This window comes from Barnesiella sp. An55 (genome assembly GCF_002161555.1).
Lineage (GTDB): Bacteria > Bacteroidota > Bacteroidia > Bacteroidales > Barnesiellaceae > Barnesiella > Barnesiella merdipullorum.
On sequence record NZ_NFHZ01000008.1, the window covers coordinates 57,672 to 144,130 of the forward strand.

At 53.3% G+C, this 86,459-nt stretch carries 63 protein-coding genes (1 of these 63 only partly in view); 41 read left to right on the forward strand and 22 right to left on the reverse strand.

Annotated features, from left to right (window positions below; translation table 11 throughout):
- Positions 1-340 carry the beginning of a translocation/assembly module TamB domain-containing protein gene (locus tag B5G10_RS06450; protein ID WP_087423915.1) on the reverse strand. 4,343 nt of this gene lie to the left of the window's left edge, so only the first 340 of its 4,683 coding nucleotides appear in the window; it begins with the start codon at positions 338-340; its stop codon lies beyond the left edge, outside the window.
- Between the two features lie 179 nt (positions 341-519).
- Here B5G10_RS06450 and tsaD point away from each other — a divergent pair, with 179 nt between their 5' ends.
- The 12 genes from tsaD (at position 520) to B5G10_RS06510 (ending at position 11,724) form a co-directional block, all read left to right on the forward strand.
- Positions 520-1,539: a tRNA (adenosine(37)-N6)-threonylcarbamoyltransferase complex transferase subunit TsaD gene (gene tsaD, locus B5G10_RS06455; RefSeq protein ID WP_087423975.1), complete on the forward strand. Its 1,020-nt coding sequence runs from the start codon at positions 520-522 to the stop codon at positions 1,537-1,539.
- A gap of 12 nt (positions 1,540-1,551) precedes the next feature.
- The gene (locus B5G10_RS06460) at positions 1,552-2,793 is read left to right on the forward strand and encodes a competence/damage-inducible protein A (protein WP_087423916.1); all 1,242 of its coding nucleotides are present in this window, start codon (positions 1,552-1,554) and stop codon (positions 2,791-2,793) included.
- 121 nt (positions 2,794-2,914) lie between these two features.
- Entirely contained in the window at positions 2,915-3,169 is a 255-nt protein-coding gene (gene rpmB, locus B5G10_RS06465) for a 50S ribosomal protein L28 (RefSeq protein WP_087423917.1), read from the forward strand.
- Positions 3,170-3,172: 3 nt separating this feature from the next.
- Entirely contained in the window at positions 3,173-3,361 is a 189-nt protein-coding gene (rpmG, locus tag B5G10_RS06470) for a 50S ribosomal protein L33 (RefSeq protein WP_008861764.1), read from the forward strand.
- 14 nt (positions 3,362-3,375) lie between these two features.
- Positions 3,376-3,528, forward strand: coding sequence for a DUF4295 domain-containing protein (locus B5G10_RS06475; protein WP_087407675.1), 153 nt, complete (start codon positions 3,376-3,378; stop codon positions 3,526-3,528).
- A gap of 132 nt (positions 3,529-3,660) precedes the next feature.
- Positions 3,661-4,614 (forward strand): signal recognition particle-docking protein FtsY, encoded by a 954-nt coding sequence (gene ftsY / locus B5G10_RS06480; RefSeq protein WP_087423918.1) that lies wholly within the window; start codon positions 3,661-3,663, stop codon positions 4,612-4,614.
- 76 nt (positions 4,615-4,690) lie between these two features.
- Positions 4,691-5,998, forward strand: a complete 1,308-nt coding sequence (gene rimO / locus B5G10_RS06485; RefSeq protein WP_087423919.1) for a 30S ribosomal protein S12 methylthiotransferase RimO — start codon at positions 4,691-4,693, stop codon at positions 5,996-5,998.
- Positions 5,999-6,009: 11 nt separating this feature from the next.
- Complete coding sequence (locus B5G10_RS06490) at positions 6,010-7,104, forward strand: chorismate-binding protein (protein WP_158098791.1); 1,095 nt, start codon at positions 6,010-6,012, stop codon at positions 7,102-7,104.
- A 14-nt stretch (positions 7,105-7,118) separates the two neighbouring features.
- Positions 7,119-8,804: a 2-succinyl-5-enolpyruvyl-6-hydroxy-3-cyclohexene-1-carboxylic-acid synthase gene (gene menD, locus B5G10_RS06495; protein ID WP_087423921.1), complete on the forward strand. Its 1,686-nt coding sequence runs from the start codon at positions 7,119-7,121 to the stop codon at positions 8,802-8,804.
- A gap of 34 nt (positions 8,805-8,838) precedes the next feature.
- Positions 8,839-9,663 (forward strand): 1,4-dihydroxy-2-naphthoyl-CoA synthase, encoded by an 825-nt coding sequence (gene menB, locus B5G10_RS06500; RefSeq protein WP_087423922.1) that lies wholly within the window; start codon positions 8,839-8,841, stop codon positions 9,661-9,663.
- Between the two features lies 1 nt (position 9,664).
- Positions 9,665-10,714 carry an o-succinylbenzoate synthase gene (locus B5G10_RS06505; RefSeq protein WP_087423923.1) on the forward strand — a complete coding sequence of 350 codons (1,050 nt, stop codon included), beginning with the start codon at positions 9,665-9,667 and terminating at the stop codon, positions 10,712-10,714.
- Positions 10,705-11,724, forward strand: coding sequence for an AMP-binding protein (locus B5G10_RS06510; RefSeq protein WP_241147728.1), 1,020 nt, complete (start codon positions 10,705-10,707; stop codon positions 11,722-11,724). The genes B5G10_RS06505 and B5G10_RS06510 overlap by 10 nt, the downstream gene beginning before the upstream one ends.
- 97 nt (positions 11,725-11,821) lie before the next feature.
- Here the strand turns inward: B5G10_RS06510 and B5G10_RS06515 are convergent, their stop codons facing one another.
- From B5G10_RS06515 to B5G10_RS06570, 12 genes are all read right to left on the reverse strand, one after another.
- Positions 11,822-12,523, reverse strand: a complete 702-nt coding sequence (locus B5G10_RS06515; RefSeq protein WP_087423925.1) for a Crp/Fnr family transcriptional regulator — start codon at positions 12,521-12,523, stop codon at positions 11,822-11,824.
- Between the two features lie 168 nt (positions 12,524-12,691).
- A complete protein-coding gene (trxB, locus tag B5G10_RS06520; RefSeq protein ID WP_087423926.1) occupies positions 12,692-13,639 on the reverse strand; it encodes a thioredoxin-disulfide reductase in 948 nt (315 codons plus the stop codon).
- A 25-nt stretch (positions 13,640-13,664) separates the two neighbouring features.
- The gene (locus B5G10_RS06525; protein ID WP_087423927.1) at positions 13,665-14,309 is read right to left on the reverse strand and encodes a LolA-like putative outer membrane lipoprotein chaperone; all 645 of its coding nucleotides are present in this window, start codon (positions 14,307-14,309) and stop codon (positions 13,665-13,667) included.
- Positions 14,306-16,846, reverse strand: a complete 2,541-nt coding sequence (locus B5G10_RS06530; protein ID WP_087423928.1) for a DNA translocase FtsK — start codon at positions 16,844-16,846, stop codon at positions 14,306-14,308. The genes B5G10_RS06525 and B5G10_RS06530 overlap by 4 nt, the downstream gene beginning before the upstream one ends.
- A 70-nt stretch (positions 16,847-16,916) precedes the next feature.
- A complete protein-coding gene (locus tag B5G10_RS06535; protein WP_087423929.1) occupies positions 16,917-18,380 on the reverse strand; it encodes a TrkH family potassium uptake protein in 1,464 nt (487 codons plus the stop codon).
- 9 nt (positions 18,381-18,389) lie between these two features.
- Positions 18,390-19,724 carry a Trk system potassium transporter TrkA gene (gene trkA, locus B5G10_RS06540; protein ID WP_087423930.1) on the reverse strand — a complete coding sequence of 445 codons (1,335 nt, stop codon included), beginning with the start codon at positions 19,722-19,724 and terminating at the stop codon, positions 18,390-18,392.
- A gap of 31 nt (positions 19,725-19,755) precedes the next feature.
- On the reverse strand, positions 19,756-21,654 hold the full coding sequence (dxs, locus tag B5G10_RS06545) for a 1-deoxy-D-xylulose-5-phosphate synthase (protein ID WP_087423931.1): 1,899 nt from the start codon (positions 21,652-21,654) through the stop codon (positions 19,756-19,758).
- A gap of 28 nt (positions 21,655-21,682) precedes the next feature.
- Positions 21,683-21,865, reverse strand: a complete 183-nt coding sequence (locus B5G10_RS06550) for a hypothetical protein (RefSeq protein WP_087423932.1) — start codon at positions 21,863-21,865, stop codon at positions 21,683-21,685.
- A gap of 257 nt (positions 21,866-22,122) precedes the next feature.
- The gene (locus B5G10_RS06555; protein ID WP_087423933.1) at positions 22,123-22,896 is read right to left on the reverse strand and encodes a prephenate dehydrogenase/arogenate dehydrogenase family protein; all 774 of its coding nucleotides are present in this window, start codon (positions 22,894-22,896) and stop codon (positions 22,123-22,125) included.
- A gap of 26 nt (positions 22,897-22,922) precedes the next feature.
- Positions 22,923-23,990 (reverse strand): bifunctional 3-deoxy-7-phosphoheptulonate synthase/chorismate mutase type II, encoded by a 1,068-nt coding sequence (locus tag B5G10_RS06560; protein WP_162612481.1) that lies wholly within the window; start codon positions 23,988-23,990, stop codon positions 22,923-22,925.
- Positions 23,991-24,000: 10 nt separating this feature from the next.
- Entirely contained in the window at positions 24,001-25,185 is a 1,185-nt protein-coding gene (locus B5G10_RS06565; RefSeq protein WP_087423935.1) for an aminotransferase class I/II-fold pyridoxal phosphate-dependent enzyme, read from the reverse strand.
- Positions 25,160-26,005, reverse strand: a complete 846-nt coding sequence (locus B5G10_RS06570; protein WP_087423936.1) for a prephenate dehydratase — start codon at positions 26,003-26,005, stop codon at positions 25,160-25,162. The genes B5G10_RS06565 and B5G10_RS06570 overlap by 26 nt, the downstream gene beginning before the upstream one ends.
- Before the next feature lie 419 nt (positions 26,006-26,424).
- On the opposite strand from B5G10_RS06570, the gene B5G10_RS06580 reads away from it, so the two are divergent.
- The 12 genes from B5G10_RS06580 to B5G10_RS06635 all read left to right on the forward strand — a co-directional run bounded on the left by B5G10_RS06580 (position 26,425) and on the right by B5G10_RS06635 (position 43,258).
- The gene (locus B5G10_RS06580; protein WP_087423938.1) at positions 26,425-26,886 is read left to right on the forward strand and encodes a hypothetical protein; all 462 of its coding nucleotides are present in this window, start codon (positions 26,425-26,427) and stop codon (positions 26,884-26,886) included.
- A gap of 180 nt (positions 26,887-27,066) precedes the next feature.
- Entirely contained in the window at positions 27,067-28,428 is a 1,362-nt protein-coding gene (tig, locus tag B5G10_RS06585) for a trigger factor (RefSeq protein ID WP_087423939.1), read from the forward strand.
- Between the two features lie 244 nt (positions 28,429-28,672).
- Entirely contained in the window at positions 28,673-29,368 is a 696-nt protein-coding gene (clpP, locus tag B5G10_RS06590; protein ID WP_087423940.1) for an ATP-dependent Clp endopeptidase proteolytic subunit ClpP, read from the forward strand.
- Positions 29,355-30,581 (forward strand): ATP-dependent Clp protease ATP-binding subunit ClpX, encoded by a 1,227-nt coding sequence (clpX, locus tag B5G10_RS06595; protein WP_087423941.1) that lies wholly within the window; start codon positions 29,355-29,357, stop codon positions 30,579-30,581. The genes clpP and clpX overlap by 14 nt, the downstream gene beginning before the upstream one ends.
- A 103-nt stretch (positions 30,582-30,684) precedes the next feature.
- Entirely contained in the window at positions 30,685-32,865 is a 2,181-nt protein-coding gene (gene recQ, locus B5G10_RS06600; protein WP_087423942.1) for a DNA helicase RecQ, read from the forward strand.
- Positions 32,866-33,053: 188 nt separating this feature from the next.
- Entirely contained in the window at positions 33,054-34,526 is a 1,473-nt protein-coding gene (gene guaB, locus B5G10_RS06605) for an IMP dehydrogenase (protein WP_087423976.1), read from the forward strand.
- Between the two features lie 152 nt (positions 34,527-34,678).
- On the forward strand, positions 34,679-36,616 hold the full coding sequence (locus B5G10_RS06610) for a peptidylprolyl isomerase (RefSeq protein ID WP_087423943.1): 1,938 nt from the start codon (positions 34,679-34,681) through the stop codon (positions 36,614-36,616).
- A gap of 55 nt (positions 36,617-36,671) precedes the next feature.
- A complete protein-coding gene (locus B5G10_RS06615) occupies positions 36,672-37,562 on the forward strand; it encodes a peptidylprolyl isomerase (protein ID WP_087423944.1) in 891 nt (296 codons plus the stop codon).
- A gap of 10 nt (positions 37,563-37,572) precedes the next feature.
- Complete coding sequence (locus tag B5G10_RS06620) at positions 37,573-38,937, forward strand: peptidylprolyl isomerase (protein WP_087423945.1); 1,365 nt, start codon at positions 37,573-37,575, stop codon at positions 38,935-38,937.
- Between the two features lie 95 nt (positions 38,938-39,032).
- A complete protein-coding gene (locus B5G10_RS06625; protein WP_241147729.1) occupies positions 39,033-40,571 on the forward strand; it encodes an OstA-like protein in 1,539 nt (512 codons plus the stop codon).
- 18 nt (positions 40,572-40,589) lie between these two features.
- Positions 40,590-42,482 carry a DNA mismatch repair endonuclease MutL gene (mutL, locus tag B5G10_RS06630; protein ID WP_087423947.1) on the forward strand — a complete coding sequence of 631 codons (1,893 nt, stop codon included), beginning with the start codon at positions 40,590-40,592 and terminating at the stop codon, positions 42,480-42,482.
- Between the two features lie 17 nt (positions 42,483-42,499).
- The gene (locus B5G10_RS06635) at positions 42,500-43,258 is read left to right on the forward strand and encodes a YaaA family protein (RefSeq protein ID WP_087423948.1); all 759 of its coding nucleotides are present in this window, start codon (positions 42,500-42,502) and stop codon (positions 43,256-43,258) included.
- 66 nt (positions 43,259-43,324) lie between these two features.
- Here B5G10_RS06635 and B5G10_RS06640 read toward each other — a convergent pair whose 3' ends face one another.
- The 3 genes from B5G10_RS06640 to B5G10_RS06650 all read right to left on the reverse strand — a co-directional run bounded on the left by B5G10_RS06640 (position 43,325) and on the right by B5G10_RS06650 (position 48,266).
- On the reverse strand, positions 43,325-44,092 hold the full coding sequence (locus B5G10_RS06640; protein ID WP_087423949.1) for an EFR1 family ferrodoxin: 768 nt from the start codon (positions 44,090-44,092) through the stop codon (positions 43,325-43,327).
- 19 nt (positions 44,093-44,111) lie between these two features.
- On the reverse strand, positions 44,112-46,397 hold the full coding sequence (locus B5G10_RS06645; protein WP_087423950.1) for an NADP-dependent malic enzyme: 2,286 nt from the start codon (positions 46,395-46,397) through the stop codon (positions 44,112-44,114).
- 231 nt (positions 46,398-46,628) lie between these two features.
- Positions 46,629-48,266, reverse strand: a complete 1,638-nt coding sequence (locus tag B5G10_RS06650; protein ID WP_206396550.1) for a DUF6377 domain-containing protein — start codon at positions 48,264-48,266, stop codon at positions 46,629-46,631.
- Between the two features lie 313 nt (positions 48,267-48,579).
- Here B5G10_RS06650 and B5G10_RS06655 point away from each other — a divergent pair, with 313 nt between their 5' ends.
- From B5G10_RS06655 to B5G10_RS06735, 17 genes are all read left to right on the forward strand, one after another.
- On the forward strand, positions 48,580-49,944 hold the full coding sequence (locus B5G10_RS06655; protein ID WP_087423952.1) for a SusF/SusE family outer membrane protein: 1,365 nt from the start codon (positions 48,580-48,582) through the stop codon (positions 49,942-49,944).
- 76 nt (positions 49,945-50,020) lie between these two features.
- Complete coding sequence (locus B5G10_RS06660) at positions 50,021-53,014, forward strand: TonB-dependent receptor (protein WP_087423953.1); 2,994 nt, start codon at positions 50,021-50,023, stop codon at positions 53,012-53,014.
- A 13-nt stretch (positions 53,015-53,027) separates the two neighbouring features.
- The gene (locus B5G10_RS06665) at positions 53,028-54,524 is read left to right on the forward strand and encodes a RagB/SusD family nutrient uptake outer membrane protein (RefSeq protein WP_087423954.1); all 1,497 of its coding nucleotides are present in this window, start codon (positions 53,028-53,030) and stop codon (positions 54,522-54,524) included.
- 43 nt (positions 54,525-54,567) lie between these two features.
- The gene (locus B5G10_RS06670) at positions 54,568-55,980 is read left to right on the forward strand and encodes a SusF/SusE family outer membrane protein (protein WP_158098792.1); all 1,413 of its coding nucleotides are present in this window, start codon (positions 54,568-54,570) and stop codon (positions 55,978-55,980) included.
- A 12-nt stretch (positions 55,981-55,992) separates the two neighbouring features.
- Entirely contained in the window at positions 55,993-57,768 is a 1,776-nt protein-coding gene (locus B5G10_RS12700) for a glycoside hydrolase family 66 protein (RefSeq protein WP_087423956.1), read from the forward strand.
- A 98-nt stretch (positions 57,769-57,866) separates the two neighbouring features.
- On the forward strand, positions 57,867-60,932 hold the full coding sequence (locus B5G10_RS06680) for a TIM-barrel domain-containing protein (protein ID WP_087423957.1): 3,066 nt from the start codon (positions 57,867-57,869) through the stop codon (positions 60,930-60,932).
- Positions 60,933-60,955: 23 nt separating this feature from the next.
- Positions 60,956-63,115, forward strand: a complete 2,160-nt coding sequence (locus B5G10_RS06685; RefSeq protein WP_087423977.1) for a glycoside hydrolase family 97 protein — start codon at positions 60,956-60,958, stop codon at positions 63,113-63,115.
- Positions 63,116-63,698: 583 nt separating this feature from the next.
- Positions 63,699-64,862, forward strand: coding sequence for an efflux RND transporter periplasmic adaptor subunit (locus B5G10_RS06690; RefSeq protein ID WP_087423978.1), 1,164 nt, complete (start codon positions 63,699-63,701; stop codon positions 64,860-64,862).
- Between the two features lie 31 nt (positions 64,863-64,893).
- On the forward strand, positions 64,894-68,073 hold the full coding sequence (locus B5G10_RS06695) for an efflux RND transporter permease subunit (RefSeq protein WP_087423958.1): 3,180 nt from the start codon (positions 64,894-64,896) through the stop codon (positions 68,071-68,073).
- 29 nt (positions 68,074-68,102) lie between these two features.
- The gene (locus B5G10_RS06700; protein WP_087423959.1) at positions 68,103-69,512 is read left to right on the forward strand and encodes an efflux transporter outer membrane subunit; all 1,410 of its coding nucleotides are present in this window, start codon (positions 68,103-68,105) and stop codon (positions 69,510-69,512) included.
- 23 nt (positions 69,513-69,535) lie between these two features.
- A complete protein-coding gene (gene lpxA / locus B5G10_RS06705) occupies positions 69,536-70,321 on the forward strand; it encodes an acyl-ACP--UDP-N-acetylglucosamine O-acyltransferase (protein WP_087423960.1) in 786 nt (261 codons plus the stop codon).
- A 238-nt stretch (positions 70,322-70,559) separates the two neighbouring features.
- Positions 70,560-71,195, forward strand: a complete 636-nt coding sequence (locus B5G10_RS06710; RefSeq protein WP_087423961.1) for a TetR/AcrR family transcriptional regulator — start codon at positions 70,560-70,562, stop codon at positions 71,193-71,195.
- 56 nt (positions 71,196-71,251) lie between these two features.
- The gene (locus B5G10_RS06715) at positions 71,252-72,730 is read left to right on the forward strand and encodes a TolC family protein (protein WP_087423962.1); all 1,479 of its coding nucleotides are present in this window, start codon (positions 71,252-71,254) and stop codon (positions 72,728-72,730) included.
- A gap of 31 nt (positions 72,731-72,761) precedes the next feature.
- A complete protein-coding gene (locus B5G10_RS06720) occupies positions 72,762-73,778 on the forward strand; it encodes an efflux RND transporter periplasmic adaptor subunit (RefSeq protein WP_087423963.1) in 1,017 nt (338 codons plus the stop codon).
- Between the two features lie 52 nt (positions 73,779-73,830).
- A complete protein-coding gene (locus B5G10_RS06725) occupies positions 73,831-76,959 on the forward strand; it encodes an efflux RND transporter permease subunit (protein ID WP_087423964.1) in 3,129 nt (1,042 codons plus the stop codon).
- Between the two features lie 81 nt (positions 76,960-77,040).
- On the forward strand, positions 77,041-77,334 hold the full coding sequence (locus B5G10_RS06730; RefSeq protein ID WP_087423965.1) for a PG0541 family transporter-associated protein: 294 nt from the start codon (positions 77,041-77,043) through the stop codon (positions 77,332-77,334).
- Between the two features lie 294 nt (positions 77,335-77,628).
- A complete protein-coding gene (locus tag B5G10_RS06735; protein ID WP_087423966.1) occupies positions 77,629-78,360 on the forward strand; it encodes a phosphatase in 732 nt (243 codons plus the stop codon).
- Here the strand turns inward: B5G10_RS06735 and B5G10_RS06740 are convergent.
- Genes B5G10_RS06740 through B5G10_RS06765 form a run of 6 tightly spaced genes read right to left on the reverse strand, consistent with a single transcriptional unit; the run spans position 78,357 to position 86,109 of the window.
- Positions 78,357-79,130: an ABC transporter permease gene (locus B5G10_RS06740; RefSeq protein ID WP_087423967.1), complete on the reverse strand. Its 774-nt coding sequence runs from the start codon at positions 79,128-79,130 to the stop codon at positions 78,357-78,359. The genes B5G10_RS06735 and B5G10_RS06740 overlap by 4 nt on opposite strands.
- A 3-nt stretch (positions 79,131-79,133) precedes the next feature.
- A complete protein-coding gene (locus B5G10_RS06745; RefSeq protein ID WP_087423968.1) occupies positions 79,134-79,754 on the reverse strand; it encodes an ATP-binding cassette domain-containing protein in 621 nt (206 codons plus the stop codon).
- The gene (locus B5G10_RS06750; protein WP_206396551.1) at positions 79,751-81,865 is read right to left on the reverse strand and encodes a S9 family peptidase; all 2,115 of its coding nucleotides are present in this window, start codon (positions 81,863-81,865) and stop codon (positions 79,751-79,753) included. Before B5G10_RS06750 ends, B5G10_RS06745 begins: the two co-directional genes overlap by 4 nt.
- Before the next feature lie 10 nt (positions 81,866-81,875).
- Positions 81,876-83,789, reverse strand: coding sequence for a YgiQ family radical SAM protein (locus B5G10_RS06755; protein WP_087423970.1), 1,914 nt, complete (start codon positions 83,787-83,789; stop codon positions 81,876-81,878).
- Positions 83,790-83,813: 24 nt separating this feature from the next.
- On the reverse strand, positions 83,814-85,910 hold the full coding sequence (gene uvrB / locus B5G10_RS06760) for an excinuclease ABC subunit UvrB (RefSeq protein WP_087423971.1): 2,097 nt from the start codon (positions 85,908-85,910) through the stop codon (positions 83,814-83,816).
- Between the two features lie 13 nt (positions 85,911-85,923).
- Positions 85,924-86,109 carry a PspC domain-containing protein gene (locus tag B5G10_RS06765; protein ID WP_087423972.1) on the reverse strand — a complete coding sequence of 62 codons (186 nt, stop codon included), beginning with the start codon at positions 86,107-86,109 and terminating at the stop codon, positions 85,924-85,926.
- Between the last annotated feature and the right edge of the window lie 350 nt (positions 86,110-86,459).

An 86,459-nucleotide genomic window follows, 5' to 3' on the forward strand; every position in this document is an offset into this window, starting at 1 on the left:
GACCAAACAACTGGATGTTGGTGAAGATGAGCTCTTTGTTGAATATGAGATCCGAGAGGGCAATACCGGCCGAGAGCTTGTTGGCATACATCAGCGTGTCGCCCTTCTGGTCGGGAAGATAGACCCCGAAGAGTTCGAGCTTGTTGAAGGGCGAGATTTGTATGCGGTCGATGGCTACGGGACTGCCCAGCAGGGTCGAGAGCTCTTTGACACCGACACGCCTCACCCGGTCCTGTACGCCGGGAATCGACAGCAGGATATAGGAGAGCGTGTATATCGCTATGATCGAGATGATAACGATATGGACAAGGATCCGAAATACCGAATAGAATTTCCTCATATTTAAAACGATACAAAAATAGTGTATCCTTTTGAAAGTTTCGACAGAATCGGCTCTTTTCTTTCGGGACGAGTTGTGAAAAAAAATGTAAAGTCGAGCGCTTTTTGCCTATAAATATGTATTTTTGCAGACCTCGAAAGAGCGATCATTATTATAGTATCAAAGATAAACCATACGATATGAGTGTAACAATCTTAGGCATAGAATCGTCGTGCGACGATACCTCGGCAGCTGTGATTCGCGACGAGGTGATGCTGTCGAATGTGATTGCCAGCCAGGCCGTGCACGAAGCCTATGGCGGTGTGGTACCCGAACTGGCTTCGCGAGCTCATCAGCAAAATATCATTCCCGTGGTTTCTGAGGCCCTGAAACGGGCCGGGGTCAAACCCGAAGAGTTGAATGCCGTAGCCTTCACCCGGGGGCCGGGCCTCATGGGGTCGCTGTTGGTGGGTACCTCGTTTGCCAAGGGATTCACGACGGCCCTCAATATTCCGCTGGTCGAAGTCAACCACTTGCAGGCTCATGTGATGGCTCATTTCATCAAGCGTTCGCCCGACGACAATACGCGGCCTCCTTTTCCCTTCCTGTGTCTGCTCGTTTCGGGCGGGAACTCACAGATTATAAAGGTAGAGGCCTACAACAAGATGTCGGTCATCGGGCAGACTATCGACGATGCAGCCGGCGAGGCCTTCGACAAGTGTGCCAAGGTGATGGGGTTGCCCTATCCCGGCGGACCGATAGTCGATCGCCTGGCCAAGGAGGGAAATCCCAAGGCCTTTGCTTTGAACAAACCGCATATACCCGGGCTCGATTACAGCTTCAGCGGTTTGAAGACCTCGTTCCTCTACCTGTTGCGCGACCGCGTGAAGGAAGACCCCGATTTCATTGCCAAGAACCAGTGCGACCTGTGTGCTTCGTTGCAGGCCACGATTGTCGATATACTCATGGACAAGCTCTATAAAGCGGTGAAACAGACGGGTATCAAGCACGTGGCTGTAGCCGGCGGCGTCTCGGCCAATTCGGCCGTGCGGGGCGCCTTTGAGGAGTATGCCCGCCGCTACGGCTGGACGGTCTATCTGCCGCCCTTCTCGTTTACTACCGACAATGCTGCCATGGTGGCCATTACAGGATATTACAAGTATCTGGACAAAGAGTTTTGCAGTATCGAGAAGGCACCCTTTGCCCGGGTCGAGATATAAAATGCATAACTCATGAATGTCGAGATTATTGTTATCGGCGACGAACTGCTAATCGGGCAGGTCACCGATACCAACTCGGGGTGGATTGCCCGCGAGTTGAATCATGTGGGGTGGGAGGTTACCGAAATTACCACCGTGCGAGACCGGGAGCGCGAGATTACCGATGCGCTCGACAGTTCGTTCAGTCGAGTCGATGTGGTGCTGATGACCGGCGGCCTGGGTCCCACGAAAGACGATATTACCAAGCAGACCCTCTGCCGCTATTTCGGTGGCAAGATGGTCTTCGACGAGACGGTGTGTGCCCATGTCGAGGAGATTTTTCGTCGGCGCCATTTGCAGATGAACACCTCGACACACGACCAGGCCTATGTGCCCGACGTGTGCACCGTCATAGAGAACCCGGTGGGCACGGCGCCCGTCATGTGGTTCGAGCGCGAGGGTAAGGTATTGGTATCGATGCCGGGTGTCCCCATGGAGATGAAGACGGTAATGCAACAGACCGTTATCGACCGGTTGCGTCACCACTTCAGCGACCACTCGGCCATCTTGCACCGCACCTGTCTGGTCAAGGACTTTACCGAGTCGCGTCTCTCCGAATCGCTTGTCGATTTCGAGCGTCAGTTGCCTGCCTGCATCAAGTTGGCCTATCTGCCCACGCCCGGTGTTATCCGCCTGCGGCTTACGGCCCGCGGCGACGACGAGACCCAGTTGCAGACGGTTATAGACGGTGAGTTTGCCAAGTTGAAAGCCCAGTTGGGCCCGCATCTGTTTTGCGATACCGATACCACATTGGCCGGGGCCGTGGGACTCATCCTGGCCCGGCGAGGCGAGACGGTAGCCACGGCCGAGAGTTGCACCGGCGGCAACATAGCCCACGAGATTACACGCGTGGCCGGTAGCTCAACCTATTTCAAAGGCAGTGTCGTGGCTTATGCCAATGAGGTGAAAGAGCATGTGCTGCAAGTCTCGCCCCAGACCCTCGAGCAGTGCGGAGCCGTGAGCCGCGATACCGTGTTGCAGATGACGGCCGGTGTGCAGCGGTTGCTCTCGGTCGATTGTGCGGTGGCCACCTCGGGCATTGCCGGTCCGGGTGGAGGCAGTGTCGAGAAACCGGTAGGCACGGTGTGGATTGCCGCCCGTTACGGCACGCGCGACAAAGTCGAGTGTTTCCACTTCGAAGGAGACCGCGAGCAGGTGATTTCGCGGGCCACGCAAGCGGCACTACTCATGCTGGTACAGCTCCTCACCGAGTAGGGTGAACGGAAAAAGTTTCTATTTTAATAGGCTAAAAATTTGGAACCTATTCTTAAAATGCTTTACTTTGCACTCTGTTTGCGAAAGCAGTAAGAAAAAACAAATAAAATAATAGATAGCGATGTCAAAGATTTGTCAAATTACAGGGAAAAAAGCAATGGTTGGCAACAACGTTTCGCACTCGAAAAGAAGAACGAAAAGAAGATTCAATGTCAACCTCTTTACGAAGAAATTTTATTGGGTAGAACAGGATTGCTGGATCACGCTTACACTGTCGGCTGCCGGTCTTCGTACAATCAATAAAATGGGATTAGACGCAGCTCTCAAACAAGCTGCCGGAAATGGGTATTTAACTGAAGTAAAAATGTTGTATTAAGATATGGCAAAGAAAGCAAAAGGTAATCGCGTTCAAGTAATCCTTGAGTGCACGGAGCACAAGGCTAGTGGTATGCCTGGAACGTCGCGTTATATTACCACCAAGAACAGAAAAAATACCACAGAGCGTTTGGAGTTGAAAAAATACAACCCCATTCTGAAAAGAGTTACTGTACACAAAGAAATAAAATAAGGAAGGATTGAACCATGGCAAAGAAAACAGTTGCATCGTTGCAAAAAGGCGAAGGCCGTACTTATTCTAAAGTGATTAAAATGGTGAAATCGCCGAAAACGGGTGCTTACACGTTCCAAGAGGAAATGGTACCCAACGACTCGGTGAAGGACGTACTGAGTAAGTAAGTCATAATTAGCGCAATATAAAGAAAACTTTCTTATACAAAATGTGTAAGGAAGTTTTTTTTTACCATGATAATTTTATAGCTTTGCATAATGTGCAGTAGCTCTGCACGACGACATATTAAATATTCACATATGGGATTTTTTGATTTCTTTTCGAGAGAGAAAAAGGAGACCCTGGACAAAGGGCTCTCCAAAACCAAAGAGGGCGTGTTTTCCAAACTGGCCCGCATCGTGGCCGGGAAGTCTCAGGTCGATGATGCCATTCTGGACGATTTGGAAGAGGTGCTCATTACCTCGGATGTGGGCGTAGAGACTACGCTGCGCATCATCGAGCGTATCGAAAAACGGGTGGCTCGTGACAAATATATCAATACCAACGAGCTGAATCGTATTCTTCGCGAAGAGATCACCGCGCTCTTGACCGAAAACGGTGTGGAAGAGGAGGGCGAGTTTACCGTGCCTGCCGACAAGAAACCCTATGTGATTATGGTTGTGGGCGTGAACGGTGTGGGCAAGACGACCACGATTGGAAAGCTGGCCTACCAGTACAAGAAGCGCGGCTACAGCGTCTATCTGGGTGCCGCCGATACCTTCAGGGCCGCCGCCGTAGAGCAGTTGATGATTTGGGGCGAGCGGGTAGGTGTACCCGTGGTGAAACAGAAGATGGGGGCCGACCCTGCTTCGGTAGCCTTCGATACCCTCAGCTCGGCCAAAGCCAACAATGCCGATGTGGTGATTATCGATACCGCCGGTCGTCTGCACAACAAGCTGAACCTGATGAACGAGCTAACCAAAATCAAGAAGGTGATGGAAAAGATCGTGCCCGGGGCTCCGCACGAGGTGCTGCTGGTGCTCGACGGCTCGACCGGGCAGAATGCCTTTGAACAGGCCAAACAGTTTACGGCAGCCACCGAGGTAAACGAGCTGGCGATAACCAAGCTCGACGGTACGGCCAAGGGGGGTGTGGTCATCGGTATATCGGACCACTTCAAAATCCCCGTCAAGTACATTGGGTTGGGCGAGGGCATGGAAGACTTGCAGGTATTCCGCCGGAAAGAGTTCGTCGATTCCCTGTTCGGTGATTGATTTTTGAATTTCCCATTTACGGCTGGGGAGTCGAGTATCGACTCTCGTAGCCGTCTTTTTTTCATGTAATGTCAAGATGATAAAGAATAGCGTCGATATTATTACGTTGGGCTGCTCCAAGAATCTGGTCGATTCGGAACGGCTCATGCATCGTTTCTCCGAAGCCGGTTACAAAGTGCGTCACGACCCCGAAAAGGTGTCGAGCGAATATGTGGTGGTCAATACCTGTGGATTTATCGGGGACGCCAAGGAGGAGTCGATCGAGATGATTCTGCAAATGGTCGAGGCCAAGAAGGCCCGCAAGATACGCCACCTCTATGTGATGGGCTGCCTCTCGCAGCGCTATCGCGAGGAGCTCGAGACCGAGATTCCCGAGGTGGACAGGTTCTACGGGAAGTTCGACTGGACCAACCTGCTGCACGACCTGGGAGCCTGCAACGACGACGCCAAGGATTTCGGCCGTGTGCTCACCACACCCCCGCACTACGCCTATGTGAAGATTGCCGAGGGGTGCAACCGTTTCTGCTCCTACTGTGCGATACCCCTTATTACAGGTCGTTTTGTATCCTATCCCATGGACGAGCTGCTCGACGAGGTGCGCTCGCTGGTGGCCCGCGGTGTGAAGGAGTTCCAGATTATCGCCCAGGACCTGTCGTCCTACGGGCTCGACCTGTATGGCGAACTGAAGTTACCCGAACTCATCGACCGCATGGCACAGATTCCCGGGGTGAAGTGGATACGTCTGCACTATGCCTATCCTTCGCAGTTCCCCTACGAGATTCTGCCGGTGATGCGGCGTCATCCCAATGTGTGCAACTATCTCGACATTGCCTTGCAGCACATCAGCGACCATATTCTTGCCGACATGCGTCGCCATGTGACCAAGCAGGAGACCTATGATTTGCTGAAACGCATCCGGGCCGAGGTGCCCGGTATCCACATACGCACCACCCTCATGGTGGGTTATCCCGGTGAGACCGACGAGGACTTTGAGGAGCTGAAGCAGTTTGTGCGCGAGGCCCGGTTTGAGCGCATGGGAGCCTTTGCCTACTCCGAGGAGGAGGGAACCTATGCCGCCAACCATTTCCCCGACTCGATTCCCGAGGAGGTGAAGCAGGCCCGGCTCGACGAGTTGATGGCCTTGCAGGAGGAGGTTGCCCTCGAGAGCAACCGCTCGAAGGTGGGGCAGGAGTTTGACGTGATGGTGGACCGCGAGGAAGACGACTATTATGTAGGTCGCACCGAGTACGACTCGCCCGAGGTCGATCCCGAGGTACTCATTGCCAAGACCCGCACGTTACCCATTGGCGAATTCTGTCGGGTGAAGATTGTCGATGCCATGCCCTATGAACTCATGGCCGAACCTGTAAACGACAACCAGTAATGCCTGTCGCCATGGACCCCGCTTCTCGGGCAACGACTCTCTTGACACAGGCTTTCGGACAGAGCCTTGCGCAGTGTTTCCCGGCTTTTGCCTTCAGAATGCCGGGCGAGTCGGTCTTTTACTGGGGCGCTTGTCGGGCCGATGCGCTGGTAGCTCTTGCCGGTGGTGGCATCGTTGGTGGGGGTGAGGGTTTCCTCTTTGCCCCTTTCGATACGGCAGCTTTGCCTTCATTCTTTTTCCCGGTGCGACCGATACCGGCCGAAGCAATAGACCTGGAGTCGCTGAACCTTTGTGCCGATTCTTCCGTTACGAGCGATGAGCCTATGCCCACCTGCGATACCGATTATGCCTCGTATGAACAACAGGCCTTGACCCTCATCGGGGCCATGCGCCGTGGCGAGTTGCGCAAAGCGGTCCTCTCGCGCACCGTTACGTTGCGTCGCCCGTCTCTCACCGATGCCGACCTTTTCCTGCGGTTGGCGGCGAAATACCCCGGGGCCTTTGTCAGTTGGGTTCATCTGCCCGGGCATGGACGCTGGATGGGAGCCACTCCCGAGACGCTGCTCGATTATGCCGGTCGCAAACTATCGACCATGGCGCTGGCTGGTACCCGCAAGGCCGGTACCCCGGGTGAGTGGGGCGAGAAGGAGCGGGAGGAGCAGCAGATTGTGGCCGACACGATTGTCTCGGCCCTTGAACATGGCGGGCTCACCCCGGTCGTGAGGAGCCGTTTTACGAAAGTGGCGGCACAGGTCGAGCATCTGTGTACTCCCATCTCGGTCGAAGGTGACTTGAACAATAACCAGTTGAACGATATTTTGTGCGCTCTGCACCCGACACCGGCCGTCGGGGGATATCCCAAAGAGGCCGCGAAAGTTTGGATTGATCGCGTGGAACCACACCGGCGCCGCTACTATGGCGGCTATCTGGGACCAGTGCAGGCAGACGGGATGCACCTGTTTGTCAATCTGCGCTGCATGGAGGTGGACGATTGGTCTGTGAGATTGTATGTAGGTGGCGGTTTGACAGCCCAGTCGCAACCTGCAAGTGAATGGAGTGAGACCGAAGCCAAGGCACAGACCCTGCTCTCGGTCATAAACGATTAATCGAACAAAAACGTATGAAGACAACAGACAAACAGGGCTGCAATGCCCTCGTCGAGATTTTGGCAAAGCAGGGTGTGAAGCGGGTGGTCCTCTCGCCCGGCTCGAGAAATGCACCGCTCCTGATGGCCTTCTCGAGAAGTAGCGAAATCGAATCTTATGTGGTGGTCGATGAGCGCACGGCAGCCTTCATGGCACTGGGCATGTCGCAACGAAGCGGCGAGCCGGTAGCCCTGGTGTGTACCTCGGGTACCGCTTTGCTCAATTACGCTCCGGCCGTGGCCGAGGCCTACTATCAGCATATTCCGCTGATTGTCATCTCGGGCGACCGTCCCATCGAGTGGATCGATCAGGACGATGGCCAGACCCTGCGTCAGTATGGCGCCTTGTCGCACTTTGTCAAGCGGTCGTACGACCTGCGGGCCGAGTGGACGTTGCCGACCGACGGCTGGTATTTCAACCGCTGCGTGAACGATGCCCTGCTCACGGCTCTTGCGGGCGAAGCGGGACCGGTGCATATCAACCTCTCCATTACCGAACCGCTTACCGGCGAAACCGAGGCGCCGTCGCGGCCCGAACGTGTGGTCATGCGGGTCCCCTCGGCCAGTGTGCCCGACGAAGCGGCCATGGCACTCTTGTGCGACGAGTTCATGTCGGCACGCAAAGTGCTTGTCGTGGCGGCTTTCATGCCACCCAGCGAGGCTTTGAACCAGGCCCTCTCGCGGTTGGCTGCGTTGCCCCAGGTGGTTGTTCTCACCGAGAGTCTTGCCAATGTACACGACGAGCGGTTCATCCCCACGATCGACCGGGTTTACTCGGTAATCGACAAGAGCGAGTGGCCCGATTTCGCCCCCGACCTGCTCATTACCTTGGGCGGTTCGCTGGTGTCGCGCATGATTAAGGCCTTTCTCCGTCAGCATAAACCAAAGGCTCACTGGCGCATCTCGCCGGGCGATCGGGTGGTCGATACCCTGCAAGCCCTCACCCGTCATATCGAGGCTGCACCGGCCCCCTTCCTTGACTCACTTTTGCGTCGGGTAACCCCGGTCGATAGCTCCTATTCGGCCCTGTGGCACGACAAGCAACGTGTGGCTACCCGGTTGCACGACGACTATATGACCCGCATCGGCTGGTGCGACCTCAAGGCCTTTTCGATGATTCTGCCGGCTATCCCGGCCGGTGCAGCCCTGCAGCTTTCCAACGGTACGACGGTGCGATATGCCCAACTCTTCGACACGCCGCAGGTGAGCCGCAACGACTGTAACCGCGGGGTATGTGGTATCGACGGCTCTACCTCGACGGCCGCCGGTGCCGCTTGTGTGGGCGACGGGCCTACGGTATTCATCACGGGCGACATGAGTTTCTCCTACGATGCCAATGGCCTCTCGTCGGCTTATCTCTCGCCCCGTTTCAAAGTCATTGTCATGTGTAACGGCGGTGGCGGTATCTTCCGTTTTATCAAGCCTACGGCGGGATTACCCGAACTGGAGCGCTGCTTCGAGGTGCATCGCGATATTCCTGTCGAGAAGTATGCCGACCTCTTCGGGCTGCGCTATTTCGCAATCGACGACGAGGCGTCGGCAGCCGAGGTGTTGCCCCGGTTCTTTGCCGAGAGTGAACGCCCGGCCATCCTGGCGGTGCATACCCCCCACATCTATAATGCCGAGGTGCTGCGAGGTTACTTCCGCCGGGCCCGGCAATAATGCAGAGATTCAAGATATTAAAAAGTGACACGATATGAAAAAGTTTGATTGGAAACCCATTAAGGAGTATGAGGATATACTCTTCGATTACTACGACGGAATCGCCAAGATCACGATAAACCGCCCGCAGGTGTATAACGCTTTCAGACCCCAGACCAACAACGAGATGCTCGATGCGATGGCCATCTGTCGCGAACGTCCCGACATTGGCGTGGTGGTGCTTACCGGTGCTGGCGACAAGGCCTTCTGCTCGGGTGGCGACCAGAAGGTAAAGGGTATTGGAGGCTATATCGATGCGAACGGGGTGCCTCGTCTCAATGTACTCGACCTGCACAAGGCCATTCGCTCGATACCCAAGCCGGTCATTGCCATGGTCAACGGCTATGCCATCGGGGGCGGTCATGTGTTGCACGTGGTGTGCGACCTGACGATAGCTTCGGAGAATGCCCGATTCGGGCAGACGGGCCCCAAGGTGGGGAGCTTCGACGGAGGCTTCGGATCCTCTTATCTGGCTCGTATCGTTGGGCAGAAGAAGGCCCGCGAAATCTGGTTCCTCTGCCGCCAATATACGGCCAAAGAGGCCGAGGAGATGGGCCTGGTAAACAAGGTGGTGCCTTTTGACCGCCTGGAGGAGGAGACCGTCGAATGGTGCCAGACGATACTGAAGCGCAGCCCCATGGCGATACGGATGATTAAACGGGCGTTGAATGCCGAACTCGATGGCCAGCGCGGTCTCATGGAGTTTGCCGGCGACGCTACGTTGCTCTACTACCTCATGGAAGAGGCGCAGGAGGGCAAGAATGCCTTCCTCGAGAAGCGCGATCCCGATTTCCAGAAGTTCCCCAAATTCCCCGGATAAGATGTTGAAGGCGAGCTACGTTCCCTATACACTGCACTTCAAGGTACCGAGCGGTACCTCCCGGGGTATTCTCACCGAGAAGGATACCTACCTGGTGAAGGTGTGGGACGATGCCGATCCCGGTCGCTTCGGGGTGGGCGAGTGTGCCCTCTTCAAAGGGCTCGGGGCCGACGACCGTCCCGAGTATGAGCAGGTGTTGCAGCAGGCTTGCCGCGAGATAGACCGTTACGATAGCCTCGACCTGGCGGCCTGGAGTTCGATACGCTTCGGCCTGGAGACCGCCTTGCTCGACTGGCAGAACGGAGGGAAGGGGATTGTCTATCCCTCTGATTTCGTGGACGGACAGCGGGCTATCCCCATCAACGGTCTCATATGGATGGGCGACAAACGCACCATGGCGGCCCGCATCGAAGAGAAGCTGGCAGCCGGATTCTCGTGTATCAAACTGAAAATCGGAGCCATCGACTTCGACGACGAGTGCGACCTGCTTGCCTTTATCCGCAAGCGGTACAGCCGCGATACCATCGAGTTGAGGGTCGATGCCAACGGTGCCTTTGCTCCCGACCGGGCGCTGGAGTACCTGAAGCGTCTCTCGGCCTATGACTTGCACTCCATCGAGCAGCCTATACGGGCCGGGCAGTGGGAGGCAATGGCCCGGTTGTGCGAAGCCTCGCCCCTGCCGGTGGCTCTCGACGAGGAGCTCATTGGGGTGACCGGTGCCGCTGCGAAAGCCACGTTGCTGAAGACCATTGCTCCGCAATATGTGGTGCTGAAGCCCTCGCTCATCGGAGGCTTCTCGGGTACCCGCGAGTGGATCGATGCCGCTCGGGCTGCCGGTGTCGGGTGGTGGATTACCTCGGCCTTGGAGTCGAACGTGGGGCTGAATGCTATTGCCCAGTTTACCGCCACCCTCCCGTTGACGATGCCGCAAGGGTTGGGTACCGGCGCTTTATATACCAACAACATAGCCTCGCCTCTTGAGCAGGTGGGCGAGGTGGTGCGGTACAATCCTGCCAAGGGATGGAATTTCCCGGCCGACTTATGGAGATAACGCTCAACCATCGCTTGTGTCGCACTCGCGACGAGGTGTTGGCTGTGGCTACACCCCAGGTGGCCGATTTTCTCGACGAATGGTATTCGCCGGCCGACTTTGTGTGGGGCCACACTTCGGGCTCTACGGGGGCACCCAAACCCATGAAGCTGTCGAAACGGGACATGGAGGAGTCGGCCCGGCTCACACTCGATTTCTTCGGTATCACTGCGGGCACGACCCTGCTGCTGTGTCTCTCGCCCGACTATATTGCCGGCAAAATGATGATTGTGCGTGCCATCCTCTCGGGTGCCGATCTGCTGGTAGTACCCCCTTCGAGTCGGCCGCTGGCCACTGTCGATGAGTCGGTCGATTTTGCCGCGATGGTTCCGGCACAGGTGGTCGAGTCGCTGAACGACGCCGAGCATCGGGCAAAGCTCGCTCGGGTGGGGGCGCTTATCATTGGCGGAGCACCGCTTTCGCCCGCTACCGAAGCCCGTTTGGTTGAGCTGCCTGTGCTCTCCTATGCCACTTATGGCATGACCGAGACGGTGTCGCACGTAGCCCTGCGCCGCATAGGCGACCCTACGATGAACTATCGGACCTTGGGTAGTATCACCTTCACGACCGACGACCGCGGTTGTCTGGTCATTCACACTCCGCACTTTACCCTGCGGCAGTTTGTCACCAACGATGTGGTGGAGCTTACCGGCGAGCGCAGCTTCCGTTGGATAGGACGCTACGACCATGTAATCAACAGTGGAGGAGTGAAAATTTTTCCCGAGCGGGTCGAGCAGAAGATTGCCTGCCTGTTTACCCGTCGCTTTTTCATTGCTGCGGGGGCCGACGAGAAGTGGGGCGAGTGTGTGGCCCTGGCCATAGAGGGCGAGCCTCTGTCATCGGTCGATGAGGCTGCGTTGCTTGCCCGCATCAGGGGGATGGTCGATCGCTACGAGGTACCTCGCCGGGTCGTCTATCTGCCGGTGTTTTCCGAGACCTCGTCGGGGAAAGTCATCAGGCGACTCTCTTGAACAGCTATGATTAATCGGTATGATACAAGCGAAGCTGTCGTTTCTCGTGGAGGCGACAGCTTCGTTGGTTATGGGGGATAAATGAGATGTTTATTGTTTATCCGAACTTGCTGATTTTGCGCAACCGCTCTTCATCGATGATTTGGATGCGTCGGCCATCGACGGTGATAATCTTTTCATTGGTGAAACTCGAGAGGGTGCGTATGGCATTCGAGGTGGTCATGTTCGAGAGGTTGGCCAAATCTTCACGGGCCATATAGATGTTGAGGGTGAGCCCGTCTTCCTCGACACCATAGTTCTCTTTGAGAACCAGCAGCGACTCGGCCAGCCGGCCGCGGATGTGTTTCTGGGTGAGGTTTACGGTGCGGGCATCCGATATGCCCAGGTCGTTGGAGAGCTCCTTGATAAAGAACCAGGCGAGCCCGTTGTTCTTGCGTATATGTTCCTCGACCAGCGGCATGGGCAGGAATCCCACGGTCGAGTTCTCAATAGCGGCGGCAGCCGTTACATAGGCCTCGCGCGAGAAGTAGGCCCGGTAGCCAAAGTACTGAACCGGACGTATCAACCGGATAATCTGGCTGCGACCCCCCACGCCGTCTTTGTAGATTTTTACTTTCCCTTTGAGCAAGCACATGAGTTGCGTGGGTGTTTCACCCTCGCTGTATATGATTTCGTTCTTTTTGAAATTCTGAATCTTGAAATTTTCGGCAATAATGCGTTTTTCTTCACTTTCGAGCAGAGCCCAAAAATCAGACATCTCTTCTTGTAGTATAGACTCTAATGTGCTTTTCTTGACCATTTGCCTTATAACTATGTTTTACAGCACAAAAGTAACTAAAAAATTGATATATTGTTTCTTAAAAGAGTGAAAACATTTATTTTTTATAATAAATCGAGTTTTGGAACAAGAAAAAATAAGGAGGAAGAAATATTTCTCCCTCCTTTTGAGCTGCTCAGATAAATTCCTTTACAGGTTGTTGTTGACGAGATATCGTTCGGCATCGATGGCAGCCTTGCAACCCGAGGCTGCTGCCGTGATGGCCTGGCGATAACGGGGGTCGGCCACGTCGCCGGCGGCAAATACACCGGGCACATTGGTCTCGGTGGTGTAGGGACGGGTGACAATGTATCCGTTTTCGTCGAGTTCGATCGAGCCTTTGAAGATATCGGTGTTGGGCTTGTGTCCGATGGCCAGGAAGAAACCGTCGATGGGCAGGTCGTAGCGCTCTTCGTGATCGGTACCTTTGCCTTTGACCAGATGTGCTCCCTCGACACCGTTCTCACCGAACAGTCCCTCGGTCTGGGTCTCAAACAGAATCTCGATGTTGGGATTGTCGAAGACCCGTTTCTGCATGATGTTGGAGGCTCTCAAGTAATTTTTGCGTACAATCAAATAGACCTTCGAGGCGAGGTGCGACAGGTATTCGGCCTCTTCGCAAGCCGTATCGCCTCCGCCTACGACCGCTACGATTTTCTTGCGGTAGAAAAATCCGTCGCAGGTGGCACAGGCCGATACGCCCAAACCGGCATATTTGGCCTCGTCGGGGAGACCCAGATATTTGGCCGAGGCCCCGGTCGAGATGATTACCGTGTCGGCTTCGACAACCTTCTCGCCCTCGATGGTGATGCGATAGGGATGGGTCGAGAAATCGGCGGCGGTAGCGATGCCCCGACGTATGTCGGCGCCAAACCGGGCAGCCTGTTTCTTCAAGTCTTCCATCATATCCATGCCCGATATCCCTTCGGGATAACCGGGAAAGTTTTCTACTTCGCTGGTTGTCGTGAGTTGTCCGCCAGGCTGCATACCCTCGTAGAGTACGGGCGACAGATTGGCCCGTGAGGCATATATGGCTGCGGTGTAACCGGCCGGGCCGGAACCGATAATGAGACAACGGATTCGCTCGTTTTGTTCCATAGTTTCTTTATTTGTAGTTAAGTAATTAGCGCAGGTCTATCACGTCGGCGTTGGGATACTGTTTCTTGTCGAAAACAAAGGTAGCATCGGGAAAGTTTTGCCCGGTAGTATATTTCGACAGGGTAATGGTGCTGTGGGTGCGGTCGCTGAAGTAGATTTGGAACGACTGGGGAGTCCAGGTCGAAGCGTTTACGGTAATGACCACGCGATCGATGTGGGTCCCCTTCTTCTTGGGAGTGAGTTCGGCGATACGCTGCTGGCTGTTTTTCGACTTCAGTGCCTTGACGCTGAAATTCTGTTTATAGGTTTGGATGAGAATATAGGGGTTCACGGCTGCAATCTCGTCGGTGGTGGGCTCGGTGAGGTTTACCTCCTGGGTAGCCTCCACGTAGGCCCACTGTTGCCGGCCGTTGTACCACACGGTCATGGTCGGGGTTTTCCAGTAGAACTTGTTCCCCGCGATTTTTATCGTGCCCGATTGCTTGTCGATAGGTTCGTTCATAGCATTGGTGGCGGTCAGGGTAAACGAGGCCGAGATGTCGCCCGAGCGGTTGAATTTTTCTACTACCTTGTCGAGAGCGGCGGTGCCGGTTTGGGCTTGTGCACGCTCTACCGAAGTCAACAGGAAGAGAGCGGCACAAAAAAGTAATATGCGACTCATTGTTTTCATTTCATTAATTCCAGTTTGTTTTCAAGAGCCATGATGTCCGATATCAGTATCTGACGGGGTTTTCCGCCTTCGCTGGGTCCTACGATACCGGCAGCTTCGAGTTGGTCCATCAAGCGGCCGGCCCGGTTGTAACCGATGGAGTATCGCCGTTGCAGCGATGAGGTCGAGGCTTGTCCCGAGACGACAATCATCTTGGCGGCCTCTTCGAAGAGGGGGTCGCGGTTGATCACGTCGTTTGCGCCACCCGTGTCGCCGTTGTCGTTTTTGTATTCGGGCAGTTCGTAGGCTTCGGGGTATCCCTGTTGCTTGCTAATGTATTCGCAGATGCGTTTCACCTCGGGAGTGTCGATAAAGGCGCATTGGATACGCTTCAACTCGCCACCTTCGGTGAAGAGCATATCGCCCCGGCCGATGAGCTGGTTGGCTCCCGGTGCGTCGAGGATGGTGCGCGAATCGACCATCTGCATCACCCGGAAGGCGATACGGGCCGGGAAGTTGGCCTTGATGTTACCGGTGATAACGGTTGTCGAGGGACGTTGGGTGGCGATGACCATGTGGATGCCCACGGCCCGGGCCTTCTGGGCAATGCGGGCAATAGGCATTTCGACGTCGCGACCGGCCATCATGATGAGGTCGGCAAACTCGTCGATAACCACCACGATATAGGGCATGAACTTGTGTCCGTTGTTGGGGTTGAGCCGGCGGTGAATGAACTCTTCGTTATACTCCTTGATGGTTCTCACGTTGGCTTTGGCCAGCAGGGCGTAGCGGTTGTCCATCTCGATGCAGAGCGAGTTGAGGGTGGCAATGACCTTGTCGCTGTCGGTGATGACAGCTTTTTCGGCATCGGGCAGCTTGGCCATGAAATGTTTCTCAATAGACGAGTAGATGCTGAACTCGACCATCTTGGGATCGACCAGCACAAACTTGAGTTGTGCCGGGTGTTTCTTGTAGAGCAACGAGGTGATGATGGCATTGAGGCCTACCGATTTTCCTTGTCCCGTAGCACCGGCTACCAGGATGTGAGGCATCTTGCAGAGGTCGGCAATGAACACCTCGTTGGTAATGCTCTTGCCCAAAGCCAGCGGCAGGTCATATTTGCACTCCTGGAATTTGCGCGAGGCCAGTACCGAGTACATCGATACCATCTTGGGATCTTTGTTGGGCACCTCGATACCCACGGTTCCTTTGCCGGGAATGGGGGCGATGATGCGAATACCCAGGGCCGAAAGGCTGAGGGCGATATCGTTTTCGAGACTCTTGATGCGGGCAATGCGCACACCGGCCTCGGGCTTGATTTCGTAGAGGGTAACGGTGGGACCCACGGTAGCGGTGATGGAGCTGATGCCGATGTTGTAGTTTTTCAACGTCTCGGTGATGAGTTGTTTGTTGGCAGCTTGCTCCTCCATGTTTATCTCTACCTCGCTGCTCTCGCGTTTGTCGAGCAGGTCGAAGGTAGGCCGCTTGTAGTGTGAGAGGTCTTTGGTGGGGTCGTAGTCTTCCATGGGCTCGGCCTGGGTGTCCAGCACTTCGGTCTCGGCGGTCTCGATTACAAACGAGGGATCGCCGGTGTCGATGGTGAGCCGTTTGGTCTCTTCGTGCTCGGGTACAGGGTCGGGTTCCACCACGTCGTCGGGGGCGGGGAGCGGTTCTACCACATCGTCGGGATAGGGTGGCAGGGTGTCGGTTACATCCTCGGCAGCGGTTTGCGGCTCCTCTTCATGAACCGGTTCGTGAGCCTCCTCGGTTTCGTCTTTTACTTCCTCTTTCTCGGCTTTTTCGTCAGGCTCTTCCTCGTCATCCTCTTCCTCGTCATCCTCTTCGTCTTTCTGCTCGGTTACTTGTGCTGCCTTTTCCCGGATGGCCTGAATGGCTTTGCCGGTGAGGTTGACCGACGAGAGCCGACGTATGTAGTCGATGGTCTTGTAGCTTAAGTGAACCAATAGGATGATGGCGAGGGCCACGATGAGCAGAGCCGTGCCCCAGGGGCCTATCCAGGCGTTGAGCCATTGGGTAGCGTAGTAGCCGTGGTATCCGCCCAAGTAGAGGAATGTATTTGCATAGCTGTGGAGAAAAATGAATCCGAAGAAGAGCGAGAGTACAATGATGGAGAGCGCACAGCTGATGGTGAACCGTATCATGCGGACGTGCGACACTTTGATGAAACGGCGTCCTACGACATAGAGCCACAGGGCTACGATGAACGCCGAGATACCCATCCAGCGGTTAATCATCAGGTTCGAGAGGTAGGCCCCGAAAGCACCCGTCCAGTTTTGTATATCGTTGCTTATCGACGAGAGCTCGCCTATCGAGAGGTTTTCGATTTTGCTTTGGTCGGCACTGCCCGTAAAGAAGAACGAGATAAACGAGATGGCCATGTAAATCGAAGAGATAATAAGGAGCATCCCCGTGATGAAGTTCACGCGTTCGTTCTTGAACAAACCTTTGTGAGATTTTTGCTCTTGGGCCGACTCTTCGGGGGCAGTTCCTTCCTGCGGAGTCGGTTGTATTTGTGCTTCTTCTTGAGTCTTAGGCATATTTGAGATATATATCTATACGATTGAAATAGAATACAAATATAGCGAAAAATAGTGGCTTTGCGAAATCCTATGAGTTTTTCCAGAAATAGGAGGTAAAGAGTATCAGTACGGTAAACAACTCAAGTCGGCCGATGAGCATGATGAAAGAGAGGGTCCATTTGCCCACGTCGGGGATAAAGGCATAGTTGCCTACCGGGCCTGTGGCTCCGGCTCCCGGACCGATGTTGCTCAAGCACGAGAGGGTCGAACCGAAGGCCTCTTCGATCGAGAGTCCCAAGGCCGTGAGTATGATCGAGCCGGCAATCAGTACCATCACATAGACCAGGATAAAAGCCAGAATCTTCGATACCACCTCGTGCGAAATGGCTTTGCCGTTTACCCGCACGGGCAGGATGGCATTGGGGTGGATAACCCGGTAGAACTCGTTGCGTGTATTCTTGGCAAGCACCACCAGACGGTCTATTTTGGCGCCACCGCAGGTCGAGCCGGCACAGGCTCCGAAGAACATGAGCAACAGGAACACGGTAGTGAAGAAGGGGCCCCAGGCCACATAATCGCCCACGGTATAACCGGTACTGGTAATAATGGTAACGACTTGGGCCAGCGCTACTCTCACAGTCTGCTCGAATGAGGCGTTTTGGTTCGTCAGGTACAGCCCGGCTACTACAACGACAGTAGCACCTACTACGATGAGGGTGTACCATTTGGTCTCTTCGTTGGAGAACAGCCGTTTCACGTCGCCGGTGACAGCCCTGTAAACCAGGGCAAAGTTGATGCCGGCAATAAAGGTAAATATCGTAATCACATAGTCGATATAGGCCGAGTGCCAATAGTTGAGGCTGGCCTGTTTGGTCGAGAATCCACCTGTGGCCATGGTGCTGAATGCGTGGCAGATGGCGTCGAACGGTTTCATGGGGCCCAGGCATAGCAGCAGGCACAATATGGCTGTGAGCGACATATACACGCTCCATAGTTTCTTGGAGGTTTCGCCAATCTTCGGTTTCAGCTTTTCATGTGAGATTCCTGTCACTTCGGAGTTGAAGAGGATGAGTCCGCCCTGATGGTTGAGCATGGGCAGTATGGCGATGGTCAAGAGGATAATACCCATACCCCCGATCAGCTGTACAAAGCTGCGCCAGAACAGGATACCGTGGGGCAGGGCCTCGACATTCTTGACAATAGAGGCTCCGGTGGTGGTCAATCCCGAGACTGTCTCGAAAAAGGCATCGGTAATGCTCAGCGAGTTGGGCATGAGGCAGAAGGGAAGCATACCGAAAACGGTAAAGAAGAACCATATCGAGGAGACAATCAGGTAGCTCTCTCGCTTGCCCACCTCGTTGCGGGCATTTCTGAAGAAGTAGAACAAGAGGCCTCCCGTGATGGCCGTAATCAGTACCGACTGCAAAAGGGCAGGGGCATCGCCATCGCCATAGATGAGGGCGACGATGTATGGGACGAGCATGAGAATTGCCTCCAGGCACAGCAACATCCCGACAAATTTCAGTATGACACGAACATTAATTTTGGCCATAATCTCTCGTTAATTGAATAGCTTGTCTATTTTGTGCAAGGCCGTGTCGAGACAGAAGATCACGACGTGGTCGTTGGGTTGTATGTGCGTGTTACCAGTCACGATCATACCGTGGCCGTCGCGCACCAGACCACCGATGGTGAGGTCCGACGGCAGCTTCAGCTCTTTGACCGGAGCTTTGGTAATCTTGGAATTCTCTTTCGCTACGAGTTCCATCACCTCGGCATCCGACAGGGCCAGGCACTTGGCATTCGACGAGTCTTCGTCGAGTAGCAACTGGAAGATGCGGCTGGCCGCCAGTAGCTTCTTGTTGATGATGTTGCCAATGTTCAGTCGTTCGGCCGTTGAGATGAATTGCAGGTTTTCGACCTCGGCGATAGTCTTTTTTACCCCCAGCTCCTTGGCGGTGAGGCAGGCCAGAATATTGGTCTCGGAGCTGTCGGTGAGTGAGATGAAGGCATCCATGTCGCGTATGCCCTCCTCTTTGAGCAGATCGACGTTGCGGCCGTCGCCCTGGATTATAATCACGTCGTTCATGTATTCGGCCAGGCGGTAGCTCTTCTGACGGTCGCACTCGATGAGTTTTATCGTCATGTCGTCGGGGGCATAGCTCGAGATGCGTATGGCAATGCGGCTACCGCCCATGATCATGATTTTGTGAATCTCGGCCTCACTTTCGCCCGAGAGTTGCTGTATCTCCTGGATGTGGTTGGGCGTGGTGGTGAAGTAGGCGATGTCGCCTACTTTTATCTCGTCGTTACCACGAGGGATGATGGTCTCGTGCATGCGTTTGATGGCTGCGATGTGATATTGACTGTCGGCCGTGGTGAGTTCGTAGAGTTTCTTGTTCAGAATCTTGGCATTTTCGTGCAGCTTCACGCTCAGCACGATGAGCTCGCCGTTGCACAGCTCGAACCAGTTGCGGGTCCAGGTGTGACGCAGGGCGGTAATCACCTCCTCGGCGGCCAGTTTCTCGGGATAGATGAGCTCGTTGACTCCCAGACTGTCGAAGAAGGCTTTGTTCTCGGGCAGCAAATATTCGTAGTTATCGACCCGGGCCAATGTCTTTTTGGCTCCCATTTTCGACGCCATGGTACAGGCTGTGATGTTGCGGGTCTCAAACGGTGTGACGGCGATAAACAGATCGGCCTGATGCACTTTGGCCTGCTCGAGTGTCTTAAAGGCAGTGGGGCTGCCCACGACCGTCATCAGGTTATAGTTGGCATCGAGTTCTCTTAGCTTTTCTTCGTCGCTGTCAACCAAGATGATATCCTGTTCTTCGCGGGAGAGTAGCTTGGCCAAGTGTGTGCCTACCTCTCCGGCTCCTGCGATGATGATTTTCATAATTTGTTATACCCTTTGTATTTTTTCTTTTTTACCAATTCCCCATAATGGTGCTATAGATGCTTTCTTCGTCGATGCCACACAACTGATGCAACTCCTTGACCGAGCCTTGGGCTATAAAGCGGTCGGGGATACCCAGTCGTTTGATGCGGGGGGCGTAGCCGTTGTCGGCCATGAACTCGAGTACGGCGCTCCCGAATCCACCGGCAATGTTGCCATCCTCGATGGTGATGACGCGTTTGTATCTCTGGCCTACCTCGTGGAGTATCTCTTCGTCGAGGGGCTTGACAAATATCATGTCGTAGAGGGCTGCCTTTACCCCGGCTTCGCGGGCCCGCTGTACGGCGTGCAGGGCATCGACTCCGATGGCTCCGATGCTGAGCACGGCCATGTCGTCGCCCTCGCAGAGTTGACGGCCTTTGCCTATGGCTATTTCGTGCATGGGACACCGCCAGTCTATTAGGCTGCCGTTGCCTCGCGGGTAGCGTATGGCAAAGGGGCCGCAGTTGCGCAACTGTGCCGTGTACATGAGGTGGCGCAGGTAGTGCTCGTTCATGGGGGCGGCGATGGTCATGTTGGGGATACAGCGCAGGTAGCAGATGTCGAAGACGCCGTGGTGGGTCACTCCATCTTCACCTACCAGACCGGCCCGATCGATACAGAAAGTTACGGGCAGTTTCTGTATGGCCACGTCGTGTATCACTTCGTCGAAGGCCCGTTGCAGGAAGGTCGAGTAGATACTGCAAAACGGTTGCAACCCCTCTTTGGCCAGGCCGGCGGCAAAGGTGACGGCGTGCTCCTCGGAGATGCCCACGTCGAACGACCGTTGCGGAAACCGCTCCATCATGAAACACGACGAGCTGCCCGTGGGCATGGCCGGTGTAATGACGGTAATCTTTTCGTTCTTTTCGGCCAGTTCGACCAGCGTGTGGCCGAATACGTCCTGAAACTTGGGCGGCTTGTTGTCGCCACTGTCGGTCTTGCGCAGTCCCGTAGCCGGGTCGAAGCAACCCGGTGCATGCCAGATGGTAGGCTCTTTCTCGGCCGGAGCATATCCCTTGCCCTTGATGGTGCGCAGGTGCAGTATCTTGGGCCCCGTCATGTCTTTGATATCGTTCAGTTTGTTGACGATATTGATGACGTTGTGCCCGTCGATGGGCCCGAAATAGCGGATGTCGAGACCCTCGAATATGTTTTGCTGCTTGGTGAGCAGTGCTTTCAGACTGTTGTTGAAACGCAATATCAGCCCCCGGTGATCCTCGTCGATGAGGTTCAGTTTACGCAGGGTGCGATAGGCGTCGTATCTGAATTTGTTGTATCCTCGCGAGGTAGTGATGTTTACCAGATATTCGTTCAGGCCACCCACGTTGTGGTCGATGGCCATGTCGTTGTCGTTGAGGATAATGAGCAGGTTGTTGGGGTTGATCGAGGCATTGTTCAATCCCTCGAAGGCCAGCCCTCCGGCAATCGAGGCGTCGCCGATGACGGCGATGACCTTGCGCTCCTTCTCCTCGTGTTTGAGTCGCGTGGCGATAGCCATACCCAGGGCGGCCGATATGGAGTTGGAGGCATGGCCGGCAATGAAGGCATCGTATTCGCTTTCGGCCGGGTTGGGAAAACCGCTCAGCCCGTTCAACTTGCGGCAGGTATCGAACCGGTCGCGGCGGCCGGTGAGTATCTTGTGGCCGTAGGCCTGGTGCCCTACATCCCACACGATGCGGTCGTAGGGGGAGTCGAAGACATAGTGCAGAGCTACGGTCAACTCGACGGCTCCCATGCTCGACCCGAAGTGCCCCGGGTTGTGGGCGAGCGAGCCGATGAGAAACCGTCGTATCTCGGCACACACCTCGGGCAGCTTTTCGACCGGCAGTTTGCGCAGGTCGGCAGGGAAGTTTATCTGTTTGAGTAATTCTATGTTATCGGGTTCCATTTCCACAGTTTTTTATCGACTCGGCAGCTCAATTGTTTTTGCTCTCTCGTTTCCACTGTTTGTAGAGGGGCACGAATACGATGATTCCCGAGGCTATGATGGCAAACAGAACTTGCCCATCGATACCACCTTTCGACCAAATCAACGTGCCGGCACAGAAGAGCCATAGCAGTGCGATACACGAAATTCGGAACACATTATATTTTCTCATGTAAAATTCTGTTTTTTCAATGTACTGTCATCGACCTCCTAAGTCAACCTACAAATATAGATATTCTTTTGCAAGAAAAGAAAATATTATACCAAAATCACTTTTGAAATAAAAGGTCTCATTTTTCAATAGCAAGAGAATCAGCCGATTATTTGAAAGGCTCACAACGACTGTGACCGGGAAAAACAAAAAAAGGCGCGCCGCATAGGGCGACACGCCTTTTTATGGGGTATCGGCTCGTTGGGTTACCGGGAGTCTCACTCGATATTCTTTCGCACCTGGGTGAGGTACTTTTTCATGCGGTCGGTGTCTTTGCGCTCGACGATATCGAGCAGGGCCGAGAGTTGTTCCTGTATCTGTCGCACCTGTTGCGGGGTGTTGGGGTTGAAGAGTATCTCGGTGAGCAGGTAGTCATCCTCCGAGAGCAGGCCACGGGCAATCTCCATGTGCTTCTTGAAGGTAGTTCCCGGGGCATCCTGGTGCTTCATGATCGAGGCGAATACCAGGGTCGAGGTAAAGGGTATCGACAGGGAGTAGGCGATGGTCTCGTCGTGCTCGCGGAACGAGTATTCAAATATGTTGAGCCGCAGCCGCTGGTAGATGTCCTTGAAAAAGACTTTACCCAGGTGGTCACCCTCGGTGATGATGATGACGTGCTGTGTGCTCAGGTCGCTCAGGTTGGCGAAGGTGGGGCCGAACATGGGGTGAGTAGAGACGAAGGGATGGCCTGCCCGGGCGTAGAACTCGGGCAACCCGGTTTTTACCGAGGCGATGTCCGACAAGATGGTGCGGGCCGGCAGGTAGGGCAGCACCGACTCGAAGGCCTCGATGGTGTATTTGACCGTGGCGGCGTTGATGACCAGGTCGGGGGCAAACTCGCCTATCTCTTCGGGGCGGGTCATGCGCAGGGTGTTGAAGGCATAGCGAAGCCGACGGGGATCGACGTCGTAGAGGGCGACTTCGTGGTCGAAACTGAGTACGTCGGCAAAGAACGAGCCCATCTTGCCGGCTCCGAGAATGACTATTTTCATAGACGATACGATTGCTTATACCATTATTATTTGTTGAGAATCTCCATTTGTTGGTGTACCGACTCTTCGTGGATGGCCTGCATCACCTCTTTCATAAATTCGGCACCCATGCCCAGCTCTACGGCTTGAGCCATGCGCTTTTGCAGAATTTCGTCGTAGCGGCTGGTCTGCAACACGGGCATGCTGTGCTCCTTTTTGTATTGGCCTATCTCGCGCGATACCCGCATGCGCTTGGCCAGCAGCTCGAGCAGTTGGTTGTCGAGCTGGTCGATTTGGCTTCGCAGTTCCGAGAGGTTCTCGGTCGTCTGGGTGGTCTCGCGGATGACCAGCATGTGGAGGATGTAGTTCAAGGCGTCGGGGGTCACTTGCTGGTTCTTGTCGCTCCAGGCACAGTCGGGGTCGCAGTGCGACTCGACGATGAGGCCGTCGAATCCCAGGTCCATGGCCTGTTGGCAGAGCGGAGCCACCAGTTCGCGCTTACCCCCTATGTGGCTGGGGTCGCAGAAGATGGGCAGGTTGGGCAGGCGCCGACGCAACTCGATGGGGATGTGCCACTGGGGCATGTTGCGGTAGAGGTGCTTGTCGTAGCTGCTGAAGCCGCGATGGATGACTGCCAGCCGGTGCAGACCCGCATTGTAAATGCGCTCGACGGCACCGATCCACAGCTCCAGGTCGGGATTTACGGGGTTTTTGATCAAGACGGGGATATCGACCCCCTTCAGGGCGTTGGCAATCTCTTGTACGGCAAAGGGATTGGCCGTGGTGCGGGCCCCGATCCACAGGATGTCGATGCCGTGTTTGAGGGCTTCGAACACGTGGCGCTCGGTGGCCACCTCGGTGGCGGTGTACATGCCGGTCTCCTCTTTGACCCGCTTGAGCCAGGCCAGGCCCTCCACGCCCACGCCTTCGAAACCTCCCGGTTTGGTGCGGGGTTTCCATATCCCGGCGCGGAATATCTTGATACCTTGTGCAGCCAGTTGCCGGGCCGTGTTCATAACTTGTTCTTCGGTCTCGGCACTACAGGGACCGGCTATGATGATGGGGCGTTTGCTATCGACCCCGGGGAGTACAATGGGTTGTAAATCGTTCATGATGAGAGTGTATTTAAGATTTCATATTTTGGATTCGTTGCAGGGCTTCGCTCATTCGTTCGTCGGGTGCGCAGAGCGAGATGCGCAGATAGCGGTTGCCTTGGCTCCCGAAGATGAAGCCTGGGGTGATGAAGACGCGGGCTTCGTGGAGTACCCGGTCGGCCATCGACTCGGCATCGCGGGCTTCGTCGGGGATACGACCCCACAGGAAGAGCCCCACTTGTGAGGGATCGTACCGGCACCCGAGCGATTGCATGATCTGCTCGGCAATTGCTCGCCGGGAGCGATATACCCGGTTCACCTCGGCATACCACTCGGGGCCGCACGAGAGAGCCTTTATTGCCGCGCTTTGCAGGGGGCGGAACATGCCCGAGTCGATGTTGCTCTTCACCCGCAGTATCCATTCGACAAACCGGGGGTTGGAGGCCAGCATCCCGATGCGCCAGCCCGCCATGTTGTGCGACTTGCTCAGCGAGTTCATCTCGATGCAGCACTCGCGCGCACCGGGAATCGACAGCAGGCTGAGGGGTTGGTCGTTGAGGATAAAGCTGTAGGGGTTGTCGTTGACGATGACGATGCCGTGGCGCCGGCCAAACTCGACCAGACGGGTAAACAGCTCTACCGAGGCGTTGGTGCCGGTGGGCATGTGGGGGTAGTTGACCCACATGAGTTTGATGCGGTCGAGCGGCAGCGACTCGAGCTGGTCGAAGTCGGGTTGCCACCCGTGGCTCTCGTCGAGGTCGTAGGTGAATATCTCGGCCTCGGCCAGCCGGCTCACCGAGGTGTAGGTGGGATAGCCGGGGTTGGGAACCAGCACACCGTCGCCGGCGTTGAGAAAGGCGAGGCTGATGTGCAGGATACCCTCCTTCGAGCCGATGAGCGGCTGTATCTCACGCTGCGGGTCGAGGACGACACCATACCAGCGGGCATACCAGTCGGCAAAGGCCTGGCGCAGCTCGGGTATTCCTACATAGGGTTGATAGCTGTGGGTGTCGGGGCGTCGGCTCTCGGAGCAAAGCGCTTCGATGGTGTCGGCGTGAGGCGGCCGGTCGGGCCCGCCTATGCCCAGACTGATGATGTCGAGCCCCTGGGCGTTGAGGTCGGCAATCTCTCTCAACTTGCGCGAGAAGTAGTATTCGCTCACGCTGTTCACCCGGTTGGCGGGCTGTATGTCAAAGGGGACGGTTGAATTCTGCATATTCTCCGAGTATTTTGAAGTTTTTGGTCAGGGGGCGTATAGCCTCGAGCGATTGTTTGTAACGGGTGAAATTGTCGAAGGTAAGGTCGATGTAGAAGCGATACTCCCATTCTCGCCCGATGATAGGCATGGATTGTATTTTCGACAGGTTGATGTCATAGAAGGAGAGAATGGTGAGCACCTTCGACAGACTGCCTTGCGTGTGGGGCAGGCTGAAGACGAGCGATGCCTTGTTGATGCGTTTGCCAGCGGTGAGTAGCTCGCTGTAGAGCGGATTGGCCACAACCAGAAATCGGGTGAAGTTGCGCTTGTTGGTCTCGATACCCTCGGCCAGGATGTTCAGCCCGTAAATCTCGGCTGCCAGTCGGCCGCAGATGGCAGCGTGCCCCTTGAGTTGTTGCTGGGCTATCTCGTAGGCACTGCCTGCCGTATCGTCCTTCTCGACGAGTTTCATGCGGGGGTGAGCCTTGAGGTACTCGCCGCACTGCATCAGGGCCATGGGGTGGGAGTTCACCTCGCGTATGTCGTCGAGAGTTTCGCCCGGCAGGGCAGCCAGCACATGTGAGATGCGCAACTTGTACTCCCCGATGATATTCAGCTCGCTCTTGCGCAACAGTTCGTGGTTTTGCAGCAGGCTGCCGGCAATGGTATTCTCGATGGCGATGATGCCCAGCAGGGAGCGGTCGTCGGCCATGCGCTCAAACATCTCGGGGAAGGTGGCGCAGGCTACGGGTTCAATCTCCTCCTCGCCGAAGTAGGCACGGGCGGCAGCTTCGTGGTAACAGCCTGCTATACCTTGTATGGTCACTCTTTTCTTCATAAGTCGAAAATAAAAAATCCCGTTCGTGTGATGAACGGGATTTTATTGTACATATATCGTTATTCTGTTTTACAAGTTCTTAGTTGCATAAAACCCCGTTTTTATTTTGGTGAAAATAAAAATAAAAGTAAAAGTAATATGCAAAATCAAAGTTTCTCATCGTGTCTCAATTGTGAGTTTGATGTTGCAAATGTAATGAAATCATTTTTGAATCCAAACAAATCGTTATGAATTTTTGAATAAAACGATATATTTTTTATTCTTTTTGCGTAAGAGCCGGCATCGCGACATTGCAAAAGAGGTTCGGACAGAGCCGAGGATATGGTGGCGTAGAGAGGGCTCCGACAAAAAACTCCCCACAATTTGGACTTTTTGTCCTCGACTTTTCGTATCTTTGAAGGTCGAATAAATGAATACATATGAACGCTTCGGAACAAAAACTTTTCTCAACCCTGTGCGAAACCATCTGTGCGGCTGTCGAGAAGGCCCGTGCAGAGGACATGTCGCTCACCGACATGTATGTGCAGGTGAAGTATGACGAACAACTGTTTACCGTCTTTGACGATGCCGACGGGGTGTTGGCTCAAGCAACCGTCGAGGAGCTCGACGAGTGGCGCTCGGCTCACGACAGCGAGGAACCTCATGTGGCGTTGATTGCTTTTTTGAGAGAGGTGTTGAATCACGACGAGGTGAACAAGGCCCTTCATTCGCTCGATTTTATTTCGCCCTTCTCGGTGGTCCTGGTCGATGCCAATATGGAACCGGTAGCCGATCTCATCACGCTCGACGACGAGAATATCTATCTGCACGACGATTTTTGGGAAAAGATGGACAAGGAGCTCGACGACTTCTTCGACCAGCTCATGGCCGATACCAAGTGAACCACACCTGGGCCTGGCTGTGAAAAGAGGGTGGTGATGCCCGACTCCAAAGAAAAATTTTAATAATAATTTGATTATCGAAAGATAAGCACTAATTTTGCGCTCTCAAAATTTGCACGCTTTTTGCAGGGAATAGAGAGAAAAACAGTAAAGAGTCTAATTTAATAAAATTCATAAAGAATGAACGTTTCACATCAAAACACCGACAACCTGAATGCAGTGATTTCGATTGAAATATCGAAAGCCGATTATCAGGACAAAGTTGATAAATCTCTTCGCGCTTACGGGCAGAAAGCCAACATCCCCGGTTTCAGAAAAGGGAAAGTACCGTTTAGCATCCTCACGAAGATGTTCGGAAAATCGGTTCGGGTAGAAGAGATCAACCGCTTGGTTTCAGAAGCCTTGTACAATTATATCCGCGACAACAAACTCAATATCCTGGGCGAGCCTATGACGGCCGAAGACATGACGGTCGATCTCGATGCTCAGGACGACTTCACCTTCCGTTTCGATGTAGCCCTGGCTCCCGAGCTGGATGTGAAAGTCGATAAGAAAATCAAGGTTCCCTACTACACGATTACCGTTGACGACGACATGGTAAAACGTCAGAACGAAGCTTTCCTGACTCGTTTCGGCAAACAGGTTTCGGTAGATGAATCGACCGATGAGAGAGACCTCATCAAGGGTTCGATGGTCGAGTTGTCGAGCGACGGCACTCCCCTCGAAGGTGGCATCACTGTCGAGAGCACCATCGTATCGCCCAACTACTTCAAGAGCGACGAGGAGAAAGCCAAATTTGCCGGCGTGAAGAAAGGCGACAAAGTGGTATTCAACCCCTCGAAGAGTTGCAACGCTTCGGTAGCCGAGCTCGCTTCGATGCTCAATACCGACAAGGAGAAGGCTGCCAATGTGACATCCGACTTCGAAATGACAGTGACAGATATTACACATCTGCAACCGGCCGAGTTGAACCAAGAACTGTTTGACAACGTATTTGGCAAAGATGCCGTCAAGAGCGAAGAAGAGTATTTCGCCAAACTGCGTGAGATGATTGCCCATCAACTGGTTCCCGAGAGCGACTACAAGTTCTCGATCGATGCCCGCGCTGCCATCGAAAAGGCCGTAGGCGATTTCGAGTTGCCCGACGCATTCCTCAAACGCTGGTTGCTGGCTACCGACAAGGAGCGCAAGGCCGAGACTATCGACGAAGATTTTGCCAAGATGGTACCCGACTTGAAGTGGCAGTTGATCAAAGAGGAGATTGTAAAACAATTCGATATCCATGTCGATGACAACGACCTCAAGGCTCTGGCCAAACGTGTGGCTGCCAGCCAGTTTGCCCAATATGGCATGACCGGTGTGCCCGACGATGTACTCGAGCGTTACGGCAACGAGATGCTCTCGAGCAAAGAGACTCGCTCGCGCTTGATCAACCAGGCTACCGAGCAGAAGATCCAGACCGCTATCAAAGAGTCGGTAACCCTTACCCCCAAAGAGATTTCGATGGAGAAATTCCAGAAACTTTTCGAAACTGCCGAGTAAGGAAACGCTTGATACATAACCTCTTTGGAGCCCCGGAACCTTTCGTTTTCGGGGCTTCTTGTTACCTGCACCAGTCTGGTTGCGACGTGACGGGGTGGGGCAGGGACACGTGATATATTATTTTTTGTGAAAGATAGCCGTAAAAAAGTGGCCCGCTTCCTAAAATTATTTGGGGCATAACTGTTTTTATTTATATCTTTGACTGAAAATAGGGTTGAAAACAATCAAAAAAACGAAGTATAGTATGACAAACGATTTTAGAAATTATGCGGTAAAACACCTGGGCATGAACGGGCTTGCTCTCGATCAGTATGCTCAGTTTACCAGCAGTTACCTCTCTCCCACGATTATGGAAGAGCGCCAGTTGAATGTCACTCAGATGGATGTGTTCTCGCGATTGATGATGGATCGCGTAATCTTCCTGGGAACACCTATCGACGATTATACGTCGAATGTCATCGAGGCTCAGCTGCTCTATCTCGATGCAGCCGATCCCGGCAAAGACATCTCGATCTATTTCAATACCCCGGGCGGTTCGGTCTATGCCGGTCTGGGCATTTACGACACCATGCAGTTCATCAGCTGCGACGTATCGACCATCTGTACCGGTATGGCTGCCTCGATGGGCGCCGTGCTGCTGGTAGCCGGTACCAAGGGTAAACGCTTTGCCCTCAAACATTCGCGGGTGATGATACACCAGCCCATGGGTGGTGCTCAGGGACAAGCCTCCGATATCGAGATTACGGCCCGTGAGATACAGAAACTCAAGAAAGAACTCTATACCATCATCGCCGACCACTCGGGCAATCCCTATGAGCGGGTCGAAAAAGACTCGGACCGCGACTACTGGATGACCGCCATCGAGGCCAAGGAGTATGGCATGATCGACGAAGTATTGGTAAAATCCAAGAAAAACGATTTGAACGATGGCGAAAGGTGAGAAGTGTAGTTTTTGCGGAAGAGGCGAAAATGAGGTAAGGCTGCTCATGCCGGGACGTGATGGCTGCATTTGCGACGAGTGTGCCGAACAGGCCTATCTTCTCGCCGAGGAGTATCTGCACAAGCGGCGGAAGAAAGACTCCAAGTGGGCTATCTCGCTCGAGGAGTTGCCCAAGCCCGACGAGATAAAGAAGTTTCTCGACCAGTATGTCATCGGGCAGGACGATGCCAAGCGGTATCTGGCCGTGTCGGTCTATAACCACTACAAACGCATCATGCAGGCCGCCAGCGACGACGATGTCGAGATTGAGAAGTCGAACATCATCATGGTGGGGCCCACCGGTACCGGCAAAACATTGCTGGCCAAGACCATTGCCCGGTTACTCAAGGTGCCCTTTACGATAGTCGATGCCACCGTACTCACCGAGGCCGGTTACGTGGGCGAGGATATCGAGAGTATTCTCACCCGTCTGCTTCAGGTAGCCGACTATGACGTCGAAGCCGCCGAGCGGGGTATCGTGTTTATCGACGAGATCGACAAGATTGCCCGCAAGAGCGACAACCCCTCGATAACCCGCGATGTGAGCGGCGAGGGTGTGCAGCAAGGTCTGCTGAAACTGCTCGAAGGTTCCATCGTGAACGTGCCGCCACAAGGCGGGCGCAAACACCCCGAGCAGAAGATGATTCCGGTGAACACCAAGAATATACTCTATATTTGTGGCGGTGCCTTTGACGGTATCGAGCGCAAGATAGCCATGCGGCTTAATGCCCATGTGGTAGGATTCAACGGTGGCGGCAGCAACAACCGCATCGACCGGGAGAACCTCTTGCAGTACATTGCCCCCCAAGACCTCAAGGCCTATGGACTCATTCCCGAGATTATCGGGCGGTTGCCCATTCTTACCTATTTGCAACCCCTCGACCGCGAGGCGTTGCGCCGTATCCTGGTCGAGCCCAAGAACTCGATTGTCAAGCAGTATGTCAAACTGTTCGAGATGGACGGCGTGAAACTCACCTTCGACGACGATATGCTCGACTATGTGGTCGATAAGGCCATCGAGTTCAAGTTGGGAGCCCGTGGGTTGCGCTCGATTGTCGAGACGGTGATGATGGATGCCATGTATGAGACCCCCTCGTCGTCCAAAAAGAAATTACATATTACTCGCAGTTATGCCGAGAAAAAATTAGAAAAAGCAAAACTATTGGCCGTATAAAAAAGCAGCAGTAAAATTTGGTAATTACGCAGAGATGTTTATAAATTTGTTAGACCGATAAAGAGTATCGGGCTAACCAAATAACGAGAAAGAGAATAACCGTATGGCAAAAGAAGTAAATTTGACCGAGGAACTGAAAAAGAATTTCGGATTCGATACCTTCAAAGGAAATCAGGAAGCGATTATCAAGAATTTACTCGCCGGGAAAGACACTTTTGTATTGATGCCCACCGGTGGAGGCAAATCGCTCTGTTATCAACTTCCGTCCCTGATTCTCGATGGGACGGCCGTTGTCATTTCGCCTTTGATTGCATTGATGAAGAATCAGGTCGATGCCATGCGCAACTTCAGCGCCGAAGACGGCGTGGCTCATTTTATAAACTCTTCGCTCAACAAAGCGGCAATAGACCAGGTAAAGAGCGATATTCTGTCGGGAAAAACCAAATTGCTGTATGTTGCACCCGAGTCGCTGACCAAGGAGGAGAACATCGATTTCCTGCGTCAGGTAAACATCTCGTTCTATGCCGTCGATGAGGCGCACTGTATCTCGGAGTGGGGGCACGACTTCCGTCCCGAGTATCGTCGCATACGACCCATTATCAACGAGATAGGTGTGAAACCTGTCATCGCCCTCACGGCAACTGCCACCCCCAAGGTGCAGCACGATATCCAGAAGAATCTGGGTATGCTCGATGCCACGGTATTCAAGTCGTCGTTCAACCGGCCCAACCTCTACTACGAGGTGCGCCCCAAGACGGCAAACATCGACAAGGATATCATTAAATACATCAAGTCGCAAGAGGGCAAGTCGGGTATCATCTATTGCCTCAGCCGCAAGAAGGTGGAAGAGCTGGCCGAGCTGTTGCAGGTCAACGGCATACGGGCTTTGCCCTACCATGCCGGCATGGATTCGGCTACCCGCACCCAAAACCAAGATGCGTTCCTGCTCGAAAAGATCGACGTAATCGTCGCCACGATAGCCTTTGGCATGGGTATTGACAAACCCGATGTGCGCTATGTCATCCACTACGATATACCCAAGAGTCTTGAGGGATACTATCAAGAGACGGGGCGTGCCGGTCGAGACGGAGGTGAAGGCCAATGCATAACTTTTTATATCAACAAAGATTTGCAGAAACTCGAGAAGTTCATGCAGGGAAAGCCTTTGGCCGAGCAAGAGATAGGCAAGCAGCTGCTGTTGGAAACCGCAGCCTATGCCGAGTCGTCGCTTTGTCGTCGCAAAATTCTGCTGCACTACTTCGGCGAGGAGTATGAAGAAGATAATTGTGGAAATTGCGATAATTGCCTAAATCCTAAAAAACAAGTGGAAGCAAAAGATCAACTTTGTGCGGTTCTTGAAACTATCATTGCACTGAAAGAGAAATTTAAAGCCGAATATGTGATCGATGTCCTGATGGGAAAAGAGACCAGCCAGGTACTCTCTTACCAGCACGAAGACCTGGAGGTCTTTGGTAGCGGACAAGGCGAGGACGAGCGCACCTGGAATGCCGTCATTCGCCAGGCATTGATTGCCGGTTATATAAGTAAAGATATTGAAAATTACGGATTGTTGAAGGTGACCAAGGCCGGCCACGCATTTCTCAAGAACCCGGTATCGTTCAAGATTGTGAAGGATGTCGATTTTGAAGAGATGGAAGAAGAGGTGCCCATGAAAGGCGGCGCCGCCTGTGCGGTCGATCCCGAGTTGTACTCCATACTCAAAGACCTGCGCAAGAAGATAGCCAAGCGGCTCGAACTGCCGCCCTACGTCATCTTCCAGGACCCCTCGCTTGAAGCCATGGCTACGACCTATCCCATCACCCTCGAGGAGTTGCAGAACATCCCGGGTGTGGGTGCCGGCAAAGCCAAACGCTATGGCGAAGAGTTTATCAAGGTCATCAAGGCACACGTCGAGGAAAACGAGATTGAGCGCCCCGAAGATTTGCGGGTGCGCACCGTCGCCAACAAGTCGAAGTTGAAAGTCTCGATTATCCAGGCCATCGACCGCAAGATAGCCCTCGACGAACTGGCCGAGTCGAAAGGTCTCGAGTTTGGCGAACTGCTCGACGAAATCGAAGCCATCGTCTATTCGGGCACGAAAATCAATATCGATTATTTCTTGCGCGAGATCATGGATGATGAGCACATCGACGATATCTTCAACTATTTCAAGGAGAGCGAGAGCGACAGCCTCGAGGATGCCATCGAAGAGTTCGGTATGGAATACAGCGAGGAGGAGATACGGTTGATACGTATCAAGTTCCTCTCCGAAATGGGTAATTGACGTAAACGTAACCCCCCATATGAGGGACGGTTCCGATACAGGAGCCGTCCCTCTTTTTTATTCCGTTTTTACATTCGGGGCGAGGGGAGTAGGGGAAGGATAAATAATAAAAAAAACTGGCGAAGGGCTACAAATGCTTGCGAAAAATTCTTATCTTTGCATGCAATAAAATTCTAATGAACTTCATTATGTCATTTGTTGCAGAAAAAGTGGTGATGGACGGATTAACATTTGACGACGTGCTGTTAATCCCCGCTTACTCCGAAGTCCTTCCGCGTGAAGTCGAGCTATCGACACAGTTTTCACGAAATATCCGATTAAATATCCCCTTAGTTTCGGCGGCTATGGATACTGTTACCGAAGCACAGTTAGCAATTGCCATAGCTCGCGAAGGTGGTATTGGCGTTATTCATAAAAACATGAGCATCGAGGCCCAGGCCCGTCAGGTACACGCCGTAAAACGTGCCGAGAACGGTATGATTTACGACCCGGTGACCATTCGCTGCGGTTCTACCGTGCGCGAGGCTTTGGCCATGATGAGCGAATTTCACATCGGCGGTATTCCCGTAGTCGATGAAAACAAGATTCTGGTAGGTATCGTGACCAACCGCGACCTGCGTTTCGAGCGCGACCTCGATCGGCTGGTCGATGAGGTAATGACCAAAGATCACCTGGTAACCACCTCGCAATCGACCGATTTGCAACAGGCAGCCGATATTCTCCAGAAACACAAAATCGAGAAGTTGCCGGTTGTCGATAAAGATGGCCGTCTCGTAGGTCTGGTAACCTACAAGGATATTACCAAAGCCAAGGATAAACCCTTTGCCTGCAAAGACAAACTGGGTCGCCTGCGCGTAGCCGCTGGTGTGGGTGTTACGGTCGATTCGATGATGCGTGTCGATGCTCTGGTCGAGGCCGGTGCCGATGCCATCGTTATCGATACGGCACACGGTCACTCCAAAGGCGTGATAGGCGTTTTGAAAGACATTAAAGCCAAATATCCCGATATCGACGTAGTGGTAGGCAATATCGCCACTGGCGAAGCCGCCCGTTACTTGGTCGATGCCGGAGCCGACGGTGTGAAAGTTGGTATCGGCCCGGGTTCCATCTGTACGACCCGTGTCATTGCCGGTGTGGGAGTGCCCCAGCTGTCGGCCGTTTACGACGTAGCCAAGGCCCTGAAAGGTACCGGTGTTCCCTTGATTGCCGACGGTGGCATACGCTACTCGGGCGATATTGTCAAGGCCCTGGCCGCCGGAGCCTATTCGGTAATGCTGGGTGGTATGCTGGCCGGTGTGGAAGAGTCGCCGGGCGAGACCATCATCTTCAACGGTCGTAAGTACAAATCGTACCGCGGTATGGGTTCGCTCGAAGCCATGGAGAAGGGTTCGAAAGACCGCTACTTCCAGGCCAACGAGACCGACACCAAGAAACTGGTACCCGAGGGAATCGCCGCCCGTGTACCCTTCAAAGGTTCGCTCTACGAAGTCGTTTACCAGATGGTAGGCGGTTTGCGTGCCGGTATGGGCTACTGCGGAGCCAAAGACATCGAAGCCCTGCACAATGCTAAATTCACCCGCATCACCAATGCCGGAGTCGCCGAGAGTCACCCCCACGATGTGACCATTACCAGCGAAGCTCCCAATTACAGCCGGGGATAACGGGGTGAGATAATAGATTTTGAGAAAAATGATACACTATTTTATCGGTTGCCATATAATTTTTCGGTCGTTGCAACGTTAAAATAGTGTATTATTTTTTTGATAACTTGAGCCCGAAAGGGACTCGATAAAAACATAACGCATATAACACAATGAAAAACAAATGGCTTGTAGCGGCTTTGCTTGCCGGTAATACCTGGGCTTGGGTCTTGGCTGCCGATGTGGACCCGGTCATTATGAGAGTGAACAACAAGGATATTCACAAATCGGAGTTCGAGTACATTTACAACAAGAACAGCCAGCAACAGGTTGACCAGAAGTCGCTCGACGAGTACGTTACGCTATTTAAGAACTATAAGCTCAAGGTAGCCGAGGCCGAGGCTCTGGGTATCGACACGACTGCAGCTTTCAAGAAAGAGTTGGCCGGATACCGCGACGAGTTGGCCAAGCCCTATCTCATCGACTCGTCGGTCGATGAGCGGTTGGCCCGCGAGGCCTACGACCGCATGAAAGAGGATGTCGAGGTAAGTCACATCCTCATTGGCCTCAATGCCCGCACCCCCGAGGCAAGAGCTGCCGCCCGCCAGAAGGCCGACTCGATATTGTCCTGTATCAAAGCGGGCGAAGACTTTGGCGCATTGGCCGAGAAATATAGCGAAGACGGTTCGCGCCAGAACAAAGGCTATTTGGGTTTCATTCGGGGTGGCCGCACGGTCTATCCTTTCGAGAAGGCCGCTTTTGCCTTGCAGCCGGGTCAGGTCTCCGATGTGGTAGAGACCCAGTTTGGCTACCATATCATCAAGGTGCACAGTCGTCGTCCCGATCCGGGAGAATTCCTCTTTGCCCATATCATGGTACTGGTTCCCCGCAATGCGTCGGATGAAGTGAAAGCCCAAAAAGAGGCCGAGATTCGCTCGATTTATGCCGAGTTGAAAGCCGGTGCCGATTTTGCCACCGTGGCCAAGGAGCGGTCGGAAGACAAGGGAACAGCCGTGCGTGGCGGTGAACTGCCCTGGGTAAGCAGCGGACAGTTTGTCAAGGAGTTTGAAGATGCCGGTTTTGCCCTCAAGAACAAAGGCGATATCTCTGAACCCGTGCTCTCGCCCTATGGCTGGCACATCATCAAGTTGCTCGACAAGCGCGGTATAAAACCCTTTGAACAGATGCGTCCCGAGATTGCCCGTCTCATGACTCGCGACGAGCGTGGTGGTATGGCTCGTGCCGCCATGGTCGAGAAGCTGAAAGGCGAGTATGGATTTTCACTGGTCGAGGCTCAGCAGGAGAAGCTGATGAAATTGGCTCAAGAGATGGGCAAGGTCGATTCGGCCTACATTGCTGCCATCCACAACGATCAAAGTCCGCTTTTCTCGTTCAAGGGACACTCCTATACGGTAGCCGACTTTGCCGGCTTCCTGCCCAAAGGTCGCGATATAACTCGCAATGTATCGGACTATGTAAAAGCCATGGTTGGTTTCATGATCGACCGTGAGATACTCGACTATGAAAAGAGCCGTCTCGAAGAGAAATACCTCGACTTCCGCAACCTCATGAACGAGTATCGCGATGGCATGCTGCTCTTCGAGGTGAGCAACCGCGAGGTGTGGGAGAAGGCTTCGCAAGACACCAAGGGCTTGCAGAAGTTCTTCAAGAAAAACAAAAAGAACTACAAATGGGACAAACCTCATTATAAAGGATTCCTCATCCAGTGCAGTGACGACACCACCGCTACGGCTGTTAAGAAACGCCTGAAGAAACTCGATGCCGACTCGGTAATCGTGGTACTCAACCGCGAGTTCAATACCGATTCGCTCACTCGGGTGAAAGTAGAGCGTGGCCTCTTTGTCGAGGGTGAGAACGCCTGGATAGACTACTTGGTATTCAAGGGAGCTGCCGCCAAAGCCGATGAGAAGTTGCCGGTAGCCTTCGTCTCGGGCAAGCTGTTGAAGAAACCCGAAGCCTATACCGACGTGCGTGGCCAGGTAACGGCCGACTATCAAAACTACCTCGAGAAGGTATGGGTCGAAAACCTCAACAAAAAGTATCCGGTAGAAATAAACGAAGATGTCCTAAAAACCGTTAACAAGCAATAGCAACTGGTTATTTAGTCGTATATTTAGCGATAGTTATCCGGTTGTAGAAGACAAGATGTATAAAGTATCGATAACAGCACTCGTTGCAATCCTTTCGGCATGCCTTTTCACGGCGTGCCGAAGTGGGTTACAGAGCGACGAAAACTCACTGGTACAGGTGGGCGATGCCATCTTGTCGCGGCAGGAGGTAAACGAGGCGATGCCCCAGGGACTCTCGCCGGCCGACAGTGCCGATTTTGCCGAGCGCTATATCCAGCGTTGGGTCAACGACGAGTTGCTGTATGATGTGGCGCGTAAGAATGTGCCCGATCTGGAGCGTATCGACAAGCTGGTAGAGCAATACCGGCGCGACCTGGTTATCTTTGAATACCGCAAACGGCTCTTGAGCGAGCGGGCTTCCAAGGAGTTTGGCGAGCAGGAGATGCGCGATTATTACGAGAAGAATCCCGATATGTTCCGCCTGCGTGAGGCCATTCTCAAGGGTCTCTACCTCAAGGTGCCCGAGAGTGCTCCCAACATCGGACAGTTGAAAAAGTGGTATTGCTCGACCAAACCCGACGGGGTGGAAAAAATAGAGAAGTATGCCCTGAAAAACGTGGTTATCTACGACTATTTCTACGACCGGTGGGTCCCCTTCGAAGAGATAGTCAGCAACATACCCTATGAGTTTGGCGACCCCGAGACCTTCTTGAAGAACCATCGCAATCTCGAGTTCAACAAGAACGGCTACTGGTATCTGCTCCACATTACCGAGTTTAAGGTAAAGGGCGAGGTGATGCCCTATGATTTTGCCAAGACCCAGATTCAGGAAATTCTCGCCAACAACAACCGGCTCGAGTTCAACCGGGAGTTGGAAGAGAATCTCTATAACGATGCCGAGAAATCGGGCGAAATAAAATGGTTGTATCAACGAGAGAAATCTCTACAAAAAGATAGTGTAAAATAATATTTGAGTTATGCGTAAACTTACTGATTGGCTTTTGTTTTTTGTAGTGGCAGTCGCTGTGGCTGCACCTGCGTTTGCCGCCGACGACAACGTAATTGACGAGGTCGTGTGGGTGGTTGGCGATGAAGCTATTTACAAGTCGGAGGTGGAAGAGCAGTACCGACAGATGCAATATGACGGACAGCGTATCGATGGCGATCCCTACTGTGTGATACCCGAGCAGATTGCCGTGCAGAAACTCTTCCTGCACCAGGCCAAACTCGATACGATTACGGTGCCCGATGCTACGGTTTTCCAGCAGGTCGAGGCCCGTATCAATTACCTCATTGCCAATATCGGCTCGAAAGAGAAGCTGGAAGAGTACTTCAAGAAACCGGTTACCGAGATTCGTGAAGAGCTGGCCAATATCATCCGCGACCAGGGCACCGTGCAGGAGGTACAGCGCAGTCTGGTGAAAGATGTCAAGATTACCCCCGCCGAGGTGCGCAAGTTCTACAATCAGTTACCGGTCGATAGTATTCCCTATATCCCCATGCAGGTCGAGGTGCAGATAATCACCCTCAACCCCAAGGTGCCGCAGCAGGAGATTGACAATGTGAAGGCCCGTCTGCGCGACTTCAGCGAGCAGGTCAACAAGGGAGAACGCGACTTCTCGACCTTAGCCGTGCTTTACTCCGAGGACCGGGCGTCGGCCATGATGGGCGGCGAGCTGGGCTTTGTGAGCAAGAGCAACCTGGTGCCCGAGTTTGCCAATGTCGCCTTTAACCTCAACGACCCCAAGAAGGTATCGAAGATTGTCGAGACTGAGTATGGCTATCACATCATCCAGCTCATCGAGAAACGGGGCGACCGCATCAATGTGCGCCACATTCTGTTGCGTCCGCATGTTTCCGAAAAAGATATCTCCGATGCGTTGGTCCGTCTCGATACTCTGCGCACCGATTTGGTAGCCAATAAATTTACATTCGACGAGATTACACAATATGTTTCGCAAGACAAGGATACCCGCAACAACAAGGGTTTGATGGTGAATTCGCAAACCGGTAACCCTAGGTTTGAGATGGGGCAGCTCCCCCAGGATGTCGCCAAAGTGGTGGCCGATATGCAAGTGGGCGAAATTTCGAAACCCTTTGTGATGACCGACGAGCGTAAGAACAAAGAGGTGGTGGCTATCGTGAAACTGAAGAATCGCATCGAGGGTCACAAGGCCAACATGTCTGATGACTATCAAACCCTCAAAGCCATTGTCGAGGAGAAGAAAAAGACCGATATCCTCAACGAGTGGCTGGCCAAGAAACAGAGCGAAACCTATATCCGCATCAAGGATGGGTGGCGCAATTGCGAATTCAAATACGACGGTTGGATAAAGAATTGAAACAGCCTATGGGGCACCGTAAAAGTATAAATAGAAACAATAGTGGTAAGAGGCATAAAACGCTGGCAGGCGTTTTATGCCTGCTTGCTGTTGGTATGTGGGCGGCTACGACCACTCCCCAGCGGAGTGTGCCCCGGAAGGACGACCCCAACAAAGTCTATCTGATTAACAGCGACGAGCTCATTTTCGATAAAGCGCAAAGTGCCGACTATCGGGTGCTGCGGGGGAATGTCGTCTTTCGCAAGGACAGCATGTACATGTATTGCGACAGCGCCTATTTCTACGAGAAGGACAACTCGCTCGACGCCTTTGGTAACGTGCACATGGAGCAGGGCGATACTCTCTTTATCTATGGCGATGTGCTTTACTACAACGGCAACGAGCAGATAGCCCGTCTGCGCGAGAATGTGCGCATGGAGAATCGCGACGTCACCCTCTTTACCGACAGCCTCAACTACGAGATGATTCCCAACATTGGCTATTATTTCGACGGTGGCAAACTGGTCGATTCGCAAAACGAACTTTCGTCGGTCTATGGTCAATACTCGCCCGACACGAAGCAGTCGGTCTTCAACTTCGACGTGCAGCTGGTCAACGAGAAATATACCCTCTATTCCGATACCCTCGAGTACAATACCCAGACCAAGATAGCCGATATCGTGGGGCCTTCGACCATTGTCTCGGACAGTAACACGATCTATTCCACTTCGGGGTGGTACAATACCCAGACCGATAAATCCATGCTGCTGAAGCGTTCGCTGGTCACCTCGAAGGGGCAGAGCCTCACGGGCGACACAATCTATTACGACCGGGGCTCGGGATTCGGCGAGGTATTCGGCAACATGGTGCTCACCGATTCGATTCGCTCCATCATCATGGAGGGACAGTATGGCTTCTACAACGAGCTCACCGAGTATTCGTTTGCTACCGACTCGGCCCGGGCCCTTGAGTATTCGCGGGGCGACACCCTCTATCTGCATGCCGATACCCTCAAGTCGCACCTGATTCTGCCCGATTCCACCCGTCTGTTGCAGGCCTACCATGGTGTGCGTTTCTACAGGGTCGATGCCCAGGGAGTGTGCGATTCGATGGAGTTTACCTCGGCCGATTCGCTGCTGCACATGTACAAGCTGCCCATTATCTGGAACGAGAACTACCAGATAACCGGCGACACGATACGTATCCACATGAACGACAGTTCGGTCGATTGGGCCTACATCCCGGCTGCCGCCTTTGCCACCCAGCACAAAGACTCGGTCTTTTTCGATCAGGTGTCGGGCAAGACACTGTTGGCCCGGTTTGAACAGGGGCAGTTGCGGCAGGTCGATGTGAGTGGAAACGCCCAGACAATATTCTATCCTCAGGAGCGCGACTCGACCCTCACGGGCCTCAACAAGGCCGAGAGTGGATTCCTCACCATGTATCTGCGCGACCAGAAGATGGAGAAGATTGTCATCTGGCCACAGCCCCAGGGCAGCATGACGCCCATGGAGCAGGTGAAAGCCGAGCAGCTTTACCTGCCGGCCTACAAGTGGTACGACGAGCTGAGGCCGGTGAGTCCCGACGATATCTTCCGCAAGCCCGAGGTGAAGATCGAACCGGTCGAGGAGAAGAAGCATCGCTTCAGTCATTAATGAGATGGAGATGGTATTATGAGTGATATTATACATTTGTTGCCCGACTCGGTGGCCAATCAAATCGCAGCGGGCGAGGTAATACAACGGCCGGCTTCGGTCATCAAGGAGCTGGTCGAGAACTCGGTCGATGCCGGTGCAACCACCATTCAGATTGTGCTGAAGGATGCTGGCCGCACCCTTATCCAGTTGATTGACAATGGCAAAGGCATGTCGCCTACCGATGCCCGGCTGGCCTTTGAGCGTCACTCGACCTCCAAGATTCGCTCGGCCGACGACCTGTTTACGTTGCACACCATGGGTTTCCGTGGCGAGGCGTTGGCTTCGATTGCCGCTATTGCACAGGTAGAGTTGCGCACCCGTCGCAGTGAGGACGAGGTGGGTACCTGTGTGCGCATGTCGGCCTCGCAGTGCGAAGGGCAGGAGTCGATATCGACCCCGGTAGGCAGTAACTTTGCCGTGAAAAATATCTTTTTCAACGTGCCGGCCCGCCGCAAGTTTCTCAAATCGAACCAGGTGGAGCTGAGCAATATCCTGGGCGAGTTTGAGCGCATGGCACTCATCAACACGCAGGTGGCTTTTACCCTCACGCACAACGATACCGAGCTGTTCAATCTGCCGGCCTCCAACCTGCGCCAGCGCATTGTGGCCCTTTTCGGGAAGAGTCTTAACCAGCAGTTGCTCGCGCTTGATACCGAGACCTCGCTGGTCAAGATATCGGGCTATGTGGGTCGGCCCGAGTCGGCTCGCAAACGGGGCGCTTTGCAATATTTCTTCGTGAATGGCCGCTATATGCGCCATCCCTACTTTCACAAGGCGGTGACCATCTGCTACGAGCATCTGGTGCCGGTGGGCGAGATGCCCAACTATTTCATCAATCTCACGGTGGCTCCCGAGACCATCGATGTGAATATTCACCCCACCAAGTCGGAGATCAAGTTTGAGAACGAACAGCCCATCTGGCAGATTTTGTCGGCCTCGGTCAAGGAGGCTTTGGGCAAATACAGCGCGGCACCCACCATCGACTTCGATATGGACGATGCCCCCGAGATTCCCACCTCGAAACCGGGGGCTCATGTGGCACCGCCTACGGTTCAGGTCGATACCTCGTACAACCCCTTCCGCACGGGTGGGGGAGGCGGTGCGTCGGCCAAGCGGCCCCAGTATGACTGGCAGCAGCTGTACAGCAGTTTCAACAGCTCGCGCGAAGAGAAGCCGTTGCCTCCCGATGGTGATGAGGTAGTCGCCTCGAAAGTCGATTTCTCGGAAGGGTATGTGTCGAAACTCTCGGACAATGCGCCTGCCGATACCGCAGCTTTTCCCGAGTTTGAATCGAAGTTGAACCAGAGCGGACGTCCCGTGTTGCAGTTAAAAGGGCGCTATATCACTCTTCCCACGGCCGAAGGCCTCATGGTCATCGACCAGCATCGGGCTCACGGGGTGATTCTTTTCGAGCGTTTCATGGCGGGAATTTCGTCGCGCGAGATGGCTTCGCAGCGTATCCTCTTCCCCGAGATCATGCAACTCACCGTCTCGCAGGCTGCCGTGCTGAAGTCGATTTGGAATGAGCTCACGGCTTTGGGATTCGACCTGGCCGACATGGGGCAGAACAGCTATTCGGTCAACGCCGTTCCGGCCGGGGTAGATGGGGTCGATGCCTGTGACCTCATCGGGCAGATGATAGCTACCGCCTCGGAGAAGGAGCACGATGCCAAGAGTTCGTTGCAGCGGCGCATGGCCTGGACGTTGGCCGAGGCTGCGGCGGTACCGGTGGGACAGACCCTCTCGAAGGAAGAGATGTCGGCAATGGCCGATGACCTGCTCTCGCTCAAGACTCCGGCCTATACCCCTGCGGGGAAAACCGTATTTGTCGTCATCTCGTATGACGAGTTGCAGAAACGTTTCAACTAAACCCACAGAAAAACAGTATGCTGATCTTGTTGTCGCCGGCCAAGACCATGACCGGAAAGAGTAAAGTACAGGTGCCGGTAGTCACCCCTCCGCTTTTTGCCGACGAGGCTACTGGCATTGCCCGGGAGATGGCCGGCTATTCGGCCGAAGAACTGGCCGGAATGCTGGGTGTGAACCACACTTTGGCCGTGCAGACCCGCAAGCGTTATCACGACTTTCTGTCGCCCGATACGGTGGCTGTTCCCGCTCTCCTGGCCTACACGGGTATCGTGTTCCGTTACCTCTCGCCGGCCGATTTCACGGATGCCGACTTTGAATATGCTCAGTCGCATCTGCGCATTGCTTCGGCCTGTTACGGTCTCTCTCGTCCGCTCGATGCCATCAAGCCCTACCGCATGGAATATCAGGTGGAGTTACCCTCGATAGGGACTCCCATGGACGAATATTGGAGGCCCCGCATTACCGACCGCCTTATTGCCGATGTGCAGGCTGCCGGCGGTATTTTGGTGAACCTGGCCAGCCGCGAGATACAGCACTCGATCGACTGGGTTCGCCTCAATCGCGAGGTGCGGGTAGTGACTCCCGAGTTCAAGGTGAGCAAGGGCGATACCCTCAAAACCATTGTGGTTTATGCCAAAATGATGAGGGGAGCCATGAGTCGTTTCATTTTGAAAAACCAACTCACAACTCCCCAAGAGTTAGAGGCCTTTTCGGCCGAAGGATTTCACTATTCTTCCCGTCACTCGACACCCGACCATCCTCTTTTTATCGTGTGAGGGGCAGTAGGACGGCTATCCTGTTTTCTTCTTCTCCCTCTTCTTTGACGATGGTTGAGCTCTTCCTTAGATAAAGAGCTCGGGCTCTTTGCGCGACTGGCAGGCTTTCTTCAGCATCTGGGTAGAGAGGGCCACCATCAGCTTGCTCACCTTGCGGGCCTGGTGCGGACACACAGAGACGCATCTCATGCACGAGATACACGTTTTCGTATCGGTCTTTTGCGGATTATCCAGGGGAATGGCACCCACCGGGCACAAGGTGGCACAGGTGCCGCAGCGGTTGCAGGCCCGAGTAGCGTGTGGCTTGATGGGCACACCGTTGTAGGGCTTGTATTCGGGATTTCCCTTTACCGTTATGGGGGCAGCTATCCCGCCCTTTATCTGGCCGAGTTTGGTCGTGATTTGTGCCGCAAACCGTTTCAGGCACTCCTCGTCCGAGACATCGGGGCGCCCCGTGGCATAGACGTGCATGATGGAGTGTTCGGCAATACAGGCGATGCCGGCTATCGAGCGAAACCCGTTTGACTCCAGTGCCGTTTTCAATTCGAGCAGGGCGTCGTCGTAGTCGCGGTTGCCATACACAACCACCGGGATAGCCGGGGTGTCGTGACCGGTAATCTCTCTGAGCCGTTCGAGGGCAATGGCGGGGACACGCCCTCCGAACACGGGTACCGCGGCCAGTAACACATCGTTCAACCCCAGGTCATGGGGTAGTTTCTCCAGCGTTCGTGCCGAGAGATCTATCTCGGTAGCTTGCGGGTCTATGGCCCTGCCTATAATCTCTGCAGCTTTGCGGGTACCGCCCGTAGGGCTGAAATGCGCAAGGTATAACATACGACTTTGTCTCCTGTTTCTACTGTTTGTTGCGACGTTCTTGCACAATGGCGTCGATGACGGCAACCGTGGTGAGGTTGACGATATCGCGCGTCGAGCTGGCAATATCGGTAAAGTGGATAGGCTTGTTCAATCCCATCTGGATGGGGCCTATCGACTCGGCTACACCCATCTCGAGCATCAGTTTATAGGCCGAGTTGGCCGAGCTCAGGTTGGGGAATACGATGGTGTTGACCTCGCGTCCTTTGAGTTTGTTGAAGGGATAGGTCTTGTCGCGCAGCTTGTTGTTGAGTGCGAAATTCATCTGCATTTCGCCGTCGATGAGCATCTCGGGATATTGCTCGTGCAGAATCTTGATGGCTTCGTGTACCCGTTGCGGACTGCCCAGGTTGTCCGACCCGAAGTTGGAGTAGGAGACCATGGCAATGACCGGGTCTTGGGCAAAGAAGCGCACCGAATCGTAGGCCAGCTTGGCAATATCGACCAGTGTCTCGGTCGTAGGCTTGCGGTTGATGAGCGTGTCGGCAATGAAATAGGTACCCCGCTTGGTGTTCATGATGTGCATGGCACCGAAGTATTTGTAGCCCGGGCGGATACCTATCACCTCTTTGGCAATCTGTATCGTCTCGGCATACTTCGAGTAGGTGCCGGTGATGAAGGCGTCGGCCTCGCCGGCTTCGACCATCATCATGCCGAAGTAGTTACGGTCGAACATCTTCTCGTGAGCCTCGGCATAGGTCATGCCCTCGCGTTGCCGTTTCTCGGTGAGCATCTGGGCATAGCGGCAACGGCGGTCCTCCTCGTCGGGGTGACGCAGGTTGATAATCTGCATGCCCGTGAGATCGACGCCGATCGAGGCAGCCAGTTTGCCAATGAGTTCGTCGTTGCCCAGCAAGATAGGTTTGCATATTCCGTCGCGCATGGCCGTGGCTGCAGCCTGCAGCATGTTGGCGTGGTTGGCCTCGGCAAATACCACCCGTTTGGGATCCTTGCGGGCCATCTCGGTAAACTCGCGCAACATCTTGTTGTCATAGCCCATGAGTTTTTTCAGCCGGTCGTTGTAGGCGTCCCAGTCGGTAATGGGATGTTGGGCCACGCCCGATTCCATGGCGGCTTTGGCTACGGCCGGAGCCACGGCTGTGAGCAACCGGGGATCGAGCGCTTTGGGTATGATGTATTCGGGGCCGAACGAGATTCGTTTCAGCCCGTAGGCCGAGTTGACCACATCGGGCACCGGCTCTTTGGTCAGTTTGGCAATGGCATAAGTAGCGGCCCGTTTCATCTCCTCGTTGATGGTTGTGGCCCGCACGTCGAGGGCGCCGCGGAAGATGTAGGGGAATCCCAGCACGTTGTTTATCTGGTTGGGATAGTCCGAGCGGCCGGTGGCGAAAATAAGGTCGTTGCGCGAAGCCATGGCTTTGTCATAGGCAATCTCGGGATTGGGGTTGGCCAGGGCAAAGACAATGGGTCGCTCGTTCATCGACTGTACCATCTCGGGGGTGAGCACATCGGCTACCGAGAGTCCCAGGAAGATATCGGCCCCTCGCATGGCATCCTCGAGGGTGTGGATATCGGTGCGGTCGGTGGCAAACTGCTGTTTCGAGGGGGGCAGGTTGGGACGGTCGGCCCGGATGACTCCTTTGCTATCGACCATGACAATGTTCTCGCGTTTGATACCCAGCCCCATGTAGAGCTTGGTACACGAAATGGCGGCAGCCCCGGCCCCGTTCACAACGAGACGGGCCTCTTCGATTTTCTTGCCCTGTATCTCGAGGGCGTTCAACAGTCCGGCTCCCGAGATGATGGCTGTGCCATGCTGGTCGTCGTGCATGACGGGGATATTCAGCTCCTCCTTGAGGCGAGTCTCGATTTCGAAACACTCGGGAGCCTTGATATCTTCGAGGTTGATACCGCCAAAGGTAGGCGATATGGCTTTGACTGCCTCGATAAACTTGTCGGGATCCTTCTCGTTGATTTCGATATCGAACACGTCGATACCGGCAAATATCTTGAACAGCAGACCTTTGCCTTCCATCACAGGTTTCCCGGCCAAGGCTCCTATATCGCCCAGACCCAGCACGGCCGTACCGTTGGAGATAACGGCAACCAGGTTCCCTTTGGCCGTGTATTCATAGGCCTTGTCGGGATTCTTTTCGATTTCGAGACAGGGTTCGGCCACTCCCGGCGTATAGGCCAGCGAGAGGTCACGTTGCGTGCTGTATGGCTTGGTGGGAACGACTTCTATCTTCCCGGCTTTGCCTTCGCTGTGATATTTTAAGGCGTCTTCTTTTAATACTTTTGACATAAATATACCGTTTAGTGAATTATTAATTTAATTTGTTACGACTAAAAGTTAAATAGCTTTTAGTTTGTTAGCATATCAACTGCAAATGTAGCAAATTTATGGCATCTCATGTGTTAAGAAAACTGTTTCTTTAACAATAAAGATTACATAAATAGCTGTTATCGTATTGTTTTTTGTGCAAAAGTAGGTCCAGATAGAGAGGTCTTGTATATAAAAAGAATATCGTGGGGGTTACAAGTGCATGACCCGCTCTTCGAAGTCGTCGCGAGAGCCGATGGCCGAGTTTCGAATCTTTACCCGATAGTTGTAGATGGTCGAAACCGAATAGCAGAGGAATCGGGCTATCTTGACACTGTCGGTTGTGCCCAGGCGCACCAGAGCATAGATGCGCAACTCGGGGGTGAGCGAGTTGGGTTTTGGGGTGATGCGAGCCTCGGGGATCAGCAATTCGTTGAATTTTTCGACGAAGTTGGGGTAGAGTTTCAGGAACGATTGGTCAAACTCGGCATAGAACATCTTGCGTTCATTGGTGATGAGATTCTGTGACTTCAGGTTTTTGTTGAGCTCTTCGATTTTACCCAGCGATGCCAGTTTGTTGAGCGAACGGCGGTAGTCGTCCATTTTGTCGATATACACGGCACAATGGTCCATGTAGCGGCTCAAGTACTCTTCCTTGACGTGGTTACTCTCGGTGAGCGAGTCGTTGACCGTTTGTAGATGTTGGTTGGTTTGGTTGAGCTTCTCTTTAATGATATTGAGTTTGTGGTTCTGGAAAAACAGGATGACAAAGGTAATGAGCAGGATGATGCAAAAGGCACAAGTGATGTAGGTGAATGTAATCGATAACTTGCGTTGTTTTTGAATTTGAGCCTGATATACCTCTTCAATGATGGTGAACACCGGCATGAATTCGAGGCTTCGTACCCGGGCGTTGCAGGCTCGGGCATCCTCTACTGAACATTTGATGTAGGAGTAGGCTCGTTCGATATCACCTTCGCGAAACAGTTGTTCGGCCAGCCGGTGCAGCGACACATATTCCCGCACGGCCGCTTTCAGGTCGCATTGCGCCGAGAGAGCATAGTAGATTTTGCTACTGTCGTTCTGCTGGGTTTGAGCAAAGACCTCGGCCATGCAGTAATAGACGATACCCCGGTCATGAGAGTTGAGCGAACCTTGATAGAGCGCTTTGCGCAAAATCTCCAACGCTTCGGCATAATCATGTCGCTCGGTCAGTTCATCTGCCTTGACCACGCTGTATGTAAACGTGTTGGAGGAATTGGTCTGTAAGATGGAGTCGCGGTAGAGATTCAGCTGTTTGTTATAGCCGTTGCGGATTTCGGGCTCCAGAGCATAGTCGGCCAACAAGCCGTAGAGTGTACGTTTCAGATGATAGTAATAGGGTAGGATGTAATCGGGCAGGGAGTTGCGTCCCACCTTCATCAGCAGTTCGTCGGCCTCTTTATACATACCGGCGTTGTAGAGGCACTCGACCATGTTGAGCCGGGCCTGAACTTGCATGTTGTGATTCTTCACATTGTCGGCAAGGGCTATCTGACGTTTTACATACACGGTTTGCGAGTCGATGCTGAATGCCCGATAGGCATCGATCAGATACCCGAGAGTCTGAAATTGTTGTTCGGCTGTCTGTCGGGCTTTAAGAGAGAGTTTGAGCTTTTGTATCTCTTTTTCTTTTTTCTGGGAGAAGCGATAGCGCTCATTGATCAGGTGGTCGAGCGAATCGAGGGTTGCCTCGACCGTGAGTGGTGACGGCGCCGAACTTGGATTGGTGGCCCCTATGGGGCTATGGCCCGATAGCAGAATCATTACTACGGTTATCAATAGAGAGGTCGGTCGATGAAAGAGAGTCATGGAATATAAATTTAGAATTGGTCGTTTACTTATGTGTGTCAGCGTAAGAAAATGAGAAAAAGGTGAAGCAAAGATAAAAAACATTTGTAAAATTCCTAATTTTGGAGTTTGTAAATGCTATTAAAATAGCTACTTTTGTGGGTGGTTTTTGAATTGTTAGTTTATTAATAATAAGATATTTAAGTTTAATAAAACCCTACTTTTTTGCTACATCGAATTGACAAGGCCAAACAACCCCTATATTTTTGTAACAAAATCAGAAACAGAGAACTATTCTCTCATGATAAATTATTAACCCATTTAATTAAATAGCATGAAAAGCAGATTACTTTTCTGGGCGCTTGCCCTGTGTTCGGCTACGGTAGCAGCCGATAATTATCCCACCTCATTATATGTAATAGGTGATGCCACTCCTGCACAGTGGAATAGTGATGATGTCGTTCGTATGGTAACGGTTGAAGAGGGTGTGTATGAATACACCGGCGATTTTACCGAAGGCCGTATGCGTTTTGTGACTACCTATGATTTTGCTCCGGGCTATGGTCCTGCCATGGCTACTACGGTTGTGGGTGATAATCTCAATGAAACTTATTTGGACTTGACGACCGGTTCGCATGAGTTGGAATTTCGAAGCGATTATACCTCTCCCGACAAATCGTTTAAGGTTACGGCTGCCGGACGGTATAAATTCAGAGTCGATCTCACGGGCGAGACTCCGGTTGTCGAGGTGAGCGATGGTACCGATCAGCCTGACCAGTGGGCCACTAACCCCGAGGCTGTTTATGCCGTGGGTTCGGCAACCAATGCCGGATGGGCTATCGAGAACTCCATCGCCTTGCGTGAGACGGCTTTCGACTCAGGCATCTACCAAGGTTCGCTCTATCTCAATACAGCCGATGAGGGTGCCGAGTTGAAATTTATGGTGATGCAGAAGTGGAACAATCGCATGTATGTGGCTACGGCAGCAAATACGCCTGTCGATGCAACCGGCGAGTATGACTTGAAATATACCACCAGCGGCGACGAGGATTGGAAATTTATAGTAGGCATCGAGGGTCTGTACGATGTGACTGTCGATACCAAGAACTTGAAAATGATCATCTCTGAACCGCAAGACTCCTATCCCGAGCAATTGTGGTTGGTAGGACCTGCTGTTGGTGGTTGGGTATTTGACAATAATAAGGTGCTGGTAAGCAATGACGAAGAGGGCGTATATTCTTGGACCGGCGATTTGGCAGAGGGAGAACTGAAATTCTTTGCCGGCGATAACTTCGGTGCCGTTGCTTATGGTGCTGAGAGCAATATGACTCCTTTGCAGGAGGGTATCTTGAATGTGATCATGTTGAGTAGTGATGTAGATAACAAATTCAATGTTCTCTCTGACCAGGTAGGTAACTATACTCTCATTCTTGACCTGAAGGCAATGACCTTGAATGTCGATAAAAACGAAGGTCCCTCGACCGGCATCGACGAGGCCAAGGTAGTCGATTGGGTACAGGAGTCTTATGGAATCGTGTGTGACGAGGCTCGTGCCATGGCTCTCTATGATATCAGTGGCCGAAAAGTTGCATCGGTCAACGACACGCTGCTGCCCTACGATGGTCTCAATGCTGGCGTTTATGTACTTGTTATTGAAACCGCCCAAGGCCGTACGACACATAAAATAGCAGTTCGATAAATTGTTTTATGGGGAGGCTGCTCGGCGTGTGTGGCAACCTCCCTTTTTTACTTTTCCCCCTAAAGAAAAATTATAGATGAAAAACAACCATTTTGGCAGGATCGTATTCTGTACAATCCTCTTATGCTTATTGCCGCTTGCCGCATGGGCTCAGAGTAAGGTCGAGGGCGTTGTTCTCGATGTAAATCAAGAGCCGCTTATCGGGGTCAATGTGTCGGAGAAGGGAGGTTCGAACCGTACCGTAACCGATATTGACGGGCACTTCAGTCTCAATCTCAACACGGCTCATCCCGTGTTGCACCTCAGTTATGTAGGCTATGTGGCACAGGATGTTCCCGTCAACGGGCAGAGTGTGATGCAAATCGTCATGCACGAAAATAACGAAATGCTCGATGAGATTGTGGTCATCGGGTATGGTATTCAAAAGAAGAGCGACTTGACAGGTGCAATTTCGCAAGTCTCATCCAAAGATTTGGCCCGCCAGCCATCGCCGAGCCTTGGTGCCGCCTTACAAGGACGAGCTCCTGGTTTACAAGTTGTCTCGAGCGGTGCTCCGGGTAGCAACGTAAGTATGAAAATCAGGGGTATAGGCTCTATCAACAACAGCGATCCCCTTCTGGTTATCGACGGTGTCCCCACCGATGTACCTTTAAATATGATCAACATGGACGATGTGGAGAGCGTTGATATTCTCAAAGATGCTTCGGCCACGGCCATTTATGGTTCGCGGGGTGCCTATGGAGTGATTATCATCACCACAAAGAAAGGTTCACAGGAGCGCAACAACCTGAATGTGAAAGTATCTTATGGCTTTGACCAGTTGCAGCGCACGCTGCCGCTGCTCAACGCCACGCAGTTTGCCTCGTTGCACAACGAGATGATGAGTGCCGCTGGTCAGCCTCAATATCCTCTTTTCAACGATCCTACCAAACTGGGCGAGGGTACCGACTGGATGGGTGAACTTTTCCAGTATGCCCCCACGCAGACCTATTCGGCCAACTATTCGGGCGGCACTCAAAAGAGCCGCTACTATGTGTCGGGTACCTACTACGACCAGCAGGGTATTATCAAGACAACCGATTATAAACGGTTTACCCTCCAGTTCAACTCCGATGTAGAGCTCTACAAATGGTTGAAGGTGGGGCATAACCTTTCGCTCAACCACGACATCAAGTCGCAGGGCGAATACAACATCCAGAACACGATGAAGGCGTTGCCCACCCAGGCTATCAAAAACGAGGATGGAACCTGGGCCGGTCCCGTGGGACTCTCCATGTATGTGGGCGATATTGCCAACCCCATAGGTAAAATGATGGAGAATACCTCGACGACCAAAGGTTACAACCTGCTGGGCAATATCTATGCCGAGATAAAACCGTGGGAGTGGCTCACTTTCAAGAGCACCTTCGGTATCCAGGCCCTCTTTTGGGATTCCAAGAGCTGGACTCCCAAATACGACTGGGAGCCTATCGAGCAACCCGAGTCGCAGGCTTCGCGCCAGTACAACAAAAGCTTTACCTGGTTGTGGGACAACCTGCTCACTTTCAACAAGACTTTCAACGAGAAGCATGCTTTGACCGCCATGATAGGTTCTTCGGCCCAGACCAATACCTACGAGTTCATGAGCGGTAGTATCCAAGGATTTATCAGCGACTCGGCCCAAGAGTTGGCCAACGGTATTCTGGAGCCCACCCTCACGGGTAACGGCAGCGATTGGGCCCTTTTGTCGTTCATGGGGCGTATCAACTACACCTACGACAATCGTTACCTTGCCACCGCTACCATGCGTGCCGATGGTAGCTCGCGCTTCAGTAGAGCCAACCGCTGGGGAGTATTCCCCTCGTTGTCGCTGGCCTGGCGAATGAGCGAGGAAGAGTGGTTCAAGAAGAGCTTTGCCTTGAGCGACTTGAAGATTCGTGCCGGATATGGTGTCACCGGTAACCAGTCGAGTGTAGGCAACTATGCCTACGCCTCGGTGCTGCAAACCGTGCAATACAACTTTAACGGCAATCAGGTGTCGGGCCTGGCGCCGTGGGTGATGCCCAATCCCAATGTTCGCTGGGAAGAGGTAGAGCAATACAACGTGGGAATCGATGCTTCGATGCTCGACAGCCGCCTCATGGTAACCCTCGATGGTTATATCAAGAACACCAACGATATGCTGGTGCCCATGTCGGTACCCATCTCTTCGGGTTACTCCGACGAGAACGTATCGCAAATCAATGCCGGTTTGATGCGTAACATGGGTATCGAGTTGGCCCTCACTTCTTTCAATTTCAGAGGAGGAGACTTCACTTGGACAACCACGGCCAACGTGTCGTACAACCACAACGAATTGATAAGTCTCAACAGCGACGTGCCCATGTATTTCGACAACAACGTGCATATGGTAGGGTATCCCGTCAGCGCCTTCTATGGCTATGTGACCGACGGTATATTCCAGACCCAGGAGGAGGTCGATAACCACGCCATACAGACGGTAGGTAGCGATCCCACCTCGAGTACGCAGCCGGGCGATATCCGTTTCAAAGACCTGAATAACGATGGTGTCATCAACGACGACGACCGCACCATCCTGGGCAGCCCCACGCCGTCGTGGACTTTTGCCATGAACAACCAGTTGTCCTACAAGGGATTCGATTTGGAAATCTTCTTCCAGGGAGTAGCCGGCAACAAAATCTATAATGGCAACCGGGCCTCGCTCGAAGCCATGAGTGTAGCTCAAAACCAAATGATTACCGTGCTCGATCGCTGGCGTGGCCCCGGTACGAGCAATACCATGCCTCGTGCCGTCTTTGGCGACCCCAACAAGAACAACCGGGTATCCGACCGTTTCCTCGAGGATGGCAGTTACCTGCGTTTGAAGAATATCTCGCTGGGCTATACGCTCCCCAGTCGCTTGACCAAGAAGGCCGCCATGCAACAGGTACGCCTGTCGGTATCGGCACAGAACCTCTTTACCCTTACTCGTTACACGGGACTCGATCCCGAGGTGAGCGGTTCGGGCAACGACAACAATGTATATCCTGTGACTCGCAATTTCACTTTCGGGTTGAACATAACCTTTTAATCCATAACCACCGATGAAACGAACAACTTATATCATATCGATTTTAGGCGCTCTCGCCATGCTGCTGAGCGCTTGTAGTGATTTTCTGGATCGCGAGCCGTGGGACTCGGTCGATACGTCGGAGGGTTTCCAAACCGCCGAGGATGCCGTGGCGGCTGTCAACGCGGCCTACCAGCCCCTGCAATGGGCCAAGCTCTATAATATGCGCATTTGGACACTCGACATCATGGCCGGCAACAGTGTAGTAGGTGCCGGTGGTGGAACCGACGGTATCGAGACGGTCGATCTTGCCAACTTCATTGCTACGGCCGACAACTTTGCCGCTCTCGACCTGTGGCGTGGCCCTTCGCCCGGTATTCTGCGGTGCAATTTTGTGTTGCAGAATGTCCCCGGCATGGATATAGACCAGAATCTCAAGAATCGCTGTCTGGGCGAGGCCTATTTCCTGAGAGCTCATTATTACTTTATTTTGGTGCGCCTTTTTGGCGGAGTGCCCTATATAGTCACCCCGCAAACCTCCGAGAGCAATCTGCTGGTAGAGCGGGCACCGGTAAGCAAGATTTACGAGCTCATTACGTCGGATCTTCAAAATGCCATCTCTCTGCTCCCCAAAAAATCGGAGTACTCGACTACCGATTTGGGGCGGGCTACCCGCGAGGCTGCCATGGCCGAACTCATCAGAGTCTATATGACCTATGAGCCCAGTAACGACAAGTATGAAGAGGTAGTGCGCATGTGCGACGAGATTGGCTCGATGGGCTACGAGTTGGCCAGCGACTATTCCGACAACTTCAACCCCGACAAGAAGAACGGTGTGGAGTCTATTTTCGAGGTACAGTATTATGGCAAGACCAACTACGATTTCTGGAGCAACGAGAATCAGTGCTCGTGGACCAGCACGTTCATGGGACCCCGCAACTCCGACATGGCCGCCGGCTGCTATGGTTGGAACCAGCCCACCTCCGAGTTTGTGAGTCAGTATGAAGAGGGCGACCTGCGCAAAGACAAGACCATCTTCTACATGGGATGCCCCACCTTCGACGGCAAACAATACAGCTCGTCCTATTCTACTACGGGTTACAATGTACGCAAGTTCTTGCTCACCAAGGCACAGTCGCCCGACTATAACACGAGCGATGCCGACTGGGTGGTTACCCGATATGCCGATATCCTCTTGCTCAAGGCCGAGGCTCTGAACGAACTGGGCCGCACTGTGCAGGCCGAAGATCCGCTCTATGAAGTGCGCAAACGTGCCGGCCTTACCGATCGAAGCACCATCGAGGGCCTCACTCAGGCGCAGATGCGCGAAAAGATTATTCACGAACGTCGCATTGAACTCGCCTTCGAAGGACAACGCTGGTTCGACATGATTCGGTACAAGGACAATTACGCTCTTAATTTCCTCCATTCGATAGGTAAGACCTCGGCCAGCACCAAACATTTGCTGCTCCCGATTCCTCAGCAGGAGATTGAGGCCAATCCGAAGTTAACGCAAAATCCGGGTTACTAATCAAAGAGTCTGAAAAACAATGAAAGCAAAAACAATAATAGGTATGATGTTACTCGCCACAGTCGGTATGACCGGGTGCGAGGAAGAGATAGTACTCGACAAGGGACAGACCCCCCTTGTGGTAAATCTCTCGGCCGACTCGGTGCGGTGCGATCAGCGCGCCGATGCCCAGGAGGCTCTGCAAATTACCTGGACCAGTGGAACCAACCAAGGAACAGGTGCTGCTATATCGTATTTCTTTGAAATGGATGTGAAGGGAAACAATTTTGAGAACGGTATTAAATACAATATCGGTAAGACCGATTCGCGGGTGATCTCCTTTACCAACAAGGAACTCACCGATACCTTGCTCCATTATTTCCCCACGATTCCCCTCGAGCAATACACCGATTTTGAGATGCGGGTGACGGCGACCGTCTCGGACCCTTCTGTCCCCACACAAGTATCACCGGTAAAAGAGATAAGAATCGCTCCCTATAAATGGCGGGTACTCAATCTCTATATTATCGGCGACGCTACTCCCAACGGGTGGGACAATCAGTTGGCTACGATTATGTCGAGCGACTACGACAATATTGCTCATTTCACCTGGCAAGGTATGCTGAAGAAGGGCGAAATCAAGTTCAACGCACAGTTGGGCGACTGGTATCCCTGTTATGTGCGCGACAACGACGATCCCACCAAGATGCACTTCCGTGAAAAGGAGGAGGATTATCCCGATAACAAATGGGTAATCGAGGAGGCCGGGAACTATTTGATCGATGTGAATCTCGACCTGTTGACCGTGAGCTTTACCAACCTCGATGGCGAGGTACCCTTCACGACTCTCTATCTGGTAGGCGAGGCTGCCCCCACGGCCATCAAGCTCGAGCAGTCGAGCGACGACTCCTTCATTTTTACCTATAACGGAGCCCTGTCGGCTGGCAATATGCTCATTTCGAGTACGACAGCTACTACGGGATGCGCTGGTTATCAGCCTCTCGATAACAATGGACTGGGTACTACCAGCATTGTTCTGATCGACGATATAGGTGCAGCCAGCAAGCAGTGGAATATACCGGCAGCCAACAAGTATAGTGTTAAACTCGACTTGCGAAACAACCGCCTGGAGATAGGTAACTATGTAGGATATGAACATATTTGGATCATGGGCGATGCTGCCCCCGGTGGTTGGTCGTGGGACAACATCACCGAGATGCAGCGCGACTCGTCCAACCCCAATGTATTTACCTACGAGGGCTATTTGTCGGAAGGCGAGCTGAAGTTCCCGCTCGAGATCGACCACAGTTTTGGCGGCGATTTCATTTTGGCACCGCAAGCCAACTGTCCCATCTCGGAGAACGGATCCTACGTAATCGGCAACCAACCCGACAACAAGTGGATTATCAGTGAAGCCGGGAATTACCGCATCACCATCGATGTAGAAAACGAAACCATCTCATTTGTAAAATTATAAAGTTGATAAGATATGATTAAGAAGCTATTTTTGGCCAGCCTCTCCGTATCGGTTCTTCTGTCAATTTCGGCTTGCAACCATTTTGACGTAGAGAACAATCCCATCACCTATGGCGATGGTTACATGGAGGTGCAACTCAATACCGACAAGGCTTGCTATGCCCCTGGCGATGTGGTGAATTTTACCCTCAACAAGCCTATACAAGGAGCCTCGAATGTGATGGTGCGCTACCGTCACCTGGGCACTACTATCGAAGAGGCTCCTCTGGGGAGCTGCAACTGGAGCTGGCAGCCGCCGGCCACCGACTATCAGGGCTATCTGGTCGATCTCTACAGCAAGGACGCCAACGGTGAGGAGACCGTCTATGGCACCATTGCCGTCGATGTATCTTCGTCGCCCGAGCGTTTCCCGCGCAACGGCTTCCTCTCGGCCTATGGCAACATGACCGATCAGGATATATCCGATGTAATGTCCAATCTGAACCGTCATCACATCAACTATGTACAGTTCCAGGACTGGCACTACAAGCACCACAAACCTTTGGCCGGCACACCGTCGGCCCCCATGGATGTGTGGACCGATATCATCAATCGCGATTGTTACAAAAAGACAGTCGATAGCTATATTGAAAAATCGCACCAGTATGGCATGAAAACCCTCTTCTACAACCTGGCCTACGGAGCCCTCTCCGATGCTGCCGAAGATGGCGTGCAGGAAGAGTGGTATCTCTTCAAGGATGCCAACCATGTGCTTAAAGATTGTCACGAGTTGGGCTCACCCTTCAAGAGCAGTATCTATATTGTCAACTCGGGCAATGAGGCCTGGATCGACTATATCTCCCAGCAGAACAGCGATGTCTATGCCGTATTCGATTTCGACGGCTACCAGATAGACCAGCTGGGCGATCGGGGCGAAACCTACGATTATTATGGGAACCGCGTTTATCTCGATCAGACCTTCAAACATTTTATCGAGAGCATGAAAGAGGCCAACCCCGACAAGTCACTTGTGATGAATGCGGTAGGACAATATGGCCAGGAGTATCAGATTTCGAAGGCCCCGGTCGATTTCCTCTACACCGAGGTGTGGGATCACAACGACGACCGCGGCTATACCATCTTCTCGGATATCATCACCAACAATGACAAGTGGTCCAATGGCAAAAAGACGGTCTTGGCTGCCTATATGAACTATGAGCACGGACGCCAGGGGCGCAGTTATTTCAATACGCCCGGTATCCTCATGGGTAGTGCTGCCGCTTTTGCCTGGGGAGGTTCCATCCTGCAACTGGGCGAACATCTGCTCTGCAACGAGTATTTCCCCAACAACAACCTCTCCATGCGGGGTGAGTTGAAGATTGCGCTCATCCACTACTACGACTTCCTCACCGCCTACCAAAACTTGTTGCGCGACGGTGGCGAATGGTATGGTATCGATGTAACCTCGACTACCGGTGAGGTTGTGTTCAATCAGTGGGGGCCTGTGAGAGGACAGGTGGCTACGGTGGGCAAACGCTTCGACAATCGTGACGTGATACACCTGCTGAGTTATCGCAATGCCACTCACCTCGACTGGTGCGATACCAACGCCGACCAGGGTGAGCCCGATTTGCTCGAGTCTCTCTCAATAAGCTTTGCCGTGAAACAAAATCCCAAAGCCGTGTGGGTGGCTTCGCCCGATGTAAAAGACGGTGTAGCCATACCGCTCGAGTATGAGTATGCCGGTGGAAAGATAACCACGACACTCCCGGCTCTCAAGTACTGGGATATGATTGTAGTGGAATATTGAAAGGTCGAGAGTGGGCTGGGAGGGGTATCCACCTCTGCCCGGCCGACTCTTCCGCAATGAAAAGACTATAGATTGCTTATTTTGAAATATTGTTTTTTATGAAGTACAAATTGCTGCTCGCGTTGATGCTGTGTGCCTCCATTGGCGTGCATGCTCAAGAAGAATTTTTGAGTGGCGATCGAATGGCGGTTTTCTATCCGGCCGACTTTGATTCGACACAAACATTGGCCTCGTTTGCCATACAGAAAGAGTTGACCCGGCAGGGCGATCTGCCCGACGACTGGGCCATACGTCCGGTATTCAAAACCGACGATAATGGGAAGACCCTGGTAGAGATTGCCTACAGCGACGATGTCGATCTGTATGGAACGGGTCTTGTGAACGGAGACTTACGTCGTAACGGCTATGATATCCCCCTGTGGAACAACGATAACTATGGCTATTATAAAGAAGGTCTCTATCAGTCACACCCCTGGATCATGGGTGTACGTCCCGATGGCAAGACCTTCGGTATCATTGCCGATAACAGTTGGCGCTCGGAAATTAACTTGACAAACCCGATGAAAATCACCAGCGAAGGCCCCTCATTCCGGGTTATCGTTATCGAACGGAATTCTCCGGCCGAGATGATGCAGGCTTTGGGCGAGCTGACGGGAACCATCAATCTGCCTCCGTTGTGGGCTATCGGTTACCATCAGTCGCGCTACAACCCTTCGTACAAACCGGCCGATGTCCTGTGGATTACCAGCGAGATGCGTCGTCGTCATCATCCGTGCGACGTAATCTGGTTCGACATTGACTATATGGATGGGAAACGTATCTTCACATACGACGATTCCGATTACTTCTCGGCTACCGGAGTCCCCAATCCAATAGCCATGAACGACTCGCTTCACAGTAGAAATTTCAAGGCCGGTTACATTACCGACCCGGGAGTGAAGATCGAGGACAGCTATTTCGTTTATCAGCAAGGTCAGGAGGGTGATCACTGGGTGAAAACCGAAGACAAGGTAACCGATTACGAGGGTGAAGTATGGCCGGGCATGTGCAAGTTCCCCGACTTCACGCGGCCCGAGACCCGCGAATGGTGGGCCGGCCTCTATGGCGAGTTCTACAAGGAAAACAATATGGACGGTGCTTGGAACGACATGAATGAACCGGGTGTGTTCAATACTCCCGAGTGGACCATGCTCACGACCAATTGGCATCGGGGTGGTGGCGATTTGGCTGCCGGGCCTCACATGCGTTACCACAATCTGTATGGGTCGTTGATGACAAAAGCCTCTTACGAGGGACTCACGCAGAGTCGTCCCGACAAGCGCCCCTTCCTCCTCTCTCGAGCCAACCATCTGGGAGCCCAACGCTATTGCGCTACATGGACAGGTGACAACCTCGACACCTGGAAACATTTGAAATTGACGATTCCCGTATTGCTCAACCTCGGACTCTCGGGACAACCCTTTGGCGGGCCCGACGTAGGTGGATACGGCCGTATCGGTAATGCCGACCTGATGGGCCACTGGTTTGCTCTGGCTCCCTATTATCCCTTCTCGCGCAATCACACGTCGGAACACGCACAAGAGCCCTGGGCTTTTGGCGCGAAGATAGAGAAGGTTGCTCGTAACGCGGTTAACCGTCGTTATCATCTGTTGCCCTATTTCTACACCTTGTTCCGCGAATCGTCACAAACAGGCATGCCTGTCATGCGTTCTTTGTTTTTTGCCGACGTGACCGACGAAAGCTTACGCACAGAGCAACAAGCCTTCCTGTTGGGCAGTGATCTGCTCGTTATTCCGCGTTGGGCAGTCAATCCCACTTTGCCCGGTGGCGACTGGGACGAGTTGAAACTGGAGGCCGAAGACGATGGTTATCAAGCTGTCGTAGCGCTTCGCTCGGGAGCCATTCTTCCTTATCTGGGTCACGATATTCAGAGCACGGCCGAATATACTTGCGACTCCATTACCCTGTATGTAAATCCGCTTGATAACGGTCAGGCTGAAGGCTCTCTCTATGACGACGAAGGTGAAGGCTTTGAATATCGGAACGGCGACTACGCATTGTTGCAATTCGCTTGTACGGAGTATAATGCCGATTCACTGTCGGTAAGCATTACGCAAACCGAGGGTAACTTTGAACGTCCGGCCCGCTATTTCCGGGTAGCCGTTGTCGGTGGCGAGCAGACTCAATACTCCGACTGGACAAGCGGCAATACGATTCGGGTACCGAAAGTAGCCGATGTTTCCGAGTCGCTCGATTTGAGCAAGATCGGTACCTACTTTATTGCCGGTACCTTTACCAACTGGTTCAATGGCGACGAAGACAAGCGGCTCATGCTCAAAGATCCCTCGGAAGACGGAACACTCACGAGCGACCGCCTCTATTTCGAGGCCGGTACCTATGAAATGAAGTTTGCCAATACCGACAACTGGAGCGATACCGATTGGGGTGCACCCGACGGGAACAACGGCCTGACGGGTACTGCCGTGAAGGGCCCTGACGTGAATTGCAAGAATATCAAGTTTACCATTGAGACGAGTGGAAACTATTACATTACATTTAATCCCCACACCCTGCAATATGCAGTTGTTCGCACATACGATTCTGTGCAAAAGGAGATTTACGTAGCTGGTACTTACAACAATTGGACTCTGGGTGCCGGTTATATGGAACTGGTGGCCGATAACCAATGGGAAGTAACCGAAGTGAATATCCCGGCCGGAGAGTGGGAATTGAAATTTGCCAATACCAATAACTGGAGCGATATGGACTGGGGTGGAGTCGAAGGCTTGAGTGGTACGGCCGTCGAAACCACAGGCGGTAAGCCCAATCTCAAATTTACCATTGAGACTGCCGGCAATTATACGATACGGTTCAACGACCAGACCTTGGTTTATAGCATAAGCAAGGGGAGCACGGGTGTGCAGGCGCCGGTTGCTGAACAGAGTTATATTTACCCTAACCCGACCAAAGATTTAATCAATGTGCACCTGGCTGCGAACGAAGGAGAAATAGAGATATTTTCCATCAACGGACAGTGTATGATGCAACAAAGATTGACCGGTAAGGTTTCGACTTTGGATATTGCTCAGTTGGCCAAAGGAACTTATCTGGTAAAAATCTCCGAGCAAGGACAAACGACAGTCTATAAACTGTTGAAAGACTAACAAATAAAATGTATAGATATATCATGAATCGAAAAGCTTTGAAAATATGTGTGACGGCGGTACTCTGTTGCACGGCCGTTTCGGCGCAGACCCTGCTGTCGCCGAACAAGCAATTGCAGATGGATTTCTCGATAGAGGAGGGCCGCCCTACTTATACCCTGCAATATAAAGGTAAAACAGTAATTGCACCCAGTCACCTGGGTCTCGAACTCAAGGGCGAAGCTCAACGTCGCGATTTCAATGACTTCGAAGCCAAAAATGAAAAAACGCCTTATTCGTTGATGAATGGTTTTGAAGTAGCCGATACGGCCTACACCACCTTCGATGAAACCTGGACTCCCGTATGGGGCGAAGAGGCTTCGATACGCAATCACTACAACGAGTTGGCCGTGACCGTGCGTCAGCAGAATACCGAGCGGGAGATGATCTTGCGATTCCGCCTGTTTGACGATGGCCTGGGTTTCCGCTACGAGTTCCCGCAACAGAAGAATCTCAACTATTTCGTCATTAAGGAAGAGTGCACCCAGTTTGCCATGACCGGTGACCATACAGCCTACTGGATTCCGGGCGACTATGACACGCAGGAGTATGATTACACCGTGTCGCGTCTTTCCGAAATCAGAAGTCTGCAGGCCGATGCCGTTACCGAGAACCTTTCGCAAACCAGTTTCTCGCCTACGGGCGTGCAGACTGCTCTTATGCTCAAGACCGATGATGGACTTTACATCAACCTGCACGAGGCTGCCCTCATCAACTATGCCTGCATGCACCTCAATCTCGACGACGAGCACATGATTTTTACCTCGTGGCTTACCCCCGACTCGCAAGGCGACAAAGGTTATATGCAAACTCCTTGTCACTCGCCGTGGCGTACGATTATCGTGAGCGACGATGCCCGCGACATATTGGCTTCGCGCATTACCTTGAACCTGAACGATCCTTGCAAAATCGAGGATACCTCGTGGATTAAACCCTGCAAGTATGTAGGTGTGTGGTGGGAGATGATTACCGGCATGGGCGACTGGTCCTATACCTGGGACTTCCCCTCGGTACAACTGGGTGTGACCGACTATACCAAGGCCAAGCCTCATGGACGTCACTCGGCCAATACCCAGAATGTGAAGCGTTATATCGACTTTGCCGCCAAAAACGGTTTCGATGCCGTGCTGGTCGAGGGGTGGAATATCGGTTGGGAAGACTGGTTTGGCAACTCCAAAGACTATGTGTTTGATTTCGTAACTCCTTATCCCGACTTTAATCTGGAAGAGATACGCGACTATGCCAAAAGCAAAGGGGTAAAGATGATCATGCACCACGAAACCTCGGCTTCGATACGCAACTATGAGCGTCATCTCGACCAAGCCTACCAGTTTATGGTCGATAACGGTTATCCTGCCGTAAAGAGCGGTTATGTGGGCAACATCATTCCGCGGGGTGAGAACCATTACAGCCAGTGGATTGTCAATCACTACCAATATGCCGTCGAAAAGGCCGCCCAGTATAAGATCATGGTCAATGCCCATGAGGCCGTGCGTCCTACAGGTATATGCCGCACCTATCCCAACCTCATTGGCAACGAGTCGGCACGAGGTACCGAGTATCAGGCTTTTGGTGGCAGCAAGCCCTATCATGTAGCCATTCTGCCCTTTACCCGTCTCATCGGTGGCCCTATGGACTATACGCCCGGCATCTTCGAGATGGATATCGAGAAGTATAACCCCAACAACCACTCCCATGCCAATACCACTATCGCTAACCAGTTGGCGTTGTATGTAACCATGTACAGTCCCTTGCAGATGGCGGCCGACCTGCCCCAGACCTACGAGCGCTTTGCCGATGCCTTCCAGTTTATCAAGGATGTAGCCATGGAGTGGGAGAAGAGCGTCTATCTCGAAGCCGAGCCTGCCGAGTATATCACGATAGCCCGCAAAGCGAAAAAAACGGGCGAGTGGTTTGTTGGAAGTGTGGGTGGATATAATGCCCGTGTATCTGAAATCAGCTTCAATTTCCTCGATAAGGGAAAGAAATACGAAGCAACGATTTACAGCGACACGAAAGATACCCACTATCTGACTAATTCTCAAGCGTATGAAATTAGAAAAATAAAGGTGACTTCGAAATCGAAATTGAAGCAATATGTCGCTCCCGGCGGCGGATATGCCATTTCGATTAAAGAAATTTAGACGATATTCTCGTCGGTTTGACGGGCGGCCGTTTCCTTTTTCTCGATACTCGTTTTACCCTTTGGGTAGTTTGTCCTACGACAGCGTAGCCTATAACGGGGTAGGGGGGTAGAGGGGGGGACGGCCGCCCTCGTTTTTGAATATAGCCCTTGAACGGCTTACCGAAATAGACGAACTATTTGTCGAAAACTCCACAAATGCGACTCGATTTTGTGCATAACAGACCAATTTTGGTTCAAAAAGTATTCGAATCGGTGAAATAGAACTAAATATCAGAGATACAGAACTAACTTGTAAAAGTCGAAGAATCTATCTTTGTACCCAAAATAGGTAAAAATGGATTGTATAGTGAAATATGTGAATTTTATTTTATTTTATTTTTTCATTATTTCCAGCTATTATACAGACTTTATCCCTAAATTTGTAGCATTTGAAAAATGTGCCGAAATCCCCTGTTTATTGGGAGTATAAGCGATTTTTTGAACGAAGGATGGAGGTATGGCAAATAATTAATTAATATATATTAACACTTGGTTTTGAGTTAGGATACCAACGTAGAAATAATATTTTGTTACTTATGAATATGAAACTGACCAAAAATTTGATTCAACCCATCGCCGCTGCGATGCTTTGTGTTTTTTTGTTTTCCTGTGGAGGGAAGAATGCTCAAACGGGCGGAATGGCTCGTGAGTATGCCGTAATGACTGTGAAGCCCGATTCCATGGAATGGTATAGCAATTATCCTGCTGCCATCAAAGGTAAACGGGATATCGAGATACGGCCCAATGTGAGCGGCTTTATCACCGAGCTGCGTGTCGATGAGGGCTCGGTCGTTCGTCGTGGCCAGGTTCTTTTTGTAATCGATACGGTGCCCTATAAGGCTGCTTTGAAGGTGGCCGAGACCAATGTCGAGGTGGCTCGTGCCAATGCCGAGACTGCTCGTCTTACCGCCGAGAACAAACGCGAGTTGCAACGTCGCGACATCATCAGCGAGTATGATCTGCAAATGGCCGAGAACTCTTATGCTTCGGCCAAAGCACAGCTGGCCCAGGCCGAGGCTCAGCTGGTCAATGCCCGCAATAACGACTCCTACACGCGGGTTACCAGTCCGCTCGACGGTGTGGTAGGCGAGATACCTTTCCGGGTAGGTAGCCTGGTATCGCCCTCGTCGGCTACGCCGCTCACCACGGTTTCCGACAACTCCGAGATGTATGTCTATTTCTCGATGACCGAGCGCCAGATTCTCGAGTTGGCTGCTCAATACGGTGCCGACAATTTCTTGTCGAAACTCCCGGCCGTATCGCTCAAACTCTCTGATGGTAGCATCTATCCCTTGAAAGGCGAGATCGAGACCGTCAGCGGTATCATCGACACGCAAACCGGTTCGTCGAATATGCGTGCCACCTTTGCCAACCCGCACAAACTGTTGCGTAGCGGCGGGTCGGGTGTGATTATGATCCCGATGAAGAGCGACCACGCTTTGTTGATTCCGCAAAAAGCTACCTATGAGATTCAGGATAAGAAATTTGTTTACGTCCTCAACGACGACTCTACGGTAAAATCGACCGAGATCACCATCTCGTCGATCGATAACGGCAAAGACTATATGGTACTCTCGGGCCTCAAGGCCGGCGACCGTATTGTGGTCGAGGGTGTCAATACGTTGAAAGACGGCATGACCATTCAGGTAGCCGGGGCCCAGGCTCAAGGCCAGGAACAGGCTCAGGCTCAAGCACAAAACAAATAATAACCCTTCAACTTCGAAATAGAACGAAATTATGAAGTTAGACAGATTTATCAATCGCCCGGTATTATCGACCGTTATATCCATTTTCATGGTTATACTGGGCCTTATAGGACTTGTATTTTTGCCCATCACGCAATATCCCGATATTGCACCGCCTACGATACAGGTCTCTACAACCTATACGGGTGCCAATGCCCAGACGATTTTGAACAGTGTTATCGCTCCTTTGGAAGAGTCGATCAACGGTGTGGAAGACATGATGTACATGACTTCGACCGCCACCAATACCGGTTCGGCAACCATTACCGTATATTTCAAGCAGGGAACCGACCCCGATATGGCTGCCGTGAACGTGCAGAACCGGGTATCCAAGGCGCTGAACCTGTTGCCCGCCGAGGTAACGCAGGTGGGTGTGATCACCCAAAAGCGGCAGACCAGTATGCTTATGGTATTCTCGCTTTACAGCCCCGACGACCGGTATAGCCTCGAGTTCCTCGAGAACTATGCCAAGATTAACGTCATCCCCTTGGTACAACGTATTCCCGGTGTGGGTGATGCCAACGTAATGGCCACCGACTACTCGATGCGTATTTGGCTCAAGCCCGACGTGATGGCGCAGTATGGCCTCATGCCTACCGATATTGCCGCTGTGCTGGCCGAGCAGAATATCGAGGCTGCTCCCGGTCAGTTTGGTGACCAGGGTAAGCAGTCGTTCCAGTATGTGCTCACCTACAAGGGCCGTCTGCAAACTCCCGAGGAGTTTGGCGATATGGTCATTCGGGCCGATGCCGACGGACAGATTCTTTATTTAAAAGATGTGGCCGATATCGAGTTGGGTCGTTTGACCTACGGGTTTAAGAACTTCCAGAACGGTCACAACGCCGTGAGCTCCATGATTTATCAGACGGCCGGTTCGAACGCCACCCAGATTATCGGCGATATTACCGACCTGCTCGACGATATTCGCAAAGACCTGCCGGCAGGTATGGAAATCGAGACCACGCTGAATGCCAACGACTTCTTGTTCGCTTCGATTCACGAGGTAATCAAGACACTTATCGAGGCCTTCATCCTGGTATTCTTTGTGGTATATATCTTCTTGCAGGACTTCCGTTCGACGTTGATTCCCGCCATCGCTATCCCGGTATCGCTCATTGGTACCTTCTTTGCCTTGTATCTCATGGGATTCAGCCTCAACCTGCTCACCCTGTGTGCTTTGGTATTGGCCATTGCGATAGTGGTCGATGATGCGATAGTGGTCGTCGAGGGGGTCCACGCCAAGTTGGACCAAGGCTACAAGTCGCCGCGTAAGGCGTCGATCGATGCCATGCGCGAGCTCTCGGGCGCTATCGTCTCGATTACGCTGGTGATGATGTCGGTGTTTATCCCTGTAAGTTTCATGACCGGTACGTCGGGTACCTTCTACCGTCAGTTCGGTCTTACGATGGCTTTCGCCATCGGTTTCTCGGCCATCAACGCCTTGACCCTGAGTCCCGCCCTGTGTGCCATCTTGCTGAAGCCCCACGACAAGGGAGGTGAAGGTCACAAGAAGACGACCTTTATCGACCGGTTCCACACGGCTTTCAACTCGGCATACGATACCCTGTTGAACAAGTATAAGAATGGAGTAAGACATTTCGTGCACCACAAGAAGCTCTCTTTTGTGGGCGTGATTATAGCCATTGTCATTTTGGTAATCCTGATGAATGTAACGCCTACGGGTCTTGTGCCCAACGAGGATACGGGTACCATCATGATTACGGCCGACTTGCAGCCGGGTACCTCGCAGGAGCGCACCGAACAGGTGCTCATGCAGGTCGATAGCATCATCGGGCTGCACCCTGCCGTGAAGGGCCGCACGCAGATTGTAGGTTTCAGCTTCATCGGTGGTCAGGGTAATACCTATGGCTCGTTTATCGTCAAGTTGAAAGACTGGAGCGAGCGTACCGGCAAAGGCATGGATGCCAACTCGGTTATCGGTGCCCTCTATGGCAAGTTTGCCACCGAGATAAAAGATGCCCGTGTGCTCTGCTTCGCACCGCCTATGATTCCGGGTTACAGTATCAGTAACGGTTTTGAGCTGAACTTGCAGGATAAAACGGGTGGTTCGCTCGACCGCTTCTACGAGGTGACTCAGGAGTTCCTGGCCGAGCTGATGAAACGGCCCGAAATCGCCATGGCTTCGACTACCTTCAACCCCTCGTTCCCGCAATACATGGTCGATGTCGATGTAGCCAAGTGCAAGCAGGCCGGTATTAGCCCGAGCGATGTGCTCACCGCCTTGCAAGGTTACATTGGTGGTATGTACTCGTCGAACTTCAACCGGTTTGGTAAACTCTACCGGGTGATGATTCAGGCTGAGCCCAGTGCCCGTGTCAGCCCCGAGAGCCTCAACAATATCAAGATTCGCAACGGGTCCGAGATGGCACCCATCACCAACTTCATCTCTCTGCACAAGGTGTATGGCCCCGATAACATCAACCGTTTCAACATGTTTACCTCAATCAAGATCAACGGTAACCCGGCCGACGGATACAGCTCGGGCGAGGCCATCAAGGCCCTTGAAGAGGTAGCTGCCGAGACCCTGCCCGTAGGTTACGGATACGAGTTCTCGGGTATGACCCGTGAGGAGCAAAGCTCGAGTAGCGGTACCACGGCCATCATCTTCGTGCTCTGTCTGGTATTCGTTTACCTGTTGCTGAGTGCCCAGTACGAGAGCTATGTGCTGCCGCTGTCGGTAATCCTTTCGATACCGTTCGGTTTGGCCGGTAGCTTCATCTTTGCCCTCATGATGGGAGTCGAAAACAACATTTACTTGCAGATTGCCTTGATTATGCTTATCGGTCTGTTGGCCAAGAATGCAATTCTTATTGTCGAGTTCGCTCTCGACCGGCGTCGTACCGGTATGCCTATTATCAATGCCGCCATCGACGGTGCCGCCGCACGTTTGCGTCCTATCCTCATGACCTCGTTGGCCATGGTCATCGGTCTGTTGCCTATGATGTTTGCCAGTGGAGTAGGGGCCAACGGTAACGGAACCTTGGGTGCCGGTGCTGTGGGCGGTATGCTCATCGGTATGATTTGCCAGATATTCATCGTGCCCGCCCTGTTTGTGGTATTCGAGATAATTCAAGAGAAGATCAAACCGCTCAAGTGGGACGACCTGGACAATAAGGAGGTTCTCTCGGAAATCGAGCAGTATTCCAAATAAAATTGAACTCTATATAAAACAGAGAATATATGAAACGAATCCTTTTATATGCCGTATGTGGTTTGACTATGGCGACCACGTTCAATAGCTGCCACATATACAACAAATACCATCGCCCCGACGATGTCATGGTAGAGGGCTTGTTCCGGGATACGGTCTCCGATACCGATACCCTTGCGGGCGATACCGCCAGTTTTGGCGACCTGCCTTGGGAAGAGGTCTTTACCGACCCCATTCTGCAAGACCTCATTCGCACGGGGCTGGAGAAAAACAGCGACTTGCAGACTGCCATGCTGCAAGTCGAGGCTGCCCAGGCCAGTTTCAATGCGGCCCGGTTGGCATTTCTTCCGGCCTTTAACCTTGCCCCGCAAGGTGGTGTGAGCAGTTTCGACAGCAGCAAAGGTACCTGGACCTACAGTGCCCCCGTTACAGCCAGTTGGGAGATCGATATCTTCGGCCGGTTGCTCAACTCCAAGCGCAATGCTAAAGCCATGCTCATGCAGAGCGAAGCCTACAAGCAGGCCGTGCGCACACAAATTATCGCCACTATTGCCAACGGATACTACACGCTGTTGATGCTCGACGAGCAACTCGCCATTACCGAGGAGACCGCCTTGACCTGGCAGAAGAGTGTCGAGACCATCCGGGCCATGAAGGTAGGAGGTATGGCCAACGAGGCCGCCGTAGCCCAAAGCGAGGCCAACAGCTACATGATTGCCGCCTCGATACCTACCCTGCGCCAGCAGATTCGCGAGACCGAAAACAGCCTCTCGACTCTGCTCTACCAGGCTCCGCAGTCGATTCCTCGTGGAAAGTTCCAAGACCAGAAACTCCCCGAGTCCTACCAGGTAGGTGTGCCCGTGCAACTGCTTGCCAACCGACCCGACGTGCGGTCGGCCGAGCTCTCGTTGGCTGCTGCATATTATTCGACCAATATTGCCCGTTCGGCCTTCTATCCCAACATCGTCATTTCGGGTTCGGCCGGATGGACCAACTCGGCCGGTAGCGCCATCGTCAATCCGGGCAAAGTGTTGCTCTCGGCTGCCGCTTCGCTGGTTCAGCCCCTCTTCAACCGGGGCAGCAATATTGCCAACCTCAAAGCCGCCAAGGCTCAACAGCAGATTGCCGCCATCAACTTCCAACAAGCCATCCTGAATGCCGGTGAGGAGGTAAGCAATGCCCTCTATCAAATAGAGACAACCAAAGAGACCCTCGTCAATCGCGAGCAGCAGGTTGCTTCGCTCGAGAAAGCCGTCGAATCGACCATGTCGTTGATGACGTTGGGAACCTCGACCTACCTCGAGGTACTTACCGCCCAACAATCGCTGCTCAATGCCCAGCTGTCGCAAATCTCCGACTCCTACCAGTGCATGGTTGCCGTGATCAACCTGTACCATGCTTTGGGCGGTGGCCGTGAGATAGAGGAAAATACCAAGTAAAAAACGTAAAAAGAGTAGATACTATGATTAGTCCGTTAGCCTATGTCGATCCCAAAGCGGTAATCGGTAACAACGTAACCATTCACCCCTTTGCCTATATCGACAAAGATGTTGTCATCGGCGACAACTGTGTGATATATCCCTATGCCAGCGTATTGGCGGGAACGGTCATGGGAAAAAATAATCGGGTCTTTCAGGGGGCCATCCTGGGTGCCGAGCCGCAAGACTTCCACTACAAGGGCGAACCCACCCGTTTGACTGTTGGCGACAACAATACCATTCGCGAGTATGTCATCATCAATCGCGCCACCCATCCCGAGGGGGAGACCGTTATCGGCAACCACATCTGCATGATGAAGGGAACCCGCATCGGTCACGATTGCCGCGTGGACGACGATTGTATCCTGGGCATCGATTGCGACCTGGCCGGTGAATGTCACATTCACAGCAAAGCCATTTTGGCCGGGCGTGTGATTATCAAGGAGAAGTGCCGTGTAGGTAGCTGGACCCTCGTCAAGAGTGGTTGCCGCACCAGCAAAGACATACCTCCCTACATCCTGGCTGCACACAACCCCATCATGTATAAGGGTATCAACTCCTTTATCTTGCGGAATCAAGGTTTTAGCGAAGCAACCATCGAGAATATTGCGTTGGCCTATCGCCAGGTATATTCGTCGGGTACCAGTCTCGAGAATGCCATCCTACGCATCAAGGAGGTGGTAACTCCCAGTCCCGAGATTGATTATATACTCAAATTCTTTGCCGACTCCAAGATGGGTATCATCGCTACCATCGGTGAAGGCAAATAAAAGAGGGTAGTGCTACCTTGAAAAAAACGAGGCCCGGTTCCAGCAGAACCGGGCCTCGTTTTTTATGTCGCTTGCTGTGTCGGTTGGGGCCGGATGGTATGGAAGAGAACCGATTCTCGAGGCTTGCAGATTTATCGGTGTTTATGATTATTAACAGAACGAGAAATAACTAAGTCGCAGAAAACTTTTTGAGTTTCCAAAGTTTTCTATACATTTGCCCGAACTTATGTAGGGACGAATGATGAACGAGTTACAACTGCGCATAATCGAGCAGGCAACCCCCATGTTTTTGCACTATGGCATCAAGGCCGTTACGATGGATATGATTGCCGCACGGCTGGGTATATCCAAGCGTACGCTGTATGAGAACTTCAAGGAGAAAAACGAGTTGCTGCTGGCCTGCCTCAAGAAAGCCGAGGCCGATCGCAATGCCCGTTTGAAAACCTACTATACCCAGCGACAGAATGTAATCGAGCTGTTGTTGAATGTGCACGAAGATATACTCCGGTTCATGCGCAATGCCAGTCCGGCCTACTTCATCGACATGGAGCGATACTATCCCAAGGTATATGACTGTTATGCCCGGGAGAAGGAGCTTCACAAACGAGCCATCGTGAACCTGTTGCGCGAGGGGATAGGCGAGGGGATGATACGCAGTGACTGTAATCTCGAGATTGTAGCCACGTTGCTCTCGCTGCAATTTGAATTGTTGAAAAACGCCGACCAGATATTCAAGTCGAAATACACCTTTACCGAGATATTCGAGACCATCTTCAAGAGTTTTATCCGGGGCATAGCCACGCCCGAGGGAGTGCGCTATACCGATGAATTTTTTGCTCAACAAGAAAACAAACAGTCGGGTAAAACAGTATAGAATAATTATAGAGATAGTATAAGAATAAAGAACCATTAATAACCTCAAAAGAAACTATGGACAGAAACAAACTCGTGTCCCGAGTCGCAGCCCTGCTGGCCGTTGCTGTTTGGCCGGCCTCCTTGTGGGCACAGACACAGCCGTCGCAGACGCTGGTCCTCGATTTGAAGACCGCTATCGGCATCGCCCTCAACGAAAATCCTACCATCAAGGTTGCCGATGTGGAGATTGAGAAGAAAGACTATTCCAAGAAAGAGACCATCGCCGGCCTCTTCCCCCGCATAGACGGTTCGGCCTCATACAGTCGCACCATCGAAAAGCAGACCATGTATATGGACTCCGAGGCTTTCGACATGAGTGCCATGTTTGCTCCCATCTACAACACGATAGGGCAGCTGCACCCCGAGTTTCAGATGCCGCAGGTGGGCGGTTCCTCCTCTTCGTCGTCGGGCGAGACCGGCATGAAGGTGGGTACCGACAACACCTACTCCGTGGGGCTCAGCGCATCGCTGCCCATCATCGCTCCCCAGTTGTGGAAGAGTGTGCAGCTCTCGAGTGCCGATATCGAGCAGGCCGTCGAGTCGGCCCGGTCGTCACGGCTCAGCATGGTCAATCAGGTAGAGAAGGCCTATTACAGTCTGTTACTGGCCCAGAACTCCTACGAGGTAATCAAGATGAGCTACGACAATGCCAAGCTCAATGCCCAGGACTACAAGCACAAGTTTGAACAGGGAACGGCGTCGGAGTATGACGTGTTGCGGGCCGATGTACAGGTGCGCAATCTCGAGCCTTCGCTGTTGCAGACCGAGAACAGCGTGAAGTTGAGCAAACTGCAACTGAAGGTGCTGATGGGGGTAGATATGGCGGTAGAGATTGAGCTTACCGACCGTCTCGAAGATTATGAAGCCTCGATGTATGAGGAGACGATGAATATCGATACTTCGCTCGAGCAGAACACCGATCTGCGTCAGTTGGACCTCCAGGCTGCCTACCTCAAAAAGGCGGTCGATGTACAGCGCATGGCCTGGTTCCCCACGCTGTCGGCCACGGCCAACTACAACTGGATTTCGATGAGCGACGGCGGCATGTTCAGCGACTTCAGGTGGAGTCCCTATTCGACGATAGGCCTCTCGCTCTCGCTGCCCATCTTCCAGGGCGGTGCCCGTCACTTCCGCATCAAGCAGGCCAAGTCGAATGTCATGCAGTTGGGACTGCAACGCGACAACCTGTTGAACACGCTCTCGATGCAGGTACAGATGTCGATGGACAACATACAGAAATCGATCAAGCAGATAGCTTCCAACAAGGAGGGTGTGCGCCAGGCCGAGAAAGCCTACGCCATCATGCAAAAGAGTTTCGAGATTGGTTCGGCCACATTCATCGAACTCAATGATGCCGACTTGGCTCTCACCAACTCGCGTCTCTCCTACAATCAGGCCATCTACGACTTCCTGGCGGCGAAGTCCGATTTGCAGCTGCTCCTGGGCAATACCGATCTGGAACAGTATCGCCAGCCCGCCGACAACACCAAATAATACACACCGAATATTATAAGAAGATTACCATATGAAAAAGAATCATTTGATTGGCATGATGGCTGCATGTTCGGCCCTGCTGTTCGTGGCCTGTTCGGGTTCGAAAGAGACGACCGGGCAAGCCGAGGAGGAGACGGTTCAACTCGTTAAGGTCGCCCGGGTAACCGAGCAGGCTGTTCCTCAGGTCGTTTCCTACACGGCGACGATCGAACCCTACAAACGCAATCTCATCAGTTCGTCCCTGCCCAACCGCATCAAGAAAATCTATGTCGAGGTGGGCGACCGCGTCTCGGCCGGGCAGAAACTGGTCGATCTCGACCGGGCCAACCTGGCGCAGCAGAAACTCCAGCTCGATAACCTTGAACTGGAATATAACCGGGTGAAAGAACTCTTTGCCGTGGGGGGCGCCTCGCAGCAACAGGTCGATCAGATGCGTACCCAATACGAAACGGCCAAGACCTCGTATGAGAATCTCGACGAGAACACCGTGCTGGTGAGTCCCACCAACGGTGTGGTGACGGCCCGCAACTTCGACAATGGCGATATGGCCAGCGGAGCCATCCTCACCGTCATGCAGATACAGCCGGTAAAGGTGCAGGTGAATGTGTCGGAGAGCGACTTTACGAAAGTGAAGCTGGGCATGCCGGTCGATGTCAACGTCGAGGTTTATGGCGATGAGGTGTTCAAGGGAAAAGTGTCGCTCATACACCCCACCATCGATGCCTCTACCCGCACGTTTGTGACCGAAATCAATATTCCCAATGCCGATGGCCGCATTCGTCCCGGCATGTTTGCCCGGGTCAATATCGACTTTGGCAACGTGAACCGCGTGGTGGTTCCCGACCAGGCTGTCGTGAAACGTTCGGGGTCGGGCGACCGTTTTGTCTATGTCTATAAAGACGGGAAGGTATCCTTCAACCAAGTGCAGTTGGGGCGCCACATGGACACCAGCTACGAGCTCATCTCGGGGGTCGAGAACGGCTCCGAGGTGGTCATTGCCGGACAGTCACGCCTGAAAGACGGCGCACCCGTCAAAGTTGTCGAATGACAGTAGCCCCACATTGTTCACTTAAACCATTCACCCTTAAAGAGAAAAATCTATGAGTCTATACGAAGGTTCGGTAAAGAAACCAATCATGACCTCGCTCTGCTTCGTAGCGGTGGCCATTCTGGGTATCTTTTCCTACACCAAACTGCCTATCGACCTCTATCCCGATATCGAGACCAACATGATTATGGTGATGACCGCCTATCCCGGTGCCAGCGCCGCCGATGTAGAGAACAACGTGACCCGTCCTCTGGAGAATGCGCTCAACGCCGTGAGCGACTTGAAGCACATCACCTCCGAGTCGAAAGAGAACATGTCGCTCATCACACTCGAGTTTGAATATGGCGAGGATATCGATGTGCTCACCAACGATGTGCGCGACAAACTCGATATGGTCAAGTCGGAGCTGCCCGATGATTCGGAGAACCCCATCATCTTCAAGTTCAGCTCCGATATGATTCCTATCGTTATCCTCTCGGTACAGGCCAACGAGAGTATGCCCGCCCTTTACAAGATTCTCGACGACAACGTGGCCAGTCCGTTGGCCCGTATCAGCGGCGTAGGTTCGGTGTCGATAAGCGGTGCACCCGAGCGTGAAATTCAGGTCTATGTCGATCCCGTGAAGCTCGAGGCCTACAACCTTAGCGTCGAGACCATCGCCTCGGTCATCGGAGCCGAGAACCGCAACGTGCCCGGCGGTACGTTCGACGTGGGTTCCGACACCTATTCGCTGCGTGTGCAGGGCGAGTTCAGCGATGCCTCGCAGATGAACGATATCGTCGTGGGCAACTTTGGCGGCAAAACCATCTATTTGCGCGATGTGGCCGTGGTACACGACTCGGTCGAGGAGCGCGCCCAAGAGACCTACAACAACGGCGTGCAGGGTGCCATGCTTGTGATTCAGAAACAGTCGGGAGCCAACTCGGTCGAGATCTCCAACCAGGTAATGAAGGCTTTGCCCCGCTTGCAGAAAAATCTGCCCAGCGACGTGAAACTGGGTGTCATCATCGATACCTCCGACAACATACGCAATACCATCGACACGCTGTTCGAGACGGTAATACTGGCTCTGCTCTTCGTCTCGATTGTCGTCTTCTTCTTCCTGGGACGCTGGCGTGCCACCATCATTATCGTAATCACGATTCCTATTTCGCTGGTAGCCTCGTTTATCTACCTGGCGGCCACAGGCAACTCACTCAACATCATATCGCTCTCGTCGCTCTCCATCGCCATTGGTATGGTGGTCGATGATGCCATTGTGGTACTCGAGAACGTCACCAACCACATCGAGCGGGGCAGCGACCCCAAGCAGGCGGCCGTGCACGGTACCAACGAGGTGGGCCTCTCGGTTGTGGCCTCTACGCTCACGCTTATCGCCGTGTTCTTCCCCCTCACGCTGGTAACCGGTATGACGGGTGTCCTCTTCAAGCAGTTGGGATGGATGGTAACCATCATCATGGTCATCTCTATCGTGTGCGCCTTGTCGCTCACCCCCATGCTCTGCTCTCGTCTGCTGAAGCTGCAACCCAAACAGTCGCGCGTGTTCAAACTGCTCTACGGGCCCATCGAGAAGGGGCTCGACGCCTTCGACAACGGCTATGCCCGCCTGTTGCACTGGGCCGTGGGGCACCGCACCATTGTGATTGTGGGCTGTATGTCGTTCTTTGTGCTCAGCCTCTTCCTGGTACGATTCGTGGGATCGGAGTTCATGCCCACTCAAGATAATGCCCGTATCGGGGTGACCGTAGAGATGCCTATCGGTACCCGCACCGAGATTACAAAAGAGGTGGGTATGCGCCTCTATCGCCAGTGGATGGAGCAATATCCCGAAATCGAGGTTTGTAACTTTACCGTGGGCCAGGCCAGTACCGACAACGTGTTTGCCTCGATGACCGACAACGGTTCCCACATCCTCACCTACAACATCAGTCTGAGCGATCCCGACAAGCGCAAGCGCACCTTGTCGGAGATTTGCGACCTCATGCGTAAAGACCTTGCCGGCTATCCCGAAATCAAGAAATCGCAGGTGAACCTGGGTGGCGGTATGTCGGCCATGGGTGGTGAGACCACCCTCGACTATGAGGTTTATGGTTACTCTTTCGAGGAGTCGGACAGTGTAGCCGCACAGCTCTCGGCCATGCTTCGCGAGATCAAGGGTGTGAGCGAGGTGCGCATCAGCCGCGGCGACTATCAGCCCGAGTATCAGGTCGATTTCGACCGGGAGAAACTGGCCCTCAACGGTCTCAACCTCACCACGGCAGCCACCTATCTGCGCAATCGCATCAACGGTGCCACGGCCTCGCAGTTCCGCGAGGAGGGCGAGGAGTATGACATCAAGGTGATGTATGCTCCCGAGTATCGTACCTCGATTGAGGATATCGAGAATATCATGGTCTATAATGCCCAGGGCAAAGGGGTGCGCATCAAAGAGTTGGGCACTGTGGTCGAGCGTTTCTCGCCGCCTACCATCGAGCGTAAGGACCGCGAGCGTATAAACACCGTGTCGGCCATCCTCTCGGGGGTTGCGATGAGCGATGTGGTCGCCGAGGCTCAAAAGAAGATCGACCAGATGTCGATACCTTCGGGCATCTCCATTCAGTTGTCGGGTTCTTATGAAGACCAGCAAGACTCGTTTAGCGACCTGTTCATGCTCATGTACCTCATTATCATACTCGTGTTCATTGTGATGGCAGCCCAGTTCGAGTCGTTGACCTACCCGTTCATCATCATGTTCTCGCTGCCCTTCGCCTTCTCGGGAGTCTTCCTGGCCCTGTGGCTATCGGGCAACTCGCTCAACGTGATGTCGCTTATCGGAGCCATCATGCTTATCGGTATCGTGGTGAAAAATGGTATCGTGCTCATCGACTACATCTCGTTGAACCGCGAGCGGGGCATGGGTATCCGCGAGGCCGTGGTCAAGGGTGGTCACTCCCGTCTGCGTCCGGTAATCATGACTACCCTCACCACCATCTTGGGTATGGTGCCCATGGCGGTAGGTACCGGCCAGGGTTCCGAGATGTGGCGTCCCATGGGTACGGCCGTAATCGGTGGTCTCACCGTATCGACGATTCTTACCCTTATCCTCATTCCCGTGCTCTACTGTGTATTTGCTTCGGTGGGTGTGAAGCGCCGTCGCAAGAAACACCACGAGCGTCTATCGACCAGTAACTCCAATTCATAAACCTACAATGTTCGGTTCCCTATCTCTCATTCCAAAAAAGGGGAATAGGGGGCCGGACTCTAAAAATACATTCGACTCAATATGAAATCGGTTTTTATCACTTTCGACCAGGCCCATTATGTGCAGATTATCGAGACTCTCGACAAGCTGTCGTGCCGCGGATACTCCTATTTCGAACAGGTGCGGGGCCGTGGCTCCAAAACCGGCGAACCGCACTACGGCAGTCATGCCTGGCCTTCGATGTGCTCGGCCATCATCACCATGGTCGATGATGCCAAGGTAGAGCCGCTATTGAAGCGCTTGCGCCAGATGGACGAGGAGGCTCCCCAATTGGGGTTGCGGGCCTTTGTCTGGACCATCGAACAGTCTATCTGACTGGCTTGGCCGACAAGAAATAGAACGTGCCGTCATCGTTCCCTTCGAGGTTTGGTGGCGGCGCGTCTGTTTTTTATTCAAATACTGTGTCTTGGGTTTTCCTCTGCACTCACACCTTTAGATAAGATAGGATGCGTCTCAGTATAAAAATCAAGCAAGCCTGTTTTTCTACTTTCGCCTTTCACTATCTTTGCAAACTGCGAAAATAGGAGTCGGTTCGGCAAAAAGCTCAAGCAAGCTTGGCTTTCTGCACTCACCTTTCACTATCTTTGCAAAAGATTAAGGAGGTCTGTTATGAATGTTCTGTTAGATGTACACACGCACACGATAGCCAGCGGCCATGCCTTCAGCACGCTGCAAGAGATGGTACAGGCTGCGGCCGACAAAGGGTTGCAGATACTGGGTATTACCGAGCATACGGGCGGAATTCCCGGCACCTGTTCCGATATCTATTTCCGTAATCTGCCGGTGGTACCGCGTCAGATGTATGGAGTAGAGTTGCTATTGGGTGCCGAAATCAACATTGTCGATTATGACGGTCGTCTCGATTTGGAGGAGAAGTATTTCCGATTTCTCGACCTGCGCATTGCCGGGTTACATTCGCTGTGCTATCGGCCGGGCGATATCGACCAGAATACGTCGGCTGTGCTGGGGGCTATCTGTAACCCGCATATCGACATCATCAGCCATCCGGGCGACGGTACGGCCGATCTCTATTTCGAACCACTGGTATTGGCTGCCAAGGAGAATGGTGTGTTGCTCGAAATTAACAACAGTTCGCTCAATCCCTATCGTCACAAAGAGAAGGCGATGGGCAACAATCTTGAGATTCTGCGGCTGTGCAAGCGCTATGGGCAACCCGTCATCCTGGGGAGCGATGCCCACATTTCGTTCTCGATAGCCGATTATCATTGGCTATATCCGTTGCTGTCGGCAACCGAGTTTCCCGAGGAACTTATTCTCAACGACAAGCCCGAGGCTTTCAAGGCTCGGCTGAAGAGAAACCGCGAGGAGACCGTGCTCTAAAATCGCATCATGCCATAGCGGTCGAAAGTCTTGCGTCGCGATATCCACAGCGTGAGCAATACCGAGATGAGCGACGAGGCAAAGATGGTAATCATGAGCATAATCTGGTATTTTATGGCTACGCTGGGACTGCTGCCGCCCAATATCTGTCCGGTCATGGTGCCGGGCAGAGCAATGAGTCCCATCACGGCCATCGAGGCGATGGTGGGGTTGAACGACTTGATGAGGGCCTCGCGCATGAAGGGAGCGAGCGATTCGCCGGGCGAGGCACCGTTGCCCAACAGGTAGAGGTAGAGTTGACGCTCCCGGTTGAGCGACCCATAGAACGAGTTGAGGGCAATCACGTTGGCCGAGAGCATATTCCCCAGAATCATGCCGCTGATGGGGACAAAATAGCGGGCGGTAAAAATCTTTTCGGGCCTTACCACCAGACCCAGGAAGTAGAAGTCGATGATGAGCAGCGACACCAGAAAGGCCACGGCCACGGCCATGAACAGCATCTTTTGTGGCAGTTTGGTGCGCTTGAGCACCGTCGATGAGGCGATGGCAATCATGAAAAGCACCCACAACAGGTTTATCCACACACTATCCCACAGAAACAGATACTCGAGGTAGAACCCGATGAAGAAGAGTTGTACCGTCATGCGCAGGGCCGCCCACAACGTGTCTTTCACCAGGCCGGTGCGGTAGCGGTAGAGGAAGTAGGTAGGGATGATGAGCAGCAAAAATCCCAAAGCCATGTGGCCATAGCCAATGTTTATCGTTTCCATAATTCAGTCTCCGATATAAATCTTTCGGTCAAACGAGTCGATGAAACGGGCGTCATGCGAGACCATCAGCACGGTAGCCTCGTGCAGCGAACGAATGTAGTCGATTACCCGGGTGATGGAGTCGGGGTCGAGAGCCGAGGTAGGCTCGTCGAGCAACACGATCTCTTTGTGGAGCAGGGCGGCAATCATGAGCATGATACGTTGTCGCTGGCCGCCCGATATCTCGATAGAGCGTTTGTCATACAGCTCGGGTTCCAGTCCCAGCCGGTCGAAGTGTTCCATGACGGTAGCCCGTGTGGGTTTCTGTGACTGGTTGGCCCGCAGCCTGAAGGGGGCTTCGATCAGTTCTTGTATCGTGTCGTAGGGGAGGGTAAACTCCTGAGGCAACCAGGCCGTGCGACGTCGCACCTGTTGCACGGTGGTGGCGTCGAGCGTGCGACCATCGATGCGGATGGTACCCTCGTCGGGCAAGACAAAGCCGGGTACCGAAGCAAGAAGGGTGCTTTTACCGTGCCCCGAAGGGCCGTAAAGCACCGCTTTCTCGCCCCGGGCGATGCAACACGTGAAGTGTTGCATCAAGGGCTTGTTGTCATAAATAAAGGTGAGATTGTCAAACTCGATCATTTCGTCGGTTCCGGGTTCTCGGTTTGAGTCTGAGGTTTCAGCCAGCGGTCGAGCCAACGGAAGAAGATCCGTTGCCACAGCACGCCGTTCTGGGGTTTCAAAATCCAGTGGTTCTCGTCGGGGAAGATGAGCATCTCGGCCGGTATGCCACGCAGCTTGGCGGCATTGAAGGCCGACATGCCTTGCGAGGCGAGGATGCGGAAGTCATACTCTCCGTGAGTGATGAGGATAGGGGTATCCCATTGATCTACAAATTTGTGGGGCGAGGTAGCAAACGTGCGTTGAGCCGTAGCGTTGTTCTTGTCCCAGGGAGCACCACCCATATCCCAGTTGGCAAACCACATCTCCTCGGTCTCGACATACTGTTGCTCGAGGTTGAAGATACCGGCGTGGGCAATGAAGGCTTTGAACCGTTTTTGGTGATGACCGGCCAGCCAATATACCGAGAAGCCGCCATAGCTGGCACCCACGGCTCCCATGTGGTCGCCATCGACATAGGGTTCTTTCTTCATCTCGTCGGTAGCGCTGAAGTAGTCTTTCATGTTCTGGCCGCCGTAGTCGCCGCTAATCTGTTCGAGCCACTCTTGACCGAAGCCGTAGAGGCCGCGACGGTTGGGGGCGATGACGATGTAGCCGTTGGCTGCCATCAGTTGCAGGTTCCAGCGATAGGACCAGAACTGGCTGACGGGTTGTTGCGGGCCACCCTGGCAGTAGAGAATGGCAGGATATTTCTTCGAGGGGTCGAAGTGGGGCGGATAGACAATCCAGGTGAGCATCTTCTTGTTGTCGGTTGTCGTGATCCAACGCTCCTCGACCTTACCCATGGTGAGTTGGTCGAGAATCTCCTTGTTCTCGAACGAGAGTTCTTTCACCTCTTTGGTTTGGGGATTGACGCTGTAAATCTCGTCGGGTTGCGACAGCGAGTGGCGCATAGCGATGAGGCAGCTCTCGTTCACGGGAGCCAGCGAAGCATAGTCGTAGTAGCCGGTGGTAATCTGCTCGATTTTCTTGTCGAGACCCACGCGGAAGATGTGAATCTCGCCCTGGTAGGCCGAGCGGATGAAGAGCGACTGTCCGTCGGGGGCCCAGGCCAGTTCGTCGGTGCTGTAATCGAAGTCGGCCGTGAGGTCTTGTTTCTCGCCGGTAGCCATGTTCATGATGAAGAGGCGGTTCTTGTCCGACTCATAGCCGTCGCGCTCCATGCTGCCCCAGGCCAGGTATTTGCCGTCGGGCGAGAAGGCAGGCGTGGTGTCGTAGCCCATCATGCCCTCGGTGAGGTTGCGGGTCTGCTTGGTGGCCAGGTCGTAGAGGTAGATGTCGGAGTTGGTCGAAATCGAATACTCCAGACCGGTTTTCTTGCGGCTGGTATAGGCTACGGCCTTGCTGTCGGGAGTCCAGGCAAACGACTCGATGCCGCCGAAGGGTTTCATGGGCGACTCGTAGGGCTCGCCCTCCATGATGTCGGTGATGCCCGACAGTTCCTTGCCGTCGAACGAGGCGATGTAGGGATGCGGAATCTCCTCGACCCACTCGTCCCAGTGTTTATACATGAGGTCGTCGATCACACGGCCGGTAGCCTTGTCGAGGTCGGGGTAGATGTCCGAGGCCTTCTGGCTGTACTTCACGTTGCCGATAAAGAGAATCTGTTTCTCGTCGGGCGAGAAGAGAAATCCGTTGATACCCTTCTCGTGGTGGCTTATCTGCCGGGCGTTGCTGCCGTCGGCCTCCATGATCCACAGTTGCGAGTCGCCGCTCTTGCCCGAGAGGTAGGCAATCTGTTTGCCGCCGTTAATCCACACGGCGTTACCTTCCGACTCGGGGGTACAGGTAATCTGTTTCTTGTTCTGTCCGTCGATATCCATCACGAAGAGCTCTCGGTTGCTCTTGTTCTGCTCGAGGTTCTCGTAGGTGACACCAAACAGAATTTTGCTCTTGTCGGGCGAAACCACGGGGTCGCTCACTCGGCCGAAAGCCATGAGCACCTCGGTAGTCATGATTCCGTTTTCGACTTTTACGGACTGCTTGCCGATAATGTCGCCGGTTTTCCCGGTCGGCTGACAGGCTGTTGCCAATAAAGCTCCTGCCATCATCATACAATTTAATTTGTTCATAAATAATGGTTTATAGATTGTTCTTGTTTCTCTTGCCTTTTTCGGGTCGGGGCGGTTTGTGTTCGCCCACGATGCGGGCCGGCTTGCGCCACGGCACATTGCCATAGAGTTTCTCGAGCAGGTCGTAGCGGTGCATGCGCCTGAGCGAGCTTTGTATATCGTCGCGTTTCTCGGGCAGATACCAGAAGAAGTATTTGCGCTGGTTGAGTTTCTCGTCGGGTTTGCGGGCGGTAAACACCTTCTCGCCCGTGTAGGGGTGGATGCCGGTGTAGTAGATTTCGGTCGAGAGGGTCATGGGGGTAGGCGTGAAATCCTGTACCTGCTCCAGCTTGAAGTTCATGTGCTTCGTCAGAGCCGCCAGTTCGGCCATATCCTCCTCGGTACAGCCCGGATGACTCGAGATGAAGTAGGGAATAATCTGCTGATTGAGTCCCTGCTCGCGGTTGATGCGGTCGAAGATGCGCTTGAACTCCTCGAAGAGCGTGAACGACGGTTTGCGCATGATGGCCAGCACGCGGTCTGAGGTGTGCTCGGGAGCCACCTTCAGCCGGCCCGATACGTGTCGGGCAATCAACTCCTCGGTATAGCGGCGGGTGCATCGGTTCAGCTCGTCGTTTTTGTGGCGGTGCAGCAACAGGTCGTAGCGCACGCCGCTGCCGATGAACGACTTCTTGATACCCGGCAGGGCATCGACGGCATGGTAGATGTCGAGCAGGTCGCTGTGGTCGCCGTTGAGGTTGGGGCATATCTGTGGGGCCAGGCACGAAGGGCGTTTGCACTTGTGGCACAACTCCTCGTTCTGGCCGTGCATGCGGTACATGTTGGCCGAGGGGCCGCCCAGGTCGCTCAGGTACCCTTTGAAATCGGGCATTGCCGTGATTTGCTTCACCTCTTTGAGGATAGACTCCTTGGAACGCGAGGCGATGAATTTGCCCTGATGGGCCGAGATGGTGCAGAAGGCGCAACCGCCAAAACAGCCCCGGTGCAGATTGACCGAGAACCTGATCATCTCGTAGGCCGGTATGGTCTTGCCCTTGTAGCGCGGGTGAGGCATGCGGGTATAGGGCAGGTCGAACGAGGCGTCTATCTCGGCCTCGGTCATGGGCGGGTAGGGTGGATTGACCACGATGACCCGATTGCCCACCTGTTGCCACAGCCGCTTGGCGTGGTATTTGTTCGACTCCTCCTCGATGTGGCGGAAGTTCTCGGCCTGCTTGCGCTTGTGTTGCAGACACTCCTCGTGCGAGGCCAGCACGATGTTGTGCTCGTCCTCGACGATGGCGGGCGCCTTCGAGGCCGGTTGTATGGTAGCCGTCTGTGGTATGTCGGTGAGCTGGTCGATGGTTTCGCCCCGTTGCAGCCGCCGGGCAATCTCGACGATGGGCCGCTCGCCCATGCCATAGATGAGCAGGTCGGCGGGACAGTTGGCCAGGATGCCCGGCAACAGTTTGTCCTGCCAGTAGTCGTAGTGGGTGAGCCGTCGCATCGAAGCCTCGATGCCGCCGATGATTACCGGTGTATCGGGGAACAGCTCCTTGAGTATGCGGCTATACACCACGGTGGGATAGTCGGGGCGCATGCCATGTCGTCCGTTGGGGGTGTAGGCATCGTCGCTGCGCATGCGCTTGTTGGCCGTGTAGTGGTTGACCATCGAGTCCATGGCTCCGGCCGAGATGCCGAAGAAGAGTCGGGGCGTGCCCAATTTCTTGAAGTCGCGCAAGTCGTCCTGCCAGTTGGGCTGGGGCACGATGGCCACGCGAAGCCCCTCGGCCTCGAGTATGCGCCCGATGACGGCCGCCCCGAACGAGGGGTGATCGACATAGGCATCGCCCGAGAACAGAATCACATCGACATAATCCCAGCCTCGCAACTCCAGCTCTTTGCGGGTCGTGGGCAACCAGTCTTGCAATCGGTATTCTTTCATCTCTGTGACGGTATAGGTTTATAGTCAGGCAGTAGGCTTGTCGGCCGCTGTCTGCTGTTGCAGTAAATCTTCCAGTTTTATCAGTTCGTCGCGATACTGGGCCGCCTCGATAAACTCCATCTTCTTGGCCGCCTCGACCATCTGTCGGCGAGTGCGCTCGATGGACTTTTGCAGTTGATCGCGGTTCATGTACTTCACCACGGGGTCGGCCGCCACATCGACATGTTCGAGATACTCGTCGCTGTATGCCTTTGCGGGTTGGCTCGGTTTGACCGCCTTCGACGGTTTTCCCGGTTGCGGTTGAGTCTGTGGCTTGGCTTCGGCGGCGGCCCCGAGCAGCGACGAGCTTTTGGCTTTCTGTATCGCCTTGGGGGTGATGTGGTTGGCCTCGTTGTAGGCCAACTGCTTCTCCCGTCGGCGGTTGGTCTCGTCGATGGTCTTCTGCATGCTCTCGGTAATGCGGTCGGCATACATGATAACTCGACCGTTGAGGTTTCGGGCGGCCCGACCCACCGTTTGGGTGAGCGACCGGTGCGACCGCAGGAATCCCTCCTTGTCGGCATCGAGTATGGCCACGAGCGATACCTCGGGCAGGTCGAGACCTTCGCGCAGCAGGTTCACCCCGATGAGCACATCGTAAACGCCGGCCCGCAGGTCGTCGAGAATCTTGATGCGGTCGAGGGTATCGACATCGGAGTGTATGTAGTTGCAGTGGATATCGAGTTTGGTCAGGTAGCTGTTCAGCTCCTCGGCCATGCGTTTGGTCAGGGTGGTCACCAGTACCCGTTCGTCGCGTTCGATGCGCAACTGAATCTCCTCGAGCAGGTCGTCTATCTGGTTGAGGCTGGGCCGTACCTCGATTACGGGGTCGAGCAGACCTGTGGGTCGAATCACCTGTTCGACCACGACCCCCTCGCTCTTCTCGAGTTCATAGTCGGCCGGCGTGGCACTCACATAGATAATCTGGCGTGCCAGACTCTCAAACTCGTCGAACTTGAGCGGACGATTGTCCACGGCTGCCGGCAGGCGGAAACCATACTCCACCAGATTCATCTTGCGCGAGCGGTCGCCCCCATACATGGCTCTGATTTGTGGCACGGTCACGTGGCTCTCGTCGATGATGGTGAGGAAGTCTTTGGGGAAATAGTCGAGCAGACAGAAGGGGCGGGTACCCGCCTCGCGACCGTCGAAGTAGCGCGAGTAGTTCTCGATACCCGAGCAATGGCCTATCTCGCGAATCATCTCCACGTCGTAGGTCACCCGTTCATAGAGGCGTTTGGCCTCGAGGTTCTTCCCGATCGATTTGAAAAACTCCACCTGTTTGCCCAGGTCGATTTCAATTTCGCCGATGGCCTTGTCGATACGCTCTTTGGTTGTGACAAAGAGGTTGGCCGGGAAAATCTTGTAAGTGTCGAACGTGCCCGTGCTGCTACCCGTAGCCGGGTCGATGGTACGAATCGACTCGATCTCCTCGCCCCAGAATTCGACGCGTACAATCGTGTCGTCGTAGGCCAGGTAGATATCGACCGTGTCGCCCTTCACCCTGAAGTTACCCCGGTTCAACTCCACCTCGTTGCGCGAGTAGAGCGAATCGACCAGGTGGCGCAGCAGACGGTTGCGTCCGATGTTGTCGCCCACCTTCACCTCGATGACGTTGCTGTGGAAATCCTCGGGGTTGCCGATGCCATACAGGCACGACACAGACGAGACCACAATCACATCCTTGCGCCCCGACAGCAGGGCCGAGGTCGTGGAGAGCCGCAGGCGATCTATCTCCTCGTTGATGGCAAGGTCTTTTTCTATATAGGTATCGGTCGAGGGGATATACGCCTCGGGTTGATAGTAGTCGTAGTAAGATACAAAGTATTCGACCGCGTTCTCGGGGAAGAACCCTTTGAACTCGTTGTAGAGCTGGGCCGCCAGGGTCTTGTTGTGACTCAGGATGAGGGTAGGTTTCTGTACCCGTTCGATAACGTTGGCCATGGTGAACGTCTTACCCGAGCCCGTCACGCCCAGCAACGTCTGGTACGGAGTGCCGTCGAGCACACCCCGGCTCAGTTCGTCAATGGCCTCGGGTTGGTCGCCCGTGGGACGGTAGGGTGAAATGAGTTTGAAATCCATGACAATCGTTTCGTTAAGACTCGGGAATAATCAAGCAGAGGATAAAATATACCACCACCGCTGTGCCGACGGTTCCAATCGACAGCAGCACATAAATGATGCGCACCACGGTGGGGTCCAGGTCCAGATATTCACCTATACCGGCACATACACCGCCTATCATGCGGTTGTATCGAGGTCGAGTGAGTCGCTTGTTCATAATACTTTTTAAGCTAAGCCATCAACAGGCGGCATTTCAACGGCCACCTGTTTTCGCAATTTAGGGCAAAGATAGTGCAAAGCGAGGGTAAAAACAAGCCTGCGGCTCCATCGTTTTGTGAGGGTGGGTGCGAATGGGGGCTGGGCAGGAGGTTTGGAAATCGGCCTACCCTGGGAGAGGAACCTGTTGCGATGAGGGTGTTGCCGATCTCGTTTCGCTGCTCGTCGATACCACTGCTGTCCGGAGAAATTTTACCATAAAGTAGGTTGCTCGACAGAACCCGCCTCCGGAACACAAACGGGAGTTGTCGGCTGATTATAAATTTCACGGATATCCGCCCTCTGGAAGAG

Coding starts and splice junctions, on each gene's coding strand:
- B5G10_RS06655 (WP_087423952.1), top strand. CDS start 48,580: ATGAAAAGCAGATTACTTTTCTGGGCGCTTGCCCTGTGTTCGGCTACG.
- B5G10_RS06650 (WP_206396550.1), bottom strand. CDS start 48,266: ATGACTCTCTTTCATCGACCGACCTCTCTATTGATAACCGTAGTAATG.
- menD (WP_087423921.1), top strand. CDS start 7,119: ATGAAGACAACAGACAAACAGGGCTGCAATGCCCTCGTCGAGATTTTG.
- B5G10_RS06475 (WP_087407675.1), top strand. CDS start 3,376: ATGGCAAAGAAAACAGTTGCATCGTTGCAAAAAGGCGAAGGCCGTACT.
- ftsY (WP_087423918.1), top strand. CDS start 3,661: ATGGGATTTTTTGATTTCTTTTCGAGAGAGAAAAAGGAGACCCTGGAC.
- menB (WP_087423922.1), top strand. CDS start 8,839: ATGAAAAAGTTTGATTGGAAACCCATTAAGGAGTATGAGGATATACTC.
- B5G10_RS06710 (WP_087423961.1), top strand. CDS start 70,560: ATGATGAACGAGTTACAACTGCGCATAATCGAGCAGGCAACCCCCATG.
- B5G10_RS06580 (WP_087423938.1), top strand. CDS start 26,425: ATGAACGCTTCGGAACAAAAACTTTTCTCAACCCTGTGCGAAACCATC.
- B5G10_RS12700 (WP_087423956.1), top strand. CDS start 55,993: ATGATTAAGAAGCTATTTTTGGCCAGCCTCTCCGTATCGGTTCTTCTG.
- B5G10_RS06505 (WP_087423923.1), top strand. CDS start 9,665: ATGTTGAAGGCGAGCTACGTTCCCTATACACTGCACTTCAAGGTACCG.
- B5G10_RS06695 (WP_087423958.1), top strand. CDS start 64,894: ATGAAGTTAGACAGATTTATCAATCGCCCGGTATTATCGACCGTTATA.
- B5G10_RS06515 (WP_087423925.1), bottom strand. CDS start 12,523: ATGGTCAAGAAAAGCACATTAGAGTCTATACTACAAGAAGAGATGTCT.
- trxB (WP_087423926.1), bottom strand. CDS start 13,639: ATGGAACAAAACGAGCGAATCCGTTGTCTCATTATCGGTTCCGGCCCG.
- B5G10_RS06610 (WP_087423943.1), top strand. CDS start 34,679: ATGAAAAACAAATGGCTTGTAGCGGCTTTGCTTGCCGGTAATACCTGG.
- tsaD (WP_087423975.1), top strand. CDS start 520: ATGAGTGTAACAATCTTAGGCATAGAATCGTCGTGCGACGATACCTCG.
- B5G10_RS06730 (WP_087423965.1), top strand. CDS start 77,041: ATGAAATCGGTTTTTATCACTTTCGACCAGGCCCATTATGTGCAGATT.
- tig (WP_087423939.1), top strand. CDS start 27,067: ATGAACGTTTCACATCAAAACACCGACAACCTGAATGCAGTGATTTCG.
- B5G10_RS06645 (WP_087423950.1), bottom strand. CDS start 46,397: ATGTCAAAAGTATTAAAAGAAGACGCCTTAAAATATCACAGCGAAGGC.
- B5G10_RS06665 (WP_087423954.1), top strand. CDS start 53,028: ATGAAACGAACAACTTATATCATATCGATTTTAGGCGCTCTCGCCATG.
- B5G10_RS06700 (WP_087423959.1), top strand. CDS start 68,103: ATGAAACGAATCCTTTTATATGCCGTATGTGGTTTGACTATGGCGACC.
- B5G10_RS06530 (WP_087423928.1), bottom strand. CDS start 16,846: ATGCCTAAGACTCAAGAAGAAGCACAAATACAACCGACTCCGCAGGAA.
- B5G10_RS06690 (WP_087423978.1), top strand. CDS start 63,699: ATGAAACTGACCAAAAATTTGATTCAACCCATCGCCGCTGCGATGCTT.
- B5G10_RS06735 (WP_087423966.1), top strand. CDS start 77,629: ATGAATGTTCTGTTAGATGTACACACGCACACGATAGCCAGCGGCCAT.
- recQ (WP_087423942.1), top strand. CDS start 30,685: ATGGCAAAAGAAGTAAATTTGACCGAGGAACTGAAAAAGAATTTCGGA.
- B5G10_RS06755 (WP_087423970.1), bottom strand. CDS start 83,789: ATGAAAGAATACCGATTGCAAGACTGGTTGCCCACGACCCGCAAAGAG.
- B5G10_RS06670 (WP_158098792.1), top strand. CDS start 54,568: ATGATGTTACTCGCCACAGTCGGTATGACCGGGTGCGAGGAAGAGATA.
- B5G10_RS06615 (WP_087423944.1), top strand. CDS start 36,672: ATGTATAAAGTATCGATAACAGCACTCGTTGCAATCCTTTCGGCATGC.
- B5G10_RS06745 (WP_087423968.1), bottom strand. CDS start 79,754: ATGATCGAGTTTGACAATCTCACCTTTATTTATGACAACAAGCCCTTG.
- B5G10_RS06725 (WP_087423964.1), top strand. CDS start 73,831: ATGAGTCTATACGAAGGTTCGGTAAAGAAACCAATCATGACCTCGCTC.
- rimO (WP_087423919.1), top strand. CDS start 4,691: ATGATAAAGAATAGCGTCGATATTATTACGTTGGGCTGCTCCAAGAAT.
- B5G10_RS06460 (WP_087423916.1), top strand. CDS start 1,552: ATGAATGTCGAGATTATTGTTATCGGCGACGAACTGCTAATCGGGCAG.
- B5G10_RS06525 (WP_087423927.1), bottom strand. CDS start 14,309: ATGAAAACAATGAGTCGCATATTACTTTTTTGTGCCGCTCTCTTCCTG.
- uvrB (WP_087423971.1), bottom strand. CDS start 85,910: ATGGATTTCAAACTCATTTCACCCTACCGTCCCACGGGCGACCAACCC.
- B5G10_RS06765 (WP_087423972.1), bottom strand. CDS start 86,109: ATGAACAAGCGACTCACTCGACCTCGATACAACCGCATGATAGGCGGT.
- B5G10_RS06715 (WP_087423962.1), top strand. CDS start 71,252: ATGGACAGAAACAAACTCGTGTCCCGAGTCGCAGCCCTGCTGGCCGTT.
- B5G10_RS06685 (WP_087423977.1), top strand. CDS start 60,956: ATGAATCGAAAAGCTTTGAAAATATGTGTGACGGCGGTACTCTGTTGC.
- rpmB (WP_087423917.1), top strand. CDS start 2,915: ATGTCAAAGATTTGTCAAATTACAGGGAAAAAAGCAATGGTTGGCAAC.
- B5G10_RS06510 (WP_241147728.1), top strand. CDS start 10,705: ATGGAGATAACGCTCAACCATCGCTTGTGTCGCACTCGCGACGAGGTG.
- B5G10_RS06535 (WP_087423929.1), bottom strand. CDS start 18,380: ATGGCCAAAATTAATGTTCGTGTCATACTGAAATTTGTCGGGATGTTG.
- trkA (WP_087423930.1), bottom strand. CDS start 19,724: ATGAAAATCATCATCGCAGGAGCCGGAGAGGTAGGCACACACTTGGCC.
- mutL (WP_087423947.1), top strand. CDS start 40,590: ATGAGTGATATTATACATTTGTTGCCCGACTCGGTGGCCAATCAAATC.
- B5G10_RS06625 (WP_241147729.1), top strand. CDS start 39,033: ATGTGGGCGGCTACGACCACTCCCCAGCGGAGTGTGCCCCGGAAGGAC.
- guaB (WP_087423976.1), top strand. CDS start 33,054: ATGTCATTTGTTGCAGAAAAAGTGGTGATGGACGGATTAACATTTGAC.
- B5G10_RS06620 (WP_087423945.1), top strand. CDS start 37,573: ATGCGTAAACTTACTGATTGGCTTTTGTTTTTTGTAGTGGCAGTCGCT.
- B5G10_RS06490 (WP_158098791.1), top strand. CDS start 6,010: ATGGACCCCGCTTCTCGGGCAACGACTCTCTTGACACAGGCTTTCGGA.
- lpxA (WP_087423960.1), top strand. CDS start 69,536: ATGATTAGTCCGTTAGCCTATGTCGATCCCAAAGCGGTAATCGGTAAC.
- B5G10_RS06550 (WP_087423932.1), bottom strand. CDS start 21,865: ATGAGAAAATATAATGTGTTCCGAATTTCGTGTATCGCACTGCTATGG.
- B5G10_RS06555 (WP_087423933.1), bottom strand. CDS start 22,896: ATGAAAATAGTCATTCTCGGAGCCGGCAAGATGGGCTCGTTCTTTGCC.
- clpP (WP_087423940.1), top strand. CDS start 28,673: ATGACAAACGATTTTAGAAATTATGCGGTAAAACACCTGGGCATGAAC.
- rpmG (WP_008861764.1), top strand. CDS start 3,173: ATGGCAAAGAAAGCAAAAGGTAATCGCGTTCAAGTAATCCTTGAGTGC.
- B5G10_RS06640 (WP_087423949.1), bottom strand. CDS start 44,092: ATGTTATACCTTGCGCATTTCAGCCCTACGGGCGGTACCCGCAAAGCT.
- B5G10_RS06570 (WP_087423936.1), bottom strand. CDS start 26,005: ATGAAGAAAAGAGTGACCATACAAGGTATAGCAGGCTGTTACCACGAA.
- clpX (WP_087423941.1), top strand. CDS start 29,355: ATGGCGAAAGGTGAGAAGTGTAGTTTTTGCGGAAGAGGCGAAAATGAG.
- B5G10_RS06680 (WP_087423957.1), top strand. CDS start 57,867: ATGAAGTACAAATTGCTGCTCGCGTTGATGCTGTGTGCCTCCATTGGC.
- B5G10_RS06750 (WP_206396551.1), bottom strand. CDS start 81,865: ATGAACAAATTAAATTGTATGATGATGGCAGGAGCTTTATTGGCAACA.
- dxs (WP_087423931.1), bottom strand. CDS start 21,654: ATGGAACCCGATAACATAGAATTACTCAAACAGATAAACTTCCCTGCC.
- B5G10_RS06660 (WP_087423953.1), top strand. CDS start 50,021: ATGAAAAACAACCATTTTGGCAGGATCGTATTCTGTACAATCCTCTTA.
- B5G10_RS06740 (WP_087423967.1), bottom strand. CDS start 79,130: ATGGAAACGATAAACATTGGCTATGGCCACATGGCTTTGGGATTTTTG.
- B5G10_RS06635 (WP_087423948.1), top strand. CDS start 42,500: ATGCTGATCTTGTTGTCGCCGGCCAAGACCATGACCGGAAAGAGTAAA.
- B5G10_RS06720 (WP_087423963.1), top strand. CDS start 72,762: ATGAAAAAGAATCATTTGATTGGCATGATGGCTGCATGTTCGGCCCTG.
- B5G10_RS06565 (WP_087423935.1), bottom strand. CDS start 25,185: ATGCAGAATTCAACCGTCCCCTTTGACATACAGCCCGCCAACCGGGTG.